General features: G+C 50.6%; 113 protein-coding genes (2 of these 113 running past the window's edge). 73 read left to right on the top strand and 40 right to left on the bottom strand.

From position 1 onward, the window contains the following. A protein-coding gene (locus tag ACNQKP_RS01960; RefSeq protein WP_417862502.1) for an ABC transporter ATP-binding protein crosses the window boundary here: on the bottom strand, positions 1 to 1041 show its 5' portion. It extends 444 nt beyond the left edge of the window; the window shows 1041 of its 1485 coding nt (coding positions 1–1041); the start codon lies at positions 1039 to 1041; the stop codon falls past the left edge of the window. After that, positions 1042 to 2022, bottom strand: coding sequence for a BMP family lipoprotein (locus ACNQKP_RS01955; protein WP_417862500.1), 981 nt, complete (start codon positions 2020 to 2022; stop codon positions 1042 to 1044). Positions 2023 to 2281: 259 nt separating this feature from the next. Here ACNQKP_RS01955 and ACNQKP_RS01950 point away from each other — a divergent pair, with 259 nt between their 5' ends. Continuing rightward, positions 2282 to 2998: a Crp/Fnr family transcriptional regulator gene (locus tag ACNQKP_RS01950; protein ID WP_011163030.1), complete on the top strand. Its 717-nt coding sequence runs from the start codon at positions 2282 to 2284 to the stop codon at positions 2996 to 2998. A gap of 77 nt (positions 2999 to 3075) precedes the next feature. On the opposite strand, the gene ACNQKP_RS01945 is transcribed toward ACNQKP_RS01950, so the two are convergent. From ACNQKP_RS01945 to ACNQKP_RS01925, 5 genes are all read right to left on the bottom strand, one after another. Continuing rightward, complete coding sequence (locus ACNQKP_RS01945; RefSeq protein WP_417862498.1) at positions 3076 to 4620, bottom strand: phospholipase D family protein; 1545 nt, start codon at positions 4618 to 4620, stop codon at positions 3076 to 3078. Positions 4621 to 4690: 70 nt separating this feature from the next. Next, entirely contained in the window at positions 4691 to 5287 is a 597-nt protein-coding gene (locus ACNQKP_RS01940; RefSeq protein ID WP_417862496.1) for a redoxin domain-containing protein, read from the bottom strand. Next, positions 5284 to 7302 carry a protein-disulfide reductase DsbD family protein gene (locus ACNQKP_RS01935; protein WP_417862495.1) on the bottom strand — a complete coding sequence of 673 codons (2019 nt, stop codon included), beginning with the start codon at positions 7300 to 7302 and terminating at the stop codon, positions 5284 to 5286. Before ACNQKP_RS01935 ends, ACNQKP_RS01940 begins: the two co-directional genes overlap by 4 nt. Positions 7303 to 7380: 78 nt before the next feature. Further along, on the bottom strand, positions 7381 to 8961 hold the full coding sequence (locus ACNQKP_RS01930) for a S8 family serine peptidase (RefSeq protein WP_417862494.1): 1581 nt from the start codon (positions 8959 to 8961) through the stop codon (positions 7381 to 7383). A gap of 205 nt (positions 8962 to 9166) precedes the next feature. Next, positions 9167 to 9562, bottom strand: a complete 396-nt coding sequence (locus ACNQKP_RS01925) for a hypothetical protein (RefSeq protein ID WP_038450791.1) — start codon at positions 9560 to 9562, stop codon at positions 9167 to 9169. Positions 9563 to 9688: 126 nt separating this feature from the next. Between ACNQKP_RS01925 and tsaA the strand changes: the two genes are divergently transcribed. The 7 genes from tsaA to ACNQKP_RS01890 all read left to right on the top strand — a co-directional run bounded on the left by tsaA (position 9689) and on the right by ACNQKP_RS01890 (position 14247). Continuing rightward, positions 9689 to 10396, top strand: coding sequence for a tRNA (N6-threonylcarbamoyladenosine(37)-N6)-methyltransferase TrmO (gene tsaA / locus ACNQKP_RS01920; protein WP_011163035.1), 708 nt, complete (start codon positions 9689 to 9691; stop codon positions 10394 to 10396). A gap of 64 nt (positions 10397 to 10460) precedes the next feature. Next, entirely contained in the window at positions 10461 to 11444 is a 984-nt protein-coding gene (locus ACNQKP_RS01915) for an isopenicillin N synthase family dioxygenase (protein WP_417862493.1), read from the top strand. A gap of 125 nt (positions 11445 to 11569) precedes the next feature. Continuing rightward, positions 11570 to 12049 (top strand): hypothetical protein, encoded by a 480-nt coding sequence (locus ACNQKP_RS01910; RefSeq protein ID WP_198298022.1) that lies wholly within the window; start codon positions 11570 to 11572, stop codon positions 12047 to 12049. Positions 12050 to 12056: 7 nt separating this feature from the next. Continuing rightward, positions 12057 to 12827 (top strand): hypothetical protein, encoded by a 771-nt coding sequence (locus ACNQKP_RS01905; protein WP_417862492.1) that lies wholly within the window; start codon positions 12057 to 12059, stop codon positions 12825 to 12827. Between the two features lie 6 nt (positions 12828 to 12833). Continuing rightward, on the top strand, positions 12834 to 13094 hold the full coding sequence (locus ACNQKP_RS01900; RefSeq protein ID WP_417862491.1) for a hypothetical protein: 261 nt from the start codon (positions 12834 to 12836) through the stop codon (positions 13092 to 13094). 36 nt (positions 13095 to 13130) lie between these two features. Continuing rightward, positions 13131 to 13559: a VOC family protein gene (locus ACNQKP_RS01895; RefSeq protein WP_417862490.1), complete on the top strand. Its 429-nt coding sequence runs from the start codon at positions 13131 to 13133 to the stop codon at positions 13557 to 13559. A 118-nt stretch (positions 13560 to 13677) separates the two neighbouring features. Then, positions 13678 to 14247 carry a hypothetical protein gene (locus ACNQKP_RS01890; protein WP_417862488.1) on the top strand — a complete coding sequence of 190 codons (570 nt, stop codon included), beginning with the start codon at positions 13678 to 13680 and terminating at the stop codon, positions 14245 to 14247. Positions 14248 to 14304: 57 nt separating this feature from the next. Here the strand turns inward: ACNQKP_RS01890 and ACNQKP_RS01885 are convergent, their stop codons facing one another. The 4 genes from ACNQKP_RS01885 to ACNQKP_RS01870 form a co-directional block, all read right to left on the bottom strand. Further along, positions 14305 to 16983 (bottom strand): valine--tRNA ligase, encoded by a 2679-nt coding sequence (locus ACNQKP_RS01885; protein WP_417862486.1) that lies wholly within the window; start codon positions 16981 to 16983, stop codon positions 14305 to 14307. Positions 16984 to 17198: 215 nt separating this feature from the next. Then, positions 17199 to 18248: a porin gene (locus ACNQKP_RS01880; RefSeq protein ID WP_417862484.1), complete on the bottom strand. Its 1050-nt coding sequence runs from the start codon at positions 18246 to 18248 to the stop codon at positions 17199 to 17201. Positions 18249 to 18352: 104 nt separating this feature from the next. Then, entirely contained in the window at positions 18353 to 18688 is a 336-nt protein-coding gene (locus tag ACNQKP_RS01875) for a rhodanese-like domain-containing protein (protein WP_374031905.1), read from the bottom strand. 3 nt (positions 18689 to 18691) lie between these two features. Further along, positions 18692 to 19909 (bottom strand): MFS transporter, encoded by a 1218-nt coding sequence (locus tag ACNQKP_RS01870; protein WP_417862481.1) that lies wholly within the window; start codon positions 19907 to 19909, stop codon positions 18692 to 18694. A gap of 29 nt (positions 19910 to 19938) precedes the next feature. Here ACNQKP_RS01870 and ACNQKP_RS01865 point away from each other — a divergent pair, with 29 nt between their 5' ends. Then, entirely contained in the window at positions 19939 to 21087 is a 1149-nt protein-coding gene (locus ACNQKP_RS01865) for a hypothetical protein (protein ID WP_417862479.1), read from the top strand. Here the strand turns inward: ACNQKP_RS01865 and ACNQKP_RS01860 are convergent. Genes ACNQKP_RS01860 through ACNQKP_RS01845 form a run of 4 tightly spaced genes read right to left on the bottom strand, consistent with a single transcriptional unit; the run spans position 21084 to position 23490 of the window. Then, positions 21084 to 21374 carry a DUF167 domain-containing protein gene (locus tag ACNQKP_RS01860; RefSeq protein ID WP_417862477.1) on the bottom strand — a complete coding sequence of 97 codons (291 nt, stop codon included), beginning with the start codon at positions 21372 to 21374 and terminating at the stop codon, positions 21084 to 21086. The genes ACNQKP_RS01865 and ACNQKP_RS01860 overlap by 4 nt on opposite strands. Before the next feature lie 17 nt (positions 21375 to 21391). After that, positions 21392 to 21928, bottom strand: coding sequence for a DivIVA domain-containing protein (locus ACNQKP_RS01855; protein ID WP_015089646.1), 537 nt, complete (start codon positions 21926 to 21928; stop codon positions 21392 to 21394). A 59-nt stretch (positions 21929 to 21987) separates the two neighbouring features. Beyond that, complete coding sequence (locus ACNQKP_RS01850; protein WP_417862475.1) at positions 21988 to 22815, bottom strand: pyrroline-5-carboxylate reductase family protein; 828 nt, start codon at positions 22813 to 22815, stop codon at positions 21988 to 21990. 9 nt (positions 22816 to 22824) lie between these two features. After that, a complete protein-coding gene (locus ACNQKP_RS01845; RefSeq protein WP_417862473.1) occupies positions 22825 to 23490 on the bottom strand; it encodes a YggS family pyridoxal phosphate-dependent enzyme in 666 nt (221 codons plus the stop codon). Between the two features lie 218 nt (positions 23491 to 23708). Here ACNQKP_RS01845 and ACNQKP_RS01840 point away from each other — a divergent pair, with 218 nt between their 5' ends. After that, positions 23709 to 24119, top strand: a complete 411-nt coding sequence (locus ACNQKP_RS01840) for a hypothetical protein (protein ID WP_417862472.1) — start codon at positions 23709 to 23711, stop codon at positions 24117 to 24119. 77 nt (positions 24120 to 24196) lie between these two features. Here ACNQKP_RS01840 and ACNQKP_RS01835 read toward each other — a convergent pair whose 3' ends face one another. Next, a complete protein-coding gene (locus tag ACNQKP_RS01835; protein ID WP_417862470.1) occupies positions 24197 to 25069 on the bottom strand; it encodes a polysaccharide deacetylase family protein in 873 nt (290 codons plus the stop codon). A gap of 79 nt (positions 25070 to 25148) precedes the next feature. Further along, positions 25149 to 25727: a Maf family protein gene (locus ACNQKP_RS01830; protein ID WP_417862469.1), complete on the bottom strand. Its 579-nt coding sequence runs from the start codon at positions 25725 to 25727 to the stop codon at positions 25149 to 25151. Between ACNQKP_RS01830 and ACNQKP_RS01825 the strand changes: the two genes are divergently transcribed. Genes ACNQKP_RS01825 through ACNQKP_RS01800 form a run of 6 tightly spaced genes read left to right on the top strand, consistent with a single transcriptional unit; the run spans position 25726 to position 32549 of the window. Continuing rightward, positions 25726 to 26664 carry a type II secretion system F family protein gene (locus ACNQKP_RS01825; protein ID WP_417862468.1) on the top strand — a complete coding sequence of 313 codons (939 nt, stop codon included), beginning with the start codon at positions 25726 to 25728 and terminating at the stop codon, positions 26662 to 26664. The genes ACNQKP_RS01830 and ACNQKP_RS01825 overlap by 2 nt on opposite strands. A gap of 5 nt (positions 26665 to 26669) precedes the next feature. Further along, on the top strand, positions 26670 to 27017 hold the full coding sequence (locus ACNQKP_RS01820; protein ID WP_417862466.1) for a DUF192 domain-containing protein: 348 nt from the start codon (positions 26670 to 26672) through the stop codon (positions 27015 to 27017). After that, positions 27004 to 28677 carry an FHA domain-containing protein gene (locus ACNQKP_RS01815; RefSeq protein WP_417862464.1) on the top strand — a complete coding sequence of 558 codons (1674 nt, stop codon included), beginning with the start codon at positions 27004 to 27006 and terminating at the stop codon, positions 28675 to 28677. The genes ACNQKP_RS01820 and ACNQKP_RS01815 overlap by 14 nt, the downstream gene beginning before the upstream one ends. Continuing rightward, on the top strand, positions 28677 to 29837 hold the full coding sequence (locus ACNQKP_RS01810) for an FHA domain-containing protein (protein WP_417862462.1): 1161 nt from the start codon (positions 28677 to 28679) through the stop codon (positions 29835 to 29837). The genes ACNQKP_RS01815 and ACNQKP_RS01810 overlap by 1 nt, the downstream gene beginning before the upstream one ends. After that, entirely contained in the window at positions 29837 to 31861 is a 2025-nt protein-coding gene (locus ACNQKP_RS01805; protein ID WP_417862460.1) for an FHA domain-containing protein, read from the top strand. Before ACNQKP_RS01810 ends, ACNQKP_RS01805 begins: the two co-directional genes overlap by 1 nt. Before the next feature lies 1 nt (position 31862). Next, a complete protein-coding gene (locus tag ACNQKP_RS01800; protein ID WP_417862458.1) occupies positions 31863 to 32549 on the top strand; it encodes a hypothetical protein in 687 nt (228 codons plus the stop codon). A gap of 9 nt (positions 32550 to 32558) precedes the next feature. Here ACNQKP_RS01800 and ACNQKP_RS01795 read toward each other — a convergent pair whose 3' ends face one another. Then, positions 32559 to 34286 (bottom strand): sulfatase-like hydrolase/transferase, encoded by a 1728-nt coding sequence (locus tag ACNQKP_RS01795; protein WP_417862457.1) that lies wholly within the window; start codon positions 34284 to 34286, stop codon positions 32559 to 32561. 160 nt (positions 34287 to 34446) lie between these two features. Here ACNQKP_RS01795 and ACNQKP_RS01790 point away from each other — a divergent pair, with 160 nt between their 5' ends. Both ACNQKP_RS01790 and ACNQKP_RS01785 read left to right on the top strand, forming a co-directional pair. Then, positions 34447 to 35076 (top strand): MotA/TolQ/ExbB proton channel family protein, encoded by a 630-nt coding sequence (locus tag ACNQKP_RS01790; protein ID WP_011163060.1) that lies wholly within the window; start codon positions 34447 to 34449, stop codon positions 35074 to 35076. A 2-nt stretch (positions 35077 to 35078) separates the two neighbouring features. Beyond that, positions 35079 to 35483: an ExbD/TolR family protein gene (locus ACNQKP_RS01785; RefSeq protein ID WP_011163061.1), complete on the top strand. Its 405-nt coding sequence runs from the start codon at positions 35079 to 35081 to the stop codon at positions 35481 to 35483. 32 nt (positions 35484 to 35515) lie between these two features. On the opposite strand, the gene ACNQKP_RS01780 is transcribed toward ACNQKP_RS01785, so the two are convergent. Continuing rightward, positions 35516 to 36571 carry a hypothetical protein gene (locus ACNQKP_RS01780; RefSeq protein ID WP_417862455.1) on the bottom strand — a complete coding sequence of 352 codons (1056 nt, stop codon included), beginning with the start codon at positions 36569 to 36571 and terminating at the stop codon, positions 35516 to 35518. 138 nt (positions 36572 to 36709) lie between these two features. Here ACNQKP_RS01780 and ACNQKP_RS01775 point away from each other — a divergent pair, with 138 nt between their 5' ends. From ACNQKP_RS01775 to ACNQKP_RS01750, 6 genes are all read left to right on the top strand, one after another. Beyond that, entirely contained in the window at positions 36710 to 37213 is a 504-nt protein-coding gene (locus ACNQKP_RS01775; protein WP_417862453.1) for a hypothetical protein, read from the top strand. Positions 37214 to 37419: 206 nt separating this feature from the next. Continuing rightward, entirely contained in the window at positions 37420 to 38007 is a 588-nt protein-coding gene (locus tag ACNQKP_RS01770; RefSeq protein WP_226987909.1) for a diacylglycerol/polyprenol kinase family protein, read from the top strand. A 73-nt stretch (positions 38008 to 38080) separates the two neighbouring features. Next, positions 38081 to 38938 (top strand): CDP-diacylglycerol--serine O-phosphatidyltransferase, encoded by an 858-nt coding sequence (pssA, locus tag ACNQKP_RS01765; RefSeq protein ID WP_011163066.1) that lies wholly within the window; start codon positions 38081 to 38083, stop codon positions 38936 to 38938. Next, a complete protein-coding gene (locus ACNQKP_RS01760; protein WP_417862450.1) occupies positions 38922 to 39929 on the top strand; it encodes an aspartate-semialdehyde dehydrogenase in 1008 nt (335 codons plus the stop codon). The genes pssA and ACNQKP_RS01760 overlap by 17 nt, the downstream gene beginning before the upstream one ends. A gap of 101 nt (positions 39930 to 40030) precedes the next feature. After that, positions 40031 to 41404, top strand: coding sequence for a CFI-box-CTERM domain-containing protein (locus tag ACNQKP_RS01755; RefSeq protein WP_417862448.1), 1374 nt, complete (start codon positions 40031 to 40033; stop codon positions 41402 to 41404). Continuing rightward, positions 41401 to 42471 carry a hypothetical protein gene (locus ACNQKP_RS01750; RefSeq protein ID WP_417862447.1) on the top strand — a complete coding sequence of 357 codons (1071 nt, stop codon included), beginning with the start codon at positions 41401 to 41403 and terminating at the stop codon, positions 42469 to 42471. Before ACNQKP_RS01755 ends, ACNQKP_RS01750 begins: the two co-directional genes overlap by 4 nt. Positions 42472 to 42636: 165 nt before the next feature. Here the strand turns inward: ACNQKP_RS01750 and ACNQKP_RS01745 are convergent, their stop codons facing one another. Next, positions 42637 to 42891, bottom strand: coding sequence for a hypothetical protein (locus tag ACNQKP_RS01745; RefSeq protein WP_417862445.1), 255 nt, complete (start codon positions 42889 to 42891; stop codon positions 42637 to 42639). 231 nt (positions 42892 to 43122) lie between these two features. On the opposite strand from ACNQKP_RS01745, the gene ACNQKP_RS01740 reads away from it, so the two are divergent. The 7 genes from ACNQKP_RS01740 (at position 43123) to ACNQKP_RS01710 (ending at position 48742) form a co-directional block, all read left to right on the top strand. Further along, positions 43123 to 43887 (top strand): substrate-binding periplasmic protein, encoded by a 765-nt coding sequence (locus ACNQKP_RS01740; RefSeq protein ID WP_417862444.1) that lies wholly within the window; start codon positions 43123 to 43125, stop codon positions 43885 to 43887. A 166-nt stretch (positions 43888 to 44053) separates the two neighbouring features. After that, the gene (locus ACNQKP_RS01735) at positions 44054 to 45133 is read left to right on the top strand and encodes a hypothetical protein (protein WP_417862443.1); all 1080 of its coding nucleotides are present in this window, start codon (positions 44054 to 44056) and stop codon (positions 45131 to 45133) included. Positions 45134 to 45191: 58 nt separating this feature from the next. Then, entirely contained in the window at positions 45192 to 45980 is a 789-nt protein-coding gene (gene truA, locus ACNQKP_RS01730; protein ID WP_417862442.1) for a tRNA pseudouridine(38-40) synthase TruA, read from the top strand. 110 nt (positions 45981 to 46090) lie between these two features. After that, positions 46091 to 46531 carry a 50S ribosomal protein L13 gene (gene rplM, locus ACNQKP_RS01725; RefSeq protein ID WP_417862441.1) on the top strand — a complete coding sequence of 147 codons (441 nt, stop codon included), beginning with the start codon at positions 46091 to 46093 and terminating at the stop codon, positions 46529 to 46531. Positions 46532 to 46544: 13 nt separating this feature from the next. Continuing rightward, a complete protein-coding gene (gene rpsI, locus ACNQKP_RS01720) occupies positions 46545 to 46943 on the top strand; it encodes a 30S ribosomal protein S9 (RefSeq protein ID WP_011163075.1) in 399 nt (132 codons plus the stop codon). Positions 46944 to 47150: 207 nt separating this feature from the next. Beyond that, a complete protein-coding gene (locus ACNQKP_RS01715) occupies positions 47151 to 48482 on the top strand; it encodes a DUF3373 family protein (protein ID WP_417862440.1) in 1332 nt (443 codons plus the stop codon). Between the two features lie 35 nt (positions 48483 to 48517). Continuing rightward, positions 48518 to 48742 carry a hypothetical protein gene (locus ACNQKP_RS01710; RefSeq protein WP_417862439.1) on the top strand — a complete coding sequence of 75 codons (225 nt, stop codon included), beginning with the start codon at positions 48518 to 48520 and terminating at the stop codon, positions 48740 to 48742. 58 nt (positions 48743 to 48800) lie between these two features. Here ACNQKP_RS01710 and ACNQKP_RS01705 read toward each other — a convergent pair whose 3' ends face one another. Next, the gene (locus ACNQKP_RS01705; RefSeq protein ID WP_011163078.1) at positions 48801 to 49190 is read right to left on the bottom strand and encodes a hypothetical protein; all 390 of its coding nucleotides are present in this window, start codon (positions 49188 to 49190) and stop codon (positions 48801 to 48803) included. Between the two features lie 217 nt (positions 49191 to 49407). On the opposite strand from ACNQKP_RS01705, the gene ACNQKP_RS01700 reads away from it, so the two are divergent. The 3 genes from ACNQKP_RS01700 to ACNQKP_RS01690 all read left to right on the top strand — a co-directional run bounded on the left by ACNQKP_RS01700 (position 49408) and on the right by ACNQKP_RS01690 (position 54256). Beyond that, the gene (locus tag ACNQKP_RS01700) at positions 49408 to 51252 is read left to right on the top strand and encodes a hypothetical protein (protein ID WP_417862437.1); all 1845 of its coding nucleotides are present in this window, start codon (positions 49408 to 49410) and stop codon (positions 51250 to 51252) included. A gap of 12 nt (positions 51253 to 51264) precedes the next feature. After that, positions 51265 to 53565, top strand: coding sequence for an ATP-binding protein (locus tag ACNQKP_RS01695; protein WP_417862436.1), 2301 nt, complete (start codon positions 51265 to 51267; stop codon positions 53563 to 53565). A 103-nt stretch (positions 53566 to 53668) separates the two neighbouring features. Next, a complete protein-coding gene (locus ACNQKP_RS01690; protein WP_417862435.1) occupies positions 53669 to 54256 on the top strand; it encodes a hypothetical protein in 588 nt (195 codons plus the stop codon). A gap of 41 nt (positions 54257 to 54297) precedes the next feature. On the opposite strand, the gene alaS is transcribed toward ACNQKP_RS01690, so the two are convergent. Genes alaS through ACNQKP_RS01675 form a run of 3 tightly spaced genes read right to left on the bottom strand, consistent with a single transcriptional unit; the run spans position 54298 to position 58641 of the window. Further along, on the bottom strand, positions 54298 to 57021 hold the full coding sequence (gene alaS, locus ACNQKP_RS01685; RefSeq protein ID WP_417862433.1) for an alanine--tRNA ligase: 2724 nt from the start codon (positions 57019 to 57021) through the stop codon (positions 54298 to 54300). Beyond that, complete coding sequence (locus ACNQKP_RS01680; protein ID WP_038450846.1) at positions 57008 to 57472, bottom strand: regulatory protein RecX; 465 nt, start codon at positions 57470 to 57472, stop codon at positions 57008 to 57010. The genes alaS and ACNQKP_RS01680 overlap by 14 nt, the downstream gene beginning before the upstream one ends. 23 nt (positions 57473 to 57495) lie before the next feature. Continuing rightward, a complete protein-coding gene (locus ACNQKP_RS01675; RefSeq protein ID WP_417862431.1) occupies positions 57496 to 58641 on the bottom strand; it encodes a metallophosphoesterase in 1146 nt (381 codons plus the stop codon). A gap of 106 nt (positions 58642 to 58747) precedes the next feature. Here ACNQKP_RS01675 and ACNQKP_RS01670 point away from each other — a divergent pair, with 106 nt between their 5' ends. From ACNQKP_RS01670 to ACNQKP_RS01660, 3 genes are all read left to right on the top strand, one after another. Then, on the top strand, positions 58748 to 60436 hold the full coding sequence (locus ACNQKP_RS01670; RefSeq protein ID WP_417862429.1) for an AMP-binding protein: 1689 nt from the start codon (positions 58748 to 58750) through the stop codon (positions 60434 to 60436). Between the two features lie 76 nt (positions 60437 to 60512). Continuing rightward, entirely contained in the window at positions 60513 to 61307 is a 795-nt protein-coding gene (locus ACNQKP_RS01665) for a substrate-binding periplasmic protein (RefSeq protein WP_417862427.1), read from the top strand. 51 nt (positions 61308 to 61358) lie between these two features. Continuing rightward, on the top strand, positions 61359 to 62153 hold the full coding sequence (locus ACNQKP_RS01660; protein ID WP_417862425.1) for an SDR family oxidoreductase: 795 nt from the start codon (positions 61359 to 61361) through the stop codon (positions 62151 to 62153). Between the two features lie 12 nt (positions 62154 to 62165). Here ACNQKP_RS01660 and trpS read toward each other — a convergent pair whose 3' ends face one another. Beyond that, the gene (trpS, locus tag ACNQKP_RS01655) at positions 62166 to 63161 is read right to left on the bottom strand and encodes a tryptophan--tRNA ligase (RefSeq protein WP_417862423.1); all 996 of its coding nucleotides are present in this window, start codon (positions 63159 to 63161) and stop codon (positions 62166 to 62168) included. A 396-nt stretch (positions 63162 to 63557) separates the two neighbouring features. Here trpS and ACNQKP_RS01650 point away from each other — a divergent pair, with 396 nt between their 5' ends. The 7 genes from ACNQKP_RS01650 (at position 63558) to ACNQKP_RS01620 (ending at position 68948) form a co-directional block, all read left to right on the top strand. After that, positions 63558 to 64193, top strand: coding sequence for a GNAT family N-acetyltransferase (locus tag ACNQKP_RS01650; RefSeq protein WP_417862421.1), 636 nt, complete (start codon positions 63558 to 63560; stop codon positions 64191 to 64193). A 51-nt stretch (positions 64194 to 64244) separates the two neighbouring features. Further along, on the top strand, positions 64245 to 64730 hold the full coding sequence (locus tag ACNQKP_RS01645) for a phosphatidylglycerophosphatase A (protein WP_417862420.1): 486 nt from the start codon (positions 64245 to 64247) through the stop codon (positions 64728 to 64730). Continuing rightward, entirely contained in the window at positions 64731 to 65216 is a 486-nt protein-coding gene (locus ACNQKP_RS01640; protein ID WP_417862418.1) for a CinA family protein, read from the top strand. A gap of 101 nt (positions 65217 to 65317) precedes the next feature. Next, entirely contained in the window at positions 65318 to 66451 is a 1134-nt protein-coding gene (gene recA / locus ACNQKP_RS01635; protein ID WP_011163092.1) for a recombinase RecA, read from the top strand. A gap of 293 nt (positions 66452 to 66744) precedes the next feature. After that, on the top strand, positions 66745 to 67164 hold the full coding sequence (locus ACNQKP_RS01630) for a hypothetical protein (RefSeq protein WP_417862416.1): 420 nt from the start codon (positions 66745 to 66747) through the stop codon (positions 67162 to 67164). A gap of 130 nt (positions 67165 to 67294) precedes the next feature. After that, entirely contained in the window at positions 67295 to 68074 is a 780-nt protein-coding gene (locus ACNQKP_RS01625; protein ID WP_417862414.1) for a CDP-diacylglycerol diphosphatase, read from the top strand. Positions 68075 to 68204: 130 nt separating this feature from the next. Beyond that, positions 68205 to 68948 carry a 3D domain-containing protein gene (locus tag ACNQKP_RS01620; protein ID WP_417862412.1) on the top strand — a complete coding sequence of 248 codons (744 nt, stop codon included), beginning with the start codon at positions 68205 to 68207 and terminating at the stop codon, positions 68946 to 68948. Here the strand turns inward: ACNQKP_RS01620 and ACNQKP_RS01615 are convergent, their stop codons facing one another. From ACNQKP_RS01615 to ACNQKP_RS01605, 3 genes are all read right to left on the bottom strand, one after another. Continuing rightward, on the bottom strand, positions 68949 to 69377 hold the full coding sequence (locus ACNQKP_RS01615; RefSeq protein WP_417862410.1) for a hypothetical protein: 429 nt from the start codon (positions 69375 to 69377) through the stop codon (positions 68949 to 68951). It lies immediately after the preceding gene. A gap of 37 nt (positions 69378 to 69414) precedes the next feature. Next, the gene (locus ACNQKP_RS01610) at positions 69415 to 71619 is read right to left on the bottom strand and encodes a S8 family serine peptidase (RefSeq protein WP_417862408.1); all 2205 of its coding nucleotides are present in this window, start codon (positions 71617 to 71619) and stop codon (positions 69415 to 69417) included. 139 nt (positions 71620 to 71758) lie between these two features. After that, on the bottom strand, positions 71759 to 72244 hold the full coding sequence (locus ACNQKP_RS01605) for a glutathione peroxidase (RefSeq protein WP_417862406.1): 486 nt from the start codon (positions 72242 to 72244) through the stop codon (positions 71759 to 71761). Between the two features lie 323 nt (positions 72245 to 72567). On the opposite strand from ACNQKP_RS01605, the gene ACNQKP_RS01600 reads away from it, so the two are divergent. From ACNQKP_RS01600 to ACNQKP_RS01590, 3 genes are all read left to right on the top strand, one after another. Further along, complete coding sequence (locus tag ACNQKP_RS01600) at positions 72568 to 74007, top strand: hypothetical protein (RefSeq protein WP_417862404.1); 1440 nt, start codon at positions 72568 to 72570, stop codon at positions 74005 to 74007. A 68-nt stretch (positions 74008 to 74075) separates the two neighbouring features. Further along, a complete protein-coding gene (locus tag ACNQKP_RS01595; RefSeq protein WP_417862402.1) occupies positions 74076 to 75431 on the top strand; it encodes a hypothetical protein in 1356 nt (451 codons plus the stop codon). Between the two features lie 73 nt (positions 75432 to 75504). Then, positions 75505 to 76878 (top strand): hypothetical protein, encoded by a 1374-nt coding sequence (locus tag ACNQKP_RS01590; protein ID WP_417862400.1) that lies wholly within the window; start codon positions 75505 to 75507, stop codon positions 76876 to 76878. 8 nt (positions 76879 to 76886) lie between these two features. Here the strand turns inward: ACNQKP_RS01590 and ACNQKP_RS01585 are convergent, their stop codons facing one another. Then, a complete protein-coding gene (locus ACNQKP_RS01585; RefSeq protein WP_417862398.1) occupies positions 76887 to 78074 on the bottom strand; it encodes an aspartate kinase in 1188 nt (395 codons plus the stop codon). Then, on the bottom strand, positions 78071 to 79063 hold the full coding sequence (locus tag ACNQKP_RS01580; RefSeq protein ID WP_417862396.1) for a lytic transglycosylase domain-containing protein: 993 nt from the start codon (positions 79061 to 79063) through the stop codon (positions 78071 to 78073). Before ACNQKP_RS01580 ends, ACNQKP_RS01585 begins: the two co-directional genes overlap by 4 nt. Before the next feature lie 221 nt (positions 79064 to 79284). Between ACNQKP_RS01580 and flgF the strand changes: the two genes are divergently transcribed. The 12 genes from flgF to fliW all read left to right on the top strand — a co-directional run bounded on the left by flgF (position 79285) and on the right by fliW (position 89405). Next, entirely contained in the window at positions 79285 to 80100 is an 816-nt protein-coding gene (flgF, locus tag ACNQKP_RS01575) for a flagellar basal-body rod protein FlgF (protein ID WP_417862394.1), read from the top strand. Positions 80101 to 80161: 61 nt separating this feature from the next. Then, positions 80162 to 80947, top strand: coding sequence for a flagellar basal-body rod protein FlgG (gene flgG, locus ACNQKP_RS01570; RefSeq protein ID WP_417862392.1), 786 nt, complete (start codon positions 80162 to 80164; stop codon positions 80945 to 80947). A 3-nt stretch (positions 80948 to 80950) separates the two neighbouring features. Further along, complete coding sequence (gene flgA / locus ACNQKP_RS01565; protein ID WP_417862390.1) at positions 80951 to 81880, top strand: flagellar basal body P-ring formation chaperone FlgA; 930 nt, start codon at positions 80951 to 80953, stop codon at positions 81878 to 81880. After that, positions 81877 to 82629 carry a flagellar basal body L-ring protein FlgH gene (locus tag ACNQKP_RS01560; protein ID WP_417862388.1) on the top strand — a complete coding sequence of 251 codons (753 nt, stop codon included), beginning with the start codon at positions 81877 to 81879 and terminating at the stop codon, positions 82627 to 82629. Before flgA ends, ACNQKP_RS01560 begins: the two co-directional genes overlap by 4 nt. Next, a complete protein-coding gene (locus ACNQKP_RS01555) occupies positions 82622 to 83629 on the top strand; it encodes a flagellar basal body P-ring protein FlgI (RefSeq protein WP_417862386.1) in 1008 nt (335 codons plus the stop codon). Before ACNQKP_RS01560 ends, ACNQKP_RS01555 begins: the two co-directional genes overlap by 8 nt. A gap of 309 nt (positions 83630 to 83938) precedes the next feature. Further along, positions 83939 to 84646, top strand: coding sequence for a rod-binding protein (locus ACNQKP_RS01550; RefSeq protein WP_417862384.1), 708 nt, complete (start codon positions 83939 to 83941; stop codon positions 84644 to 84646). 80 nt (positions 84647 to 84726) lie between these two features. Beyond that, on the top strand, positions 84727 to 85056 hold the full coding sequence (gene flgM, locus ACNQKP_RS01545; protein ID WP_011163114.1) for a flagellar biosynthesis anti-sigma factor FlgM: 330 nt from the start codon (positions 84727 to 84729) through the stop codon (positions 85054 to 85056). 159 nt (positions 85057 to 85215) lie between these two features. Further along, the gene (locus ACNQKP_RS01540; protein ID WP_417862382.1) at positions 85216 to 85737 is read left to right on the top strand and encodes a flagellar protein FlgN; all 522 of its coding nucleotides are present in this window, start codon (positions 85216 to 85218) and stop codon (positions 85735 to 85737) included. 88 nt (positions 85738 to 85825) lie between these two features. Then, complete coding sequence (gene flgK, locus ACNQKP_RS01535; protein WP_417862380.1) at positions 85826 to 87235, top strand: flagellar hook-associated protein FlgK; 1410 nt, start codon at positions 85826 to 85828, stop codon at positions 87233 to 87235. A 3-nt stretch (positions 87236 to 87238) separates the two neighbouring features. After that, the gene (flgL, locus tag ACNQKP_RS01530; protein WP_417862378.1) at positions 87239 to 88324 is read left to right on the top strand and encodes a flagellar hook-associated protein FlgL; all 1086 of its coding nucleotides are present in this window, start codon (positions 87239 to 87241) and stop codon (positions 88322 to 88324) included. A 60-nt stretch (positions 88325 to 88384) separates the two neighbouring features. Next, positions 88385 to 88612, top strand: coding sequence for a carbon storage regulator CsrA (gene csrA / locus ACNQKP_RS01525; protein ID WP_038451346.1), 228 nt, complete (start codon positions 88385 to 88387; stop codon positions 88610 to 88612). Between the two features lie 265 nt (positions 88613 to 88877). Beyond that, complete coding sequence (gene fliW, locus ACNQKP_RS01520) at positions 88878 to 89405, top strand: flagellar assembly protein FliW (protein WP_011163118.1); 528 nt, start codon at positions 88878 to 88880, stop codon at positions 89403 to 89405. A 67-nt stretch (positions 89406 to 89472) separates the two neighbouring features. Here the strand turns inward: fliW and ACNQKP_RS01515 are convergent, their stop codons facing one another. Both ACNQKP_RS01515 and ACNQKP_RS01510 read right to left on the bottom strand, forming a co-directional pair. Further along, positions 89473 to 90423 (bottom strand): hypothetical protein, encoded by a 951-nt coding sequence (locus tag ACNQKP_RS01515; protein ID WP_417862375.1) that lies wholly within the window; start codon positions 90421 to 90423, stop codon positions 89473 to 89475. A 108-nt stretch (positions 90424 to 90531) separates the two neighbouring features. Beyond that, a complete protein-coding gene (locus ACNQKP_RS01510) occupies positions 90532 to 91770 on the bottom strand; it encodes a DNA recombination protein RmuC (RefSeq protein ID WP_417862373.1) in 1239 nt (412 codons plus the stop codon). Between the two features lie 89 nt (positions 91771 to 91859). Here ACNQKP_RS01510 and menA point away from each other — a divergent pair, with 89 nt between their 5' ends. From menA to ACNQKP_RS01490, 4 genes are read left to right on the top strand one after another with little or no spacing between them, the layout of a single operon-like run. After that, positions 91860 to 92759, top strand: coding sequence for a 1,4-dihydroxy-2-naphthoate octaprenyltransferase (gene menA / locus ACNQKP_RS01505; protein ID WP_011163121.1), 900 nt, complete (start codon positions 91860 to 91862; stop codon positions 92757 to 92759). Continuing rightward, on the top strand, positions 92756 to 93748 hold the full coding sequence (gene menC / locus ACNQKP_RS01500) for an o-succinylbenzoate synthase MenC (protein WP_417862370.1): 993 nt from the start codon (positions 92756 to 92758) through the stop codon (positions 93746 to 93748). The genes menA and menC overlap by 4 nt, the downstream gene beginning before the upstream one ends. Then, positions 93724 to 94887: an AMP-binding protein gene (locus tag ACNQKP_RS01495; RefSeq protein ID WP_417862369.1), complete on the top strand. Its 1164-nt coding sequence runs from the start codon at positions 93724 to 93726 to the stop codon at positions 94885 to 94887. Before menC ends, ACNQKP_RS01495 begins: the two co-directional genes overlap by 25 nt. Continuing rightward, complete coding sequence (locus ACNQKP_RS01490; RefSeq protein WP_015089717.1) at positions 94884 to 95201, top strand: (2Fe-2S) ferredoxin domain-containing protein; 318 nt, start codon at positions 94884 to 94886, stop codon at positions 95199 to 95201. Before ACNQKP_RS01495 ends, ACNQKP_RS01490 begins: the two co-directional genes overlap by 4 nt. A 3-nt stretch (positions 95202 to 95204) precedes the next feature. On the opposite strand, the gene ACNQKP_RS01485 is transcribed toward ACNQKP_RS01490, so the two are convergent. Then, positions 95205 to 97124, bottom strand: coding sequence for a hypothetical protein (locus tag ACNQKP_RS01485; RefSeq protein WP_417862366.1), 1920 nt, complete (start codon positions 97122 to 97124; stop codon positions 95205 to 95207). A gap of 153 nt (positions 97125 to 97277) precedes the next feature. On the opposite strand from ACNQKP_RS01485, the gene ACNQKP_RS01480 reads away from it, so the two are divergent. Beyond that, positions 97278 to 97937: a hypothetical protein gene (locus tag ACNQKP_RS01480; protein ID WP_417862363.1), complete on the top strand. Its 660-nt coding sequence runs from the start codon at positions 97278 to 97280 to the stop codon at positions 97935 to 97937. 11 nt (positions 97938 to 97948) lie between these two features. Here the strand turns inward: ACNQKP_RS01480 and ACNQKP_RS01475 are convergent, their stop codons facing one another. The 3 genes from ACNQKP_RS01475 to ACNQKP_RS01465 form a co-directional block, all read right to left on the bottom strand. Then, positions 97949 to 98563 carry a L,D-transpeptidase family protein gene (locus ACNQKP_RS01475; RefSeq protein ID WP_417862362.1) on the bottom strand — a complete coding sequence of 205 codons (615 nt, stop codon included), beginning with the start codon at positions 98561 to 98563 and terminating at the stop codon, positions 97949 to 97951. A gap of 109 nt (positions 98564 to 98672) precedes the next feature. Further along, positions 98673 to 99128, bottom strand: a complete 456-nt coding sequence (locus tag ACNQKP_RS01470; RefSeq protein WP_011163128.1) for a YkgJ family cysteine cluster protein — start codon at positions 99126 to 99128, stop codon at positions 98673 to 98675. 10 nt (positions 99129 to 99138) lie between these two features. Continuing rightward, the gene (locus tag ACNQKP_RS01465; RefSeq protein ID WP_417862360.1) at positions 99139 to 99567 is read right to left on the bottom strand and encodes an acyl-CoA thioesterase; all 429 of its coding nucleotides are present in this window, start codon (positions 99565 to 99567) and stop codon (positions 99139 to 99141) included. A gap of 92 nt (positions 99568 to 99659) precedes the next feature. Between ACNQKP_RS01465 and ACNQKP_RS01460 the strand changes: the two genes are divergently transcribed. The 6 genes from ACNQKP_RS01460 (at position 99660) to ACNQKP_RS01435 (ending at position 105760) form a co-directional block, all read left to right on the top strand. Next, positions 99660 to 100616 carry a polyprenyl synthetase family protein gene (locus ACNQKP_RS01460; RefSeq protein ID WP_015089722.1) on the top strand — a complete coding sequence of 319 codons (957 nt, stop codon included), beginning with the start codon at positions 99660 to 99662 and terminating at the stop codon, positions 100614 to 100616. After that, positions 100613 to 101680 (top strand): prenyltransferase, encoded by a 1068-nt coding sequence (locus tag ACNQKP_RS01455; RefSeq protein WP_417862358.1) that lies wholly within the window; start codon positions 100613 to 100615, stop codon positions 101678 to 101680. Before ACNQKP_RS01460 ends, ACNQKP_RS01455 begins: the two co-directional genes overlap by 4 nt. Then, positions 101656 to 102420 (top strand): class I SAM-dependent methyltransferase, encoded by a 765-nt coding sequence (locus tag ACNQKP_RS01450; RefSeq protein ID WP_417862357.1) that lies wholly within the window; start codon positions 101656 to 101658, stop codon positions 102418 to 102420. The genes ACNQKP_RS01455 and ACNQKP_RS01450 overlap by 25 nt, the downstream gene beginning before the upstream one ends. Continuing rightward, on the top strand, positions 102398 to 103567 hold the full coding sequence (locus tag ACNQKP_RS01445) for a hypothetical protein (RefSeq protein WP_417862356.1): 1170 nt from the start codon (positions 102398 to 102400) through the stop codon (positions 103565 to 103567). The genes ACNQKP_RS01450 and ACNQKP_RS01445 overlap by 23 nt, the downstream gene beginning before the upstream one ends. Positions 103568 to 103590: 23 nt before the next feature. Beyond that, positions 103591 to 104484, top strand: coding sequence for a PP2C family protein-serine/threonine phosphatase (locus ACNQKP_RS01440; RefSeq protein ID WP_417862355.1), 894 nt, complete (start codon positions 103591 to 103593; stop codon positions 104482 to 104484). Positions 104485 to 104620: 136 nt separating this feature from the next. After that, positions 104621 to 105760 carry a citrate synthase gene (locus ACNQKP_RS01435; RefSeq protein WP_417862353.1) on the top strand — a complete coding sequence of 380 codons (1140 nt, stop codon included), beginning with the start codon at positions 104621 to 104623 and terminating at the stop codon, positions 105758 to 105760. A gap of 52 nt (positions 105761 to 105812) precedes the next feature. On the opposite strand, the gene ACNQKP_RS01430 is transcribed toward ACNQKP_RS01435, so the two are convergent. Together ACNQKP_RS01430 and ACNQKP_RS01425 are read right to left on the bottom strand one after the other, a co-directional pair. Beyond that, positions 105813 to 106646 (bottom strand): S1 family peptidase, encoded by an 834-nt coding sequence (locus ACNQKP_RS01430; protein ID WP_417862352.1) that lies wholly within the window; start codon positions 106644 to 106646, stop codon positions 105813 to 105815. A gap of 3 nt (positions 106647 to 106649) precedes the next feature. Next, entirely contained in the window at positions 106650 to 108347 is a 1698-nt protein-coding gene (locus ACNQKP_RS01425) for a hypothetical protein (protein ID WP_417862351.1), read from the bottom strand. 245 nt (positions 108348 to 108592) lie between these two features. On the opposite strand from ACNQKP_RS01425, the gene ACNQKP_RS01420 reads away from it, so the two are divergent. Next, positions 108593 to 110110 (top strand): L,D-transpeptidase family protein, encoded by a 1518-nt coding sequence (locus ACNQKP_RS01420; protein ID WP_417862350.1) that lies wholly within the window; start codon positions 108593 to 108595, stop codon positions 110108 to 110110. Positions 110111 to 110121: 11 nt separating this feature from the next. Here ACNQKP_RS01420 and ACNQKP_RS01415 read toward each other — a convergent pair whose 3' ends face one another. Together ACNQKP_RS01415 and ACNQKP_RS01410 are read right to left on the bottom strand one after the other, a co-directional pair. Continuing rightward, positions 110122 to 111942 (bottom strand): hypothetical protein, encoded by a 1821-nt coding sequence (locus ACNQKP_RS01415; protein ID WP_417862348.1) that lies wholly within the window; start codon positions 111940 to 111942, stop codon positions 110122 to 110124. A 101-nt stretch (positions 111943 to 112043) separates the two neighbouring features. Then, entirely contained in the window at positions 112044 to 112718 is a 675-nt protein-coding gene (locus tag ACNQKP_RS01410; RefSeq protein ID WP_417862346.1) for a response regulator transcription factor, read from the bottom strand. A gap of 187 nt (positions 112719 to 112905) precedes the next feature. On the opposite strand from ACNQKP_RS01410, the gene ACNQKP_RS01405 reads away from it, so the two are divergent. Together ACNQKP_RS01405 and ACNQKP_RS01400 are read left to right on the top strand one after the other, a co-directional pair. Beyond that, a complete protein-coding gene (locus tag ACNQKP_RS01405; protein ID WP_417862344.1) occupies positions 112906 to 113307 on the top strand; it encodes an HIT family protein in 402 nt (133 codons plus the stop codon). A 17-nt stretch (positions 113308 to 113324) separates the two neighbouring features. Beyond that, positions 113325 to 113573, top strand: the start of a protein-coding gene (locus ACNQKP_RS01400) for an inorganic diphosphatase (RefSeq protein WP_011163142.1). The gene runs 312 nt beyond the window's last position; the window shows 249 of its 561 coding nt (coding positions 1–249); its start codon is at positions 113325 to 113327; the stop codon falls past the right edge of the window.

Below are 113573 nucleotides of genomic sequence, written 5' to 3'. Positions count from 1 at the left end.
TTCGTAAACGGGACGGGAGGGCAGAACACCAAAGCGCAGACGGTCTTCGGGGAAGGCCTGAAGCTTTCCTTCGCAAAGGACCTGACCTTGCAGGGAATGCTTGTTCAGAGATTTTTGATCCAGTAAAGCGCGGATCAGAATGTCCTGGCCGTTGCCTTCAACGCCGGCCACGCCGACGACTTCGCGGGCGTGAACCTTCAAAGAGATGTTTTCAATGCGATGATTGCCCATGGCGGCCGAAAGGTTTTCAAAATTCAAAAGCACGTGGTTGTGATCAATGGCGGTGCTGCGTTCCTGAGGATTTTGCAGGCAGCGACCCACCATCAGTTCCGCCAGTTCTTCCACGGAAGTTTCGCGGGTCGCTTTGTGGGCGACCATGCGACCCGCACGGAAGATGGTCACCGCATCAGAAAGCGCCATCACTTCCTTAAGCTTGTGAGTGATGATCAGAATGGTTTTTCCTTCGGCTTTCAGTTTGCGAAGGTTGGCGAAGAGCTCTTGCACTTCCTGTGGAGTCAGAACCGCAGTGGGTTCATCCAGAATCAGAATCTTGGAATCCTGGGACAGGATCTTCAGGATTTCAATGCGTTGCTGTTCGCCGACGGACAGATCCTCTACCTTGGCGTCAAGATCGACATGGAAACCATACCGAGAGGCAATGTCATTCAGACGCTGTCGTTGTTCCGTGCGAGGAAGCAGGGAAAAGGCAGAGCCTTTTTGTTGCAGCAGAATATTTTCCAAAGCCGTGAAGGGTTCTGCCAGCATGAAGTGCTGGTGAACCATGCCGATACCGGCGGCCATGGCATCAATCGGAGTTTCGAATGTGACAGGGTTTCCGTGAATCAGAATTTCACCGCCATCAGGCTGGTACATTCCGAACAGGATTTTCATGGCGGTGGACTTGCCGGCTCCGTTTTCACCTACGATGGCATGAATGGAGCCGGAGGGGATTGCAAAAGAGATGTCGGAGTTGGCGCGAACGGCGCCAAAGTATTTGCTGATCCCTTTGAATTCAACCGCCATGGACATGTTAACAGGCACCTATTTCTTTTTGTAGTAATCAGGAACCTGGATCTGGCCAGCGATGATCTTCTTTTTGATCTCTTCGACCTTTTTCTTCATGTCCGCCGTGATCAGTTTTTCATTGTGCTTGTCCAGAGTGTAGTTCACGCCCTGATTCTTCAGGCCGTAACGAATCTCACCTGCCGTGAATTTGCCGGCTTGGGTTTCTTTGATGGTGTCATACACCGCCACATCGACGGCTTTCATCATGCTGGTCAGGATCACGCCAGGCTTGATCCAGTTCTGGTTGGAATCCACACCGATGGCGAATTTCTTTTTTTCTTCTGCGGCATCAAAGACGCCGGTGTTGGAAGCGCCTGCTGCCACGAAGATCACGTCGCTGCCTTTGGCAATTTGTGCCAGAGCAAGTTCTTTGGCTTTGGCCGGATTGTTCCAGGCTTCACCTGTGACGCCCACGTAGTTTTCAGTGATATTGATTTTCGGGTTCACATATTTGGCACCTGCCACATAACCCATCGAGAATCTGCGGATTAACGGGATGTCCATGCCGCCGACAAAGCCGACTGAGTTGGACTTGGAAGCCATCGCAGCCAGGGCACCGACAAGGAAAGAACCTTCATGTTCTTCGAATAACAAAGAGCGCACATTCGGTGCTTTGACATCACTGTCGATGACAGCAAACTTAATTTTCGGGAATTGAGCGGCCACTTTTTTAACCGCTTCCTGCTGGGCAAAGCCCACACCGATGATCAGATCAAAATTTTTACGGGCAAAAGCCCGGTGCAGATTTTCAATGGCGTTGGTGTCAGTGGCTTCCACGTACTTCAGATCGATCTTCAAATCCTGCTCGGCTTTTTTGGCCCCTTGATAAGCAGCGGAGTTAAAAGACTTGTCGTCTTTGCCGCCTTTATCGAGAACCAAACCAACTTTAAGTGAATTTGCGTGGGAAAATGTGCCGACTGACAAGAATAACAGCATCGTAAGGAAGCTTTTTGCCATTTTAGTACTCCACTTAAACCACTCTTGCAGCACCGTCATATGCTGAGTAAGAGCATGAAATTACGAAAAAATTCCATTTTTGGATGGGGCTGAAAGTAGGGGAGGGGCTACTGTGAGTCAAGTCATAAGTATGTTTGTGCGTAAACAGGAGGCCGTTACAAGAGTGTTATGTCGAAATTTCAATTAGGAGGCTGTATAATACCAGTTTAGGATGACTCCAACAATTAACCCAACGAAGAAAGCTCGGAGGTAAAAGAGTATGGAATCTCAGACAATACTCAACGGCGGAGTAAACTCCCTTGGTTTTATGGGTGGTCAAAACCTAAGTATTCCGAATACTTCAAACGTTCCCTATGAAGTCATTCATCTCAAAGAAGAGGAGATGATCTTCAAAGAAGGGGAGCCGGCGAAGGGTCTATATTACGTTCAGTCGGGATGTGTTAAAGTTGTTGTAAATCGATCCCATGCGCGCGGCCGCACCACGACTAACGAATACGTGACGAAGCTTGTATCACCAGGTGAATACTTTGGCTACAAGGCACTTGTGAAAGGTGCTGTAACACAAAGTCATGCCAAAGCTGTGAAATCCACGGTTCTTTGGTTGTATCCACGCGAACTTATTCAAGTGGCGATGGCACAGTCCAGCCCGCTGATTAAGTTGCTTTTGAATCAGGCCGTTAACGACCTGGAATCCTTCGAAACCATCAGTCAGCTTCACTACCTGGCATCTGTTCAGGAACGTATTGCTTATCAACTGGTGCTTTTGGCAGACAGATTCGGGGTTCAAACACCGAACGGTATTTCTTTGAATTTGAAACTGACAAGAAATGAGTTCGCTCAACTTGCCAGCACGATCAATGAGTCCTTGTCTCGTCATTTGACAGAGTTTAAAAACGAAGGCCTTATCGACCTCAATGGTAAAGAAATCATCATCAAGAACAAAGACGGTCTGATGAGAAGATCAGGCAATTTCTAGTCGCAACGCTATCTGCAGACGAAATTGTGAAGACCCCGGGTTGAAAACTCGGGGTTTTTTTATTCCTCAGCTGCAAATCACAACCAGGATTCGGGAACGAAGATCCCGCTGAGTCCCGCTTTAAAGCGTTTCCACCAGCTGGTTTCAGGCTCTTTAGTAAAGACCTGTTCTTTCCCATTGTCGTCGGTGGTTTTCCAAAGCAGGTTCTTTCTGTCATCCAGTAAAACCTGATAACTGTCTTCGCGAAGATTGGCGATCAGGTTCTTGCTGATCACTTCGGCCAGCTCGGGGCTGTCGACAACGACGCCCATTTCGCTGTTTAAAGTGGCAGACCGTGGATCCAGATTCATCGACCCGACAAAAACCTTCCGTCGGTCAAAGATAAAGATCTTTCCATGCAAGCCAGCACTGGAAAAGCTGGAGCCCACACGGCTCTTTTTCGGCATGGTTTTCTGCGGGGTTGGTTTTAGCTCATAAAGCCGAACCCCGTGATTCAGCAGGTCCTTGCGGTAGCCCTTGTAGCCTGAAAACACGGTGGCCACATCACTGGATGCAAGGGAGTTGGTCAGTACCAGAGCCTCAACACCGCGATCATGGAGGTTCTTGAAGAATTTCACTCCTTTTTGGCCGGGAATAAAGTATGGGGAAACCAGAATCAGTTCTTGCTCGGTTTTTTCGATCAGAGGATAAAGCTGATGGGCAAGGTTGTCGGTCTGTTCCTTCGACTGCTGATTGAATTTTTCCGGCGGATCAATCACCACTTCGGCTTTTCCCCAATACAGTTTTAACGGCTCGCGTGTGAACTTTTTCACCATCGGCGTTTCTTTGAGGGCGGCAGAGTACTGGGTTTTTTCGGCTTCCTCGACGGCTGCTGCGGCGTCGGCTTTCAGTTTTTGCAGGTCATCGGCAGTGGGTTTGAATCCATTGACCAAGACAGAAATAGGATAGGCGATTTCGCTGTTCCAATAAGAATCAAATTCCCGCGAAAGATCCTGCACTACTGGACCGATGGCCCACAGATCAAAGTCACCAAAGTTCATTTCTTCGCTGGCCCAGAAATATTCATTGCCAATATTGCGACCGCCCACGATGGCGGTCTGATTATCGACGACGAAGACTTTGTTGTGCATGCGCCGATTGACCGTTGAAAATCTCATCGCATCCAGAATCCGCCAGCTTCGTCCGGCAAAAGGGTTGGCCATGCGCACTTCAATGTTGGGGTGGGAATCCAGAATGGCAAGGCCTCGTTCATAGCGGCCCTGATTGAGATCATCCAGCAGTACACGCACACGCACGCCCCGATCTGCCGCCAGCAGCACTTCATGCATCAGCATTCGGCCGGTCAGATCATTTTCCCAGATATAGTATTGCAGATCGATGCTGCGATCTGAGACCGCGACCGCCGCCATGCGGGCGACCAATGCCTCCAGACCGGAAGCCAGGGGATAGAAGCCTGACTGTCCGGGATGTTTCTTTAGCTGTTCTTCCGTGGCCTGCGCCAGTTGGGTCTTTGGGTCCGGCGGCAGTGCTTCAGAATAAGGACGATTTGTATTGGGTGGGAGCGAAGCGCACCCCAGATAGAAACCAAGAACAATGGGAATGGGAAACAGTTTTTTTATCACAAATAAAAACCCCGTGCTTATGAGGGTACGGGGTTTTTGCGGCAGTCTCAAATTGTAAGTGGGCAGGTGTTTAGTACTTCACACTGCAGCCGTAGGGCTTGCTGGTTTCTTTGGCGATCTTTTCGCCTTTTTCAGCACTGGCCACGGCACGGATGATGTAATTTTCAGAAGAAGCGATTGTCGCAGGGTCTGCGGAATCATTGCTGTCAATCGCCCCGTTGTAGCGAAGCACACCCTGAGGATCAATCAGGTACATATGTGGAGTTGTTTTGGCGCCGTAAGCTTTGCCCATTTTACCGTTTTCATCGACCAGAAAGGCGGTGGCTTTGGAGGCTTCTTTGGTTCCGTTTTTCACCACATCCGCTGCGGGCATATAGCCTTGTTTGCCTTTGGCTGACGAGATGACCGACAGCCACACGATGCCTTTGCTGGTCATTTCGCTCTGAATGTTTTGCATGTTTTTGCTGTCATAGTGTTTACGCACATACGGACAGTCCTTGTTGTACCATTCTAGCACCACGTATTTTCCCTTGTAGTCAGAAAGCTTGTGGGTTTTTCCGTTGGCATCAGTCACGTTGAAGTCCGGAGCTGGTGCGCCGACCTTCGCATCAGCGAAGGCCAGTGTTGAGGTGAAGGTCAAAGCCAGTGCAAATATCAGTTTTTTCATGGTTCTTTCTCCTTGTTAAATAAGTCGAGCACGATACCTTTGGTTAAGATTTCAGGCAGCAGCAGGGCCCTGCGACTGCCTGCTTCGTAATAGACATACAGAGGCAGTGAATTGCGACCATACTGGGCCAGAGCCTCTGTGATTTTTGGATCCCTGTCAGTCCAGTCGGCTTTGTAAAGCTGCACATTGTTTTCAGTGAAGGCCTTTTGAATTTCGGCCGTCTGCAGGACCAGCTTCTTATTGACCTGACAGGTGATGCACCAGGAGGCGGTGAAGTCGATGAACACGGACTTTCCTTGTTCCAGATCTTGTTGGACTTGTTCGGCAGTGAAGGGCTTCCATACCTCAGCGGCGGCTGTGTTTGAGGCAGATACTGAGACAGGTTCTTGCGGAAGTGTTGCCAGCAGGGCAAACGACAAAATAAATCCGGCAAGCAGTGTCAGTTGACGGGCTTTTTCATGGCGGATCGTGTGGGCAAACCAGACCCACAGGGCGACGAGCAGGAACACGCCCAGAAGATAAATAATGGAATCCACCTCAACCTGATGAGACAGAACCCACAGCAGCCAAAGCACGGTGGCAAAAAGAGGGAACGCCAAAAATTCCTTCAGGGTTTGCATCCACAGTCCGGGCTTGGGCAGAAACTTCAAAGCTTGAGGTGTGTAGGACAAAATCAAAAAGGGCAGGGCCATTCCCAATCCCAAACCGGCGAAGACCATCAGCGTGTTCATCGCCGGCAGGGCAAGTGAAGCCCCCAGCGCGGCACCCATGAAAGGGGCCGTGCAAGGTGTGGCCACCACGGTTGCCAGCACGCCGGTCATGAATGAGCCCCACAGGGACTGCGAAGTTTTCTTTGCGCCCAAATAGCTTAACGACTGGCCTATTTCAAAAGTGCCTAAGAAGTTCAGGCCCAGCCAGACGAACAAAAGCGCGATACCGGCTGCGATCAATGGCGATTGCAACTGAAAGCCCCAGCCGATCTGCTCGCCTCCTGCACGCAATGCCAGTAGCAGTCCACCCAAAGCAAGGAATGAACACATCACACCCATGGTGTAGTAAAGACCCGAGATGCGAAGCTTCTGCTTGTCCTGATCCGGCCCCAGAAAGCTTAAGACTTTGATGGAAAGCACCGGGAACACACACGGCATAAAGTTCAGAATGAACCCGCCCAGCAAAGCCCAGATCAGAATAGTTGCCAAGGCCGCGGGAGCAGCTTTGGCAAGCTCCATCTCGTAACCCTTTTTGTTGCCGACAGTGTCTTCCGTGACCAGTAGAAAGCGTGATCCGGTAAAATCAGTTTTGGAAGTATCCTGCAGCGGAAGTTGAATCAGATACTGCGATCCTTGAGGTTCCAAGGCAGAAACACTGCTTTTGAATGTCTCGCCATCTTCGGGGAAAACCTCGAGATTCTTAAGATTCAGATTTGCAGGCAGGGACAGGGTGGTTTTCAGAATCTGGCCGGAGCGGCCATCCACGGACCAGCGGAAAGAAGCGGGGGCTTTTTCAGGATAAATGAACTTGGAAAAAATCGCCGCGGGCGGACCGGTTTGGGACGAGAAGGGAATTTCTTTTCGAAGTTCTGTAAAATAGGGGATGCATTCGACTTTGCATATCAAGAACTCCATATTCAAAACCACACTGATGGGTTTTGCCGGGTCCTGAGGCTCAAGATCAAAGATGAAAAGACTTTCGTGGGAATAACCCAGGTTGGTCAGACCTTCGATATTGATTCGTTCAGGCAGGGGCCAGTGTTCGCCACTAAGCTTGGCGTTTTCAAGCGTCCACTTCCACTTGGGGGCGGCGCCAGAATCTCCGGAGTTCTTCCAGTAGATGTGCCAATGTTCATTGATTTTAAAATGCAGGCCCAGTGAATTTTTCTGCGCAGGATTCCAGCCCGTGTGCGAGCTGATTAATTCCAGAGTGCCTTGGGGAAATTTAAATGAAGAAGAGCCCGCTGCGAAAGCAGGGGAGACTCCGATGCAGATCAAAAGCAGAAAGCTCATCAGGAATGTCATTCCCGGATTATATGGAAAAAATCCGGGAAATTAAAAACATAAGTGCTTAGGTCCGCATCGTATGGTGGCGAACAGCAATTACAGACGGAAGTTCTTGCCGTTGACCGGAGTCGGACGGCAAAGACCTGCCTCCAACGGACGCTGGAAGACTTCCACCGCACCCGGAGGAATCATCGCGCGGCGATTGAAGATGCCGTATCCGCCCTGAGGCAAAGCCACGATCATGTCATTCAAAAGCTGACGGTTCAGACCCGGAGTCAGCAAGATGGGATCAAATGCAACCATCACACGAATCGCCGCCGTGGTTTGAACCGGCACACCCCCACGGGCAACCACATCACGAATTTGTTCCGGAATCGGATTGAATGCGACATCGACGAAACAGTTCGGACCTGTCGGACCAAAGCCCAACAAGTTCAAAGACAATCCACGCTGTTCCCAGTTGTGTTTGGAGCTGACAGCATCCAGTAAATCTTTGCGAGTCATGCGCGGTTCACGGGATTTTAAAATTCCCAAACCCGCAGCCACAATCGCCGCGGAATTGGAGCTGCCACGATATTCAGTGCCATCAGACAGCTTGATGGAAGAAGGCGCCAGAAGATCGGGTTTGTCTTTAAAGAACGAAGTCGAAGAACGGTCCGAATCACTTGCCCCCACGGTGATTGCCGTCGGGTTGTCAGCAGGATTCAAGATACTTTCGCCACGGGAATGGGAGGGCATCACCAAACCATCACCATCAGCCGTGATACGCAATTGATCCCGGTTGGTGAAATTGTTGGATCTGTTTTTCACACGCAGGAAATAAAGCCCCGGCGAAAGTTCTGCGGAAATGATTTCACGCGGGTACTTGGAAAAGCCCGGACGACCTTCATTGCGGTTGTCCGATTGTTTCAAAGCACTGTTCTGAATCACATTCAGCATGTCATCAGTCAGAGCCAAATCCAGATCCTTGGTGGTGCCTTCTTCAACATCATCTTTGAAGTCATTCCAGGAAAGAACAATCTTCGCCGAACATTTTTTCCCAGCCGCCGCCTGACAGCGCAAAGCCAGAGCATTGTTCTGATCCGGCAACAAAACCCAATTATCCTGAACAGTCGTCAGCGGCCCATTGTAAGTGGTCAAAGCAAAGTTACCAGCCGCGTTCACCCAAATGACACCCGCACGAGTGGCACGGTTGACCTCAGCATTGATAAAGCCACCACCATCACCATTGCCCCCGTATTCCCAAACCTCAGAATAAAGAACCAGGTCATATTGACGAGCAATCACATCATCAATAGCCGCTTTAAAATTGGAATACCCAAAAGCATTGTACAAAGTCAGCTCCGGCATCCACTGAGAAGCACGCATATCATTGGTCATCATGGCCGTCAGAATCTGCGCCATCTTCAACCCATGCACGACCTTCAAATTCTCAGGATTCGCCACCGGCCCGGCTACATATCGAGTCCCCGCGGGCAAAGTACGCCCAATCTCTTTCTCGTACCCAAAGAAACCTTTATCCAAAACCGCAACCTTCAACTTGCGCCCAGGATTCTGCGAAGAATAATACGGCGTAAACCCCAATGAATTTTTCAATGAATCCGTATTAGTGAATGGAGACGCCACGCTGACTGTTGTCAGACCAAGCGTCAGAGAGAGAAAGACGAAAATTTTCATAAAAATGACTCCTATCACTTTCTTCGAAGTGCAAGAACAAGGACTTGCTTGAGCCCTTAGGAATGGGGATCTCCGCTGGAATCGACCTCCAGCCAGCGGATGCGCTGGCCGCCAAAGGCGGACAGGCTGGCGAGGGCAGGAGCCCGTGTCGATGCAAGCGGAGATCCCCATTCCTAAGGGCGGCCCGGAAGGCCGCCGTTAGTTTCTACCAGTAGTAGTTAGAGTAGTAATAGTAGGAATAGTACCCGTAGTTGTACGTGTAGCATGGTGTGTACCAGTTGCCGTACCAGTAGACGTAGCTGTAGTAGTTGTAACCGCTGTAGAAGTACCAGCTGGAAGCCCCACCATCCTGATCAAGTTCGTTGCGAACGTTTGCAGATTGGTCGAAGGATCCTGTTTGTGCCAGAACCTGCGCCTGAGCGTCGCTGGTCACAGCTTGTTCGGTTGCCAGTACCGCTGTTTGGTTGTTGCGGTTATCAACACGGATCACCACAGTGCCGTTCATGGACTGATTGGTTACCGAAGACTCGTTATCAAGTTCGCCCGCAAATGCAGAGCCTGAGCCCAACACAAGAGCTGCTACCAAAATAAGGTGTTTCATCAATGCCTCCTAAATGGCTGTTAATTTGCCTCCGTTTTATGCTTTCAGGGGCTCATGTCATCTGAAAAAGCCTTGTTATTCGAAAGTCCTTGACGCAGGAAGACCGCGAGCGGTACGGGCTAGCGTATGGAACCTATTGGCTACTTGGAGTCTTGCTTTAAAGATAAATTTGGAACACCGCGACAGCCTGGACTTGTTAAGCGGGCCGAAGCACGTCTGAAAATCCGCGCGGATCTTCAGCCGGAGGAATCTTTGCAAGGGCTTGAGGGCTTCAGTCATGTATGGCTGATTTGGGTTTTTCATCAAAACAAAGTGGCGCGCTTCCATGCGAAAGTGCATCCGCCACGTTTGGGTGGGGAAAGTATGGGGTTGTTTGCGACCCGCACTCCTCATCGTCCGAATCCGATCGGGCTGTCTTTGGTGGAACTGGTGCGCGTGGAAAAAGACGGCATCGTGGTCGCCGGAGCAGATCTGGTGGATGGCACTCCGATTTTGGATATCAAACCTTACCTTCCTGAGGTCGAAGCCATTCCCACGGCCCGCACGGGATGGCCGGCTGAGATCGCCAAGAACCCAATTACAGTGACGTTCGACGACAAGGCCGAGCAACTTTTACAAGAGTGGCAGGTAAGAAACCCTGACAAGGCTTTGCGTGAGGTGATTGAAGAAACCCTGAAGCAGGATCCGCGTCCTGTCGTTTATCGTGGTTTTGAAGAGGGAGATTCCCCTTATAGAAGCTCGCACGCAGTCCGTTTGTACGACGTGGATGTTCATTTCAAATTTGAAAGCCCCACCCAGGTGCGCGTCTTCGATATTCTTTTTATGCATAATTAGTTGCAGTTGCCTTTTAATTGCGCAGCAGGCTACTCTCCGGATGAACCAATACAAGGGAGGATTCGTGAGAACACTGGAAACTGCTTCTCATTCTGAAAACAGCACTCTTCGTAAAGTGCCAACATTGAGCCTTGCAAGTTACACCAAAGGGACTGCCGGCGAACGCTCAGAGTTCATCGACAAACTTTTCACTGGTCTGAAAGAATATGGTTTCATCATTCTGAAAGATCACAACGTCCAAGCCGCAGATCTGCACAAAGCTTACGACATCCTAAAAAACTTCTACGCACTTCCGACAGAAGTTAAAAAATCCTATATCTCTCCAAAAGCCGGCTTCCAGCGCGGTTACACTCCATTCGGTCAGGAACACGCCAAAGATTCCCCGGTGATGGACTTGAAAGAGTTCTGGCACGTGGGCCGTGAGCTTTCTGAAGGCAACCCCTTGAAAGCGGTTTACCCTGCAAACGTATGGCCGTCTGAATTGCCGGAATTCCAGTCCCATTTCTCCAAGTTGTATGCGGCTTTGGAAGAAGCGGGCGATGTGATGCTGGAAGCGTTGACCATGCCTTTGGAAGTTGAAAAAGACTTCTTTGCCAAGATGACCAAAGATGGAAACTCCATCCTGAGACTTTTGCACTACCCACCAATTCCTGAGGGGGTGGATCCTCGCTGTGTTCGCGCGGCGGCCCACGAAGACATCAACTTCATTACAATTCTTCCAGCTGCAACCGCTTCCGGTCTGCAATTGAAAGATCGTGATGGCACTTGGTTGGATATCGACTCTGAGCCAGACACTTTGATCGTGGACGTGGGCGACATGCTGGCTCGTCTGACGAATGACGTTTTGCCAAGCACTACTCATCGTGTGATCAATCCACAGGATGGTACAAATCAAAGTCGTTATTCCATGCCGTTCTTCATGCACCCGCACCCGGATGCTATGCTGAGCTGCTTGCCATCTTGTAAAGGGACAGGCGCCAAGTACGCTGATATTACTGGACAGGATTTCTTGATGCAGCGACTGCGCGAGATTGGTCTGTTAAAGTAAGCCCAAACTTGTCACCACAGTTGAAATGACTTCAAGAAAGGGATCCACGCGGATCCCTTTCTTGCGTTTTGGGCCCCACGGCCACTAGAACAAAGTCACCTGCGAATTTCACATGAGGGGGAATCATGCGATATTTGATGTTAGTGGTGATGGTCCTGACGGTTCTGTGGTCGGCGTATGGCCAGGCAATGCAGACGATGGAAGCCAATCGTATGAGCTTCCGCATTCAGCCCTTGGGCGGCAAAGGCTATGACTATTCGGCGATCTGGAATCCGCTCAGTGAAACAGCGATGTTGCGCATCGGTCTGGTGCTGAATGCCGCGGATGCATTTCTGGTGAATAAATCCATTTCTTTTGCTTCGGCCAGTGAGGTTGATTTTGAAACCAATCAGGGCTCGACTGTGCGCGGATACTGCCTGGTGGATCAGTGGTATCTGGAATACGAACCCGGTTTGCCAAACTATCTTATGTATGTCGGAATGAAAGGCCCCGGATGTGAAGAAGTGGCCAAGAAATTTGATATTATGCAGGTTCGTTTCAACTTCAAAGGAATTTCCCTGCCGCAGTTTGTACCCATTGACGTCGCTGTTGATATCAGTCGATAAATAAGGGATGAGCAAGAAATCAGCTTTGATTCTATCCCTTGTTGTTGCCGTTCTTTTGATTATCTCTTTCTGTCATTTCTATCAGTCAGCGCCGCCAGAAGATGTCGGGGCTGAGTCTGAAGTTATTGGTGTGCCGGCTCAGCCGGAACAAACGGCGACAGTTTCGCCAAAGGCCGAACCTCCTCCGGTGGATGTGTCGGCGGCCCCCTCTTCGGCGGGCTTCTTGCCTACTGAAATGGAAGATCCCGCCAAGTTCGCAGCTTATCAGCAAAAACTGAAAGAGATGGCGGTTTGTCTGAACATGCAGATGAACACGCTGGACCCCAATGTTGAAATCAACTTTGAAACTTTCAATCAGGTGATCAATCCGGATCTGGGTGACGTGGTCACGCAGTCGGAAGAATGGGTGGCCACGGACTTGCGAACGAAATCCGGTGAAATGCGCCGTATTTATATCGAAAATGCTCCTAGTATTGAAATGGAGTCTTCCCGCACGCTGAAATATTATTCCTTTGATGCTGGGGGGGCACAGAAAGAGATTTCTTTGTCCAAAGAACAGATGGCCAATCCATCCGACACCCTGGTGGCAAGTCTTGAGGCTGACGGGGAAGTGGTGGGTCGTTCTATTTCCCGCAAGATCTTTTACTCCAATGGGGATGATCTTTTGCTGGTGGAAAAAAACGGCAAGATCTTTTCCTTTGAGCTGGCTCATGACGGGGCGGTCTTCCGCTGCACGGGAGCAGACAAGGCTGCGACTTTCCAGTGTCAGTGCAAGTAGGTCCCTGTGGATTCTGAAGAGCTGGGCCTTGAAAACCTGCCGCTGGATCAGCTGAATCTGTCGTTTGATATGTGGACGATTGTAGCGGGCTTGCTTTTCAGTTTGATCGGCTGGTGGCTGTTTCGTCAGGGAAAAAAGAAAGAAAACAAACGATTCAGATACGTGGGCATTTTGCTGATGGTCTATCCTTATGTAGTTCAAGGGGCTTTCTGGAACTGGACCGTGGGTTTGATTTTATGCGGATATGCCTACTATTGGTGGGATTAAACAGGCTACAATTTTCTTTCTTTAATTGGAGGAATCATGGAAACAAATGAACTGCACCGCGGACGCTTGATTGATCACCTGCAACTGGTGGTTCAGGATCTGGAAAAAACCAAAAAGTTTTATTCGGCGGTTTTTGAAACCCTGGGCGTTCCCATGGGTGGCGAGGGTCCTGGGTTCTTCTGGTGTGATGAATTGTTTATTTCTGCGATCGACAGTCCGGCCAGCGCAGGAAAGTTGACAGGTCGAACTCATCTGGCATTTCAGGCTAAAGACCGTGATATGGTGAAGAAATTTTACGAAGTGGCGTTGAAATCCGGCGGCAAGGATAACGGAGCTCCCGGAGAACGTCCATATCATCCAGGATACTATGCTGCTTTTGTGCTGGATCCGGATGGGAACAATATCGAAGCGGTCTTCCATGGTCCTGCGAAAAAGTCGGCGGAGTCGGTGAAGATCACCTTCTAAATGGCAACTACATGTTGAAATGCATGAAAGGCTCTTTGCTTTGGCAAAGGGCCTTTTGCTTTCTTGAGGGTGACATCGGCGGAACTTAAAATAAGTCGTTCACCCCAAGGAGGATTTCATGGAAAGAAATCGATTCAGACATCAGGATGAGTATCGTCGGCGTCCCGAGCGTGAGCCTGACTACAGCGAGTTTATTGATGAATACGACCGCCATCAGACACCGCCTCCGTCATCGGAGGATCGGATTCGATATCGCCGGGAGGCTCAGGCACCCGATGATTACGTGGACTATCGCAGCCGCAGCCGCGGGGACAATCGGGAGCTTCGGGAGGAACGGGAATATCGCCTGCGTCGTCGGGATAATTCTGACAATCGGGATTTTGAAATGAATCGTGATTATGAGCGCGGCACCGAGATGGACTATCGCGATTACGAACCTCATCGTGAAAGACATCCCGATGAAAGAGCTTATGGTCAGTCCGACTGGACGCCGCGGGACTCGTATGAAGCTGAACGCATTCGCAATGGTTATCGCAATTCCTACGAAGCGCGCCATCCCGAGCTGGATCGCCACTATGACAGGCATTTTGATTATCGCTATGGCAGTGATGATATTGATTTCGACAGCCGGGAAGAACGGCCTTTGCGCCGCCCTCGTCGTCATCCGCGCCATCGCTCGGGTTATTGATTTTGAAATAAAAAAAGCCTCCGTGAATTGCACCACGGAGGCTTTTGATTTTTCAGATTACTGGAAGCGGGTCAAAGCATCACGCAATGAATCCAGCTGAACCTTGGACTGTGCCAGCAAGACACGGTCGGCGGCTACAACTTCTTCATCTGCGTTGGCGACAAACTTTTCATTGGAAAGCTTGCCAGAAAGCATGCCGATATCGCGAGTCAGTTTTTCAATCGACTTGTTGATACGTTTTACTTCCTCGTCGAAGTCCACCAGGCCTTCAAGTGGGATGATCACTTTCACGCTGGCGTCTTTCACCACCACCGGAGCCACGGCACATTTCATCATGTTACCTTCAGGTCCGATTTCCATGTTTTCCAGACGACCCATCGTCATCAAAGCCGTGCGGTTGTTGCCAAGGATTTTTTGCGTCTGATCGTTGGTCACACCCAGGCGCACGTTCAATTTGACAGCCGGGCTGATGCGGTTTTCACCACGGATATTGCGGATCGCGGTGATAACTTCCTTCACGATGTCGATTTCCAAAGCGGCTTGGGCAGAACCCAGGCTTAGGAACTCTTTGTCGTTACGGGTGTTCGGGTACTGATCCACAATACACGCAGTGCCTTTGATCGGAAGCTTCTGGTAAATCTCTTCAGAGATAAACGGAGCAAACGGGTGCAGCAGGCGCATGATACGGTTCAGAACCTGAGCGATCACCAGCTGAGTCGCGGCTTTTTCTTCCGCGTTGTTGCCGTTCAGGATCGGTTTGGTGAACTCGATGTACCAGTCACAGAACTGATTCCAGATAAACTGGTACAGAGCTGTGGAAGCATCAGAGAATCTGTCCTGTTCCATCGCTTCTTCAACTGTTTTGGTCACTTCCTCAAGTTTGGTGATGATCCACTGGTCAAAGACGCTGATGTGGGCCTTGTTAGGCAAAGCCTTAACACCTTCAGCCGGAGCTTTGAAGTCAGACAGATTGGAAAGTGCAAAACGAGCCGCGTTCCAAACTTTGTTCATGAAGTTGCGGTAGCCTTCAAGACGCTGTTCGCTGAACTTGAAGTCTTTGCCTGAATACAGGTGTGCCGCAAAGGTGAAGCGCAAAGCATCGGCACCGTGTTTTTCAATCATTTCAACCGGGTCAATGGAGTTACCCAAAGACTTGGACATCTTGCGCCCTTGAGAATCACGTACCAGACCGTGGATGTAGACCGTGCGGAATGGAACGTCTCTTTGGAACTCAAGACCCATCATGATCATACGAGCCACCCAGAAGAAGATGATATCGTGACCAGTCACCAGATAGCTGGTTGGGTAGAATGTTTTCAGTGTTTCGGATTCATTCGGCCAGCCCATTGTGGAGAACGGCCACAAAGCAGAACTGAACCATGTGTCCAGAACGTCGTCGTCCTGGTGAAGTTTCGTGCTGCCGCATTTTTCGCAAGCCGTGACATCTGTTTCAGCCACTGTCTGATGATTACAGTCTGCACAGTACCAAACCGGAATACGGTGACCCCACCACAATTGACGGGAAATACACCAGTCTTCGATGTTGTTCAGCCAGTGCAGGTAAACTTTTGTCCATGATTCCGGTTCAAAGCGGATCGTGCCGTTTTCAGCAACACGTTTTGCCGGAACTGCCAAAGCTTCCATTTTTACGAACCACTGTTCAGAAAGGTAAGGCTCTACCACCGCGCCAGAGCGCGAGCAGTGACCTACAGAGTGAACGTGTGGTTCTTCTTTTTCCAGAAGGTCCTGGGCTTTCAGGTCCTCCAGGATGCGCTTGCGTGCCTCTTGAACTTTCAAGCCGGCATAAACGCCGCCGTTTTCATTGATCTCGGCTTTTTTCGTCAGGATGTTGATGAACTCAAGATTGTGGGTTTTCCCGATCTTGTAGTCATTGAAGTCATGCGCCGGAGTGATCTTCACCACGCCAGAACCGAATTCCTTGTCCACGTAAGTGTCAGCAATGATCTTGATTTTTCTGTTGGTCAAAGGCAGCAGAACGTTTTTGCCAATCAGGTGCTTGTAGCGTTCATCTTCAGGATGCACGCACACCGCAGAGTCACCCAGCATGGTTTCTGGACGAGTCGTCGCCACAATCAGGAAGCCGGAACCGTCTTCCAGAGGATACTTCACGTGATACAAAGAGCCTTTGATCTGCTTGTGTTCAACTTCCAGGTCTGAGATCGCTGTTTCCAGAGGACCTGACCAGTTCACCAGACGCTGGCCACGATAGATCAGGCCTTTTTTGTGAAGGGATACGAACACTTTGCGAACGGCTTTGGAAACACCTTCGTCCAAAGTGAACACGGCGCGATCCCAGTCACAGGAATCACCCAGGCGGCGCATTTGTCCATAGATGCGGTTTCCGTACTGGTGTTTCCAGTCCCAAACTTTTTCTACGAACTTTTCACGACCCAGATCGTGACGAGTGACACCGTCTTTTTTCAACTCACGCTCGACCACGGATTGAGTGGCGATACCGGCGTGATCTGTTCCCGGCAACCACATGGTGTTGTAGCCGTTCATTCTTTTCCAGCGGATCATCATGTCCTGGATTGTGTGATCCAGAGCGTGACCCATGTGCAGGAATCCCGTGACGTTCGGAGGAGGAAGGATGATAGAGAATGGAGGTTTTGTGGATTGATCCTGGGCTTTGAAGTACCCGTTCTTTTCCCACCATTCATACGTGCGCGATTCAACATCTGCGGGATTATAACGATCTGATAACTGTTCTGACATTTTCAACGACCTCTAAAGGTTTTAAGGATATGAAATTCTTAAGTTTTTAACCCCTAGAGGCTAACAAATTCAAGCACTTTGGGATAGGCCAAATCGGCAGAAGTTCAGGTGAAAATAGACGAGGGAAGGTGGGGGGATGGGGAGCGGTGCGAAATAAAAAAGGGAGGCTTTGGGCCTCCCTTGATCTAAGTCTGTATGAACAGTGCTTATTTTCCTTATTTTAGGAAGTCCGCCATCAAGCGGGCACCCAAAACGATTTCCTGGCTTGTGATGTCGTCGCCAGCTTCTGGCTCTTCCTTCACGTTTGCGTAAGCAAGGTGGTAGCGGAAGTTGGTGTCAGTGTATGGTTTGTACTCAAGAACCGCACCATAACCGACGAATTTGTTGGTAGCTTCGCCGCCGATTTCCAGTTTTTCTTCAGAAGTCTGGAACTCAAGACGCGGGGTCCACTGTTCCCAACCAGTGTAAGCGAATTTCGCCACGATGGAAGTTACGGTGTCTTTCTCGCCAGCATCCAATTTTGCTTCAGACATCAAGTAGTCTACAGAAACCATCGCTGGTTTTGCATTCCACATCACACCCGCAGTCATGAACTGGTGTTTGTCACCGTCAGAAGGGCCGTTCAATGTGTGGTAAGAAAGGTTTGTCATCAAAGCTTTGTCTTCTGTCCAAGCGCCTCTCCAAACAGCACCCATCATCATTGTGTTCTGAGTTGCGGCAGGTCCAACAGCCGTTGCGTTGTCAGCTTCGTTTGTCGCCATTACGTAAACATTGTGGCCACCGAAAGTGAAAGTCCCTTTAGCACCAGTCATGTATAGAAGATCAGATGTACCCAGGTTTGCACCACCCAGAGCTCCATCAGGTCCACGGCCTGTGTAGAATTGGGAAGTCAGGTACAAGTCAGCACCGCTCGTAGCACCTTCGAAACCACCGAATTCAGTGTTGAAGCGACCTACGGACAACGCGAACATATCAGACATCTTGTGAGTCAGGAACGCGTATTCAACCGCAGTTTGAGCGCTGTCCACAAGCTGAGTTGCTGATTTATTGAAAGCCAAGCGAACGCGGAAAGAAAGATCTTCCGTGGCTTTGCCCATATAATCCAAGCGACCTGTCTTGAAGTAGAACTTAGAGACGTCCGGTTGAGAAGACTCGTCATAAGTGGTTGAGTTGTAGTCTGCACGCAGGTCCAAATTCAAAGTTCCGGCCTGAGCTGCAGAAGTCATCGTTGTTGTAGCAAGAGCTGCAATCAAAAACTTTTTCATGTTACTTCCTTGTTTAAAGTTCTAAGTTTTGATGTTGCTAGTATGGTATAAAGTCTTGCCTTCAACAACAATGCTTTAAATTTTTGTGTTGGTTCTGTGTCAAATTATTGTTGGCGTTCGATCAGGAGGCCTTCAAAACCACCTTTAACATAGAAACTATTGATGAATCCGGCTTGTTCCAACATGGCCGCAACTTGCGGTGCTGACTTTTCATCGCGATCCAGAACAACAACTGCAAAGTGCTGCGGAAGATTTTTGCCCTTCACCGCCTCCAACGCCCCCTCGGGGGTGGATGGCAGACTGATATTATCCAAATGCATTTTGGTCACGCTTTTGTACCAGTCATTCAGATCCACGTTGTCCAGAATCACCAGAAGAAAAGGCGTGCGGGTTTGAATCAGATTGTCGAATTGGAAAAAGCCGATTGAGTTAAAGTCCATGATCTATCCTACGCGCCCGTGTTCCGGGATGAATTTGTAAATGATGATAACGATGGCAAGGCCAAGGAACGCCATCAAGCCTGATGCCCAGAATGGAGCGGTGATCGCCACGGCTCCGTAAAGTGCGCCACCCAATGCCGGACCCAGAATGCGCCCCAGAGAAGCCATGCTTTGAGTGACTCCCATCGCAGCCCCTTGTTCGTTGGCATCAGACAGCAGGCTGATGCTTCCCAAGGTTGAAGGATTGGCCAGGCCGTTGCCTAGTGACAGCAAGGTCATCGTGATCGCCATGCCGGTGATGGAGTCGGCGATAGCAATCCCGGTCAAACCCAAAGCCAAAAGTAAAATCCCCAGGCGCAGGACTTTGCGTTCGCCCCACTTTGGCAGCAGTCGGCGTACCAGGAAACCTTGAGTGAAAATGATGATCACGCCGATATAGGCAAAACCGAAGCTGACCTGTTTAACGTCCCACTGGTACTTTTCACCCATGAACAAAATCAGTGTCGCCTCCATGGAAGACATAGCCAAGGATGACAGCAAAAACACAGTCATTAAAGGGCCCACGGTTTTTTTGTTCAGATACTGCCACATGATCGAGAAGCGTTTTCTTTTTGCTGCGGATTCGCTTTTCTCGCTCAAGGATTCTTTCAGGAACTTCAATCCAAACAGGAAGTTCGCGAAGCACAGCGCTGCCACCCAGTAAGAGGCAAACGAAGTGTCAAAGTGCGGGGCTGGATTGATGTGGTGACCCCACACTGCCAAGCCGCCACCTAAAGCCGGGCCGACGACAAAGCCCAAACCAAATGCGGCCCCGATCAGAGCCATGCCTTTGGAGCGCTCATGTTTTGGAGTGATGTCTGAAATGTAGGCCGAGGCGGTGGAAAGGCTGGCACCAAAGAAGCCCGCAAGGATGCGTGCAACAAACAGCCACTCCAGGGATCTTGCCCAGGCAAACATGATGTAGGACAGCGTTTCTCCCACCAGGCAGAACAACAGAATCGGACGACGACCCATCCTGTCGCTCAGGCGACCCCAGAATGGAGCAAACAGGAATTGCATCAGGGAATAAACTGAAAGCAACAAGCCTGTTTCAAGGGCGCTCGCGCCGAAGTTGCGACTTAGGATGGGGAGGATTGGGATAACCACACCAAAGCCCACTAAATACAGGAAAACAGTGAAAAAGATGATGGCCAGCTGTGATTTGTTTGATGTCGCAGTCATAGGGTTGTTAATATTAGGAAGTTATGAAAATGGCAAATAATCTTCCGCGTTGGGCGTGTGTCGCTCTGTCTATTTTTTCGATCTCATTGCCAGCTCTGGCTGTGGATAACTACAAGGAATTTCGCCGGGATCACTGGGATTTCGAGGTGAATGCCAACTATTTCTATTCTGAGGCCAATTATCCGGCTTCCGGGGGCGGCAGTCAGAGTCTGGTCAGTGGCAACAGCTACTCGCTGATCGACACTTCTTTTGGGACTCGCTATGTTCCGAAAAGAAACTGGTCGATTTTGGGCTGGGGAACGATCAGTAATGCCGAAAGCAAGGACTCGGTCGCAAGCCGTTCCAACAGCTCGATCAGTGAAGCGGCTGTGGGTTTTGATTTCCTGATGTATTCCGACGCGTTTCAGCTGATTCCGGAAGTCATCGCGGTCATGCCTTTTGAAGAGGTCAACCCTGCTTCGGATACCGTATTGAATTCTGAAGGGGTTTTTGAGGTTCGCTCCCGTTTGATTGCGCAGAAAGATTTCGGAACCATGCGTGGCTATGGCTGGCTGGGTTTCAACTATCGTGGCAGTGGTCGATCGTTCCTGATGCCCTGGGGTGTCGGCGCGCAGATGAAGCTGCAGCGTCTGCGTCTGGGGGCCGAACTATTTGGTTATCAAAGTGTTTCTGATGACACAACCGATGTGACCGAAGCCTTGCGGACTTCCTACATTAACAGCGTCAATGCCGGATCCATGAGGTTCTATTCTGTGAAGCCAAACCTGATGGACAGCCAGTTGTATGCAACCTGGCTGATCAGCCCAAAGCTGAGTGTGCAGGCCAACGGGGGCATGACTCTGACGGGCTCTAACTCGGCAGCCGGATTCCATGTGGGTGGTTTTATTCGCTACAGCTTTGATATGAGCGAAGGTTATTCAGAGCCTGAATATGTTGCGCCGGTTGAAAGCCCGGTGCCGAACTATCGCTCCAATATGTATGAAGAAAGCGACCTGAGTTCTGAAAAGAAAGTCCGCCGCTTCAAAGAGCAGACAAGTGATGGTGTGGATCAGAATCTGTTCAAGGCCCGTCCGACGCAGCCGAAAAAGCGCCCGCGGGTGGATGATGGATTGCAACAGCAGCTGGATGATACGGAATTCCAGATCGAGCTGAAGTCCAACAAGAAGAAACGTCGTTAGTTTTTGGGAAGCCTCAGTGCTTCCCTTATTTTTTCCGCGTCAAGGCCGGTCAGTTCCACCACTTTGTGGCGCCCGGTTTCGCCTTTGATCAAGTGCACATCACGCTTGGGAATATCAAACAGATCCGAAAGAAATTCGATCAGGCATTCATTGGCTTTTCCGTCCACAGGCGGGGCGGTCAGTTTGATTTTGATTTCGCCGTTGTGGGGACCCACAACTTCGTTCTTGGAGGACTTCGGCTGAATAAAAAGGTGGAGTCGAGCTCCACCTTTTGTTGCTTCAATCATGTGGGTCTTTTTGCTGACTATTCAGCAGAAAGAGGGGACACGTTTGGAGAACGGCCTGCGCCATTTCCATTCACGATGTTGTGATTTGGAAGCTGAGCTTGCGGCATGTATTTTTCACCTTGCTCCAGCAGGGACAGATGCGCCTGAGCCAAAGCTTTCAGGTTGGCTTCAAACTGCATGCGTGCGCGCTTCAGTTCAGTCACTTCCTGGTACATTTTCTTCAAAGAGTCGCGGGAATCACGAGTGATGATTTCGGCCTTTTGCTGAGCATCAGCGATGATCAATTTCGCTTCACGATCTGCATCCTGACGAAGGCGGTCTGCCATCTGAGTTGCAGTCGCGATGGTCTCTTTCAAAACCTGATCGCGCTCTTTGTATTCCATCAAAGAAAGTTCTTTTTCGCGAATGGCTTCTTTCAGGGTGTTTCTTTCCTGAATCAAGGACTCCATCTGGGCAGCGATCTGCTGAAGGAAATCCATGACCTCGTCAGCATCAAGACCCATCATCTTTTTACCAAAAGATTTGTGAGCGATATCGATAGGAGTAATTCTCATTTTGTTCCTCCTTGAACAATATGATTAAGGATAAAGGCCGAGTCTGTGCCTGGGCAAGGTTATTTGATTTCCCGGGCCATTTCTTTGTTTCTCATCGCTGCTTTCTCAAAGCTGATGCGAAGAGCGCGTTCAATCTCAAGCTCTCTCATGGACTGAAGTCCAGCCGCTGTGACGCCTTTTTTAGAGGTGACGCGGGCTTGCAGGTCTTCAACCCCTTCGCGGGCTTGGGCTGCCAGCAAAGAAGCGCCGACAAAAGTTTCAATGGTCATCATGCGGGCTTCTTCGACCGAGAAGCCATGTTCTTCGATCCAATCCTGCCAGTACATCATCATTTCAAAGACAAATCCGGTTCCGCTGGAGCAGGAAACCATCAGGGCCTCAAACTGATCTTCATCATGAACCTGAATCACGCGACCCAGAGGTGCGAACAGGTCTTCGACAGTGGCATCAAGTCCGCCGTCATCGTCATCGTTCAAAAGATAACCGATGACTCCGCGTCCGATCAGGGACGGGGTGTTGGGCATCACTCGCGCAAGGCGGGCGCCTTGAATGTAGCGTTCCAGTTTTTCCATGCGGATGCCTGCAGCAACGCTGATGACAATCTTGTGTTCGTCAAAGCTGCGGGTCACTGGCTCCAGCGCGAGCAGCAGATCCTGGGGTTTGATCGCCAGGATGATGATGTCGCAAGTGTCGACCAGTTCGTCATTGCTGAAGACCGGATTTATTTTGAATGTCTCAGCAAGTTTGTGAAGTTTGCCTTCGGAGCGGTTGGAAGCGAAGATATTTTTGGCAGGAAAGCCTCCTTCGACGAGACCTTTGATCATGGCTTGCGCCATATTCCCTGCACCCAGAAAGCCGATTTTTTGCGATTTCAACAAGGGATTCATATAGTGATCCTACCCTTTGGCGGGACGTTCGCCAAATAAAATAGTCCCAAGGCGCACGATTGTGGCGCCTTCTTCAACCGCGACCGGATAATCGTGACTCGTGCCCATTGACAGCTCATTCAGCGGATGGACTGTCGTGTTCGTGGTCGTGGTCGCTTTCAGTCGGTCGCGCAGCTGGCGCAGCTCTGCAAAGTAAGGACGTATTTCAGCACCGGTTTCGGTTAATGGTGGCATGGTCATCAGGCCATAAATATGAAGATGGGGCAGTTTCGTCAGTTCGGCCCACTGGTTTTCAAGTGTTTTCGCGGAAAAGCCCTCTTTGCTGGCTTCGCCTGCCAGATTCACCTGGATCAGAATGTTTTGGCTGACGCCTTTTTGTTCGCACTGGCGGCTGATCACCTGAGCCAGTTCCAGAGAGTCCACCGAATGAATCAGGTGAAACTTTCCGACCACCATTTTGGCTTTGTTCTTTTGAAGATGACCGATCAAATGCCACTGAATGTCTGTAAGGTCAGAAAGCACACTTTGTTTTTCAAGGGCTTCCTGAACGTAATTTTCGCCAAACAGACGCTGACCTTCTGCGTGCAGGGCGCGCACCTTTTCTGCCGGCTGAAGTTTTGAAACGGCCAGGATCTTCGCGGGTTTTGCTTTTTCTATGATCTCTTTTAATGCCATGACGTGAAACCTACCATCCCGGTCGCAAAAATGTCCAATAAAAATACCATCGCTACTTTTTTGTTGACGACCCGGGAAATGGTGGTAGAACATGGTTCATGAGACGCTCCTCCCGAAGAGCCACAACCCGTATAGATAACCCCCGTCTGCAACTTACGAAGCAGTTCGGGGGTGCGCTTTTAAAGAACAGTCACGCCAAAACGGCGCGGCCGCTTTCTTTGAAAAAAGCCATGCATGTTGTGTTGTCGTCAGAATCCGCCCAGGGTGAATGGGCCTTTGAAAAGTCGAAGAACAAAAAGATCATTGAAACAGTTTTAAAGAGTCAGGCGCGAAAGTACGGAATTTCCCTCAGGGAAATCGTCTGTTCCGGCGAAAGCCTGCATGTGTTGATTCGTCTGCGCAAACGGCGCACCTTTGCGCCCTTTATTCGCGCGGTCAGCGGCATGCTGGCCCTGATGATCACCGGGTCAGGTAAAACACGAAAACTGAAAAAGAAGTTCTGGGATCAGCGCCCATGGACACGGGTCTTGGAAGAGATTCGCGGCTATTCCGTCATCGCCGACCGCGAAATACTCGAACATCTAAAAAAAATAGGACTGCAATCACAGCCCTATCCTCTAAGAATCTAAAAGGTACCTGCTTACTTTTTCCGAAGCGCCGCGTTTTGTGCAGGGCTTCGGAAAAAGTAAGCAGGTACCTTTTGGGGTTAGCGGCGGTTTAGTTTGGGGAAGATGTTGCGGTCGGTGAGGGATACGAAACGGTAGCCGTCTTGTTCCAGCATCGTCATCAGACGATCCAGGCTTTGAGCGGTGTTACGGTGAATGTCGTGCATCAGCAGAACGCCACCGTTGGTTTGTGCAACAGCGTTGGCAACATACCCGGCATAGTCACGGCGCAGGCTTTGTGGAGCCTGGCAGGTTGCGTTTTCTTTGTCGCTGACTTGGCCATCAGCATAGGCCCAGTCACAAGTATCGATATCCCAGCCCACATTCACATAGCCCAAAGAGCTGACCAGCTCGTTGCTGGAACACGTTGAGTTTCCGTATGGATAACGGAAGAATCTTGGTGTGCCCACCGTGCGAAGCAGTCGGTCGGTTTGCGAGATTTCAGAGTTCATGCGGGAAGAGCTCAACTCGTGGAAGTTCGGGTGGCTGTAAGAGTGATTCGCCAGTTGATGACCTTCGGCGACCATACGGCGCAGGATGGATTCATTGCCTTTGATTTTGCTACCCAAAATAAAAAAAGTGGCCTTCGCGTTGTGTGCCTTCAGGACATCCAGGATCAAAGGTGTTGTTTCAGGATTTGGTCCGTCATCGAAAGTCAGGGCAATCGTGCCCCGAGTGACTGAATCAGGAATCTGAATGGCGTACTTGCAGCGATTCGGTTTGAATTTGTCGAAAATGCCCCATTCGCTTTCGATGTTCAGGATTTTTTCCATCGCCCGTTTCATTCCCTGGGTCGTCTGGAGCTCAATCAGTTTTTCGTTGGAAGGAGCCTGTGGCAGAGCTTCCTCTTGGGCGTGAGCCAGGGTAGCAGTCAAAGTCAGCGCGGACAGTGCCAAAGAAATAGGGCGTTTCATCAGTTAAGACCTCCGGTAGAGAGCTGAAAGGCGCACCATAACAGAGGATGCGCCGAAGGCCCCAGAGATCTTTCACTGTTTAGAATTTGGACAGTAGATTTTTCACCAGCTCAATGGGAAGTCCCACCACATTGTCGAAGGGTCCGTCGAAGCGTTCGATGAATTTTCCGCCCTGGCCCTGAATGCCGTAAGCACCGGCTTTGTCCATGGGTTCGCCGGTGTCAATGTAGGTCCAGATTTCATCATCAGTCAGCTCACGGAAGTAAATTTTTGTAGTCTCAGTCTGAGACACTTCCTTGCCTGTACTGGACTCGACCAGACAGACCGCCGTGATGACCTCATGATATTTGCCCGACAAAAGTTTAAGAATCCGGTAGGCATCCTGACGATCGGCGGGCTTCCCCAGGGGGGCCCCATTGAAAATCACCTCGGTGTCGGCGCAAAGCACGATAAACGCGTCCTGTCGGCTGGACTTTAGCAGGGGCAAAGCGGCACTCGCTTTTCGTCTGGCGATATCTAAAATCTGATCGTTTACATTCAGGTTTTTATTAGGAATTTCCGATACTTTAACTGGAACCACGTCGAATGAAAAACCCGCTTCACTAAGAAGCTGTTTTCGGCGCGGTGACTCTGAGGCCAAGATCAATGCTGGTTTCATGAGGATACTTGAACACGAAGAGGCGAAAATGGGAAGTGCAGAGTTAATGCTGATTCTGGGATTGCTGCTCGCAGGAGTTGCGGTCTTCCTTTTTGTCAGTTCCATCTTTGCAAGTAACACGGACAAGCAGCAGCTTTCATGGGCGAACAATGATGAACCGGTGAAATCCAAAAATCCGGTTATCAATTTTTCGCGTCCGCTGGTGCATCAGTTCACCTTGCAGCATGCGATGAAAATTCGCAGCGAGTCCTATCGCAAAAAAGTTCGTAAATACATCAAAACCTCGGGCCTGTCCTCAGAGCTGAACGAGGATGAATTCATCGGGTTGCAGTTCCTGTGGGGGATCATGTTCCCGATCTTCCTGCTGATCATGAACTTCTCGCTGCAGCTGGGGTTGTCCCCGATGGTGGTTGTGGGAATGGGGCTGATTGGTTTCTATCTGCCGCAGATTCATGCGCGCGGGGAAAAGAAGCGCAGGGAGCTTTCCGTGCGCGGGGACTTGCCGTTCTTCATTGATCTGCTGGCGCTGTCAGTGGAAGCGGGTCTGGACTTTTTCTCGGCGATCCAGAAGATCGTGGATAAAGCCAACGGCACGGACAGTGTTCTGGCGGAAGAGTTTTCAATTGTTTTGAAAGATATCAAAATCGGTTCCTCCAAAGCGCAGGCTTTGAAGGAAATGGCTGAGCGTCTGGATATGAACGAGATCACAAGCTTTGTGGCGGTTCTGGTGGATGCCGAGTCCACGGGTGCCAGTATTTCCCAGGTTCTGAAAGACCAATCAGTGCAAATGCGTCTGGAAAGATTCGTTCGTGCCGAGAAAGCCGGTGCCCAGGCCTCCCAGACCATGCTGATCCCGCTGATGCTGTTCATTCTGCCGGCGGTTTTCATTATCGTCTTCGGTCCGGTGGCGGTTTCATTTATGTATGGTGGAAAGTAACAGTGATGGCTAAGTTGATGAACACAACCAACAACCAAACTTTGATTGCGGATCTGGAGGTGGCCACCACCTTCCTGAGCCGTGGCAAAGGTCTTTTGGGCCGCGAAAGTCTGCCGGCTGAAAAGGCGTTGTGGATTCATCACTGCAACAGCATCCACACTTTCTTTATGAAGTTTGCGATTGATTGTGTGTTCGTGGATAAAAATCTTAAGGTGCGCGCGATCCGCAGGGATGTGCGTCCCTGGAGACTGGTGCTCCCGGTATGGGGAGCCGCTTCGGTGATAGAGATGGCATCAGGTACGGTCAGCAACGGGAATGTCAGCGTGGGAGATCAACTTTATGTGGGCGCTTAGAATCTTGTCCGGCCCGCAGGCGGGTTCAGTGCTGGAGCTGAAGATGGGGAAAAACCTCATCGGTCGGGCTCCTCAGTGTGACATAAAACTTATCAGTTCCGGTGTTTCCAAGGAGCACACCGAGATTGCTGTATTCAAAGATAAAATTGTTGTGACGGATCTTCGTTCCAGCAACGGCACTTATTTGAACGGTGTTCGTGTGCAGAGCGGTGTGATGCGTTTGGGTGACAAACTGGGCATTCACGACGTGATTGCCGATGTGATCCCGGCCCAGGAATCCCGTGCGCAGCGTCCGCAAGGACAGCCAAGTGCGCAGACGCCAATGCCTTACTATGGCGGTGGAGCCGCTCCACAGATGCCGCAACCTATGCACATGGGTATGCCACAGCAAAATATGGGTATGCCTCAGGGCATGCCGCAGCCAATGGCGGGCATGGGTATGCCGGGCGCAGGCCCCGCACCAGCGCCAGCTCCGGCATTCCAGCAGGGCGGTTTCAAAGGCCTGGTGGATAAATTAAATGAATATATGGACCGCGTGGCTTTGCCAGGGGTTTACAAGCTTCCACAGTTTGTGGAAATGAAAATGGTTCTGCTGGGCTTTGTGGTGATGTTCATCTTCTCCACAACGCTGCTTTCAATGATTCCGATGGTGCAGATCACTCGCGCCAGCATCATTAATGAAAGTAAACGCCGGGCCTCTTCCATTGCCCGTACAGTGGCGACGCTGAATCAGGCAGCTCTTCTGCAAAACAGTTATTCATCCCTAAGCACCAATGCGGCAGAATCCGAAGACGGTGTGAAGCAGGTTCTGATTGTGCAGCAGTCTGATGGTATGATTCTGGCGCCGGCATCCCGCGCGGGGACCACACCGGATCTGCCGTTTGTGCACTCGGCCCGCCGGGAAATGCGCCCGCAGTCCGTGGAAGTGGATTCATCCACTATCGGTGCGAGCTTCCCGATTGGTCTGTTTGATCCGAACACGGGCGAGCAGTCGGTGAAAGCCCATGCGATTGTGCTTTATGATATCGGCAGTCTGGCCTTCGATGACGGCCGGGCGATCAGTCTGTTCATGCAGACCCTGGTGATTGCATCGTTGATTGGTCTGTTGTTGTTCTTCTTCATGTACAAGCTGATTGAATATCCGCTGGTCACATTGAATGCGCAGCTGGACGCGGCGATGCGTGAAAAGACCGACAATACGGTGGTCGACTTCCAGTTCCCGCCATTGCAGGCCTTGATTGGCAATATCAACAGTCTGCTGACCAGATATATTAACGGTGACACCGACAAGGGCGGTGGTGCTGCCGGATTTGTGAACAAGGACGGCGAGGCTGAAAATCTGATGCAGATGATCGGTTACCCATGTGTGGCGATTGCGAAGGAAGGCCGGATTATTTCCTGCAACCCTTCGTTCCTGCAGGTGGCTCGGGCGGAAATGGCGCAGATTCAGGGGCAGATGTACAAAGCTATCCCGGATGTGGCTTTGCAGCAGAACATCGAAGGCCTGGTGGCGCGTTCCCGTGAAAATCCACGCGGCATCCACACAGATCAGCTGGAGTTCAGCGGGCATCTTTGCATCCTGAGCTGTCAGGCATTCTGTACAGGTCAGGAAGTGGACTATTATGTGATCACTGTGTCACCAACTGAAGGAGGCTCGTGATGAGCGCAGCCCCTCAGGTGAAGGATTCCATGAAGTTTGATATTGAGATCATCAAAGGCCCGCATATCGGTCAGAAGCTTTCTTTTGAAAAGGCTTCTGTATCCATGGGCCGTGGTCCGGAAAACGACATTGTCCTTTCTCAGGATCCGCGCGTCAGCCGTCAGCACGCGGAAATCAAACAGCGTGGCAATGAATTTGTGCTCGTCAATCTGAGTCAGAAAAACTTCGTTATGGTCAATGGCCAGAGCGTTCAATCCGAAGTTCTTACGAACGACTCGGTGATTCAGATTGGTGAGACAGAAATTCTGTTCAAAGTCGACATGCCAGTGGTGCAGACGCCTCCGCCTACACCAGCAGCGACTCCGTCTCCATTATTGACGCCGAATCCATTCCCGGCGCCGACTCCGCCGCGTCCGCAGCAGATGCCGGTCAGCAATCCGTTCCCGCAGGCGCAGACGCCGGCTTATCAACAGCCTCGTCCGATGCCGGCGATGCCTAATCCTTCAATGCCTCCGGCGCAACCGATGCCTTATGGGGGGTATACTCCACCTCCGAATCATGGCATGCCAAACATGGGTGCGCCGATGGGTGGAGCTTCTGGTGGTGGCGGACTGCTTTCCAATCCGAAGGCAAGATTCTATGGAATCATCGCCATCGTGGGCTTGGCAGCGTGGTTCTTCCTGTCGGATTCCGGCAATAAGAACAAAAAAGACCCGAATGCTTTCAGAACCTCTGCTTTGTCCATGGCGGACGTGGCCGAAGCTGAAAAACGTTCGCAGGAGCTTTTGACCATCAAGAAAGAAAAATACGACTCGGTTCAATACCGCCGGGCTCAGGAAAACTTCATCAAGGGCTTCCGCGACTTCCAGCAGGGCCAGTATGCCCGTGCACGCGAGGCGTTCCAGGTTGTTTTGAATCTGGATCCGGACAACGAGCTGGCAAAACGGTATTTCCATCTTTCGAAGATCAAATTTGATGAGCTGGTGAAATTCAACATGATTCAAGGCAACAGATATCGCGAGAAAAAGAACTGGAGAATGTGCCAGTCGAACTATTCCAACGTGATGACCATGCTTCAGCACCGCAAGGACGATCCTTCATTCAAGGAAGCCAAGCAGTTCTATGAAGAGTGCACGCTGAATCTGGAGGGCAGATTCTAATGGCTCTTCTGCGTGTGCGCCTGCGTGGCAAAACAGTCTGTGAAGTAAACCTGACGGAGGACCGCTCTTATGTGGCCGGCCGTAAAGAGGACTGTGATATCGTTTTGCAGCCTGAAAAAGGCATTTCCCGCGAGCATTTTAAAGTTTCCTTCAATGGCAGCTGGAATGTCGAAGTCGTTTCCCGTTACGGTGAAGTGATCCATAACGGCGAGCAGGTTCAGCAGTTCCAGCTTGAGCACGGGGCGATGTTCACCGTGCCTCCTTATGAATTTGATTTCCTGAACACGGTGGCGGAAGCCCCGGTGTATCAGGAAGCTCCCGTCATGAACAGTGGTGAAAACCTGCCAGCGGTCCTGGGTTCCGCACCGGAATCTTTCGATGGCAGCGATGAAAAAACCATGATCGGTGTGGCGCCGACAGCCGCCTTCATCAAGATTGTTGATGCTCAGAATGAAACCAAAGAGATGATCCGCCTTGATGCGGGTGACGCGTGGATTGCCGGACGGGATTCGACCTGTCACATCCAGATTCGCGATCAGCGAGTCAGCCGTCGTCAGTTTGAAATCCGCCGGGCCGGATCCCAGTTTGTGATTCTGGATCTGGGCAGCGTGAATGGGACGCTCTTAAACGGCAATCCGATTTCTTCCACGGACATGACACCGATCAAGTCCGGGGATGCGATCAGTGTGCTGGAAAATTATCTTTATTTTGAATTGCACGATGCCAGCTTCCAGAGTCGTCTGGAAATGGTGAATGTGGCGCCGCCAAGTCCGCTGGTGCCAACCAGCTATGACAACGTACCAATGGAATACCAGCAGCAGTCCCATGAAATGATGCCGTATCAGGGGGCGATGCCGCCGATGCCGTATCAGCAGCCGATGCAGTATCCGGGCATGGGGGCACCGATGCCTGGGCAGATGCCGCAGGCTTCGGGTAAATTTGATTTCCAGAAGAATCGTCCGAAACTGATTGTGGGTGCGGTGGTCCTTTTGGCTGTGGCGTATCTGTTCAGTGGAGGGGAAAAAACGGCTCCTCCTGCGCAGCCGGGTCAGGTGATGGCTCCGGGTTCGCCGCAAGAGCTGTTCTCGAAATTGAAGCCTGAGCAGCAGGCTCTGGTTCGTCAGCGCTACAAAGATGCGAAGAATCTGTACATGCAGGGTAAATACCAGCTGGCACAGGATGAAATCATAAAGATCCAGGAGATCATCCCGGACTACGAGGACATCCGCGAGATCGAGCGTCTTTCCAAAGAGGCGATCTTCATTCAGGAACAGCAGCGTCGTCAGGATGAAATTGAAAAAGCCAAAGCCGAAGCTGAGGATAAAATCCAGAAGCAGGTTGTGGAATGTCAGAAGAAAATCAATCCAACCATCACGGCCGCCGAGATGGAAGACTGCTTAAGTCCTGTTTTGCAGTTCAATCCGGAGCATCCACGCATCCTTGATCTGAAATCCCAGGTCGATATGCTGAATGCCCAGCGCGAGGCTAAAGAGGCTGAAAGAGCCGCTTACCAGTCCCTGGTGTCGAAGATGCGCGGATTGTATGGCTGGGCTGAAGGGGTGCATAAAAAAGGCAAACCTCTGGATGCCATTGCCGCTTACGAAAAGGTTCTTGAATCGAAACTTCCGGATCCAAGTGGCTATAAAGGTCAGGCGAAACGCAATATCGCTTCGATTCGTCAGATGATGAATTCGAAAACAGCAAGCTTGCAGGCCGAGGCGGAAAAGAACTATCAGGCTCAGAACCTGAAAGGGGCGATTCAGGCTTTGCGCAAAGCACGCAGTCTGGATCCTACCAATGATGAGCTTCCGAGTCGTATTGAACGCTACACCGGCGAGCTGCGCAAGCAGATGATGACGCTGTATCAGGAGGGCATCCTGGAGGAAAGCTTTGGTAACGTCGATGGTGGCGAATCCAAAGCCGGTGCCAAGGACAAGTGGAAAAAAATCCTGGAGCTGGATATTCCGGACGGTGAGTACTACAAGAAGGCCTACATCAAGTTGAAAAAATACGGAGCATTGTAAAGTGAAACTGCAGGAGCGCTCTTACAGCACCAAGATTCTTCGTCCCAAACCGCTGATTCATCGTGAAGATGATGGCAGCCTGTTCGTGATTGCCACCTCATGGGGGCAGCCTGAGCATGCTCAGCGGGCACTGGATGAAGTGGTGAAGTATGTCAGTGCTGCGAAAGCGGACGTGGAAGTGACGTCACCTTTTGAGTTCCTCACGTGTCTGTCGGATGAAGTAAACTATGTGCGCACCGGGATTCTGATCGCTAATGATCTGCTTTATCGCGGGGAAAACCGCGCAGAATATTTTTCCGGCGTGGAACTGATGGCGATCTTCAAACGTGGTCCCCAAGTGGCGTGGGCGCATGTGGGGTGCCCAAGCTTGTTCATTCAAAGAAGAAATCAAAGACTGCAACCGCTGTCGATCGGACAGGATCTTTCCAGTGAATTGCCAAGACCGCAGGCGTTGCCACCATTGCCGTCCCAGCTTTTGGGACTGGATCCGACCTGTTATATTCAGTGCGGGCATACCTATGTGAACGAAGGGGACCGCCTGGTGCTGCTGGCCAGCTCCAGTGTGGCAACGACGCTGTGGACCCGTGAAGGGGATTCGCTGGATCTGGGCTCTGTCACCACGGGTATGATTCAGGAAGATCCGGATTCGCCGTTCTGGCTGGGTCTGATTGACGTTTCCGCCGAATAATTTAAAAAACTATAGCTCTTCAATCGTCAGGGACTTGTAAACCTGATTGCGCAGCTTGGAAAACTCCGGCAATGCCAGCGCCAGTTCCACGCGGGATGGGGCGAAGATATTGTCACGGGAAGTGTCCCAGATCAGCCCTGCGGCAATGTTGTTTCGCTGAATCTGCTGATCCAGCATGTAGTTGCGGAACGAACGTTCAAAGCGTTTGCGCTGGGCTTCGCGTGAAAGTCCGCGGGCATCAGCACGGATCCAGTCGATCCATTCCAAAAACAGCGCATCATTACAGTTTTTCAAATTGTCTGTACCAATGGATTTTACGGTCACCAGATCAAAGCAGGCATCAGTGACCTTGGCGGTTTTGATATTCAGATTTTTTTCCGCCACAAACTGCCATGCTGAAATCTTATTTTTCTGCCCCAGTTGTTTTAAAGTGTCCCAGTCTTTACGGTTCAAGGCGATTTGTGCTGTCCAGTTCAAAAGATCCAGACTGCGGGGTTGCTGGCTTTGCAGGCGTTTCAGGTCTTTCAAAAGCAGATCTTCCTGATCGGCGCGCATCCAGCGGGAATAGGGCAGACTCAGCTTTGTGGTCCATTCCGAAAGCAGGGGAGGGAAAGACACGAACTGATTGCGATAAAGCAGGTTTTGCAGTTTTTGCGTGGTTGGCAAAATGCTTTCCTGCAACAGCGGTAAAGGGTTCGTTTCGAAGCGGTCCACCAGTGTGTTGTACAGGCGGGGCTTTTCATCGTTGATATATAGAACATGATTGGAAATTGCTGCGGTCTTTAAGGGACCTGCTTTGCGCCAAAGAGCCCAGCCGGATTCAAGCAGCAGCGGACGGTCTTCCGGCCAGGTCGCCGTGGCACTTTTCATCACTTCGGTCAGTGACTGTGCCGGGAAGGACTGCGGTGCCTGATCCACGATGCTTTCGCCCAAAAGATGGAACAGCGTGCGCCCGACATCCACCAAGCTGACATTTTGATCGATCTTCCAATGAATGGCTTCGTCGCGCTTTTTCTTTTGAGAAGGTTTGATGAACAATGCCACCTGGGTGTTTTCACCGTGCAGGTTCATGGAGCTGAGCTCTTTCGGGCGGTCGTTGCCGGTGTGTCCGTTCAGTCCCACCAAAAAGATGGTTGTACTGTCCCAGTGGCCGCTGGATTTCAGTTCCTGGAATAGTTCAAAAAGGCTTTCATCAAGTTCTTCACGCTGACTTTCGAAACTTAGGTTACGGGCTTCGCCCAGATCAGTCAGAGTTTCAGTGGTTGTGAACAGCAAATCCGGAACATAGATCACGCTGAAGAAGGACATGCCCCCGACATCCTGGTGGACCCATTGTCGAAAAGCATCGGCATTTTGTTTAAAAGGACGAATCAGGCTGCGGAAGCTGGGAACGATATTGTCATCAAAAAGTTCGAAGCCTTGGTTCAGTCCGGTACGACGAAAGACGGGGGCGCCACCTGAAAAGAAACTGGTTCGGTAGTCCTGATCCAGGGCGACCTCAGAAGCCAATTCGACCTCCGCTGCCAGTCCCGGACCACCATTGTGACGAACCTTGTGTTGATAAGGATAAAGACCCGTCAACAGGGACGCCAAAGCCGGAACAGACATCGGAGACGGTGAAAAGGCATGGGTGAAACGCACGGACTCACTGCAAAGCAATTGAAAACCAGACCTCTCGGAGGAGTCCTGACTGCAATTGACGTCGCTGATGGTCAATTCGTCCACCGCGATGATCAATATGGAGTTCCTGTCTTTTGTTTGGCAGGAGAGCTGGACCAAACTCAGAAGGAAGAGTGTGAGAGTTAAAATGATTTTCCGCATACCTTGACCGTATGTAATGGTTTTAGTGATAATGGATCAATTAGACAGCGCAGTCAAAGATTTGGAGGAATCACCCATGCTCACGGAAAAGATATTTACTATTGCTCACTTGGCGGATCAGGTCGTTTTGTGGATCTTGCTTGTTCTCAGCGTATTGAGCATCGGCATGATTCTGGAACGTTATTTTGCCCTGAAGAAAATTTCCGCAGAGTCGCAAAGAGTGCGTGCTCGCATCAAGCTGGCGCTTCAAAGCAACAGCCTTGAAGACGTGGAGGATCTGGCGAAAGATCCAAACTCTATCGAAGGCCGTGCCGCAGGTTACGCGTTGAAACACATGAGAGACGCGGGCAGCAAAGGTCTTTCTGAAATCTTCAACACCTTTGCTTTGACTGAGCGTCCAGAGCTGGAAAAATTCCTGGGTTTCCTGGCAACGGTGGGTTCCAATGCTCCGTATATCGGTTTGTTCGGTACGGTTTTGGGTATCATGAAAGCCTTTAATGATCTGGCGACGGCTCCTGAAGCGGGTCAGCAGACAGTGATGGCGGGTATCTCTATGGCCCTTGTGGCAACGGCAGCGGGTCTGTTTGTGGCGATCCCTGCGGTAGCAGCGTACAACTATTACAGCAAACAGGTTCGCGGCGTGTTCCAGAATCTGGAAAGCGTGAAAGAGTTGTGCCTGGCTTACGCTAAGAAAAAAGGTGTTTAAAAATGGCATTTAATAACAGCGACAATAATGAAGCCATAGCGGACATTAACGTCGTTCCGCTCGTGGACATCATTCTTGTGGTTCTGATCATCTTCATGGTGACGGCACCCATGTTTATGAAGCCCACGATCAACGTGAATCTGCCCAAGGCAGCCAGCGGTGATCAGACAGCTCCGAGCAAGCTGAATATTGCTTTGACTGCTGACGGACGCATCAATCTGAATGGAACCTTCGTATCTGAAGAGGACGTTCGCGCCAAAGCCACTGAAGAAGTCGGCAAGAACGCGGATGTTCAGGCCATCATATCAGCGGACAAAGATGTGCCGCATGGAAAAGTGGTGGGACTTCTGGATATCGTCAAAGGATCCGGGGTTAAAAAGTTCGCGATCAGTATTGATAAAAAATAGAAATGAAAAAGGGCTCATTAAGAGCCCTTTTTTTATCTTCGCACCCATTTGCAGGTGTTTGAGATCATCTTGAGTTTCTTGTTGCGGCACTCAAAGGCAACATTGCCGTCGTACCTCCATTCGGAAGTGTCTTCATACCGGTCGCCATAGTCATAATAGTTCGGATTTACCGCCGGTGTGTGAATGCGTGGGATCGTTGAGCGGCAGCTGATCCAGGTCTTGTCCAGATAGTTCAAATTTGATGGAACGTTGAAGTAAGTCAGCTGACTGTAGCTAGGATACGGGAACAGCATATTGTAAATGTCATAGCTTTGATGCAGCAGGAATTTTCCGCGCGGACCATCAAAGAATTCAGTGAAATAGTTGTATCCCTGATCGTAAGTGCCATTGGTGAAAGTGAAGTACTTGCCAGCGGTGCAGCCAACAGTGGGCTCAAGAATCGTCACGCGCGCCATCGTGCTTTGCAGGCTCTGACCTTTGGAGTCTTTGATAATCACATAATAGGTGCCTTCGTTTTTCCAGCTGTCAGCACTGCCGGAATAGAACGCATAGTTACCAAAGCCGCCGGAGATGGCCTTGCTGTTGACATACCATTGATAAGAATAAGGCTGAGTGCCGCCCGCTATCGTGACATCCAGCTGGAAGTCACCATTCTCCTGAACGCTGACGCCTTCAGGCTGACGAGTGATGCGGAAAGTGCCGTCAGAAGAACCGCCGCCGGAAGAGCTGCCTCCTCCGGTGCTGATCCCGCCGGAAGAACCACCACTGCCGCCGCCGCCACCGCCGATAGTGACAGCACCGCCGCCGCCCGTGGAAGAGCCGGAGCCGGAACCCGAGGAGTTGGAGCCGCCACCCATATTCACGCCACCAGAACCACCGGGACGCGAGCCCCAGATGTCTGTGCGACCGCCCGAGCTGCCACCGCTGCCTTTGGAAGCCTCGGTGGTTGAGCCTTCTTCCGCGCATTCGCCACTGCAGAATGAATTTTGTGGAGCACAGTTTTGGAAGCTGACAATAGTAAGGGAAGCGATGATCAACGCCGAAAGGACGCGAAAATTCCGAATTTTCCGAAGAATACGGCCATTCATAGTTACTTTCCCCCAAGTACCTGGACTTTAATACGGAAGAAATGTGGAAAAACTAAAGTAAAATGGCTGTTTTTTGATCGGCTTATCTCAAAATGACACAGCTAAAGTCCTGCGCCGGTATTCCGATGATTAAAAGGTATGTTTAAAGCACAACCTTCAGACACTCAGTTCATTATAGTCACTTTCGTGTTGGTTCTTCTTTTGGGAATTCCGACGTTTATGAATTTGACCGAAGATTCTGTTGTCGTGGCGGAAGAAGAGGTGTTTGAGGCAGCCAGTGCACCCGCGCTTGCCGGTGGACGTCAGCCCGCCAGCATTCCGAGTGCTAAAATAATGGCGGCCAGTCGTCTGACGCAGTTTGATCTGAGCTGTGCAAAAAAGGCTTCAAGTCCTTTGAGTGTCGATAGTGGTTATGTCCAGTTCGAGGGTAAAAACTGTCTGCGCGGCTTCAAAGAAGGCGACGTAGAGATCATTAATAAGAGCAATGGTTATACGGCTTCTATTTTCCTGCGCGGCACTGACAAATATCAAACGGATCTGATCCAGCTTAAAAAGGGCGATAATGAAATCACGATTCGCTATCGTGAACGCTCCGGAAAGGCTGTAGAGGAAGTCCTTTTGGTCCATTCAAGCCAGATTTAATCCTTTAAAATCAACATCTTAATGCATCCAGCTAGAGTAAGATCAATTAAATTGATCTTCAGTTACTCTGCCTTTAAGTTAGCCCCCGTCCCTGCGTTGAAGCGCGGACAATAAGTGGATTTATACTGATGCTAATTGAAGGATTGACCCAACCTGTGGATCTAAAAAAACGTTCGGACATTCATTATGCTCGAAAGATCTGGCATATGTCTGGAGTCTTCGCGATGTTCCTGGCTTATGTGTACATGCCACCGGCTGTTTCCATGACCGTGTTGATCGTTGCGTGGAGTCTGTTTGTTCCTTTTGATTTTCTTCGTTTGAAATACCCTGCTTTGAATGACTGGGCGATGCACGCATTTAAGCCCATCATGCGTCAAAGCGAAGTGAAAAAACTGGCGGGAACGACCTTCCTGCTTAGCGGTGTTTTGATTGTTAATATCCTGTTCCCTCGTCCGATCGTGGCGTTGACGCTGTTGTTCCTGGCTTTTGCCGATCCAATCGCGAGCTACTTCGGGATTCTTTACGGTAAAGACAAGATCTTCGGTCATAAATCCATTCAAGGATTCATGGCGGCGTTCTTTGTTTGCGCCGCTGTCACGTTCATTTATCTGATCTACCATAATTATCTGATGGATCGTCTGATTGTGGTCAGCTTGTTCGCCGGTTTGGTGGGCGCTTTTGCAGAATTGATTCCTATCGCCAAGCTTGATGACAATCTGACTTTGCCTCTGATGAGCGCTGTCGGATTGACTATCCTGTTTTATTTCTTTGGATTTTTCGCAGCCGTAAGCTAATGTCGTTGAGGTTGGAGACGGGTCTTTTCCGCCACTCCAACCGCATACATTTTCTAGCTTAGGTGGACGAAAAATGGCTACTGATACTCATCTTGATAAAATCGAATCTGACGATGCCAAAGCTCAGCGCTTGGCGATGTACATTTATATCCTTCCAAATTTGATGACCACGGGGAATCTTTTCTGCGGTTTCTTTGCAGTTATTCAATCCATCAAAGGGAATTATCTTTTTGCTGCATACGCGATCGTGGTTGCTGCTGTCTTTGACCAGTTGGATGGCCGTCTGGCGCGTTTGACCCGTTCAACGAGCAAGTTCGGTGCTGAATACGATTCTTTGTGTGACTTGGTCAGCTTCGGTATGGCTCCGGCTACGATGCTGTTCCTGTGGGCCTTGCAGCCATTCGGTCGCCTGGGCTGGGTTGCGACCTTCCTGTTCGTAGCCTGCGGTGCACTTCGTTTGGCGCGTTTTAACGTTCAGGCGAACGTGGTTGAAAAGAACTACTTCCAGGGTCTGCCGATTCCAATGGCGGCAGGTATCGTGGCTTCTTCCGTTCTGGCATTCCAGGATCTGGAATTGGAACCGCTGGGTAATTACGGTTTGTTGGTAATGACTATTTTGCTGGCGTTGGTGATGGTTTCCAACTTCCGCTTCCGCAGCTTTAAAGATCTGGATCTGAAAGAGCGTCTGCCATTCCGTTACCTGATTCTGGGTGTCGGTGTTCTGGTTGTCGTGGCACTTCGTCCGGAAGTGATGCTGTTTGTTCTCTTCATGGCTTACGCAGTTTTGGGCGCTGTTTTCGGTGTCTTCAAACTTGGAAAAAACATCCGTAAGATCAAGCCAAGCGTGTACGCTCCTGCATCTGTGCATGAAAGCGATCTGGTCCTCGAAGACGAGGAAGAAGAGGCGAAGAAAGATGAAAAGAAAACTTAAAGTCGGTGTGGTGGGCGCGACCGGAATGGTCGGCCAAACCTTCATGAACATCCTGTCAGAGCGCAGTTTCCCAATTGAAGAACTGCGCCCCTTTGCTTCTGAAAACTCTCTGGGTAAGAAAATTGAACTGCAAGGTCAGCAATGGCCTTGTCAGGTATTGAAGGACGGCTGTTTTGACGGCCTGGATCTGGTTTTCTTCTCGTCCGGAGACGACATCTCTGCTGAATGGGCTCCGAAGGCCGTGGCAGCAGGGGCTTTTGCCGTGGACAACTCGGCAGCCTTCCGAATGGATCCAAATACCGTGCTGATCGTTCCTGAAGTGAACGGGGACCTGGTGAACAAGGATTCCAAACCTCAGATCATCGCCAATCCAAATTGTTCCACCATTCAGTTGGTGGTGGCGTTGAAACCTCTGCTTGAAAAATTTGGTCTGGAAGAAGTGCGTGTCAGCACCTACCAGGCGGTGAGTGGAGCCGGTCAGGGCGGTCATGACGAATTGATCGAACAGACCTCGAATCATCCTAAACCAACAGATCCAAAAACGTTCCCGCACACGATTTTGTTCAACTGCATTCCGCAGATTGGTTCTTTCAACGATGAAGGTTACTGCAGCGAAGAAGTGAAGATCATGAAAGAGACCCGCAAGATTTTGGGTCAAAAAGATCTTAAGGTGTCCGCATTCACCGTGCGTATCCCGGCTTTGAACGCTCACAGTGAATCCGTCTGGGTGACTTTAAACAAGTCCGTCAGTCGTGACGAAGTCATGGCGGCTTTGTCCGGGCAAGAAGGCATCGTAGTTCAGGATGAACCCAAGAAAAGCGTTTATCCTTTGGCCCGCGATGTTTCTGGCAAAGACCCGGTCTATGTGGGCCGTGTTCACCGTGACCCGGAAAATCCAAAGATGTGGCTGATGTGGGTTGTTTCAGACAACATCCGCAAAGGAGCCGCCCTGAACGGCATCCAGATCGCGGAAAAGATCTTCTTTAACTAAGTGTGGAAAGGGCTGTCTCAGGACGGCCCTTTTTATTTCGACCTTGGTCCGGGGGGACCTCATTTTTTGACTTCCGGACCTTAGCATGGTTCGATTAAAGGATGAGACTTCCATGGACGGGATATCAGCATCACCTTAGAACTTTTGCACTTTCCACCTTGCTGGGGGGAATGCTGCTTTCCGCACCGGCTTTAGCCACGATCACACTTGTTTCTGTGGATGGGGCTTCCCGCATTGATCTGGCAACAACTGAAACCAAGACCACGCTGTATGCGGGTTTTGCCGGGACTTGTACTGCCGATGCGAACTCGGCAGCGACTTGTGACAGCTGCAGCGGTGAAACTGTTTCCAGTTCCAAACTATGGCCGTGTAACAAGAAAAACGCCTATAACAATCTTCGTATTACGATCCGTGTTCAATCCAGCAATACGTCAGCCGTCTTGGCAGATGCGATTATCAAAGTCGGTGAAGACACACTGACTCCTTCCATCAATCCAACACTGGCGGATGGTATTTTGAATGTGCAGGTCACCTGGGGTGAGCTGTGCCAGAAGCTCGGTCAAAGTGGCGGATGCGTAGCGGATTTCAGCGGTGAGCTTTCTGTGGGCTTTAAAACCACCACGGACTCAACGACCACGAATGACCTGATGACTTTCAAAGTGATGGGTCGGGTGGCGAAAACCGATGGATCAGACTGGGTTTACGCCAACTGTCCGACTGACGACGACACGGCTCTTGCGGGTTCTGGTTATTGCTATTTCAGTTCTTATCGTGGGGATGAAAAGATTTACGCCGATCAGTTGCGCCGATCTCCGGATTATCCAGCGACGACGGCGCCAGGGATTGAATACGCAGGTCCGGTGTTCTTCTATGAAAAGCAACTGGATGGTGAAGATGACAACACCACCATTGCGCGCATCTCAAATGCCTCTGGATACATTCAGCTGGTGGACCCTGAAAGAGACAACCGCATCGACGGACTGGAAAATGACGTCCGCTATTGCATGGTCATGGCCAATCAGGACAAGACCGGAATTGTCTCTTATTATTCTCCACTGCCGGGAACAACCGGTGGGGTGGATGCCATCAGCCTGTGCGCGACTCCTTCGAAAGTTGTGGGCCTTCTGGATGACAAGAGCTGCTTTATCGCCACGGCGGCCTTTGGCAGTGACATGGCTCCGGAAGTTCAAAGCTTCCGTGACTTCCGTAATAGATATCTTCTCAGCAACAGCATCGGGACGAAATTTGTGAAGCTTTATTACAAGCACAGTCCGTTCTATGCGAATCTGATCGCTGAAAATGAATATGCGAAAACGGCAGTGCGCACCGCTTTGTGGCCCCTGCTGTTCTTTGCCCGCCTGAGCGTCACCTTTGGTCTTTGGGTGACTTTGCTGTTTGCAGTTCTGGCAGGTGTGTCCGTTTATGAAATGTACCGTCGGTTTGTCGCCGGTCGCAGAACGCGGGGTGAAGCGTGAATGCCTGGCATAAGTATTTTGTAGTTCTGCTGGCAGTTATTTCCTTCCACAGCGCCAGGGCCCAGGAACAGGGGCCTCCGCAAGAACCTCCATTCGTTCAGGAAGAAACCGAATTTGAAGGTGAAGACCTGCAGATCGAGGACGAGATTCAAAGTGCCGCTCCCGCCAAAGAATCCGGCACCGTTAATCTGAACGAACAAACTCCAAGTGAATCCAATATCGAAGAAGATCTGATGATCGAGGAAGAAGCTCCGGCAGTGGTTGAAGAGGCTGCTCCGGTGGTTATTCCTGAAGAGCCACCTCAGCAAGTGGCTCCGGTAAAGAAAACTCCGCAGGTCGAAGTGGTTCGCAAATCCAAAAGCGGAGGCGTGGAATACATCCAGCATCCGCAGGCGGCCAAGGGTCTGATGACCATCACCAAAGATGGTGCTTACATTTATCGTGTGAAGCCCCCTTCGGCTTCCAAAGAATCCGGCACCTTCCGCGTGGGCATGATGGATCCTCCCAAGATTGATTCTGCCGACGGCGTGACCAACTATGATTCCATGTACGGTGGATCGTCCCAGGCGATGTTTATGTTTGATTACGAGTGGAAGCCCTTCAATGGTTATGGCAGTCTGGGCATTCAAGCAGGTCTTGGCTTGCTGTATGCCACCGGGCAGGGGCGATTCATCACGCCGGATCCGCAATTCCCGAATCAGGAAGCCAAGGAAGAATATTCCTTCCTGGCGATTCCGCTTAATGTGGGTGGTGTGTATCGTCTGGAGTGGAGTGATCGTCAGTGGATTGCGCCGTACATTTCTGCCGGGGGCACGTATATCGGTGTCGTTGAAATCCGTGATGATGGCAAGTCGCCGTCCGTGGTGGGCACGCCGGGTGTGTATGGTGCGGGTGGTTTGCTGTTTAATGTCGCCGCGATGAGCGATGACACCGCTTTCACCCTGAGTTCTGAATACGGCATCAACAACCTGTGGCTGTCATTGGAATACCGCCAGTTGCAGACGTTCAGTGAAGACGTCGATTTCTCGGGCGGGATCATCGGAGCCGGAGTGACGGTCGACTACTAGGCTGGTGAAAAGGGCCCACCTCCGCGTGGGCTTCGCCTCAAAATGCCAGAGGCATTTTGTGCATCTGGACCCTTTTGACCAGCCTTGGCTCTCGGTTTGTGAAATAAAAAAGGTGCCTCCTTCGGAGAGCACCTTTTTTTTGTCTTCAATTTTGAAGAATCAGAACTATTTGTCAGAGCAAGCTGCGAAGTAAAGAGTTCTGTTGTGACGGTGAGTGACTGTCTGACGGCAAGTTTGAGCGTACTCAGAGCAGTTGTATTTTACGTAAGTTTGGCCTTGGCTGTCCTGGCCCATTACGTTGTTGGAATCGCACCAGCTGATGAAGTCTACATAGTACTCGTCAGTAATACGAGAGTAGTTAACGTCAGAAGCAACAGCGGAACCGGAAACAAGCATCAATACTGCGAACAATGATTTCATGGAATAACTCCTTATTTTTTAGATTTAAAAAAGTGGGACAGGAAATACGCCTTTCGCCTGTGGTCGTCAATTCCCCGTGAATCTTGTGAAAAAAGGGTAATTACCAAGTTTGGGCATTACCGACGGCAACTGGCGGAACATTCAAGCCTCAGTCTTTCTTTGATTTCCAACAAGTAATTAGGGGATTTCAAAACTCTTTTGTATTTACTCTCTATAAATCTAGGAGCTGATTTGACCCGTCTGTATTGGATTCTGCCAATTCTGCTTGCTTGCGTGTGCGCGCAGGCCAAAAGCTATCGTGTCCTTGCCGAGGACAACTGGCCTCCATTTTCCTATGTGGAAAATGGCCGCCTGCAGGGGGTTTCCGTGGATCTGGTGCGAGCGGCTCTTGAGATTGAGTCCTCGGAAGTGGAGCTTTTGCAGGTGCCTTACCTTCGCTGTCTGGCTTTGACGGCTATCGGTAAAGAACCGGGTTGTTTTAACTCGGCAAAAAATCAGGAGCTGGTTGAAAAGTACGTCTTCCCTGACGAGCATCTGTTCCGCAGCCGGGGGTTGATCGTCACCAACCTCCATGTAAAAAAGACCAAAACCATCCGAACCGTCCGTGATCTTGAAGGTGAAACTGTGGCTCTGCCCAGTGGCTTTCCGTTCGGGAAGGAATTCGACGATAACAAAAAGATCCTGAAACACTTCACGGCCAACGACATGACTTCTTTGAAGCTCGTGATGACTGGCCGGATAAACTACGCCGCTATCGACGAGATGGTTTTGTACTATTACTTGCAAAAGAATCCGCACTTCCGCGGCAAAATCAGCACTCTCCTGGAGCTTAGCAATGAACCTATCTATGTTCATTTTTCCCGGTCCCACCCGCAAAGCCGGGAACTGCGTGAAAAGCTGGATCGGGGCTTGAGGAAGCTGAAAGCCTCGGATGACTATGCCCGCATTATGCAGCGCTGGCTGGGAAAGGACATCCCTCTGGCAAACTTCCGTTAAATCCCAAACGGTGCCTATTTTGGGTTTCCTGTCACAGGGCTGACTGGGGTCATTACCCCTTTGGGCCTTATAAGCAATTTAGCAGAGATAATATGCTTTTAAGGGCCTTTCTCTTATTTGCCGGCTGGTATGCTCGTTGCTCTTTTAAAGGGGAACAGGAGATCCCATGGCCATTCGTACCCTTTTCAAAAGCCTGCTTTTGATCGCTGCCGTTTCTTTGACCGGGGCCCAGGCCTATGCCGAAGACGACGCCAATCTCCTGCTTTTTGAATCTGCCCCCAGCCAAGCTGAATCCCAGAAAGCCCCGCGCTCTGACATGCCTGACGAAGCAGTGATAAAACTGGATTTGTCTGAAGTGGTGGAGGCCGACAAGGACTTCAACCGCAAGGCCTTTGTGGAAAGAGCCCGTGCTGCGATGACGGCTGAAATTCCCGCTGACAAGCTTTATGAGTTTGAAGGACCGCGCACTGAAGCAGAGCTGGAAAAACTGCTGGAACTTTCTGATGCAGACATCGCCAAGTTCCTGGCGAAGAAGTCAGCGTTTCTGGGCAAGTTCGCGCGTGTGTTGTCTTTCTTCCGCTTGAAACCAGGCAAGATCAACAAGGCTTTGAATGAACTGAACAATCGTTTCTATGAAAGTTCCCATGTGGTGTCCCGCAGTAATGTGAAAGGCGGGACGATGATGGTTTCTGTGGGCGCCGGCTTGGCGCTGCCACAGAAGGTGATGGAAGCGCTTCGTGGCAGAAGCATCGGTCGCTTCATTCCTGAATCCGGTGGATTCTTTTACATGCTGGGACTTGGTGCTGGTATTTCCCGCCAGGTGGGCGCAGACGGCAAATCTAAAATGGTCTTTGAGATTTTCATGGACGTTGAACGCCTGAAGAAAACTCTGACCGGTGTGGCCGAGATTTCTGCGGCGGGTACTTATGGCCTTGTGTTTGAAAAACGTGATGGTGCCTTCACTCATCAGAAAAACACCACCATGTATGGTGGCGCGACGGGTGTCTTCCGTCAGGGGCCGAGTCAGTTTGGCTGGGCGGCTTCGACGGGAATGTCGATGCCTCCGGGGATTGGTATTTTCCTCGTGTATCAGGATCATGCGACCCGATATTATCTTTTCCGTATGGAGGGCTTGAGAGCGTCTCTGCCTGCCTTGAAAGGATTTAAAGACGGTATTATCTCGGCCTTGAGGAACTATGCCTACTTCGGTGGCAAGGTCGTCACCTGTCAGGGAGCTTTGCTCTAGGCTGTTAAAAGTTCCCGCCATCTTGCGGCCCTTCTGGGAAACTGGTAGGTTGCCGCGCATGACTACTAAAGTGCGCTTTACCGTTGCTTATGACGGAACAGGATTCTGCGGCTGGCAGAAACAAAAACCCGAGGACCAGATTTCGGTGGCTCAGGTTATCGAGGAGGCCTTGTCCAAGGTCTTCAATGAAAAAATCACCCTGTTTGCTTCCGGTCGCACCGATGCCGGGGTTCATGCCCTGAACCAGGTTTGCCACTTTTCTACGCATCGCAAGATTGATCCGAACAAGAAATGGGACCTGTGCTGGGCTTTGAATTCCCACCTGCCCCCAAGCATCGTGGCTAAAAAAGCCTGGATCGCCCCGGATGATTTCCATGCGACTTTGTCGGCGACCCATAAAACCTATCGCTATCTAATAGTGAACAAACCCCGTCCCAGTGCTCATTTAAATAGATATGCGGACTGGGTGCGCCTGCCGATCAATATCGAACATTTGCAGGAAAGTTCTAAATATCTCTTGGGAAATCAAGACTTTAAGAGCTTCCAATCGGTCGGAACCCCGGTTCCGGATACGGTTCGCGAGATCTATCAGGCGGACTGGGAATGGCGTAAACCCGGTGTCATGCAGTTCACGATTACCGGCAGCGGCTTTTTAAAGCAGATGGTCCGAAATATTGTGGGGACCTCAATGTTTTTGGAACGCAAAGGCCTGGCTCCGTCCACGATGAAGGACATTATTGCGGCCCAAGACCGCATGAAAGCCGGTCCGCCGGCCCCCGCGCAGGGCCTGTACTTGATGAAGGTTTATTATCCTCAGGACCTTGACATTAGGTGCCTAGAACTTTAAAACATCCCTTCCCGCAAAATAGTGTAAGAGCCCGTTGTTAAACTCAAACATATTTTTGCCGAGCAGACGGACGGTAAAACCGGCTGTTCAAAATGAAACTGGAGACTCTAATGAAGACTTTCAATGCTAAAGCAGATGAAGTTGAAAGAAAATGGTGGATCGTTGATGCCGCTGACCAAAAAGTTGGTCGTGTAGCAACTGTTATTGCAACTATCCTTCGTGGTAAAAACAAAGCTATCTACACTCCTAACGTTGATACTGGCGACTTCGTTGTTGTTATCAACACGGACAAGATGGAGCTTTCTGGAACTAAGTGGCAGGACAAGAAGTACTACTCTCACACTCGCTTCTTCGGTTCTATGAAAGAGATGACAGCAGCTCAGGCGAAAGAGAAAGATTCTACTTTCATCATGCACGAAGCTGTTCGTGGTATGCTTCCAACAAACAAGCTATCCCGTCATGTTATCATGAAAATGAAGGCTTACCCTGGTGCTGAGCATCCTCATGCTGCTCAAAAACCGGCTCTTTACACCCTTCCATCTAAGAAATAATCGGAGATAGAAAATGGCAGCAGCTGATAAATTCTATTATGCAACTGGAAGAAGAAAAACAAGCGCAGCGCGTGTTTTCTTGAAGCCTGGTAAAGGCACTATCACAATCAACGGTAAAAAATCTGAAGATTATTTGACTCGTATGCAATCCCGCATGGTGATTGTACAGCCTCTTGATCTTTTGAACCAAATCGGTAAGTTCGACGCGAAAATCACTGTAGCAGGTGGTGGTGAGTCTGGACAAGCTGGTGCGATCCGTTTGGGTATCACTCGTGCATTGATCGCTTTCAATCCTGAATTCAAAGGGATCTTGAAGAAAGCTGGCTTCGTTACACGTGATCCTCGTATGGTTGAGCGTAAAAAATACGGTAAAGCGGGTGCGCGCCGTAGATTCCAATACTCCAAGCGTTAATTTGCTCGGACGCATTCTTTCGAGAATTGCGAATGGAAGAAAAAAGGGAGCTTTCGAGCTCCCTTTTTTTTATCCAAAATCTGTCGTCGTTTCTTCTTCCGGTTTCTAAGTACTACTTTCTGTTTACAAGTCTCTTGGAATTGTAATTTTACTCTCATTGCAACGCCGTCATGTGGGTGCTAGTCCTCTATTTGGGGGAGGCGCTGCATGAAGATTGCTGCTGGTGCATTGTTATTGTTCTTGGGATCGGTGGTGCAAGCTCATCAGGCCCCCATGTATATGACGACACCCAAAAGCGTTGAAGAGCGTCTTGCTGAACTGGAAGCCAATCAAAATCTTCGTTATTTCAATCTGTCGGGCTTTTTGATTTCCACTTACGACCACATCTCGGCTGAAGAAAATTACCCGGAAACTTTCGATAATCCTGATTTGCAGTATCTGCGTTTGCGTCTTTCATTGAATGCGGATGCCGAGATCAATCCGCAGATTCGTGTCTATACCCGCTTGACGGCCACCAAGTTTATGAACAACTGGCGTTCGCAGGGTGGGGATTCCACTTACATTCACGATGTCGAGGGTGTTTATTCGAACTCAGGTTCTTTGATCTATCTGGAAAAGGCCTATGTCGATTTGTCCTGCCCCGAGTCTGTCTGGACTTTGTCAGTCGGGCGCCTGCCGACGGTGAATGGCAGCCCTGAACATTTCTGGGACCTGCTTCCGAGGCAGGGGACATATCCTTTGCTGACCTTTGATGCCCCTTTGGATGGAGTGGCTGTCACCTTCCGTGCGGACTCTTATCTGCCGTTGAATCATGAGCTGTCTGTGCGTGTGCTGTACACTCCGTTCACTGACGTGGTGTGGGGTGGAAATGGAAAATATTTACGGCCGCCTACGGATGATACCAATGGCAATGCTCAGATTGGTGACGATACCGAAACATTGATTAACATGGGTTCGGTGCAGCTGGATTACACTTTGAAGAATCAATCCTGGACCGACGAGCTGGGCGCTATCCTTCAGTACTACAAAAGTGGACGTCTGCCTTTTGCAACGGGTGCCGGCACTTCCGATTTGAATCTGCAGGGTGATGGCCTGACGGCATTGCTTGAACTCAACAGCCTGGCGCAGACAGCTTTGGATGTTTCGCTCAGTCATACTTATACCAACACGATCAGTGACGGTTTGCTGGCTCCGGGTTTGGGGTTCGGAACAGATCAGGATTATGGGACCAACTATGGCAGCCTGACTTTGCTTTCCACCCGCTATCGTTTTGCAAAATGGGCAGTGGGTTTGGAATGGTTGACCAGTTCCGGTGTGCCGTTTTATTTCTCTGCTGCGCCCGAGGATCTGACCCGGTTCTATTCGACGCCGGGTAACAGCGAACATTTGTATGTCACCACCAAGTGGATGAGTCTTGTGACTTTGCGTGCGGGCTATCGTCAGCAGAATTATTCGGCCATTCCCATTGGGTTTGGTCCGGTGCAAAGCACAGATCGTGTTTTGAAAACCTATTACCTCAGCCTAAGAACGGATTTCTGATGAGCGGGGTTGGGGTTTTCTTTTCGATGGTTGTGATGACATTCGTGGTACTGGGGCCGACGTCAGCGTATGCCGGCAAGGTCGAGTCCATCCAGGAAGTGATTGTGAAGGAATGCAAAAAAAAGATCAGCTATGAAGAAGCACTGTCATTGATTCGGCCCTTGTATCTGACCTGTGTGCCGGGAACAAAGGTGACCGTGTACGACAGCTGTCGGGTCAAGTGCCTGAAGTCCAATGCGGGTGCAGTTATCGGACGATAAAAAAACGCCTCGAAAGAGGCGTTTTTCATTTCATCTTGAAAGCTCTGCTAAGAACAGATTACTTCGTGCAAGACAATGGGTAGATGTTACCGTTAGCAGCCAGGAAGCCACCGAAAGTGCCATCAGACTCAAGGCTCAGACCCAAGAAACCAGTGTTAGTGATAACACCGTCAACTTGAGAGGACTTTTCAGTCAAAGCCAACAGGTTCAGGAAGCCGTTCTGAAGTTGTTGAGCGATAGTGCCTTTGTCCATCTGAGAGAAGAACACAGCAGATTTAGAACGCTCATTCAGGTTAACCATCACGAAGTCAGCGGACTGATCATCAGCCAAATCAACTGCCAAGGTAACAGCGTTAGTTTCGGAAGGAACAACACAAGTCATGATTCTTGTGTCTGCCATTGCGGAAGAACCCATAAGAATCATCGCAGCCATAACAAGCTTTTTCATTAAAACCTCCTATAAGGTGAACGGGGGGAGGCTATTTCAGTGTGCTGGACCATGCAATCCAAATGCATCGCACTATTTGTCTAGACTTGACGACATTGTCCCACATTGGACGCAAAGCTGGCCCTAGCATTAGGTCTTAAGTACTCTGATTTAAAGGACTTATTCGCATTTATTAGATTATTCTTAGTGTTAACGAAATTTCGCATAAGGAACATCTGTGAAGAGCTTGATTTCATCATTGGTCGTCATCTTCGGTTGCCAGACTGTTATCGCACAAGAGGCAGCAAAACCCTCCACTCCCGAAACGGCTCCAGCGGCAGCTTCCGCGGAGGCTCCTGAAAAAGCTGAGAAAAATGATACGGAGTTCACAAGACCTCTGTTCTTCTCGGTTATGGATCAAGAGTTGAAAATCAAGAATCCGTTGGTTGAATACGATCTGAAGAAATCAAAAGGCAAACAGCTTGATTTGGGCGGTCTGGTTTTCGACAGTCAGTCTTTGTCTGCCCAGGTCGAAGCAAACACTTTGAACCTGACTTGGAATCATGACCTGGTTCCGGGTGGTGAAGTGTCGGTGATCAGCCAGCAGGGGAAAGAACTTTGGAAACAGCCGGTAAAGGGAACTGGCACCTGGTCTTATGCGGGTATCAATGAAAGCAAAGGGCCTCAGTGGAAAGATGGAGAGCGTTTCCGTTTTTGTCTGCGTGCTGAAGCCGGCAAGGGTTATTCCAGCATTTGTTCCCAGTGGTACGGCGTTGAAATCAAAGAAGGCAATGTACAAATTGGTGTGACCAAATCTGAAGCCAGTCCGCGTGTGATCTTCCAAAATGAAGAAAAGAAACTGCAAGGGGCCGAAGAGGTGGCCGTGGGAACTCCGGTGCAGTTCCTGGCAACGCTGGACTCTGATGCCACTTATGAATTTGTTTCTGAACCAGTGGCTCCGGTGATTCGTGACATGATCGAATCTGAAAAGAAAGCCGGAGATGTGACCCTGATCGGGGATATGCCACGACCACTGAAGATGGAGTCTGAAAACATCGCTGGTGAAGACTATGGTTCAGTCACCAAAATGCTGGGCTTTGAAAGTACGATCGGGGCCCGCGCTGATATGTGGCAGGCCGATGTGACTCAGAAAAATGCCCGTTTGGTGTTGCCGGGGAAATCCGGCGGGGTGTTTGTCTATAATCTGGAGATCACCGAACCGCCTCGTCAGAAGGACCGCCGGTTCATCTCCACACGTGCGCTGAAGGGCACTTATCTGTCCAAAGATCAGATGCCTGTTCGTGATGTTGAAGACAAAGTGACGGTCTGGAACTTTGAAACCCCTCAGAAGTTTGCCATGAATACGGCGACTTTGGATGTGCCGGGTGAAAAATCCACACACAAATCATACCTTGAGATCTATCGGGCTGGTGCGGGTGAAGCCAGCTTGCGTTTGACCGGTGTTGTGACCAGTGAATCTGACTATGTGATTCTTGGTGAAGGCCACGTTTCCTGGTGGTTCAATGATCTGTTTGGCTGGCAAAACTACTGGTTGTCGAAACAGCGCTGGGGTGTGAGTGCCAAGTACTTCACGTCGCTGACGAATCTTCCGGCTTCCACGGCGGGTGGAAACTCTGAAGACGTGAAACTTGCCGTGATGGATGCGGATCTGCGCTATCGCTTTACTCCGGGCCTGTGGGAAAAAGATGAAACCCTGGGTCTGATTGTTGCGTATGAAGCAATGACTTTGGGTGACAGCAATGTGCCGAAGATCGGTGCGGGTCTGTTCTGGGCGCGCTCCATGCCGCGTGCGATTGATTACTGGTTCTCGAAAATCCCGTTCATGAACTATCCGAAATGGGTGGACATGGAATTTATCAAGTACTTCTCTTCCACTGACAGCGATATCACTTTGGGTGACGACTATGTGCTGAACTTCCACGGGAAGGTGTTGTGGACTCCGCGTTTCTTCGGTGAAGCCGGGTTTGGCTTGAAGAATTATTATTATGAAAAGAACTCTGACGGTTCCGGTGCGAAGCTAACCACTTTTTATGGAACTGTTGGATTGGGTGTGAACTTCTAATCTGCGGGAAGAATGAAAAAGAAGCTGACCTTTGTCCATTTATTCCTGCTGAATCAGCTGGTGACAACCCTGGTGCTTTTGACAGTGCTGGGGGTCTATGGCACGCATCTTTTCATTCAGGAACAGCGGGCCATCCGCGAACGCATGGAACCGGCTTCAGCCCGTGAGGTGGACAGGATCAACAATGATTTTGCCACTCTGGAAGCCAATGTTCAGAGACTGAAAAGTATGGTGGAGCTTTTCGATGTGATGCCCAAGAGCACACGAATTGAAAAGTTCCGTCAGTTTTCCTCAGACACGATCGCTGGTCACAGCACGCAGTTTAATGCCTGGGTGGCTTTCGGACCCCGTCTTGCCAGGGAATATCTGGGGCGCGAAGCCTATGTCTATGTGGTTCATCGTGATTACTCTTTGTTTGCCAGTCCCAAATATAATGATTCATCCACTTTTGTGTCAGAGGTTTTCACCGAGCCTGGTTATGACAAGGATCCGGATGTTCAGTGGTGGTGGATCAACGAAAAGAAACCTGGAGTGAACTATTCGGACTTCTATTTCGACAAGGGCTACATGGAAAAGGTCATGTTCAGCACCACCATTGGTATTTTCAGCAATGCCGGAAAGCTTGAAGCTGTGGTGGGAATTGATACGCTGGCCGGGGACATAGCACACCGTTTGGGAATTTTTAAACTGGGCGACACTGGTGGGGCCTTGATTGTGGATGAGCACGGTCGCCCTGTGTTGCCCCTGATTGCCAAAGATGCTCCAGTCCTGGGTTTTAAGTATCTTCGAGCATTGAATCAGGATGAGTTCAGGGCGATGCCCAAGCTTTCCCAGAAAGTCTTTAACATTCAGAATCAGCGCCAGCTTCAGGAATTTCCTGGAGCCGACGGTAAAACCTATCTGACATATTCCCGCCCTATCAAAGGCAAGCCATGGCACCTGGTGATTTACCAGGAAAAGTCCGAGTCCTATGCCGGCTTGTATTTCCGTTTGTTCTTCTTCGGTTTTGTCGCTTTGGTTACTTATGTGGTGTTCACCCTGATGGTTTGGATGACAGGGAAGTATGTGATTGCCCAGGACAAAAAAGCTCTGGCGCGTTTGCAGGATTCCCGTGACCGTGCCGAGGCGGCGACTCGCGCCAAGTCGTTGTTTCTTTCGACCATGAGCCATGAAATCCGGACTCCGCTGAATGCGATGCTGGGATCGGCTGAACTTCTGAATGAAACGCATCTGAATTATGAACAAAAGGAACTGCTGACGTCCCTGCAAAGTGCCGGGGATACACTTCTCAGCATGCTGAATAACATCCTGGATTTCTCAAAGTTTGAATCAGGCAGAATGCAATTGGAAAGCCGGGAATTTCTTCTAAGCGATCTGGTGCGCGAGGTGCAGGCTTTGATCAGTACGTCCATCTTGCGCAAGAATTTGCAGTTCACTTTTCATCCGCCTGAACATGACCGCTGGATTGAGGGTGATTCTCTGCGCTTGAAGCAGGTGCTGATGAATCTGCTGGGAAATGCCGTGAAGTTCACCGACCGGGGGGCGATCGAGTTGACGGTGCAACCCTATCCTGGCAAAGAGCCGGGTAAAGAGACATTCTTCTTTGAGGTCAAAGACACTGGTATCGGGATCGCCAAAGAGAATCTAAAAAAGGTCTTCGATGAGTTCGGACAAGAGGACTCTTCGGTCACGCGTCGCTTCGGTGGCACGGGCCTGGGTTTGAGTATTTCGCAAAAGATTGTGCAACTGATGGGTGGCGAGCTGTACTGTGAAAGCCGGCAGTTCGTGGGATCGCGCTTTCACTTTTCAGTTGAACTGCCTTCACGCAAGGCCGAGCTGTGGAGCACGCGATTCAGTCTGGAAATGGCTCCAGCGCCGCAGATGGTGCGGCCTGCTTCTGAATCGGGGCGTAAAAGCATTCTGATTGTCGACGATATGGAAGAAAACCACACGCTGCTCAAAGCCTATATCAAGCGTCTGGACTATGTGACCACAGAGTCGGCCTACAACGGCTATGAATGTCTGGAGATGTGGGAACGGGGTCATTACGACATGATTTTCATGGATGTGCAGATGCCGAAAATGTCGGGTCTGGACACGATCCGAAAACTGCGTGAAATCGAGCGGGCCCGGGGCCTGCGCCGTACGCCGGTGGTGGTGATTTCTGCCAACAGCTTTACTGAAGACATTGAAAAAAGCCTTATGGCCGGGGCCGACCAGCACTGCGGCAAGCCCGTGCGCAAACAGACCGTTCTGGAAATCGTTCAAAAATACTGCTCTGAAGACATCGAAACAGCCCCTGCAAACTCTTAAGACAGCGTTAAGTTTCTAACAGCTTATCCCGATATTACGAAGGTCCGACCGCGGAACGGATCTTGCCTCTATTCATTATGAAACGGGCAAACAGGGGGAATTCATGACTAAACGTTTGGCACTGCTGACCGGGACTGTGTGTCTCATTCTGGGATTCCAGAACTGCAGTCAGAACTCGCTTCAGACATCTGAAATGGCATCATTGAATGATGTTTCTGTGGCGCTTCCTCCATCCGGTGGTGGTGATTCCGCAAGCACTCCCGCCAAGGTCACTTATGTTGAAATTCCCAATGTATCAGACTCTGTCGTTGAGGGCCTTGCTGCCAAAGCCAGCGAGCTGGGTCAGTATCGACTGGTGATTGCGACCGACTCGGGCCGCATTCAGCTGGTGGATGAAGTGAATACTGTTATTCAGGAACGCTGTCTGTCTGCGGGCAGCCTGTCGGAACTGAAAACGATCCTGAGCGGTTCTTCCGTATGCGCAGCCCCGGTGAAGTCAGCAGACATGTGCGCGATGAGATACAAACCAGCCTATGCGTCTTTGTACGCCAATGAAACTCGGGTGAATCTGGGTGAAGAAAAGGATTCCTGCGGGACAGGTCTGAAGGATCTTTGTGGCGGCCTGGCAGATGTGTTCCAGGCCTATGTCTCCCACGTTCGTAACAACTGGACAGCGATGAACTGCGAATAAGCAGATAAAGAAAAAGGGCCGTTAGGCCCTTTTTTTTGGTCTTAAAGACCCAGCATGGATTTTACTTTACTGAACGCTTCGTTCAGCTGCGCACGGTTCGGTGCAGCCCCTTGAGCGAAGTCGGGACGACCGCCACCTTTACCACCCATAACACCAGCAACCTCTTTCAGAAGATCACCGGCTTTTGTTTCGCCGGAAATTTCTTTCGATACGCTGACGATGATCGGATGACTGCCGTCACCCTGACCGACAACAACCACGATGCCGGACTGGATTTTGTTTTTCAGATGATCGGTGACTTCCGCCAGAACCTGACGGTCATCCAATGGAACATCGGCCAAAACCAGTTTCGCTGAAGCGCCTGCTTTGGTTTTGAAGGTCAGTGCATTTGCTGCCAGGTCATCCACGTTCACCTGACCGCCCTGAAGCTTTTTCATTTCTTTCTCAAGCTGCTTCACCTGGTCTTTCAGAGACTCCACGCGATTTGCCAAAGTGGCCGTTTCACCGGTGGTTTCCAGATGCTTGATGTAGTGCGGGCTTTTTTGGAAGCCGGCAGCAGCCAAAGCATCATCCAGATGAGTCACAGCACTCATCATGTACTGAAGGGCATTGTCAGCGGTGATGGCCTCGATACGGCGAACACCGGAGCTGACGCCTGCTTCTGAAACGATTTTGAACAGGCGGATCTCAGACGTGTTCTTCACGTGAGTACCACCGCAAAGCTCGCAAGAGAAATCACCCATGGTCAGAACACGCACGTCGCTGGCGTATTTTTCACCGAATAAAGCCATCGCGCCTTTTTCAAGGGCCGCTTTGTGCGACATCATCTCGGTTTGCACCGGATTGCAGCGGGCGATCTGTTCGTTCACCAGATCTTCGATCTTTTTGATTTCTTCAGAAGAAACCGGTTTGTTGTGAGTGAAGTCAAAACGGGTTTTCTGGGAATCAACCAATGAACCGGCCTGAGTCACATGAGTGCCCAGAACTTTGCGCAAAGCTGCGTGCAACAAGTGGGTTGCGGAATGGTTCGCAGCAGTGTTGCGTCTTTCAACCGGATCCACCCCTGTGACAACCGCAGTGCCCAATTTGAAAGAGCCGTGTTCGATTTCAACGTGGTGAAGCACGATATCGTCGATTTTAGTGGTGTTGATCACGCGGGCACGGTTGGTGTCGTGCATGATGTAACCCACGTCGCCGGACTGACCGCCGCCTTCACCATAGAAGGTGGTCGCATTCAGAATCATCAGACCGGTGTCACCGGTTTTCAGTTCCTGAACTTCGGCCTGACCGTTGGAAAGACCCATGACTTTACCATCACCGATCGTGCCTTCATAACCCAGGAAGGTCACAGATTTGCCGGACTGAAGATAGTCTTTGGCAAACTTGATCATGTGCGCTTCATCAGCGCCCATGGATTTGCCTTTCCAGCTGGCTTTGGATTTTGCGCGGTTGTCTTCCATTTCCTTTTCAAACGCGGCTTCGTTCACTTCGATGCCTTGCTCGTTGGCGATCACGCGGGTCAAATCCGCCGGGAAGCCATAGGTGTCATACATGCGGAAGACCACTTCGCCGGAAAGTTCCTTGATGCCTTTGGATTTGGCTTTTTTCAGCTCATCTTCCAGGATCGCGGTGCCTTTGTCCAAAGTGGCGATGAAGCGGTCTTCTTCGTCACGGATGGTGTTCAGGATGTGATCGCGGCGGGTTTTAAGTTCCGGATAAACAGAGCCCATGCTTTCGATCAAGGCTTCCGCCATGCCCGGCAGGAAGGATTTGTCGGCAGAAAGCTTGCGACCGTAACGGATCGCACGTCTCATGATACGGCGAAGAACGTAGCCACGGCCTTCATTGGATGGCAAAGCGCCGTCTGCAATCAGGAAGGAAGTGGAGCGGCAGTGATCGGCCAGAACACGCAACGCCGAAGTGACTTCAGCAGCGGCCGGATTTTTCGCCAGCACTTCTTTGTCAGTGATGTATTCGATATTGCCGATCTTGCACGCCAGCTGAATCATCGGCTGGAACAGGTCAGTGTCGTAGTTGTTGAACACGCCCTGCATGGCTGCAGTCATACGCTCCAGACCGCCACCGGTATCAACTGACGGCTTTGGCAGTGGAGTCAGTGTGCCCGGAGGATTTTCGAAGTACTGCATGAACACCAGATTCCAGATTTCCACGAAACGGTCTTCGCCTGCTTCGATGCCTTTGAATGGATCGGAGATAGTGCCGGCTTTCGGGCCGTGATCATAAAAGATTTCAGTACAAGGGCCGCAAGGACCGGTGTCGCCCATTTTCCAGAAGTTGTCTTTGTCGAAGCGGAAGATGCGTTCACGTGGCACGCCTTCCTGCGTGTGCCAGATATCGGCCGCTTCATCGTCAGAAAGGTGGACGGTCACATAAAGCTTTTCTTTCGGGATCGCCAGTTCCTTGGTCAGGAACTCCCACGCAAAGTGGATCGCGTCTTTTTTGAAGTAGTCACCGAAAGAGAAATTCCCCACCATTTCAAAGAAAGTGTGGTGACGGGCGGTGAAGCCCACATTTTCAAGGTCGTTATGCTTACCACCGGCGCGCACACATTTTTGTGCCGTCACAGCGCGGGAGTAGTCACGCTTTTCAAGACCCAGGAAGGTGTTCTTGAACTGATTCATGCCGGCGTTGGCGAAAAGCAACGTAGGATCATTTTCAGGAATCAGGGAAGAGGACGGAACAACTTTGTGCCCGTTCTTTTCGAAGTATTTGATAAAGGCGTTTCTGATCTCAGAGCTTTTCATAAATAACCTTTCTTACGGTCTCAGAATCGAATCCACGGGAAGCCAACAGCCGGCCCACTCGGGCTTTTTCCTCTCGGGAAAACTTGTGGTCTTCGTCGTACTTATTTTTGACAATCGCCAGCGCCTTTTCAAGCTCCAAAGCACGATCTGTCTCAACAGCGGGAAGACCTTTTTCCTTGAGGTAGTTGTTGATGTAATAGATGCCCTTGTTGCGGCGATGAAGCATGTCAGCCAAACGATGGGCCAGGTCCACGGGGTCGCCCAGCCAGCGGTTGTCTTTGGCAAACTCGATGGCTTCATCGATGATATCCCCCACGTCCTCTTCGTCCGAGAACTTCTCTTTCAGTTTGGTGCGAAGTTCTTTTTCCGAATGGTCCCGGCGCGCGATCATGTCCATGACCTTTTTCTTGGCGTACTGACGGGTTTTGAGGGGATCTTTCTCTCGGGACATAGGGGAAATTAATACCCCGTTTTTTAAGCCTTGCGAAGGATAATTTCAGTCAGTTCGCAATAAGTTCCCAGGCGCAGTTGCGGACCCCAGTATCCGGTTCCCTGATTGACATAGAGCTGCATAGCTCCCACCTGGTAAAGGCCTTTGGCATAGCGTTCAAAGAACACGATCAGCCAGTTCCATGGGAAGAACTGTCCGCCATGGGTGTGGCCGGAAAGCTGTAAGTCCACCCCCAGTTTTTCCACCTGCGGGGCCAGGGACGGCTGATGGGACAGAAGAACTTTGAAAGCGCCGGGGCGCAGTTGGCTGGCGACCTTCTCCAGCTCGGGTCCTTCTTGGCGGAAGTGCAGGGCGGCGGGATCGGGAATGCCGGCCACCTGCAGTTCGGCCTTACCAAAATTCAGCGTGGCGGCTTGGTTGATCAGGACGTGGAAACCCAAAGACCGGAATGCCTGAAGTCCCTTTGGGGCGTCCCAATAGTATTCGTGGTTTCCGGGAACATAAAAGATCCCATGGGTGGCCCGCATCTGTTTCAGGATTTCAAACTCTTCCTGATGTTTTTCAACGAAGCTGTCCAGAATATCACCGGTAAAGACAACCAGATCCGGCTTCATCGCATTGACCTGATCGACCAGTTTTTGCACCAGACGCAGGGGCAGGCTGGGGCTGATGTGCAGATCGGTGATGTGGACAATGCGCAAGCCCACGAGTTCGGAAGGCAGATTGGCAAAGGAAATCGGCATGATTTTGGCCCGGGCCCCGCGGCGGACAACAGCATTCCCAAGGGCGATCATTGCCACGGGAAGGCCCATCAGAGCTGCCGTGGCCTGAGAGCTGTACAGCATGTCCAATGAAATCCAGGTTCCGGTCACGTTGTCAGCAAAAGCCAGCAGATCCCGCAGAATCACCAGCGTGATCAGAAAATTGATATAGGCCATGACAGTCAAAGAGCCGTTCAAAAGACGATCCCGCCATGGATTCACGTCCAGCTTTTTTTCTTTCCAGAAGAACAGAAACGTTCCGATCACCAAAGCAAAAAGGAATGCGAGAAAGCTCACAATCAAAGTTGTCCCCTGCCACGAAAAGTCCGTAAAGCGGGTTAACTGATGAGAGATATAGACGAAGATGGCAAGAATTAAAGAGCTGGCAACTGTACGAAATATTCCCATGCATTTTTTTATCACGATTGGCTTGTCCTTGCACAGTCCAATGTAGAAACACAGATCGGCGAGTCGAGGAACAAATGTTAATCTTGGAAAATCGCGGGAGGTTTGTATGAGTTTTCGTAGTGAATTTGAGCAGGCGAGGGACTTTCTGATTCTGCACCGTTCAGACTATAAACATGCTTACAGCCAATTCCGCTGGCCCCGCTTTGATGATTTCAACTGGGCTCTGGATTATTTCGACCCCATGGCCGAAGGCAATACCAAGATCGGCCTTTGGCTGGTCGACGAACTGGGACATGAAAAGAAGTTCAGTTTCAGCGAAATCTCGAAACGCTCCAATCAGGCAGCGAACTTTATGCGCTCCCGAGGATTGCAAAAAGGGGATTCTGTCTTTTTGCTGATCGAAGATGAGGTGGCTCTTTGGGAAATCATGCTGGCGGCCATGAAAATCGGCGCCGTGATTGTTCCGAATAATCCTTTGTTATCCCAGCAGGAACTGAAGGACCGACTGAATCGCGAAAAAATCAAAATGATCGCGACAACCAAGGCGCACACCGAAAAATTTGATGTGACCTCTTCCGGGGTTATCTCTGTGGTGGTGGATGCCGAAATGGATGGCTGGATCTTTTATCCGGAAGCTTACAAGGAAAGTGCCGAGTTTGAAGTCACGGAGCGAACCAAGGCGACCGATCCGCTGTTCCGCTATTTTACGTCCTCCAGCGCGGTGAAACCGAAAATTGTTGAACACAGCCACGCGGGCTTTACGGTCGGACATCTTTCCACGATGTACTGGATGGGGTTGCATCCCGGTGATGTGCACTTGGGAGTCAACTCAAGTGGCTGGGCCATGCATGACTGGAATTCGTTTATCGCCCCTTGGAATGCCGAGGCCACAGTCTTTGTCTTTAAAGAAAAACGCTTTAATGCCAGTTTAATTCTGGATGTGCTGGATGAATACCCGATCACCACATTCTGTGCGCCGCCGACGGTGTGGCGCATGTTGTGTCAGGAAGATTTGAAATCCTATGACGTCCACTTGCGCGAAGCCTTAAGCACTGGTGAACCCTTGACGGCAGACCTGATTTCAAAAGTTCATCATGCATGGGGGCTTTTCATTCGCGATGGATACGGACAGACCGAATCTGCCACTTTGATTGGGGTCCCCCCTGCAGAGAAAGAAAGTTTCGGAACTTCCGGGAAAGCCATGCCAGGCTTCAAAATCGCGCTGCTTAACGACAAGGGGGAGGAGGCAGACAGCGGGGAAATCTGTGTGGATATCTCAGAAAGCCCCTGGGGGCTGATGTCTGGTTTGGATTCTTCACAAAAGTATTATCACACGGGAGATTCCGCGTACCTGGATAACATGGGTAACTTTACCTATTGCGATCGCATCGACGGTTTGTTCAAGTCCTCGGACTATCGCATCAGTCCATTCGAGATTGAGTTCGTGCTGAAAGAATTTCCTGCCATTCGAGAGGCGGTGGTGATTCCAAGTCCTGATCCGATTCGTGACAATGTTCCAAAAGCGCTCATCACAGTGAGCAAAGGTGTTGAGCCCAGCAAAGAGCTGGCCCTGGATATTATGAACTTTGCACGCATGCGCCTGTCTCCATTCAAACGTATTCGTCGAGTGGAATTCATGGAAATTCCCAAGAACACTTCCGGCGAAGTGCTCCGCTCCGATTTGGTGAATTTGGAGCGGGAAAAGAGAAAACGTGGAGACAAAGCCCCTTATGAGTTCTGGGAAGAAGATGCCAAGATCGTGATCCCAGACACCTGGGCACAAGAACTGCCTTGAGTTTAGAGTTGTTACAAAGCAGAAATGAAAAGGGCTTCTTATTCGTTCTTTGATGAATCGCTGTTATAATTTCATTGTGAAAACACGGTTATTCACTCTGCCAATTATTATTTTATGCTTTTCTACAGTGGTTTCCGCAAAAGACTGCGGCCGTCGCTTTCGTATTATTGTAAACAATTATGCTCCTCTATTTGATGTGAACAATGAAGGTCATGTTTACGGTATGACCTTTGATTTCATGAACGAGCTGTCGCATCGCTTGGGCTGTGTGGTTTCGCAAGCTCCGATGGATGCTCCTCGCATGCATGATGACTTCAAAAATTGGCGAGCCGATATCGTAGGCCTGGTTATTCCTTCTGAAAAATTCCGGGCTTCGGGTGAATATGTTCCCGTGTATACGACTGTGCGTAAGCTGCTTGTGAACAAGGCTTATTACGATCCTTCACGCACTGTCGCGGACTATATCAAAGATGGCCGCATCAAGTTCGGCGATCAAATCGGGACAAGTTTCTTTTTAAAGCCCGACGAAAAGAGTCAGTTATTCGGATCCGGTCGAATTGTCGAGTATCCCAATCCTGCCATAGGTTATCGTCAGGTGGCGTCGGGCCGGGTGCAGGCGATGTTCACCTCGCCAGTGGTGTATAACTATTATCAAAAGGCGATTCCAGCGTTCGTTCAGAATGTGGTGGCCGTTCCTGATCCCAAATACGAAATGCAAGGCGGGATTTATCTTTCCTTAAGAAGAATTTCAAAGTCCGAAGCAGAACAAATCAAAAAAGCCATCAGTGACATGAAAAAAGACGGCACGCTTCGCCGGATTGTCGCCAAATATGCCTCTGCCGAGGATATGAATTATTATAAAGACCTTTAGGTTGCTCACGAATTGGTTCTCGTATTAACTGAAGTTAACTGGAGAACCACGATGAACCTTTCTGCATATTCCTCTTTGAATCTAAATGGCAAAACCGCAGTCGTATGCGGGGCCTCTGGTGGCATTGGCGAAGCCGCGGCTTTGCTTTTGGCTGAGCGAGGGGCGCGCATCGTTGCCGTAGCCCGCACGGAAGAAAAACTAAAAAGACTTGTGTCATCCCTGCCGGGTTCAGGCCACCTCTATCTGCTGGCAGATCTGGGTGACATTGAAGCTTTGAAAGCCAATGTGCTTGCGCCCTTGGCATCTGAAACGGTCCACATTCTATTGAACAACACCGGTGGGCCCAAAGGCGGTCCGCTGCACAAGGCTTCGATTGAAGAATTTGATCAGCCTTTGCGTGCCCATCTGAAAGCCGCGCATCTGCTGGTGCAGGCGGTTCTGCCGTCCATGCAGAAGAATCATTATGGCCGTATCATCAACGTGATCTCGACATCCGTAAAAACACCGATCCCGAATCTGGGTGTTTCCAACACCGTTCGTGGGGCGATGGCGAACTGGTCAAAAACTTTGGCTGGTGAACTTGCAGGCTTTGGTGTGACCGTCAACAATGTGCTGCCGGGATATATTCGCACCGATCGATTCAAAGGGCTGGTGGATGCTTCCGCGAAAAGTACAAATTCAAATGTGGATGAAGTGGAAGAGGCGTGGAAGAAAACAATTCCCGCAGGAAGAATCGGGGAACCTGCGGAGATGGCAGAGGCGATTGCCTTTTTAGCCAGTCCCGCCGCCGCTTACATCACCGGAATCAATCTTCCTGTTGATGGCGGCAGAACTCCGTCACTGTAATGGCAGGGGGATTTAGATCCCCACTCCCATGATCGCTTTCATTTCTTTCAAAGTCTGACGGGTTTTTTCCTGAGCTTTCAGGGATCCCTCTTTGCAGATTTTCAGAACCGCTTGTGGATCCTGAGCATACTGTTCACGGCGTTCGCGCATTGGTGCGATGATCGTGTTCAGAACTTCAGTCAGGCGCACTTTCAAAGTGCCGTCGCCCAAACCACCGCGCTGATAGTGTTCTTTCAATGCTGCGACTTCGTCTTTTCTTGGGTCGAAAACATCCAGGAAGCTGAAGACAACGTTGCCTTCGACTTTACCCGGATCTTCAATCTTCAGGTGACCCGGATCGGTGTACATTTTCTGAACTTTCTTTTTGATCACGTCGGCCGTGTCAGAAAGATAGATGGCGTTCCCCAGGGATTTGCTCATCTTCGCTTTGCCGTCGATACCTGGCAGGCGACCCGCCACACCCGGCATACCTTTGACGGGCTTGAAGAAGTCCGTTTTGTAGATATGGTTGAAACGCTGGGCGATTTCGTTGGTCTGCTCGATCATCGGGTTCTGGTCTTCACCGGCAGGAACCAGGTTCGCCTTGAAACCAAGAATATCGGCGGCCTGACTGACCGGATAAGTCAGGAAACCTGCAGGCAGGGATTTTTCCAGATTCTTCTGCTGGATTTCGGTTTTCACGGTTGGATTTCTTTCCAGACGTGCCACGGTCACCAGATTCATGAAGTAAGTGGTCATTTCAAACAGTTCCGGCAGTTCGGACTGAACAAAGATCGTGCTTTTCGCAGGATCAATACCAGCCGCCAGATAATCCAACGTCACTTGTAAGATGTTGTCGCGAACTTTTGTGGTGTCATCATAGTTGTCGGTCAATGCCTGAACGTCAGCGATGATGATGTATTGATCGTGGGAATCCTGAAGATCCACACGATTTTTAAGAGATCCAACGTAATGACCAAGATGGAGGGGACCTGTTGGACGGTCGCCCGTAAGAATGATTGGTTTCATATGATTTCTATAGCATTAAGAAAAGGGACTGGGAACATCAGAAAAGAAAGAAAATAGGTCGGCCCCGTAGAGTCTTAGAGGTGAAACCAAACATTTTAGTTTCCGGCGTTTGATCTACAACTGCAGAGCTATCAGGGTGTCTACAAAGTAGACCAAGCTAGCCAGCAGAATCATCCAACGAATCATGGGGCCTCCGTGAGGGCAGTATGCGAAAATGGTTCCCATAAGTCGAATCGCTAATTTTGATGGAATCCATAAGTTTTTCGCACTGAGACATAGATCCTTGCGTCCAAGCTGAAAACCAAATGGATAGCGGTTTGGTGTTTATTTGGAGCTCAGGAAGTTCCCGGTTTTGACCTTGCCTCAGTTTGGAGGCGGGTGTTTTGGTGAAGGGGTATGAATTCCCAAGGCGCTGAGATCTATAACAGTCAGAACGGGTGCTACTATTCGTTTCGCCCCTTTTCCATCGATCGTGATTTTGATGTTTATTACAAGTGGATGCATCAGAAATATGTTTCGCAGTGGTGGGATCTGGCGAAAACCCGCCAGGAACTTGAAGCCCATCTGATCAACGAACTTTCCGACAAACACCAGGATCTTTTCATCGGTTTTATTGATGGCCGGCCGGTCAGCTATTGGGAGCGCTACTGGCTTCAGGACGACATTCTGGGGAAGTACGTCGACGCCCGTCCCTTTGATCAGGGTTTGCATTTCCTGATCGGAGAAACCGCTTATCTGGGGCGTACTTACACGCCATCGCTGATCGCCGCGTTCTTGAAATTCCAGTTTCAGGAAACCCGCACCCAGCGTATCTTTGGTGAGCCTGACATCCGCAACCGCAAGGTGCTTCGCTATGCCGAAGAGACGTGTTTTGAAATGCAGGGGATTGTCGAAATGCCCGAGCGCGCTTCGGCGGTGATGGTCTGCCGTCGCGAGAATTTCTTCGCCAAATACTCGGTCAAACCGGGGAAATTGTGGGCCTCCGCAGTCCGTGAATCCGTGTCGGTTTCCGAACCGGCTTTAATGCTCTGACGCTTCTCATTCTGCATTGCAAGGCCTACGGGTCCGGCGTACCTCATCGGTATGGTGACAAACTTTCTGATACAACTTGCGACTCTGTTTGGTGTGGGCCGATTCCCGAAAGGGCCCGGCACTGTGGGCACCCTGGCGACCATTCCAATTGTCATTCTTTTAAGCAAATTGGGCCCTTTGGTTTACATGGGGGTGGTGATTTTGCTGCTCCCGGTCGGAATTGCGGCCTGCGAGGCTTACGAGCGTTCCAAGGGTGGTCATGATCACAAAGAGATCGTAATTGATGAGGTTTTGGGTTTTCTGATCACCATGGTTTGGATGCCCATGACATGGCAGGCCATTTTAATCGGTTTTGCCCTGTTCAGAGTGCTGGACATCACAAAGCCTTTATTCATAGGATATTTAGATAAGAAGATCCAAGGAGGACTTGGAGTGATGATCGATGACGTGGCCGCGGGGATAATTGCGAGCCTCATCATGCAAGTGATCTACACTCAAACCAATTGGTTGGGCTCGCAAATTGTGGTGATTAACTAAATGTCACTTAACAACGAAAAGCTTCAAGAACTCATTCGATCCCTTCGCGACCAAAAACTCACAGTGGGTTTTGCGGAAAGTTGTACTGGAGGTGCACTTTCGGCTTTTTTAACAGAGCAACCAGGCGTGTCCGACATATTTCTAGGCTCTGTGGTTTCTTACTCTAACGAGGCGAAGGTGGATCTTCTGGGGGTTCGTCGAGACACTCTCATGCAAGAGGGTGCGGTGAGCGAGACAGTCGCTCGTCAAATGGCGCACGGAGTGCGTCGTCAGCTTAAAACTGATTGGTCTGTGGCAATCACAGGTATCGCTGGTCCGACAGGTGGAACACCGTCAAAGCCAGTGGGCACTGTATGCTTTGCCATCGCTGGACCGGGTTTTGAAGATTCCCGAAAAGAACTCTTTTCAGGCGATCGCAAATCCATCCAGATGACTTCGGTAGACTACGCGGTGGCTTGGCTGAAAGAAGTTCTCGACAACAAATAGTAAAAGGCCCCCGGCCTGATTTTTAAACATAATTTGTACTCCGACAGAGTCGGAGTGTAAAAAAGCGTCGTGGCGATAGTCACGAGAGAGAGGGATAACAGATGGCAAACGCTACTGTAGACAACAAAGCGAACTCAGAAAAAATCAAAGCTCTTGAATTGGCTGTTTCGACTATCGAAAAGCAATTCGGTAAAGGCTCCATCATGCGTTTGGGCGCGAACGAATCTTTGGTTAAAGACGTTGAAGCGATCAGCACGGGTGCATTGAGCTTGGATATCGCTTTGGGTATCGGCGGTCTTCCTAAAGGTCGTATCTGTGAAATCTATGGACCAGAGTCCTCTGGTAAAACAACTCTGTGCTTGTCTGTTATCGCTCAAGCTCAGAAAAAAGGCGGCGTTGTCGCTTTCGTTGATGCCGAACACGCTTTGGATATCAACTATGCTCGTAAACTGGGTGTGAACACGGAAGATCTTTTGATCTCTCAGCCAGACACGGGTGAACAAGCTTTGGAAATCACTGAAACACTTGTTCGTTCCGGCGCGATTGACGTATTGGTTGTCGACTCCGTAGCAGCCTTGGTTCCTCGTGCAGAGATCGAAGGTGACATGGGTGATTCCCACGTTGGTTTGCAGGCTCGTTTGATGTCCCAGGCTTTGCGTAAGCTGACTGCGGCGATCAACCGTTCCAACACTCTTGTTATCTTCATCAATCAGATCCGTATGAAAATCGGTGTTATGTTCGGTAACCCTGAAACAACTACGGGCGGTAACGCTTTGAAATTCTACTCTTCTGTTCGTTTGGATGTACGCCGTGTTGGCGCGATCAAAAACGGTGAGGACGTGACTGGTAACCGTACTGCGGTGAAAGTTGTTAAGAATAAAATGGCGCCTCCGTTCACCAAAGTTGAATTCGACTTGATGTACGGCGAAGGTATCTCTGAAGAGGGTGACCTTCTTGATCTGGCAGTGACTGCGAACATGGTTGAAAAATCCGGTGCGTGGTTCTCTATCAATGGTGAGCGCATGGGCCAAGGCCGTGATGCTGCGAAAAACTTCCTGAAAGAACACCCAGAGTACATGGTTGAACTTCGTAAGAAGATCCTTGCAGCAAACGGTATCGGCAAACTTTTGGTTGATACCAACGGCAACAACGGTGAAGACCACGAAGGTACAGAGCCAGTTGAAATCGAAGCAGAAGATGCTGCTCCGAAAAAAGGTAAAAAGGGCAAGCACTAGTTCGGCCCTGCCGGCAGAGCTGTGGCGACGGACGTCGGTACAGCTGAAGCAGCTTCCTTTTAAAAAAGATAAGTCTTTTCAAAGCCCTGACTGGCAACGGTCAGGGCTTTTTTATTTCCTCTTTCGGAAGCCTTCAAATTCGGCTATATTGGGTTCAAGGCTTCGCGAAAAAGCCTGCACCCGCAAAAGAGAATCTCATTTCGTGATGCGATCTAAATCGTGTCTTCAAAAAATCAAAATTAATTCTTTTGGTTGCCATGGGCGGGGAAGGCGACAAGACCAAAGGATGTTCTATGTCTGTATCACGCCTTGAATCGTATAGAATCAAAGCCAAACTTCTGCAAAAAGCGAAATTGAAAGCCGGTCAGGATTTTCAGTTAAAGGATGCTTTTGCCCTGATTGCCAAGACTGCAGGTTTTTCCTCGTGGAATGACCTGAAAGCCACGCTGGAAAGCCAGGTGGACTTTTGCAAGAAGGGTCACAGCGCTTACTGGAAGGTCTGGTATGCCTCTTATGACGAAGCCCGGGCCCATCTGGAATCGGATGGCGGCTATCTGCTACCTTATCAGAAAGACTTTTTCATCTGCGATGAAAACTTCATTCAGTGGCTGGGGCTTGAAGTGACCGACGAGGACCTGCTTAAAGTCGGTCACGACTGGGCGAAGCCTGCGGATGCCGATGCTTACTCGCGTCTGTTGAAGAAAATGGAATAAGCTGCTTCAGCTGTATCGACGGCCGTCGATACAGCTCTGCCGGCGTAGCCGACTGGACGAAGTGAGGGTTCATCACTGACTTCGTGATTTGGTGCCTCCGTTTGGATAAATTTCTAAACGGAGGTCGTTTGTGAAAAACCTGTCTTTCGTTTTTGCCGCCGTTGCTGTTCTGGGACTTAGCTCCTGCAAATCAAAACCTGTCGTTGAAGTTCCGCGTTCGGACGCCCTGTGGAATATCATCAGCACGCAGTGTTTGCCGTTGCATAAAATCGGTGAGGAAAAAAATCCGTGCATCGAAGTGAACATCGCACAAGGTGAGGAAAAAGGTTATGTCGTCTTTAAGGACCGTGTTGGTGACTTGCAGTATCTGCTGATGCCGACCGAAAAGATCACCGGCATGGAAAGCCCGGAAACCCGCGCTGCAGATGCAACCAATTATTTTGATCTGGCCTGGAAGGCTCGCAGTTATATGGATAAAAAGCACGGCTCAGCCATTCCGGCAGAGGTGGTGTCGTTGGCGATCAACTCCCAGTTCGGGCGCAGTCAGAATCAGCTGCATATTCATGTGTCTTGTGTGAAGCCTCAAGTGCAGCAGCAGCTACAGGAACAATCTGCAAAACTGAAAAACGGGTGGACCCCGTTGCCGCAGCCATTGCTGGGTCATAAATACTATGCTCGCAAGATCAGCGAAAAAGAGCTGGAAAAAGGCAACGCCTTCCAGATGCTCGCAGACGGAGTGCCAGGTGCCAAAGACCATAGCGGTGAGTTTGGATTGGGCCTGGTGGCAGTGAAGGATAAAAAGAAGGGCCACAGTTTGATTTTGCTCACAAGTCGCTTTGAGCGTGGCACGAACAATTATGGCTCTGTCGAAGAGATTCAGGATCACTCTTGCCCTCAATTGGCCCGTTAATGATAGAATTGTAAGTGTTGCAGCGCTTCGGAAAAAGGTACCTGGTACCTTTTGGTACCTTTTGTCGCACCGGTTTATGTCTTTTACCCGAAAAGACCAGCTGGCCCCTTGAGTTTGTTAGTATGGGGCCATGTTGAAAGTGTTACTGACTTTAGTTCTGGCCACTTCTTTAAAGGCACGTGCCGATGATTATTCGGAGGTGCCTATGCCTCCGCCATTGCCGGAACCGCAGGAACCTCTGTACCTGAACCCGACCATTTATTATAAGCCGATCATCAAATTTGACGTGGACAAGTGTCAGCATGAAACCCGGGTTGAAATGCTGTCCCCGGATGACAAAGTGCTGACCCGTCTTTGTTCTGCGGATTTCAACAACTGTGTCATGCAGGGGGCTTGTTATGTCCATGATGAGGACGGACGTTTCCGTTCTTTCAATTACTTTGCCAGAGGAGCAGATGGCATTCCGCGCTTTAAAGAAGTCGACATGCGCAAGTGTCCTTACGGCTATGGCATGCGCAATGTGTGTCTGGATCCGTACTATACGGTGGCAGCGGATTTAAGTATTTATAAAATCGGCGATGTGATTTATGTGCCCAGGCTGGATGGGGCCGTCATGCCTAACGGTGTGACTCATGATGGGTTCTTTGTTGTGCGGGATGCGGGGGGAGCAATCAAGGGGCCGGGACGATTTGATTTCTATACCGGATTCACGAAACCTTATGCCAAGGAAAATACTTTCAATCGGATGGGTTTTGCCAATATCAAAAACAGCTTTCCATTCCGCATGGCGACCCCGGAAGAGGCCGAAGCGGCCAGAGCGCGCACCGGGTATCCCGGCACGCGCAATATCATCATTATTCCACCACGAAGATAACTAGGGACCGATGTCCTCTTCCAGATTAGCGCAGGAAATCTCGGTGTCTGTCTGCCAGCCCATCAGTTTTTTAACCTGACCGATCACGCTGATGGAGGTCAAAGTGCCGTCTTTCAAAAGACCCAGTTCCGCAGCTCCGCGAGTTGTCAGGCCGCCGTTTTGGTTCTTCGCGCACTCCATTTTCAAACCTTTGGACGTGTTGGTGATTTGTACGTCGTCGCAGAAAGCCGCAATGTCACCCGTGGACTTATCGTGCAAAATGCCCACAAACGCGCGCTGACCAGCGATCTCAATGTCGTAAGTGGTGCCGTTGGTGCGGGTTTCCTGAATCACCGAGCAACCATCCGCATTCGTATACACACGCATCTCCGTGTCCGCTTGCGCCTGAACACCAGCCATCAATAATGCAACCATCAAAACCTTTTTCATAAAAACCTCTCTTTTTAAAACTTTCAATTTCTAATCTCTAATTTCTATATTCCAGTGAATCCAGGCGGGACTCAAAATAGTCGATGACCATCTGAGTGCTGCCGTGGGCTTTCAAGCCGTCAATCTTGGTTGCGATAGCCTGCAGGGAAAAATCCGGGTTGAGCTGTTTTCCATTCAGGAACCGTTCTTCCAGGGTCTTTTCCGCCTTATCCAGTGCCAGTTGAATCTCCTGCTCAAACACACTCAGGCCGCCGCGGGCGTTCATGTACGATTCCAGAGTCTGGCAGCGATAGGCCATTTCAGTCAGACGGCAGTCCTGGCGTTCGATGCCCAGCTTTTTGCATTCACGGCCATCGGCAGAGCGATATTTATTGAAGATGTGTTCGCTGTTTTGAACTTCGTAAGGCGCTTGCGGCATCACGCCGTTTTTGGTGAAACCGATGCCAGAACTTAGTTGAGTATAACCATGCACTTCTGAAGCAAATGCCGCTGGCAACACCCGGCCATTGCGGTTCAAACGGCGAAGGGCGATGATGTCTCCGGCTTGCGCTTCCGCGCGGGAAATCCGGGTGCACAGCGGGGATTCAAGCACGTTGGCAAATTCACTGGCGACCGTGTGGTGAATACCTTTGGATATTCCCGCCAGATAAGTGGATGAATTCCAGCAGTTCGGTCCTTCAAGAATCGCGGAACGCCCTTCCAGTTTCTTTATCTTTCCTTTTAGCAAAGCCGCTTTCAAATCCACATAACCACGGGACTTGATCGGTGCCGGAGTTTTAGTGACCTGCGCCGTTTCAATAAAGAGCTGACGAACCTCCGTCGCCGTCAGATGCGGAAGTTCAGTCCACAGCTGCGCAATCAGATTCACCATATAAGGTGTCGCCATCGAAGTGCCCGAGTGTTCAATCAGTCCACCACCTAAAGAGGCCGCGTTGACTTTCACTCCCGGAGCCAGAATGTCGACGTTGTCCTGACCGAAGTTGCTGAAATCAGCCATTGTCGCATTTTCCGGGGTGACTTCTTCGATCGTGGCTGCATTCAAAGCACCCACTTTCATCACGTTGGGATGAGTGAAGCTTGCCGGGTACTGACGGTTTTTGCTGATATCGAGGTCCTGGCCGGCGTTGCCCGACGCCACGACGAACAGGGTCTCTGGATTTTCTTCGATCATGGTTTTATAGGCACGGATTCCATCGCGCAGACCCAGCATGTCCTTGTTGTCGGAAGGGAAACCCAGGCTCATGTTCACCATACGGATTTTATGTTTTTTAATGAAGGCGGACATCTTTTTGATGTATTCCGCACGGGTGTAGTCCCCGGCAAAGCCCACAAGAGCTACATTGTTCAGCCCTTTGGTTGCGATGTGCGCCACGTGAGTTCCATGAGAAAGAGGACGGTGATCTTTATTCAGTCCGCTGGTGGATTCCGTCGGCAGGCCGATATCACGAACCTGATCCCATCCGAAGTTGTCATCCACCCAGCCGTTGCCGTCGTTATCAATGCCATCGACGGGCTCATCAGGGTTGTTCCACCATTTCGTCACCAGTTCGCTGTGATTATAATCAAAGCCGGAATCGATGATGGCGATAACAAATTTGTCCGGGTCTTCGCGCTGGGCTTTCAGCACTTTGGTTTCGGCCGCGGATTTGCCGGCCTTTTTCAGGGATTTTTCCAGGTCATACTTTTCATAAAGGCTGAATTCAGCCACCGTTTTGCCTGCCGGGTTCTTTTCGACAAAAGCATAGGGTTTTTCATCCGTGCCTTTGTAGTATAGGTAAACCGAGCTGGTGACGTTTTCGTTTTTATCCAGATAGTCTTTTTGTATTTCGCGGAAAGGTTCAGTTTGTTCGTTCCAGCCCACGTATTCAAGATTGAAAGGGGCTTCTTTGGTAAAGTGCCACTTGCGGATCAGGCGGGATTTTTCATTTTGGGAGTTGTTGGCATCAAGGCCGGTCCATTCCTCACGGGTTTGAACAAGTCCATAGCTTTCTTTTTCAACGGAAAGGTCGGTGACTATCACCTGGCCTGCAACCGGATAAGTAAAGCGTGTCCAGCCGGTAAAGACGCCATCAATGTTAAAGTAACGGCGTTCGACCAGGCGGGTGTCCTGATAGTACGACTCGCGGGAGACAACTCCGTTATCGAACTTTTCTTTTTCCACTTTAAGGGCGGCAAAAGCAGTCGATTGTCCCAGAATGAGACAAAACAGCAAAGCTTTCAGCAGCGGGCGGAAAATCATCATGGATCCCTTCCTTGTATATGAGGAAGAGATAGCAACGAGGGTGCCAGAAGGTGGCGGTGAAAGTGGGGGATCTGGCTGCTGTGGCTGTGTTTAAGCCACAGACAGTCCGGTGACGTTTATTTGTATGTTCCGCGACGATCTAAGACAGAGCTTTTTTGACGTCGTCTGCGATGTCTTTGGGTTCATCCTTTGGAGCAAAACGCTTTAGCACTGTGCCACTTTTTCCAATCAGGAATTTCGTGAAATTCCATTTGATCATTTCGGTTCCCAATAGACCCGGAGCTTCCTCTTTCATCCACTGATACAGAGGATCGGCATTGCTGCCGTTTACATCGACTTTGCCCATGACCGGGAAGGACACGCCATAGTTCAGTTCACAGAACTGCTGGATCTCTTCATTGCTGCCGGGCTCTTGCGAACCGAACTGGTTGCAGGGGAATCCCAGAATGACCAGACCCTTGTCTTTGTTTTGTTGATACAGTTCTTCAAGGCCTTTGTATTGAGGAGTGTAACCACACTTGCTGGCCACATTTACCACCAACACCACTTTGTCGCGGTATTGATCCAGGGACACCGGCTGGCCATTGGCGGCTTTGACGGTGAAGTCATAAAGGTGCTTTTTCATAGAAAACCTCCTCAGAGGGGCTGCGTGTATAGACTGCTGATCTCATTCTGAGACAGAAGAGGGCCTCTAATCAAGATTATGATTTGTTAAATTAATTTGAGAACAGGGAACATTAAAACATGAGAATATATTGTGAGGTACTGTAGGAACTGTATGGAGGGGCCGAAGAGAAAACCATGGGGAACTGGTACTTTGGGTGTATATCCCTCTTACTTTCGGCACTTCTTTTCGGCGCACCGGCGACGGCCGATACTTTTTTAGGCTGTGCTGAATGGTGTGCTGCCAGATTCTTACCCAAGTCGGGCCAGGCTGACCAATCTCAAATGAGAAAATATGACATGTGCGTGGTGCAGACCCAGAACGAAGGACGTTGCGGAGGCGCACCTCGTTCCTCGGGCACGAGTCGACCGACACAGCGTCAGCAGGAACCAGATCAAACTTCCAGCTATAATCCCGAACCGGGATCAGTTCCTTGTGGCGGACGTTGTCCAATCTCAGAATGCGTGGATGTGAATGGCAGTGGGCGGGACTATCAGTGCCGCATCGACATCATTAACGGCACGGCTCAGCCCAGTGCGAATGACTGTACGTCACAGTACACGGAACTTCTTAATGAATGCTCCAATGCGGTTCAGGAAACATCCCACACTTGTGATGAAAAAAATGATTCTGGCATGTCGGGAGTTGCCAATACGGCTTCGCAACTGGGGTTGATGCTGGGGCAGCAGACCTCTGGAAGTATCCAGTCAGCGTGTTCACAGATGGCCAGTTTTTCGGCGGCAGCCAATGCGGCTGTTGCGGCCTATCGCATGAATTGCAACAGCTCGCTGGGAACTTGTCGTTCCACCTGCAGTAAGCTTGTTGATTTCGTGCAGAACAATCCAACCTGTACAGTTCAGGGTTTCCAGGGAACTGCGGGAACCAATGCGATGCTTTTGCAAAATGCCGAATCCAAGGCCGAGCGCTGCGATCAGTTTGAAAGCAAGGTGCAGGAAGCCACTCAGGCTATTAATAACGTGGCGGGCACCATGCGAAATGCAGCCAGTTGTGCGGCAGCCACTTCCGGATCCGGTGCGCCGGTTCCGGAGATTTGTAAAACCAATCCAAATCTTCCGGGTTGTGTGGCCACGGGCCCGGTGGATTGCACTAAGCCTGAGCTTGCGGGCACCAAAGTCTGCGTCTGTTCAAAGAATCCGACGGATCCTATTTGTATGTCTGAAAATAACAGTGGTGGATCCACATTCCTCAGCAGCACCAATCCTGGGGCGCGCTTAAACACTTCCGGTGTTGAACTGTCCGGTGGTGATTTGCCTTCTTTGCCGGGTATCGAACATGGCAAACGAGGCTCTGGCGGGGCCGGTGAAGCTGTTGATGGAAAAATGGGCGGCGGTGCGGGTATCTCCAGTTCAGGTGGTGGTAGCGGCGGCGGTGTCGCTGGTGCCGGTGAAGGTGGTGGTGCGGAAGGCGAAGACGGTGGTCACTCGGTGAATGCCGGATTCTATGGCGGCGGTGGATCCTTCGGGGGATACGGAGGCGGCAGTGGTGAAGGCCGAGCTGCTCAAGGTCAGCCAGGTCAAGCCGGTGTTGCCGGTAAAAGCGGTGCCCCGGATTTGCGTCAGTTCCTGCCGGGTGGAAAATATGATCCGAAAGCCCGGGGTGTTGCGGGGACCGGAGGACCTGATGGTATTACGGGTCCCCATTCAAATATCTGGAAGAAAATTCAGAATCGTTATCAGGTTCTGACACCGACCTTAATTCCATAATCTCACTCTGAGATTCCTTATACTTTGGTAAAGTTCCCCTCTGAAATGCCGAACAGTTTGTCATGGGAATGAGATCGTTTTTATCAGTGACTATGTTGCTCGCGCTTTCAGTGATTCTCATCCCTGTGGATGCAGAGGCTCGCCGCTGCCGGGCTCAGTGCGCTGAAGGTTTCACCTGCTTTATGCCGGATCCGACGGATGCCAGTGGTCGCAACGACATGTGTGTGGCCGCAAATCAGGTCAACAATACCGATTGTCTTTCTCAATACAACCAGCTGCGTGAGCAGTGTAGTGCTCAGGTCACCGACACGTCCTATACTTGCGATGAAAAAAATGATTCAGGCATGAGCGGCATCGCTAATTCGGCTTCACAGCTTAGTTTGATGTTCGGTCAACAGACTGCGGGAAGTATCCAGGCGGCCTGTTCAAAGATGGCCTCTTTCAGTTCCGCAGCGAATGCGGCAGTGGCCGCGTATCGTTTGACCTGTCAATCATCCATTACCAGCTGTCATTCGGCTTGTGATCAGGTTGTCGACTTTGCCAACAGCAATGCCGCTTGTTTGGATGCCGCTGGCGGTGTAGGATCTTCGGCTCAGATGAGATCTTCTGCCGAAAGCGCTGCCCAACGTTGCAATGACTTCGATGCCAAAGTGGCGGAAGCCAACCAGGCAATCAATAACTTTGCCGGAACCATGCAAAACGCCGCTCAGTGTGCATCGTTGACGGCGGGTGACACAACGGCATTGGAAGAACTTTGTAAAACCAATCCAACGCTGCCCGGCTGTGCCGCAGTGGCAGCAGCTGATTGCACGAATCCAGCAAATGCCGGAAGCAAAGTCTGTGTTTGTTCAAAGAACCCGACCGATCCGGTTTGTATGAGTGAAAACAGTGCAGCAGGATCCACTTTCATCAGCAGCACAAATCCAGGTTCGCGTCTGTCGACATCCGGGGCAAGTTTGTCCGGGGGGGATCTGCCAAGTCTTCCTTCCATTCTTCCTGGCAAACCAGGTTCTGGTGGTGCCGGTGAAGCTGTGGACGGCAAACAAGGCGGTGGCGCAGGCATTTCCAGTTCTGGTGGTGGCGGCGGCGGCGGAGCCGGTGGTGGTGCGGGAGGCGAAGAAGGTCTTGAAGACGGCGTTCAGGTGAATGCCGGGTTCTATGGTGGTGGCGGATCCTTCGGTGGTTCGGGTATGGGCAGCGGCGGTGGTGAGCGCGGTGTCGCCGGTATGGCCGGTCAAGCCGGAGCTGCCAAAGGCAAAGGTGCTCCGGATCTGCGTCAGTTCCTGCCAGGTGGTAAGTTCGATCCCAAGACCCGCGGTCTTGCGGGGAATGCCGGGCCGGACGGAATTACGGGGCCTCATTCAAATATCTGGCAGAAAATTCAGAATAGATATCAGGTTTTAAGTCCGACTTTGATGCCTTAATCTCAGTTTGAGACGGCGCTCAATACCTTGGTAAAGTTCCCATGTTGGAATGCCGATCAGAGATACCATGGGAATGAGTACTTTGTTCGCGTTGAAAACACTATTCACAATTTCGCTATTCTTTGTCGCGAACGACGCTGCAGCAACGCCTGCTTGTAATATCGTGTGTCCAGCAGGCTCGAGTTGCTTTGTCAGTGAATCAGGCCAACAGCAGTGCACTCCCAACGACAGCTTTGTCGGGCCGCCAGCACCAACAAGCAACGTGATGTTCACTTGCAGCACGCAGCTGCAAACTATGATGGATGAATGTCGCACCCAAATTTCCGAGACCTCTTATTCCTGCGATGAAAAAAATGACTCTGGTATGAGCGGTGTTGCCAACACGGCTTCACAGCTTAGCTTAATGTTCGGTCAGCAGACAGCAGGCAGTATTCAGGCGGCTTGTTCCAAGATGGCGTCATTCAGTTCGGCGGCCAATGCGGCGGTGGCGGCTTATCGAATGAATTGTCAGTCTGCCATCGGCAGTTGTCATTCCGCCTGTGACAGGGTTGTTGAATTTGCCCAGCAGAATGCCGCTTGTTTGGATGCGGCAGCCGGCGGCAACGGTATCAGTCGTCAGGCAATTGCTTCGGCGGAAAACTCTGCAAAACGCTGTAATGACTTTGACTCCAAAGTTCAGGAAGCCAATCAGGCCATCAACAACTTCGCAGGCACAATGAAAAACGCCGCTCAGTGTGCGGAACAAACTGCAGGCGACAGCACGGCTTTGCCTGAGCTTTGTAAAACAAACCCGAATCTGCCAGGTTGTGCGGCGATCGCCGCCGCTGACTGTACGAATCCTGCAAATGCGGGCAGCAAAGTGTGCGTGTGCTCCAAGAATCCGACCGATCCAATTTGTATGAATGAAAACAGTGCCGGAGGTTCTACTTTCCTCAGCAGCACAAACCCAGGAGCTCGGCTGGGCACTCAGGGTCTCGAAGGCGCCGGGGGTGATCTGCCAAGTCTTCCGTCCATTCTTCCGGGCAAGCCAGGTTCTGGTGGTGCAGGTGAAGCTGTGGATGGAAAACAGGGCGGTGGTGCGGGCATCTCCAGTTCTGGTGGCGGCGGCGGCGGTGGAGCTGCCGGTGGTGGCGCAGGTGAAGAAGGTCTTGAAGATGGTGTTCAGGTGAATGCCGGATTCTATGGTGGCGGCGGATCCTTTGGTGGCTCTGGCGGCGGCAGTGGTGGTGGAGATCGCGGTGCTGCCGGCATGGCGGGTATGGCTGGTGCGGCAAAAGGCAAAGCCGGACCTGATCTAAGCAAGTTCCTTCCCGGTGGACAGTATGATCCGAAGTTGCGTGGCTTGGCTGGCAGCGGAGGCCCGGATGGAATCACCGGACCGCATTCCAATATCTGGCAGAAGATTCAAAACCGCTATCGCGTGATGAGTCCGACTCTTCTGCCTTAAATCAAAAATCAAATCAAAGGATGAAGGCACTCGATGACCTGCTTGCGCAGGGGGGCTTCGACAAGAACGGTCAGGCTCATGGCGCTGATCAGGATCTTTTGTGTCTCCAGGTTCTTTCCGGTCAACGTGTTCAAAACCTTCTGGGTCATTTCCGGTGACGTCGCGCCCGTGCAAGTCAGGGTGACTGTGGAATAGTCGGTTGGAAGCAAAGTGAAGTCCGGATGTTTTTCCAGCTCTTTTTTCACGGCAAACATGATTTCTTGCGGACCGGTCAAAAAGATTTCGGTTTTATCCAGGCTGGTTTCACAGCTAAGCAGCTGCGGGAAGGCAATCTGGTTCTTGTCCAAAAGATTCTGCAACCCTTGTAGGGCCTTGGCCGGATTCTTTTCGCGGCAGTGAATGCCCAGAACCAGTTCGTGAGAATTCAAAGAAAGAGCTTTGCAGGATTCAAACATATTCAATCCTTTTTTGACGATGGTTCCGTCAGAGGTTTTGCTGGAGGCCGGGCCGATGTAAAGGGTCACTTCACGCATTTTCGCAAGTTCCACGGAGCGATAGTGCAGAACTTTGGCGCCCCAGAACGTCATCTCCATCAATTGATCGTAATTCAGTTCACTTAAAGGGCGCGCGGATTTCACGATGTTCGGGTCGGCGGTAAAGACCGCGGGAACATCTTTCAGAATTTCGCAGCGCTCGGCATTGAAGGCCGCCGCCATCGCAACAGCCGAAGTGTCCGAACCGCCACGTCCCAGAGTGGTGATTTCCTTGGTTACCGGGGACACGCCCTGGAAACCGGCCAGAATCACCACGCGGTTGTTTTTCAAGGCCTCATCAAGGCGCATGGGTTTGACGTCTTTGATAAACGCATTGACGTGGGAATCATCAGTGAAAATCCCGGCCTGACTGCCGGTGAAGCTGATCGCAGGACAACCCAGATCATTCAAGGCCATACTGACCAGGGACATGCTGATGCGCTCACCTACGGTCAGCAGCATGTCCATTTCGCGGCGCTGAGGATGACTGGAAACCTGGTTGGCAAGGTCGATCAGGGAATTGGTGGTTTTACCCATGGCACTGACCACCACAATCAGAGAGTTTTCTTTCGACTGGGCGGCAATGCGGGATGAAACAGATTTGATCTTTTCAGGATCTGCTAAAGTGGCGCCGCCGTATTTCTGAACAATCAGGGGTTTCATTCCAAAGCAACTTTCCGAGAGTGCTGATAGACGTAAGTGGAAACCATTCTTCCAGCCCCTTTCGGAACGCGAATGAAGTGTTTCTCAACCTGTCGAGGAATGTATCCCAAATACAGCTCGGCGTTCAAATCTTTTAATGCTTTTCTGGTGACTCCCAAATGATCCGCCAAAGGTTCCAGGTCGGTGCCGCCAGGCACAAGTACGACGTCGTATTCCAATGGGTCCATTTTTTCCAGATCGCGGAAGCCATAAAGGTTCGGTGCTTTGGCAATCAACATGGCTGCCAGAATCTTGGGAACGTAATCTTGGGTTTCTTGAGGAAGCGCATCCAATTTGATGAGTGCCCAGTAATCTTTGGTGCCATATTTTTTGATGCGACGGCGCAGACCGTTTTCACCCATGTTGTAGCTTGCCGCCACCAGATACCAGGAACCAAATTCGGAATGCAGATCCTTCAGGTAACGAATCGCTGCCAGGGTGGATTTCTTCAAATCCCGGCGCTCATCCAGCCACCAGCTTTTGCTCAGGCCGTAACGAGTCCCTGTGGATTCGATAAACTGCCATGGGCCCACGGCATCGGCGGTGCTGATGGCGTTCGGGGCAAAACCACTTTCGATCATCACCATATAAGCAAGATCCGATGGCAGACCCGCACGTTTCAGTTCTTCCTGAATGAAAGGCATGTACTTGTACGAGCGTTGCATCCAGGTGCGGAACCACTTGTTGCCGCTTCCCTGGAAGTAGGCGATCCACTGACTGACTTTTTTATTGTAGGTGACGGGCAGATCAAAGATCAGATTGTCGGATTGAACGTGGGTGGACTTGGCGGTAAGGGCTTTTAATTTTTCTTTCAGGCTGAGCGCCGGATTCACCTGCGGGGTGACGGCAGTCGCTGCTGTAGCGGGGGTTGCTGATGCCACGGAAGCCGCGCCAGCTCCAGTGCTCAGTTGAATGATGCCAATAAAAATGAATGCAACCCACGTCCTCATAGAATCAATTATGAAGCCGATTCTTTGACACTGTCGACAAAGATCTGACAATTCCCTGGCACCATCGACGAAGGTCAATGCAGCGGCCAAATCGAAAAAAACTTGAGCCCAGATTTTTTTTCCTGAACAAAGGTCTGGCTTGGAACCTTTTTCCCAGACCAAGATCCGTCCTGTCAAAAGATGGCACACGCCTTGCTGCTCAACACTGTGGAGGGGTTTTCATGGCGATAAAAGGGGTCTACACAGCACTCAGTGGGGCGATGGCTCAAAGTACAAAGCTGGATACAATCGCCAATAATTTGGCGAACGTGAACACACCTGCGTTTAAACGTGACCAGCAGCTCTTCCAGGAATATCTGACGGCCAACGAAAAGATGCCAGAGACCACACAGATCCCGCGCGATGTGGCGGCGATTGAAAGCTTCTATAACATGCAAGGTGGCGACAAGTCGTATGTCGACACAAAAGGTACTTTCACTGACTTTTCTCAAGGTGGTTTGAAACCGACAGGCAACAGCCTGGATGTGGCCATTGATGGCAAAGGTTTCTTTGAAATCGCCACTCCGGGCGGCGTGAAACTGACCCGTTCCGGTAATTTTACATTGGATGGCAACGGACAGCTCGTGACCAAAGAAGGTCATCCGGTGCTTCGTCAGGGCGAGCCGGGATCTGATCCTGCCTCCCGCGTGATTCGTTTTGCCGGTACGGGCGCCATTGCCGTTGCCGACAACGGCGATGTCTATGAAGGCACAGAAAACCTGGGGAAGCTTTCCCTGGTCAGCGTGAACAACCCGGATTCTTTGCAGAAAACCGGAAGCTCTCTTTATACATTCAAGCCCAATATCGCTCCGGATATGCAGAACATCGCAAATCCAAGTGTGAAACAGGGTTTTCTGGAAACCTCGAACGTTAATATCGTTCAGGAGATGACAGACATGATTTCCACCAATCGTGTCTTTGAAAGTACGCAGAAGGCCATCAGTGCTTACGATCAGATGGCCGACAAAATGATCAATGTGGTGGGAAAAACAAACTAGCTGCTTAGGATTTGCAGCCGGTTTCTGAAATTATTTATTAAGCCAACGGAAGGATTCGTGAATGCTTAAGAGCTTGAACACAGCAGCTACAGGGATGGCGGCACAACAGACCAACATGGATGTTATTGCCAATAATATTGCCAACGTTTCGACGGCTGGCTTTAAAAGATCCCGCGCTGAGTTTGAAGACCTCATGTACCAGACCCAAAAGGAGCCAGGGACGGCTTCGGGTCTGAATGCATATTCCCCGAATGGGGTTCAGGTCGGTTTGGGTGTGCGTACAGCAGGCGTGCAAAAGGATTTTGCCGGCGGCCAGGCGCAGATCACCAAAAACCCTCTGGATATTCAGATCGAAGGTTCCGGCTTCTTCCAGGTGCTGACGGCGGATGGTGAAACAGCTTACACCCGCGACGGCGCTTTCAAAAAAGATCCCAACGGCCGTCTGGTCGATAAAAACGGAAATGCTTTGCAGCCGGAAATCACTGTTCCGGCAAATGTGTCCGGCATTGAAGTGGCACCCACCGGTGAGGTTCGTACAATCACTGGCATGAATGATGTTCCTCAGACTATCGGTCAAATCGATATCGTTAACTTTGTAAACCCGGCGGGCTTGAAAGCCATGGGTAAAAACCTGTTCACACAGACTCCGTCCAGCGGTCAGGCAATTGCCTCCCGTCCGGGTTTGAATGGCACAGGCTATCTGGCACAAGGGCAGCTGGAATCCAGCAACGTGAACATTGTGGATGAGATGGTCAATATGATCACCGCCCAGCGTGCGATGGAAACCAACTCCAAAGTGATGCAGGCTTCCGATCAGATGCTTCAAGCCATTAACAATCTGAGATAATTGATGAAGAAGATTTTCGCGCTCACATTTCTGGTAAGTCTGCAGGCCTTCGCAAGGCCTGAGATCTCCATTCCTTCCAGTGTGGAGATTTCTCAGCGTGAGCTTTTGCGTCTGGGTGATATTGCGACCGTCACGGGCGGCACCGAAGAGCTGGTGAATGCTTTGGACGCTGTGGTTCTGCGCGAGGACTGCCGGGAATTGTTGTTAAGCCAGCATCTGAATTCCAGCGAAATTCTGGTGAAGATGCGTGCGGCCTTGAACAGTCAGGAAAATCTGCGTCGTCTGAATCCTCAATTCAAGGTGCCTTCCCAAGTGCAGGTGAGCTTTGCTGCCACGCCGGTGTCGCGCCAGGAAGTTGAGAGAAAAGTTCATAATATCCTCAAAGCGCGCTGCAATGAGTGTGAATATCAGATCAGCATCCAAAGCACGCCACGTCCGGCGTCAAAGCTGTGGGATCTTGATTTTACTCAGCTTTCCGCCAAGGGCGGCTTCCTGCTGCCACTTCGCGATGGCGATCAGCGCCAGATCAAATGGATTTCCGGCACAATTCGCGTTTCAAAATTAACCCCTGTAACGACCCGTTTGATCTTACAAGGAGAGAGAGTTCAAGCAGATGACCTGCGCATGTCCATGACGGACGTGACTTTTGCCAAGGATGGCAGTTTGCGCATGGAGGATATCCAGGGTCAGATGGCAGCTCGCTCACTTCCCGTTGGAAGCACCGTATGGGCTTCTGATCTCAAACGTGAACCGGCAGCTAAGAAGGGACAGATCGTTAAAGCATTGCTTGGCGATGACAGTTTCGAGATCTCCGTCAACATGATGGCGGAGGACAGTGGCTTTGTTGGGGATCTTATCAAGGTAAAAAATCTGGAAACCCAGAAAGTTCTGTCCGGTCTGGTCACTGAAAAAGGTGTGGTGAAGTTGCAATGATGAAGATGATTTCTTCTTTCTCAGTTTTGGTTTTGATGGTGTTCACTGCAGGTTGCGCAACCATGCAGGATTTCATGGCGTCTTTGGACGGCCCGAAGGAAGCACCGGCGCTGAAGGATATCAACACGGCGCCAAGATATTCTGACAACCAGAACATGGGTGTGCCGACGGATCGTCAGTACAAACGCATGACGAAAAACCGCATGGAAGAAGAATCCGACCTGGGCGCCAACGCCGGATCCATGTGGGTGATGGAAGGCCAGGGGGCTTATCTGTTTGCGCAAAACAAAATGCGCAAAGAAGGGGACCTGCTGAATGTGACCTTGGATGGTCCGGCGAAGAAGCAGGTCGACACCAAAGTGTCTGTGATCAAAAAACTTTTGAAGCAGCTGGAAGAACAGCAGCAACAGCAGCTGAATAATTCGTTGGCGCAAAACGGGGATGAGGCCTCCCGTGCCCCGGCGTCAGTGGAAGCGGCAAAAAAGCCTGAACCGGCAAAGGTTGAGGAAAAGGATGATGGAGCTGCTGATGTGGCCAGCATCCCAACCCGTATCGTGGAAAAAATGGCCGACGGCAACTATCGCATCAAAGGTCAGCAGCCGTTCATGATCGGCAAGCGTGAATACAAAGTCATTGTGACGGGTTTGATTCGTCCGGAGGACTTCAATGATGCGGGGATCAACTCGGATAAACTTCTGGATCCACAGTACGATGTGGTTTCTTTGAGAAAGACAAAGAGCAATGAATAAAATCACAAACTTTCTGATTCTTTCCGCTGTCTTGTTTTTCTCTTTGATCGAGTCGGCCAATGCCGCCCGCTTGAAGGACATCGCCAGCATTCGTGGCGTGCGTGAAAATCAGTTGATTGGCTACGGCATCGTCGTGGGTCTTAAAGGCACCGGCGATGGCAAAAATGAATTTATGAGCAAGAGCATGGTGCGTATGCTCGACAAGCTGGGGATGAAACTCGATAACGTCGATTTTTCCAGCAAAAACGTGGCGGCGGTGATCGTGACGGCGACCATGCCGGCATTCGGTAAAGCCGGAAACCCGATTGACATTAATGTCAGTGCGATCGGTGAAGCGTCTTCCTTGCAGGGGGGGACCCTGCTGCAAACGCCTCTGCGCGCTGCCAACGAGCAGGTGTTTGCCGTGGCTCAGGGAAGTATCGTGATTGGTGGTGATGGCAAAGATTCACACACCACTGCAGGCCGCATCCCGAATGGGGCAACGATTGAACGTGATATGACAGCGGATTTTTCTTCCAGAAAGATGTACCGCCTGACTTTGATCAATCCGGATTTCACGACGGCAGCGCGCTCTGTGCTGACGATCAATAAAGAGCTGGGGGGTCTCTATGCTTCAGCAAAGGATTCCGGCACGATTGATATCATCACACCGTTTGCCTATGAAAATCGCGGTGTGGAGCTTTTGGCGACGATTGAATCCATTGAGATCAATCCCGACATGAAAGCGCGTGTTGTGGTGAATGAAAAAACAGGAACGATTGTTATCGGTGACAAAGTGAAGATCTCACGCGTTGCTATCTCACACGGAGCACTGTCAGTGAAAGTGGGCGATGGCAAAAAAGGTGCGGAAGAAAAAGTGGCGGTTCTCGACAGTGGTGTCAGCGTCGGTGAACTGGTCCAGGCACTTAACAAGCTGGGAGTCTCGCCTAAGGACCTGATTACAATACTTCAGTCCATAAAATCAGCTGGAGCTTTGCACGGGGAACTCGAAGTTTTATGAGATTTCTGTTTCAGAATGACACAGCATTTAATACAATCAAAGTTATAGTTTCAGACACATGGACGTGTTTGAAACGCGGGGAGGGTGAGAAAGAGATCGCGAACCATGGAAGGTCAAGAGTCAAAAGTTTCTCGCAGGAAACAGGAGCAACAGGTCAGCAGAGATCACGGAGTGATCAACACGAGCCGAAGCTACACTCTCAGAATCGAGTGCAGGATGCACATGATTCTCCGACTCTAACTCCCCTTTTTTTCTCTTTCAAAAAAGGTACATCCGTACCTTTTTCTTTTTTGATCTAGGAGTCTCGCAATGAGCGATGTGGGATCCGGCGGTTTTAAACCCCTTGGCAATCGTATGATGGGGCGGCCTGAACAAAAGGCGCCCGAGCAGAAGCTGCGCGAAGTTTCTGACATGTACGAAAAACATTTCCTGCGCGAAATGATGAAAGCCATGCGTTCCACCGTCAAAGAAGGCGGCTTCATTCAGTCCAATCAGGCTGAGAAGATTTTCAAAGAACAACTTGATGACCAGTATGTTGAAAAGTGGGGCGAACGTGGCGGTATCGGTTTGTCCAACATGATCTATGATCAGCTGATGAACAAGTTCGGCGTGGCCATGGGTGTGCGTGCACCTGTCACAAAGCCTGTAGGACCTTTGGCCATGGATGAAAAAAGCAACCTGGCTTTGAAGCCATTCCAGCACCCGGGAAAGAAGCAGGCCCTGTCTTATCGATTCGACACTGAATCAGCCCCAGGAGCGGCTTCCGAGGTGAAGGCTCCCTGGGATGGCGTGCTTCTTGGCAAGCGCAGTCTGGCCGATGACCAGACTCTGGTCGAGATCGGTCACGACAATGGTCTAAAGAGCCAGATGGTTTTTAAAGGCGGACTGTCAAAAGTTTCGACAGGGGAAAAACTGCAAGCTGGCGACACCCTTGGCTTTTTAAGTCCAGAGGCGAAATCGCTCTACTGGACCATCGAACCCCAGAGTGAACCTAGACCAGAAACTGTCTCAGAATGATTTGGTGTAATTGTCCCATTGTGATACTATGAACAGAATAGAAGAGTGTATTTTTTCACTCTTGACGGAGGAGGATCTCGATGAAGATCACGCACAATAAAGTCGGTCAAAATTTGAATCTTACTGATTCTTCCAGAGCTGACAACGCCGCTGGTATCAAAGGCAAAGCGGACAATATCGGCGCGGCGAAAGCTGATGTTCTGACTTCCTCCAATCTTGGCGAATCTTCTCGCGTGGAACTTTCTCCTCGTGCGCAAGAAGCAAAACGCATCAAGGAACTTGCATTGGCAACTCCGGATGTTGATGAAGCTAAAGTTGCAAAATTCCGTGCCTTGATTGACGAAGGCAAATACAAAGTTGACGCCAAAGCCATCGCCGACAAAATGGTCGACGAACATTTGGAATTTTAGTCGCCGCCCCAGCGGGCAGAGCTCCGCCTCAGCGGGCAGAGCTGAAGGCCCGGTAGGGCCTGAAGCTGAAGCAGCTCAACTCCAGCGAAGCCGGAGTTAAAAAAAAGCTGCCTCGAACATAAATCTTAACCGCCCACGGCGGCATCAAGGATGATGAAGATGATGGATGCAACAGTCGAAAGAGCGTTTCACAAGTTAGAATCAAATCTCGAAGAACTTACCAAAATCTACCGTTCACTGCTGGATATCGTTCGCAAAGAAAAAGAAATTCTTTTGAAGGCGGATCGTGAAGCATTGGATGAAAGCAACAAACTGAAAGAAGAGTTGCTGTTCAAGCTGCGCGCTCAGGATTCCCTGCGTTCCCGTTATGCGATGGAACTGGCGACCCTGGTTGGTGCAGATGTTGAAAATCCACGCTTGCTGGAGCTTGCACAGAAACTTGCAGGCACTCCGGCGGCAGACCGTCTGCGCACGCAGCACGCGGCGCTGGACATTCTGATCAAACGCATCACTGAAATTAACAAAGATAACGAAGAATACACAAAGTCCGCTCTGTCGACATTGAACGGCGCTTTGAACAATATCAAAGACACGCTTTCCGGCAAGAAAACTTACGGAGGCAAGGGCCAGGTAAAACAAGGCCCGCAAGTCGCAGGCAACTTCGTAAGTAAAGAAGCCTGAGGGGGCGCAAGCCCGCAGTGCTGGAGCGCCGGAGGCGCGAAAGCTGAAGCAGCAGCAGTAAACGGAACCCACCGGAGATGAGGATAGGATGTCTAAAATCTCGGCTATGATGGATACGGGCAAACGCTCTCTGATGAACTCTCAGACGGCGTTGCAAACGGTCGGTCATAACATCGCCAATAAATCGACTGAAGGTTTCTCTCGCCAGAGAGTGGAGCTTCAGACGAACACGCCTATCACTGAAGGAAATCTTCAGATCGGGATGGGTGCCCGGGCAGGGGTCGTTACCCGCGTCAACAATCCATGGCTTGAAAAGCAAATCCAGCGCGAAGGCATGAGCATGGGCTTCCAGGACTCCCGTGCGGATGCTCTGGGTCGTGTTGAGCAGATTTACAATGAACAAAACAACAAGGGTTTGAATCAGTACATGACTGATTTCTTCAACTCTTTCCGTGAACTTTCCAACAACCCTGAAAGTCTGGCTTCCCGTACGATGGTGCGTGAATCCTCTGTGGCGCTGACCAAAGATTTCGGTCGCGTGGTGGGTCAGTTGAAGGCGGTTCAGGAAGACCTTGACGGTCAGATCAAAACGACCGTTGAAGAGGTCAACCAGTTGTCCAAAGAGATCGCCTCCCTGAACGAAAAGGTTCAGATGGTTGAGGTGCAGGGCACACCTGCCAATGACGAGCGGGACCGCCGTGATCTTTTGCTGAAAAAACTGGGCGAAAAAATCGACATTTCCTGGGCCGAAGGCAGAGACGGCATGGTGACGGTGACTGCGGGTCGCACGGCGATTCTGGTTTCCGGTATCGGCTCTTCTGAATTGAAAGCCCGTCAGACGGATGCTCGTGACCGTGTGGAAGTTTTCTTTGAGGGCAGTGGCTCCACTTCCGCGAATATCACAGAGCAAATCACCGGGGGCCGCATTGGTGGCGCCCTGGATGTGCGTGACAAGGTGATCGAGGATCTTTTGGGGCATGTCGATAACATGGCCTACACTTTGGCTAAAGAGGTCAACACCGCTCACATCGAGGGTTTTGATAAAAGCGGCCGCAATGGTGTTTTGTTCTTTGATATGCCTGATCAGGTCAAGGGGGCCGCATCGGTTATCGGTCTGAATAAGACCGTCTTTAACGATGTGGGAAGAATCGCGACGGGAGCCCAGCCGGGTGCTGCCGGTGATAACACCGTGGCCAATGTGATCTCGGCTTTGCAATATCGTCAGGTGATGGATGGTGGCACCTCCACACTGGATGATTACTACAGCACGCAGGTGGGTCAGATCGGTGCGGTGACCCAGCGGGCGGTGAAAGCCCAGGAGTCGCAAAAGAATGTGATCTCCCAGCTGACCAATATTCGTGAAAGCATCAGCGGCGTCAGCCTTGATGAAGAAACCACGAAGATGATCGAATTCCAGAAGACTTACGATGCGTCTGCGCGTTTGATCAAAACCGCCGACGAAATGTTTGATACAGTCCTTAACTTGAAGAGAATGTAATAGATGAGAATCGCGGATAAGATGTCTTTCAATCAGGTGAACCAGAATCTGACCAAGAACCGGTCGGATATGGCTGATTTGCAGAATCAGGCTGCGACTCAAAAGCGTATCAACAAGCCGTCAGATGATCCTTTGGCTTCCGCGCGTGTTCTGACGGCAAGAACCGAAGAACGCGGCAACACTCAGTTCATTAAAAACATCAATAATGCCCGAAGCTTCCTTGAGTTTTCGGATCAGTCCCTGAGCGAGCTGACCGAGATCCTGGTGCGCGCAAAAGAACTGGCCGTCAGCCAGTCGAATGATGCCAGCGGTAACGAAGAAAGCCGTATGGTCACGGCCAGTGAGATCGAACAGATCTACAATCAGTCCATCCAGATCGGGAACCGCAAACTGGGTGAAAGATATATCTTCGGGGGTCAGAAGACCCAGACAACGCCATTCAATCAGTCCGGCGAGTACTTTGGTAACGATTCGGACATGAAGATTCAGACCCAGAAGGACTCTTTCGTGGCGATGAACCTTCCGGGCAGCAAAGTGTTCCTGGGCCGTGGTTTGGGCGGGGACGGGATCGTTCGTGCTCAGTATGAGACTCCGACCGATGTTCAGTCCCTGAAGGATTTCCAGAATCAGGAAATCGAGCGTCAACAGGTCAACGAGGAAGTGGACTCCAACTTCCTGACAACGCGTGGTCCTGCGTCAGAGTCGGGCCGCCAAAGCCGCGCGGACAGGCAGGATCCGGTCACGGGCTCTGTGGGCGTGAATTTGTTCTCGACGCTTAAGAATTTGGAAATTTCCCTGAAAACCAATGATAAAGCGGGGGTTCAAGAGTCCCTGGATACCCTGGATCAGGCTATTTCCCAGGTGGTTTTGGCTCGCTCCGAAGTTGGGTCCAGAATTATGGCCGTCAATAGCACCAACGATTCCCTGCAAAAGGCCGTGGTGGACAATAAAGTAACGGCTTCCCAGCTGGAAGATGCCGATGCTTTCCAGGTTATTTCTGACATCAACAAGACCGATAGCACCCTCAAAGCGACTCTCGAAACGTCCGGTAAGCTTATTCAGCCAAGCCTTCTTGACTTTCTAAGATAAAAATAATACCTACAGTTCCGCTTAAAACTACCGATAACGACTGCAGCAAAAGGAGTTGTCATGCTGGTTCTCACACGGAAGTTGGGTGAAAGCATCGCTATCGATGACCACATCAAAATCAGAGTAGTTCAAATTAAAGGTAAACAGGTCCGTCTAGGCATCGAAGCGCCCAAAGATACCAAAATCCACCGTGAAGAAGTTTACGTTGCGATTCAGGATCAAAATCAGCAGTCTGCTACGACAGATGCCGATAAAACACGCAATATCGCTAAGTTGTTGAAACCATAGTAGGTTTTAAAGACTTGTGAGTGAAAAGGCCTAGGGCAGAAATGCCGGGCCTTTTTTCGTTTCTAAAGACGGGGGCATTTTTCCAATGTTAGGGACGTCTTTCTCTTTGTAGTGGCCGCTGTCAGCCTGAAGCGCCCAGTCAATTCTACTAGATTTTAATTGAGTCTCCCTAGATTTAGGTCCAGATTTATACATGTATTCACCATCATAGCGCCTTGGTGTGTCTAAAATAAGGGTGAATCCTGAGTACCTTTTGGGAGGATGAATGATCATTTCAACATCGCGATTCGGCCAAGTTGAGCTGAAACAGGAAGATGTTCTGACTTTCACCGAAGGCCTGTTGGGCTTCGCTGATTTGCGCAAGTTCGTTCTTCTTGACGATCCGAATGATGAAATCTTCGCTTGGTTGCAGAGCTGTGAAGCTCCTGCGATTGCCTTCCCGGTTCTTGAGCCTGAATTGTTCGCTCCTCAGTACAAAGCAACCCTGACCAAAGGGGACATGGAAGCTTTGAAACTGACGGCTCAGGACAAAGCTCGTTACTTCTCTATCGTGACTATTCCGGATGATCCTACTTTGATGACTGCGAACCTGAAAGCTCCAGTCGTTGTGAACATTGAAGCCCGTACGGCTCGTCAGTGTGTTCTTCAGGATAACAACCTGGCTATCCGCGAGCCTATCTTCACCAAGCTGCAACAGCGTGTGGTGCAGAACCCGGCTGTCGCTATCAAAAATCAATCCACCGGCATCGATGTGGCAACCAAGCTGCATGTTGTTCGCGACGCTGAACTTTAATTTTTAAAGATTCAGAAAAAGAAAAAGGAGCCCCTGAGGCTCCTTTTTTTATTTGGGCCCCAGTCAGTTATTCCAGGGCACTCAGCTCGGCGTTTTTTTCAATCAAAGAGGATTCCAGACGGCGGATCTGCTGTTGCTGTTGTTCGACCGCACGCTGGGTCTGCAGCAACTGGCGGCGCAGGGAGTAGTCGTTGGTGGTGGTTTCATAGATGTTCTCTTGCAGGGACTGGATCTGGGAACGGCGGATGGCGATTTCTTCCTGCAGGCTGCTGCGGTCCTGATTCAGATCCGACAGGGCCTGTTCGCGGGCCTGCTGCACGCTTTGTGGGCCTTGAAGGGCTTGCGATGAAAGCAGCAGCTTTTCATTTTGCATAAGTTCCAGTTGCTGTTGTTGTTGCAGCTGCAGATTATTCAGTTCATCCAGACGCGCCTGTCGTGCTGTCAGGTCGTTGGTGTTCTGTTGCCAATAGATGATTTCATCCTGGGTCTGGCGAATGTAGTATTCCTGCGAGCGAATGTTTTCATCAATCTGATTGCGCGCCACCTGCGCCTGACTGCTTTGCAGTCGCAGGGCTTCGTCGGCCCGGCGGTTGATGTCTTCCGCCAACCGGTCATAGGAATTCAATTCGCTCACGAAACTTTGTAGCTCCAGACTGCTGCTTTGAAGTTCCGAGGAAAACGAGTCCGCGGTCGGCGCCTGGCTTTCCTCCTGTTGTCGAGCCCGCAGGCTTTCCAGGGCCTGCTGGGTTTGCTGCAGGCTTGTGTTGGCTTCTATCAGCTGCTGCTGCAGGGTCAGGGCCTCTTGCTGCAGACGGGCCTTGGTGGCGGTGACAGTGCGGTTTTCAGGCGGGGGTGACATTACAACTGGGATCGAGGCGGGGCGGCGGGCACGGGTCAGCTCGGCCTGTTCAACCAAGGCATCTTGTGTGGTTTTAATTCCCTTATAGGAAAAATAGAGCCAGATGGATGCGCCGACAATCACGGCCAGACCCAGCAGGAAAAAGTTCTTTCGTGTCATGAGGCCCCTTGAACAGGCTAAGTTTCAAGGCGGAAAGTCTCAATCAATTGCAGTGATATTTGCGGTGGAACAAGTCAGGGCCTTGCGCGAACACAGGGCCCGCAGCCTTTAGGCCTGTTCCAGTTGTGGCAGGGACTTTTCTGTTTTGGCGCCCAGACGTTTCAAGTCTTCGACCTGATCAATCAGGTTGCCACGGCCTTCGGATACTTTTTTGATCACGTCTTCGTGGGCTTTCTGGGCGGCACCCAGTTTTTCACCCAGATGCTGAAGGTCTTTCAGCAGGCCTGCGAATTTTTCGTAAAGCAAGCCACCGCGTTTGGCGATTTCCAAAGCATTCTTTTCCTGACGGTCCTGTTTCCACAAAGCTGCCACAGTTCTAAGGGTCGCCAGTAAAGTCGTCGGGCTGACGATGGCGATATTTCTTTCCCAAGCATATTGGAAGATTTCAGGCTTTAGCTTGAAGGCCAAGGCAAATGCCGGCTCCAAAGGCATGAACAAAATCACAAAGTCCGGAGAAATCAATTTATCAGCTGCGTGGTATTTCTTTTCGGAAAGTCCATCGATGTGTTTCTTCAGGGAATCAATGTGCTGTTTGCCCAGACGTTCCTGATCTTCAGCGGTTTCTGCGGAAGAATACTGCTCATAGGCAATCAACGTCATTTTGGAGTCGACGATCAGATGCTTTTCATCCGGCAGGTTCACGATCACATCCGGGCGCAGAATCTGGCCGTCTTCGCCGCGCAGATCCATGTCGGTGCCCTGGATCACGTATTCTTCACCTTTGCGCAGGCCGGATCTTTCCAGAATGTTTTCCAGAATCAGTTCGCCCCAGTTGCCTTGGGTTTTGACTTCACCTTTCAGCGCTTTGGTCAGGTTCTGGGTTTCAGCGGACATCACTTTGTTCAGTTCCATCAACTTGGTCAGCTCTCCACGCAAAACACCGCGCTCGGAACGTTCGGTGGAATAGGTTTCTTCCACTTTTTTCTCGAAATCCTTGATGCGTTCTTTCAGGGGCTCCAGCACAGAAGCGATGTTCTTGTGATTCTGGTCGGTGAACTTGGCGGACTTTTCCTCGAAGATTTTTTGCGCCATCACCTCAAACTGGGTGTTCATGCGCTGGGACAGCTCTTCCTGCTGTTTGCGGGTTTCGACCATCAGGTTTTTTTGTTCCGACAGGCTTTGTGAAAGAAGATCATTTTTCATCTGGGCCGTGGACAGGTCGGCTTCCAACTGGGATTTTTCAGAGGCAAACTGCGCTTTCAGCTTGAAATACACCAGCAGTCCGGAAACCACCGCGCCGGCAGCAAAAGCCATCAAAGTCATGCCATTCATAAAAACCCCCTTCATTCGGAAAACCTCCTTCTTTTGCCCTTAGAAATTCTTTTGGTCACGCGAAAAGAATCTGATACAAAGAGGTTGGATTTTAACCCTTAACAATGCGATGCAAAATGACCTCTGCCACCCAGATTAAAAGTATTCTTCTCGCTTTTCGCCCCAAAACTTTGACTGCTGCCCTGGTGCCCTGTGTGGCGGGGACGGCTCTGGTAAAGGCTATCGGTCTTTCCTGGGATGGCTGGGTTTTGTTTTACGCATTGATGGCCTCTTTCCTGATTCAGATCGGGACCAATCTGGTGAACGATGCCGTGGACTTTAAAAAGGGTGCGGATACGGAAAAACGCATCGGCCCTCAGCGTATCACCCAAGCCGGCATTTTGACGGCCAATCAGGTGATGTTGCTGGGGTCGCTTTGTTTCGCCTTGGCCGTGATGTGCGGGATCCCGCTGGTGCTGAAAGGCGGCTGGGTGATTGTGGCCATTGGTGTGGCTTCGGTTCTGATGGGTTATTCCTACACCGCCGGTCCGTTCCCGTTGGCTTACCTGGGATTGGGCGATCTGTTTGTGATTATCTTTTTTGGTTTGTTGGCCGTGACGGGGATTGTGTTCCTGAACACCGGTGAGTGGCTGTCCGAGGCGTTTGTATTGGGCCTGCAGATCGGTTTGCACGCGACAGTGCTGATTGCGATCAACAACTTGCGCGATCATGCCGGTGATCGTCTGGTGAACAAAAAAACCCTGGCGGTGCGTTTTGGTGTGAAATTCTCTCGCTGGGAAATTGCGGCCTTGGCATTCCTGCCGTTTGTTCTCAATCTGTACTGGTGGTTTGAAGGTTACAAGATCGCGGCGATTGTCTCGATGTTTGCTTTGCCTTTGGCAGTGAAGATCACAAAAAATGTTTTCGCCACGGAGCCAAGTCCGGCATACAATAAATTCCTGGGGCAGGCAGCGGGATTGCATCTGCTCTTTGGACTTCTTATTGCGATTGGATTTGCCTTTTGATCAAGATCAGCTACAGCCCCTACACTCTGAAGCCTGTTCAGTCCCTGAATGCCGCCACAGCGGCCACCGTGCGTGAAGGGATTCTGCTGAAGGTTGAGTGGAATGACGGGCTGTATGGCTTTGCGGATCTGCATCCGTGGCCTGAGCTGGGGGATCTGTCCCTGGAAGAACAGCTTTCTGATCTGCGTATGGGGCGCATGACCACACAGATTGAGCAAAGCATCTGGCTGGCCCGTCGAGACGCGCTTCTTCGCAAAGAAAAGAAACACGTCTTTGATGGCGGCGAAAAAATCAAAAACAACTATCTGCTTTCGCACTTTCAAGACCTGAAGCCCGGTTTTTTGGATGGACTGAAAAACGAAGGCTACACCACCGTCAAAGTCAAAATGGGCCGTGACCTGCAAAAAGAAGCAGACATGTTGACCCATATCGCCGCTTCGGGCATGCGCATGCGCCTGGATTTCAATGCGTTGGGAAGCTGGCAGACTTTTGAAAAGTTCATGGTGAATCTGCCGCTGACGGTGCGTCCGCTGATTGAATACGTTGAAGATCCCTTTCCGTTTGATTTTCACGCGTGGGGTGAAGCCCGCAAGCTGGCCAAAATCGCGTTGGACAATCAGTACGACAAAGTGCCGTGGGGTAAGATTGCTTCAGCGCCTTTTGATGTGATCGTGATTAAGCCCGCAAAGACCGACGTCGACAAGGCGGTGGCCCAATGCCAGAAGTGGAACCTGAAACTGGCGGTGACCAGCTATATGGATCATCCGGTGGGTGTGGTGCATGCCGTGGGTGTGGCGATGGAATTAAAAGACAAGTACGGGGATATGATTCTTGAATCCGGCTGTCTGACTCATCGCCTGTACCAGATGGATTCTTTTGCGGCCGAGCTTTCCACCCAAGGACCGTATCTTTTGAAGAACAAAGGCACCGGCGTGGGCTTTGATAAATTGCTGGAGGCCCTGACGTGGTATCAGCTCAAAGTCCGATAGATCTTCATTCTGAATCTAACGAAATCCTGCTGAACCCACGCTGGCCTGAAGCCGACTATCAGGCTTTGTACCGTCTTGCGGAAAAAAGTCAGATTGAAAAAAACCTGAAAGGCCATGTGTGGATCGCAACATCCGGTTCCACCGCGAACTCGATTTCAGCGACCAAGCTTGTGGCTTTGTCGAAGCAGGCGCTGATGGCATCGGCTCGGGCGGTGAATTTTCATCTGCAAAGTTCTGCTAAAGATGTGTGGACTCAGGTGCTGCCGCATTTTCATGTTGGGGGCCTGGGTATAGAAATCCGTGCGCATCTTAGCGGAGCCAAGGTTGTGAAGGCCCTGAAAGACGGGCGCTGGGACGTTCAGCACTATTACGGTGTGCTGGCTTCTGAAGGCTGCACTTTATCGGCATTGGTGCCGACGCAAGTATATGATCTGGTATCACAAGGCTTGAAGGCGCCTGCGACTTTGCGGGCGATCGTCGTTGGCGGCGGAGCTTTTGAAGCGGATCTTTACAAAAAAGCGCGCGCCCTGGGGTGGCCGGTGCTGCCAAGTTATGGGATGAGCGAAACCGCCTCCCAGATCGCCACGGCGTCTTTGGACAGTCTGAAACAAGATGAGTTCCCACCCGTGGGTTTGTTGACCCATGCAAAGGCCCGCCAGAATGACAGCGGATATCTGGAAGTGTGGGCGGAATCTTTGTTCACTTGTTATGCGCAGAATTCCGAAACGGGTTTGCGCGTGTGGGATCCAAAAACGGCGGACGGCTGGTTTACGACTGAAGACAAGGGCTCGGTCGCGAATGGCAGTCTGCTGATTGAAGGCCGCAGCAAAGACTATGTCAAGATCGGTGGCGAAGCGACCAATGTGGCAAGACTTCGTTCGGTGCTTGAATCCTGTGCCTTTCACTTGAATCCGCATTGGCCCACACAAGTGACATTGTTGGACGTGCCTTCTGACAGACTGGGTGCTGAAATTCATCTGGTCAGTCTTTTATCTGAAGCCGACACGGACAAAGTCCTGCAGTTGTATTCAGAAAAAGTGCTTCCCTTTGAAAAAGCACGTAAAATTTATTATATGAACGAAATCCCGCGCAGCGATTTGGGAAAGATCCTGTGGGCGGAGCTGAGGAGAAAACTATGAAGCGCGAAGAAAACCCCTGGTCCCAAGGCATCGTTCTGATCTGCACGAAGTGCCACAAGTCCATCAGTCCCAAGTTGCTGGAAGAAGAAGGCAACAGCGCTGATAATCTGAAAATGTTCCTGAAAAAATCATTCAAGGAAAGTGGTGACGGTTCCAAGATTCGTGTGGTGACAACCAGTTGTCTGGATCTTTGCATTGACGACACTCAGGCCGTGACGTTTGCTTCCACTAAAGGTGAAACAGAAACTTTCGCGATCCATCCGGAAAAGGACCGCGAAAAGCTTCTGAAACATCTGCACGAAAAGATCAAATAGCTATTATTGGAAGGTTCCGTTGAAGGCGGAGCCTGACACTCCAGCGACTGCGGAAACAGTGAGGTCCAGCATCTTGCCGTTCAGGCCGGCAGTTTGTATATACAGAACAGCCGCCCCCATGCCTGATCCCACGGTGATGTAGTTTGATGAAGCCGCTACGCTGCAGCTCGGATCCGCAAAGATCACATTGCTGCCTGGTGTGGGTGTGATGGAAATTGAAATCGGTGCACTGTAGTTCTGGTCGGCGATACGGAAGATCCCTGCTCCATCAGCCACTCCAATAGAGATCGCTTTGCATGCTCCGGCAGTCATATCTATAGGCACAATTTTAAATTGCGTGATCGGAGTTCGAATATTCACGATTGGCGTGTGGTTGGTCAATCCCGATGCATTCACGTTGAAGTGATAAGTACCTGCATTGGCAGCTCCCGCACGGAAATACACTTTCTTAAGAGCCGTATTCTTGGCTACGACAGCAGTTGTTGTTGGTGTTGCACAGGATTCATCAGCATAGAACTGACCCAGATTGCTTTCCTGGGTTGCCAGGTTGACCGTCAAAGCCCCGTTGACTGGCAGCATGGTGCCGTTTGCGTTCATAGTCACAACATTATAGGCATTGCAATAGCCGTTGGCGATATCACGCGGTCCCCAGAAGTCGAGCTTGGCAGCGATGGACTTGCTGCTGAGATCCACACGGAAATTCAGAGGGACTGCATCGTAATAATAGGTGTTTCCAGTCGCCCCGGTAATGGTGAGGTTTACAGAGGCCATGGTGTCTGTTGATGAGGCTTCAGAGAACTTCACATAGCCGACAATCAGGGAATTATAGCTGCTGAAAGTGTAACTGGAGGTGACAGTGCCGCAGGAAGCATCGGTATAGAATTTCATGCGCGCATCACTGGCGACCAGATCCAGAGTGCCGCCGAATTGATCGTAGGCTGGACTGTTGTTGAAATTATTGGATCTTAAGCGGATCGGATAACAGATATTCTTGTAGATCTGGAACATGTGCTCTTCCAGAGACAACCAACGATATGTGGAGGAAGCTTCGGAGTTTCGCAAAGTCACTGCTGCCGCCGTTGTGCTTGCGCGCAGGGCTGAGGTGTTGATGATCTTGAAATTCAATACAGCATCCAGCGGGGTGGATGGGAAACGATAAATGATTTCTGTATAATCAGAGCCGGCCGGAATGGTGAAGGTGTCAGTGATATTGGAATCACTGTGACAGTCGCTCCAGTTCTTATAGGCAGTGATTCCTGAATAGGTGGAACCTGCCACTGTTTTGCTGAGCTTGAAGCTGACATCCGTCGTGTGGGTGGCGCGCTGGCCGTTTTCGGTATTTAAGAAAGCCATGAAGGAGCTGCATTGGTCTGAACCCGCAAAGCCGCGTGGCCAGTTCTTTTCAAGAACCACCAATGCCGCCACCCCCGAGTTTGTGCCGGTTCCCGGGTTGTTGGCATCACCATCCACCAGAGTCAGTGTTTCAGTGTCACCAATCACGGAAGAACCTTTTATATAGATATAGTCCACATCGCTACCGGAGGAGCCGGTCGAAATCCCCCAGATATTCTGAAGATCATTCTTGGTCAGGTAAATATCAAAGCTGCCATCAGCGCAGTCAGAATCATTGGCAAGGCCGGCAGACAAAGTGGTGTCGGTCAAATCTGGTGAAGACGGCGGTTGGTGCCACACGCTTTTATCAAAGCTGACCAGGATCGTACCCACTCGCGTGTCGCAGCTTCCCTGCACGCGTGCATAGTTCTGACTGTCGAAGTCCTGATCAAACGGACTGCCGCCTTTAAGGGAAGGAGCCGGAAGCTTCTTACCCAGGGTTGAAAGCTGCATCTCGGGCTCTTTACACCCAGTCAGTGCAAACACTGTCAGGATAAAAACTATGAGATTCTTGCCACTTACGTTCATCATGACTTTACTCATCGACAGGTCCCGTGGCCCCCTAAAGATTCAAACTGAGAATCTTTACCAACTTTTGTCGGATGTAAGATTGCCGCATCATTCTGAGCTTACAATCCTTGAGTCCCCTCACATAAACGGCCATATTAGGGATGAGGTCTCGCTATGAAACAGATGGTACTTTTCGTTTTGATGTTGGTTTCGGCTCCAGCCCACTCGATTCCGGTTCCGGATCCAATCCCGGGCCTGCAGGCGGCGTTGCAGTTCTGCCTTGCGATCGAGGAGGACAGTGAAATCCCCCCATGCGTCCGCCTGGAAAGCGCTGCCAACTGGGTGACTAAAGAGGCCTTACCTATTTGCCGCAATCAAAATTTTGATGCCGACCGTGTGAACTGTCTTGCGGGTATTGTGAACCGAGATATCCGTCCCGAGGAAGTGGACGTTTGTGAGTCTTTGACTTTTGATGATGAAAAGGCCCGTTGTCTTGCCGACATCCAAAGACCTTTTCCGTACCGCACGCGCCTGAAAGTGGACCCTCGCCCGGGGTTGCAGGCGGCAAGCCGTTTGTGCCAGTCCTTCTTTCATGATGAAGATAAACGTCGTTGTCTGAACGAAATGTCCGCCGCGGAATTATTTACCGTGGAGGCGGTGGGATTCTGTGCGGATCGTTTTAGTGATGACGAAAAGATTCAGTGTCTGGGAAAGCTTCGTAACAAGTTTATTGTGCGCGAGGAAGTTCTGATGTGTGACCGGGTCATTGATGATGCGGGGAAGATGTCGTGTCTTGAAGGGGTGCAGCGCAAGTATCAGTTGCGCCGCCCTTAATATTTCAATTCTTATTTGGTTGGGCTGATTTTGCAGACTTCAACCAGGGTTCTTTCTTTCACAAGTGCGTAGATCTCTTCGATTTCCTTGTTGGTCACGGCGATGCAACCCAGTGTCCAGTCATACGGGTGAATCTTGCTGATGCGCTCGTATTTCTGTGGGTTGGAAGGTAGACCGTGAATCATGATGTCACCACCTGGGTCTTTACCCTGGGATTTTGCATAAGCGATATCGGCTTTGTTCGGATAGTCCACGTGCAGGGACTTGGTGAACTGGCTCTTTGGATTTTTGTAGTCGATGGTATAGATGCCTTCCGGAGTTTTACCGTCACCCTGGAACTGCTTGTGACCGATAAAGTTCCAGCCGAAAGCCACAGTGTAAGTTCTTAGCAAAGTGTCGCCGGAAACCAGATACAACTGGCGTTTGTCTTTGGAAACGACGATGCGTTCGATATTCAAACCTTCGCGCTGGATACGCTCTACAGATTCGCGGCTGCGATCCAGCAACTTGTCGATTTGGGTCATGTCATCGCAGTACTTGTAGGAACGGTCCGTGGCTTTGGAACCGGCGAAAGACTGCAGGGAAACAAGCGTCAAAGCAATAAGGGGGAAGATGAGTTTTTTCATGAGGTCCTTTGTAACACAAGGGACCTCACTTCTTAGAATTGCAATGATGGAATTTGCTGGATAACGGTAAGAAATGCCCGACTGTCTAAGACTTTGACACTGAAGCAGCTTACTTGCCCCAGCCCTGTTCGCTTTTGATTTGTTCGCGAATCTGTTGCTCGATTCGCTCAGCCGGGATCACAGGGCCTTTACCCACGCCGGGGCAGAAGGCTTTGACGTCCTTGGCCCAGGATTTGGCGTTCATAACCTCGGGCCAGAACGGCCAGGTACGGCATTGGGTTGGGCGGGCCTCATAGACGCTGCAGCCTTTGCCTTTCAGGAACATACAATCCGGGTTTTTCGGGTCTTCTTTCAGGTGCCAGATACCGCCGGTCATATCACAATATTTGCGGGTGAAATCGCCGGTGCGCATTTTCAGGTGTTTGGCAAAACGCTGGCGGTCCTCCAGGCTCAGGTACACAAAGCCGTATTCGCCGTGGGAAGTGCAGCATTTGCCGGAACCTGTGCATTCAAAACGAACGCCTTCGCGCCACCATTCTTTTCCTGTGAATTTAAACTCTTCCATGCGCGCTCCTCTAGCAGCCTTGACCGGTGGATTCCAGATAAGGCTCCAGACGGGATTTCATCAGCGACGGCAGGGTCGCCTTTTGTTTTGTCTTTCCATCAATCACGGAATGAACCATGGTGACGATGGCGTGGGTTTTGTCTTTTTCGGTGAAGACGTACTTCATTTTAAAGGAAGTCTCACCAAAACTTGCGACGGACACATTCACGTCATAGGTTTCGCCGGGGATGAATGGCGCCAGAAAGTTGGATTCTGTGTGGCGCAGGGGAATCAGCAGGTCGCGGGTGGAAAACCACTCGTTCCAGGTGTAGCCGGCGTCGACGATGAATTCTTCAAAAGCATCGTGGGCGAAACCAAAAATATTTCCGAAAAACATGATTCCCGCAGGGTCGGCATCCCTGAAGGTGATGGTCTTTTTCGTGCGAAAGACTTTATTCATAATGTCTCGGACTTTACGGCCTTGAAGCCCTTGACAGCAAGCAGATAAATCGCGAAGTTAGCGGGACTATTCGACCTCTTCAGGAGTTAAAATTGCAACGCAGCGTCATTGATCTTAAAGTCTATGATCCAAAGGATTTTCCGGCGTACCTGCCAAAGCTGAACAAGCTTTACGAGGACCTGTTTTCCGGCGGCAAAGGCTTCCGCGCAAAATTGATCCGCATGATGTCGGCTCACCTGGGCATTGAACCTAAAACTGAGCTGCTCTTGTCCCAGACAATCGAATTCATTCATAACGCCTCTTTGCTTCATGATGATCTGATCGACCGCTCTCATCTTCGCCGTGGCAAGACAGCTGCGTGGCTGAAATACACGCCGGAGTACGCGGTTCTGGCGGGTGACTATCTGCTGGCGCGTGTGATGGTGAACCTTTCCGGTCACGGGAACATCAAGCTGGTTCAGTACACAGCGGAAGTGATTTCTGATCTTTTGGAAGGTGAATGGCTGCAGGACTCTGTGGTGGGTGATTTCTTCGTCACTATGGAACAGCTGGATCGTATTCACAATCTGAAGACCGCAAGTCTGTTTAAGTGGTGCATCCGTGCGCCGTTCATCGCGCAGGAACGCTACGACGAGGAACTGCACAACATTCTTTCTGAAATGGGCACGCTGCTGGGGCAGTTGTTCCAGCGCAGTGATGATCTTCTGGATTACGACATCCGTAACGACGAAGGCAAAGCGATCCTGGGTGATTTGAAATCCGGTTATCTGAATTCCTTCGGGGCGTTCATGTGTGCCGGGGCCACTCGCCATGAAATCGACCATATCGTGAAATCCAAAACTTTGGAGCAGTACTACGAAAACGTCGGCGGCAAAGCGCGCTTTGACCAGAAACTGGCGGAATTCGATGAAATCAACCGCGGCCTGATCAAAATGTATGATCACCATCTGGAGCGCCTGCAGTCCCTGTTGAAGCCGGGCGAAGAAAAGCTGATTGATCAACTGCGCCCGCTGACCGAGATTTTGTACTGGAGAAGGAAACCTTCGTGAGTGAACTGATCACGCTTTCCAAAAAAGACGCCCAGTTTGAATCCTATTTGCTGGGGACGTTCTCCAAAACTCACCGGGCTCTGCCGCAGCAGACCCTGAACGTCAACTCTGCTTCCGAGCTGGTGACGTTTCGTGTGCTTCCGTTAAGCGAGATCACCAAGCCTTCTTTCGGGGCCAAGATGTCCCAGATCTACAAGGTGCGCACGTTCCTTCTGATTTTCCTGCCGCTGTTTTTGATTCTGACCAAGAACATTGACGATCACACCATGCAGGATCCGGTGACCACCGCGATCGCGACCATCGGTGTGTTGCTGGCGTTTATCTCCATTAACTTGCGCAACGACTATATGGACCACATGAAGGGTGTTGACCGTGTGCTGGAACGTTCCGGCAGTCGCGCCATTCAAAATGGCTGGATCACAGCCGCACAGGTTAAACATCTGTCGTCCTTCTTCCTTTTCATGGCGCTGGTGTGTGCGGTGCCACTGGTGTTTGCGTTCCCGCAGCTGGCGGGGATCTTTGCTGTCAGCCTGACGGTGGGATTATGGGCTCAGTTTAAAAAACAAAATTCCTTCAAGTACCGTATCGGGGGCGAGTTCGCACTGTTTGTGATGCTGGGGCCGCTTTTGACGGTGGGCTTTCAGATCGCGATGGGTGTTCCCGGCGATATCGAAGCTTTCTGGCTGGGCTGTGTGTGGGGTTGGCTGGTGCTGTTCGTAGTGCACCTTAGAAACTTCATGAACATCTTCCCAAGCAGTCAGGCGGGTTTCACCAACACCGTGAACTGGCTGGGTTTTGATAAGGCCCGTCGTCTGATTGCCGGCTGGTGGATTTTGTTCCTGATCTTCAATCTGACTTATCATCTGAATTACGCCGGTTTTTACTGGGGCGTTTATCTGACGGTGGTTCTGGCATTTGCCTCAGTGGGTTTCATCTACAAACTGAAAAACATCTCCAGCCCCGTGGGCAGTGAGATGCGCAAAGTGTTCCGCGCTGGATTCTATCTGTTCCTGATCGCCATTGGCATGTGGGTTTTTGAGTGTCTTTGGTATCTGCTTCGCTAGACGGCGGCCTTCGCATTTGTGTTCGGGCTTCCGCCCAGGAAGTCCATGACAAGGCTGTCGAGTGGGCGTCTTTTCTAAAGGCGCCACTGAATCCTGAAAATCCCGAACAGTACTTCTTTCATTTCTTCGTCGAACCTGAGGGCGTGTATGTGCGCGATCAGGAAAAGCGCCTGCTTGAAATTGATTTCGATAAAAACCATCTGGACTACGAGCGCAAAGGTCATCGCGGCAAAAATGAACTGATCGCCAAAGCCCTGGGCGTGGCCAAAGGCGCACGGCGAATTCTGGATCTGTCTGTCGGTATGGGTATCGACAGTGTGTTTTTGACCCAGCTGGGATTTTCGGTGATCGGGGTGGAGCGGTCTCCGGTGCTGTACGCTCTTTTGAAAGAAGCTTTTGCCCGCACAAAAAAGGACTCTCTGAAATCCTATGAACTGCACTTTGCCGACAGCCTGCAGTTTCTAAAACAGAACAAGGGTCTGCTTGAAGTGGACGCCATTTATTTTGATCCGATGTATCCGCACAAAAAGAAATCCGCACTTCCCAAGCAGGAAATGGTGGTCTTCCGTGTTCTGGTTGGTCACGACGATGACGCCAGTCTGGTTCTGCAAGAGGCCCTGACCTGGCCGGTGAAGCGCGTGGTGGTGAAGCGTCCGATGCAGGCTGAAGAGCTGCTGCCGGGCGTTCGTCATTCTTACGAGGGAAAGGTGGTTCGCTATGATACTTATGTGGTTGGGTAGTTTTGTCATGATGATGCTGGGGCTTTATCTGTCACAAAAGTACGTGGCGGTGGTTTTCTCTGGCCTGCAAAAAAGTTTTTTGGACAAGGGGCTGGAAACAACCCTGGGGAAAATGTTCATCCGCGCTTTGGATGTGGTGGTGCTGGAAGCATCTCCACAAAAGTCTTTGTACTCGGGAATGGCACTTTTAAATTTGCGGGTATTGGGAACTCGTCCCAGTGCTTTGCTGATGTGTCTTAGTACCCTGGGTGCATGGTGGGTGCTGATACTGGGTTTGTTGTTCATGAGCTTTAACGGCTACTTCCTGCTGGGGCTTGCGGGCGTGGGTCTGCTGACGGTGTTTTTGTCCGTGCAGATTAAAAACATTCTGGGCTGGGTTCTGGGCACCGGATTGTTCCTGGTGGGTGGTGAAACCATGCTTCGCAATGCCAGTGTTCTGATGACGACCCTGGGGCAAAGTGATCTGGCTTACTTCCTGGCGGATGGCCGTTTCCCGACGGTGATTGCCTTGTTCTGTCTGGCGGCTTTGGTCAGTTTGATTGTGCAGCTGGAATTCTGGTCCCTGGCTTTGGCTTTGGGGTTGCTGTTGACCAACACCATTTCTTTCAACGCGGCCCTGGGGTTGGTTGCGGGGGAGCGTGTGGGTCGTATGCTTTTCTTCTGGTGGCAAAGCCGTTCGTTGAATCAGGAATGCCGTCGTATTGGTACTCAGTTTGCGATGGTGTCGGCCAGCGGGGCGTTCCTGGGTATGATGATCGCAGGTGAAGTGCGCACCTTGCTGAATCTGGGTTTCACCAGCGGGACGGCAACGGCACAGGATAAAACCCTGCAGTTTGTTGTGTTGTTTGCTTTGATTTTAGGTGTGCAGTGGATGGCGCAAATGATCTGGGGTCACTTCGGCGGCAACGTGAAGGTTGATGAAATGCAGGCGTCCCGCTATTTCGGTCCGACCTGGAAACGCTGGGAGCTTTTGTCTGCCACCGTGATGTCCTGGGCCCGTGAAAAAGTCCACAAGCGACACAGTGAGATCCGCTATCATCTGCAGGGTCTGGGCAGTTTGAAAGAAGGGCAGGTGCCCGAGCACATTCAAGCCCGACTAAAGGCCGAAGAAGAACAGCTCAATATGTTCCTTCACGACTGGGCGTAAAAAAGAATTTAATATAAGCCGTCATGGCAAAAGAACAAGACGAACTCAAAGAGCGAATTTCAGAACTGGAACATGAACTGGCGGTGAAAGAGGCAGAGCTTCACCGTTATCGCCTTGAGCTTTCCAAGGCCAACGGTGCCCTGGAAAAGATGATTGCTCAGATCAGCCAGGAGCTGAAGCTGGCGCAGATCATGCAAAAGTTTCTTTCGCCCACCGAACTTCCCAATGTTCAGGGTTTTGAGTTCAGTACCAAATTTCTTCCCGGCACTCGTTCGGGGGGTGACTACTTCGACATCTTTGAACACGAAGACAAGCTCAAGTTCGGCATTCTGATTTCCAGTGCCAGCGGTTATTCGCTGTCTTCGGTGCTGCTTTCCGTGATCATTAAAATCTCTTCGCAGATCGAGGCCCGTCGGGGCTTGGAGGCTCACAAGGTGCTGGCGTTGCTGGCCAAGGAAGTGGTGCCGTCCATCCAGAATGACGACAAGGCCAGCGTGTTCTATGGGATCGTGGATCGACGCAGTTTTGAAATGCAGTACTGCTCTGTCGGGAACATTGACGGCTTTATGCAGGTCTATGGTCAGGACAGTCTGGTGGAGCTTCTGCCGACCGGTCCTAGCCTTGGTAAGGACTTTAACACGGAGCCACAAAGCCGGGTGATCCAGCTCAATCCGCGGGATCGCCTGATACTGGCGACCGAAGGTTTGAAGCTGTCCCAAAATTCCCTGGGTGTGAACTGGGGTGGACACGGGATTTCTGAAGCGATTTCTCGGGCCCCGAAGCAGGGTGTGCACGAATTGCGCAACGAGATTCTGCTCTCGAATGAGCGATACTCCGGAAAGCCAGATCCCGTTCGGGATCAGACTTTGATCGTCACGGAAGTGAAGGATCGGGTCATTAAACTGGCGTCCCGCTAATCTGATTTTTACTATGTTTTCAGGTTCCCTGTTTATGCGACCTAGGGGCGGGAACCGCGTGACAACTTGTGAAAACTCCTGTTAAGTCTACAATGTTTAAAAAAGAAGTATTTGATAAGTCAGAAAGGAAACTACGATGGCTGAAGTAAATATCTATGAAGGCGCCTTGGACAAGGGTTTGGAAGGCGTTGTTGCATGTACGACGAAAGTATCTTTTATCGTCGGTGATTCTCTGAATTTCCGTGGTTACACGATCGATGATCTTGCTGCGAATTCAACTTTTGAGGAAGTAACTTATCTTCTTTGGAACGACAAACTTCCAAATGCTCAAGAGCTGGCGGCATTCTCCACTCAACTTCGCAATGAAATGGCTTTGAGCCCTGATTTCATCAAAGTTTTGAAAGCAATCCCTACCAACGTTCACCCAATGGGTTGGTTGCGTACGGCTGTTTCTTTGATGGCTCACTGGGATTCTGATGCTAACGACAACGGCGCTGAAGCAAACTTGCGCAAGTCTGTTCGCTTGACTGCGAAAATGGGAACTCTTCTTTGCGCATTCGATGCCATCCGCAAAGGTAAAGAGCCAGTAGCTCCTAAAACTGACAAATCCATGGCTTGGAACATGATGTACATGCTGGGCGGCGGAGCTGAGCCAAAAGCTGAGCACGTAAAAGTGATGGACACTTGCTTGATCCTTCACGCTGACCACGAGCTGAACTGCTCTGCGTTCGCAACTCGCGTAACGGCTTCTTCATTGTCTGACCTTCACTCTGCAATCGTTTCTGCGATTGGCGCGTTGAAAGGTCCTTTGCACGGTGGTGCGAACGAGCAGGTTATTTTGATGCTTCAAAAAATCGGCACGATGGAAAAAGCTCAGCAGTTCGTTAAAGACGCATTGGCAGCCAAAGAAAAAGTTATGGGTATCGGTCACCGCGTTTACAAAAACGGCGACCCTCGCGCTCGTATCCTTCGCAGCATGTCTGACAAGTTGACTAAAGATGCTGGTATCCACCACATGTACGAAATGTCCACTTTGATTGACGATACCATGTTCAACGAAAAAGGCTTGATGCCGAACGTGGACTTCTACTCTGCAACTGTCTACTTCTCTATGGGCATCCCGACAGATCTGTTCACGCCGATCTTCGCGGCTTCCCGTATTTCCGGCTGGTGTGCACACGCTTTCGAGCAGTACGCAAACAACCGTATCTACCGTCCTCGTGGCAAATGGGCAGGCAAAGAGGGTCTGAAATGGACTCCAGCCAACCAACGCTAAGAATTTCGGTTTAAGATCGAATGAAAAAGGGAGCTGCAAAGCTCCCTTTTTTTTATTGGTCAGAATGATCAGACAGAATTTTCAGATTTTTATGGATCCAGTCCATTTGGTTGGCCACGTTGACATAGGCCGCCCGGCTGTAACATTCGTTTGAAGCGATCGGGTCCCCTTTGTACTTGAAAGTGGCGTGGGTGATACCGATGATCACGGGTTCACCATTTTCATCCGCTTTCAGCAAAGGTCCTCCGGAATCCCCCTGGCAGATGCCGATGCCATTTTTCTGGTTTCCGATCAGATGGGTCTCATTGATCTCAGAAATGATGGTCGGGGTGGAGTGTAAAATTCCCCGTTCTTTAACCCGGGCCCCGTCGGATGTTTTGCCATAGCCGATAGCCAGATAGGGGGTCGGTTGATCCAAAGTTGTTTCCGCCTTCAATCCCAGGATTTTCAGGCGTGATGGCTTGGGGTCTCGGATTTTGATCAGGGCAATGTCATAGGCTCCCAGTTTTGATGTGTCCCGAACAAAGTTTTCGTGTGGGATGACTTTGTCTATACGAAGGACTTTTCTTTTTTCTTCCAGTGGATTCAGGCCATAGGCAATATCATAAGTGGCGCCTTTTTCATCCACACAGTGGGCCGCTGTAAGAATCACATCTTCAGCAATGAAAGCGCCAGTGCAGATGCCCGAACTTTTGAAAAGGAAAGATCCTTTGCTCCCGCGAATCATGACGACCCAGTTGGCGCGGGGGTCGGTGTTGGTGACACGACGGCCACCGACGATGGCGGAATCATCACCGTCAGGTAAAGAGTGCTCGGGCGCGGTCTCTTGTGCAGACGGCGCGCAGGCACTCAGTAAAAATAGAAAACTCAGGAAGCACTTCTTCACAAATTATATCTCGCAGGAATTAAGGGCTTTGGAGTTTTGCGCAGACACCAGTTTTTTGCAAGTGTCTGGGATTGTTTCTTTACGAACCTGCGCAATTTGCAAGGCGCGGTACAGACCTGAGGAATGCACAGCTTCAACACCTTCAACAACCTTAACTTTCAAAGACGGATCTTTTTCTTCAGAAGCGAAGAAGCATCCATAGTTCGATTGTTTTTTAGGCAGAACATTTTGCAGTTGTGACACAACCTTGGCTGCCAGTACGTCCGAGAAGTCTTCATTAAGGAACTGGGCGGAATCCTGCTTTTCTGTCAGGCATGCTTTCGCAGTTTCAAACTGTTTTGTATGCGCAAAAACGTGGTGAGCGAATTCATGTGCCAGAATTGAAATGCCATAGGCGGGCAACTTCACCGACATCCAGCTGACTTTGATGCCAGTCAGACCGGGGCTGGCAAAATCAGAAATACTCAGATTCACCAGATCGTCACAAAGCATGTCGTTTTCGCCCAGTGTCTGCGACAGCAAAGCACCCAGCATCAGTGTTGTGGATGCGTCCATTTTTTGAAGCATCTCCACTTGCAGTTTGTCGGTGCGGGCTCTGTCGGTCAGTGATTGCGCCAGGGACTTGGACAGATCATTGATGGACTCAGGCATATAGACGCTGATCTTTTTTACGATTTCGTATGCGGGATCCTGGGAGTTCAGGTTTTTTAAAACCTGTTCGCGCACCACTTCCACTTTTTCCTGGAAGGCAGTCACGTCTTTGACTTCCGGATACAGATTGAGCCCTTGGTACATGCGCACTTCGCAGGCTGATTTCAGACCCGGAGCTTCAGCAAGACGCTTTTGCAGACGGATTTTCAAATCGGACTTCGCCAGATTGGTGCGGATGGTTTCGGCTTGCAGCGGCAGAGCATCGGCAATAGCCGTTTCTTTCAAGGTCAGTGTGTGCACCAAGCGCACGCTGTAGGAGCTTTGAATGAGATCCTTCAGTTCAGTTGCGTCTGCAGTCCCACCGGCTTTCAAGCGGGCGAACACACCGTGATCCAGATCAATAAATCGGAAGCCGATAGCCTTATTTAGGGCCTCTTGCATTTCAAGGACAAGGTTGATTTCGGCACGGGCGGCATCCATCACAGTTTTGTCTGGATGCATTGCCAAAAGATAGGCCTGAGGTCCCTGCAAGTGCGCTCTGTCATTAGCCTTTGCAAAGTCATATCCGCCAATCTTGGCAAAGATGGCCTTTCTGTCGGCTTCAGAGACATCTTTTCCGCTCAGGATATAGATGACTTTGATCAAACGCATTTGCGTTTCGTTCAGTTCCGCATTGGCAAATTCAGATTCTTTTGCCTGCAGTTGATTCAGGGTGGTGGTGTGCAGTTGCACCTTGGCATTAATCACTTCTTTTAAGCGGCCTTCCAGATGTTGCTGGTAATAAGCCTTCTGAGTGTCACTTGGTTGGGCTGCCTTCGCCATCAAATTTGTGTAGGAAATCTCGGTCGACTGCGAGGCGCACAGATCCTGATAGCAAAGTTGTTCTGAGGTCATTGCGGCTCTTTCCGCCTTTTGTGTTTCAGTCAGGGGAGCTGTGGTTTTGGCGGCCTTGGCAGTGCGCACGGGATTGTTGGACTGCTTTTTACATGCAGCCAAATTTACGCTGACGGCAACCAAACCCAGAGTCAGAAGTGATCTTGACCATCTCATTTTGAGACCTCCCAAAAAAGTTCAACAGCTGTAGATCTTTTATGCGATGAACTCGCATTGGATCGCAGCCGGGGAACGATGTTGTAACTGATAATGATAGGGAGCAAAGTCAGAGCCAGTTTTCTGTGGCAAAACATCCAGTTTGTTTTGTTTTGGAAATCTTCAAGTCCGTCGACCAGACCCAGCCTAACAATGCCGCAAGAACGGAGACAAAATTAATTTAAAAGAAGACATGAGGAGGGGTTATGGAGTTGGTGCGTCTCATGGGTTTCTTGACTGTTCTGAGCCTTGCTTTGAGTGCGAACGCGCAGAATTCAAAGGACTACCTGGTCGTTGTGGACAGAATTCCGGTAAGTGAACTGCGCTGGGTGATGACACAGTCAGGGGATCACGGAGTCAATGCGAAGAGCTACTGGTCGGATTCAATGGAGCAAACTTTTTTGGTTGATCCACTCAATCCCACTTTGCGAAATCAGGCGAGCGTTAACTATCTGCGCCTGCTGCAGAATGTTTCCACTGGAATTGTCGATCCCGCCCTGGTCGGTGTGGATGTAAAACTCACTAAGAAGAAATTCCCGACAGCGATAGAGCTGGAGACCGCGTTGGCTGCCGCCGGACAGAATCCAAATGTGCTGCTGGAATCCATGTCCTCACAAATGCCCCAGTATCTGGCATTGCGGGACAGTCTTCGCAAAATGAACAATGCCTGCGTGAATAACCTGTGGCCGGCGCTTCCCAAAGTTAAAAAAACTTTGAAGCTGGGAAGCAAAGATCCCATCGTGATTCCATTAAAAACACGCATGGTCCAGCTGGGTTATCCCATGAACAGTCTCGACAACGTCTATGATGACAAAGTGGTGGCTGCGGTGAATGACATTCAGTGGAATCTGCGCTTTAAACCTGACAGCAAGATTTCTCCGGGCGGCAAAACCTGGAAATATCTGAATGTGTCCTGTCAGGATCGTATGCGACAGATCCGACTGGATATGGAAAAACTGCGCTGGTTCCCTCAGTATGTGGAAGAACGCTATATCTTCGTGAACCTGGCGATGTCCTATTTTAGCCTGGTTGACAAAAGCGGGGGAGGCTTCTATTCAATGAGCTTCCGCACAATCAATGGCCGACCTGAAAGAAAATCGCCTACGATGAAGGACAAAATAGTCTACATCGTGATCAATCCATTCTGGGTGGTGCCTCCGACCATCTTCCGCGAAGACAAGGTCGAAGAGATCAAGAATTTATGGCCCTGGGAGATCCGCGAATACTTTGATACCCGACATTATCAGGTTTGGAACAAGTCTTTCACTCAAAGGTTCGATCCGGCCAGTATTGACTGGTACAACATGGATCCAAATCAGGATGCCAATATTTATATCCGTCAAAGCCCGCATCGCATGAATGCCCTGGGTTCGCTGAAATTCATGATGACCAATTCCTATGCGATCTATCTGCATGATACGAATCAGAGGGAATTGTTCGCCGAGCCTCATCGACTGCTTAGTTCCGGTTGTGTGCGGGTGGAAAAACCCGTGGATCTGGCAGAATACCTGATGAAGGGGACCGAGTGGGATCGCGCCGCGATCGAGCGTTATATGGCAAAACCGGGGGAAGTGCTGGATAAAGACACCAAGGTTCAACTGAAACAGCAGATGCCGGTATATATGGTGTTCCTGACGTCGCAGCTGAGCTCTGATGGAATTCTGCGCTTTGCCGAGGACTCTTACAGACAAGGCACCCGTTTGTTAAGGCTGGGTGCCTGGTAGATTCTTGAATATTAACGTCCGGATGGAATCGTTGTAGTGGTTGTAGAATTGATGATCGGTACCGGTGCCAGGGAACTGGTGCCGGTGGAATAGATCGGTGTTGGTCCCGACGACGTGCTGGAGCTGAGTGTTCCACCCAGATAGCTTGTGCCACCGTACTGCACCTGCTGAATTCGATACATCAGGTTGTACATCTCTTGCTGCAGGGAAGACACAGTTTGGTATTTCTGCACCATCTGTTGCTGGTATTGCTGCTGATACTGCATCGCTGTTTGATACTGTTGCATCTGCATCTGCATTTGCATCATCTGCTGTTGCAGTGCCATCGAAGAAGAATCATATCCGGTCATGGATCCCATCATCGAACCGTAGCCCATCATGCTTCCACTGTAGGTGCCCATCATAGAACCCATCAAACCGCCATAACCCATCATACTGCCAGTCATGGAACCCATCATGGAACCCATCATTGAACCATAGTTACCCATCATGGAACCCATCATTGAACCATAGTTACCCATCATGGACCCCATCATTCCACCATAGCCGACAAGTCCGCCGACCATGCTGCTCATCATGGATCCGCCCATCATACTTCCCATCATGGCGCCACCGTACATGCCGAGGCCCCCCATGCCGCCCATGTTCATTCCGCTCATGCCCCACGGGCCCATGCCGGAGGAATACATTCCGCCACCCATCATGTTACCCATCATGCCGGCCGGGTAACCAAAAGCCCCGCCCATACCAGCGTTGCCATACATACCACCCATACCATAGGCGCCCGCCATGCCCATGGCGCCATTCATGTTGCCCGTGCCGTTCATACCACTGCCGCAACCGAAGCTGCCCTGACCGGTGCCACCGCTGACCGCGCCATAAAGACCTGCCATCAGATAGGGGTATCCATAACTCAAAGCCGGGTAGGACTGCGTCGGCCAACCGGCGTTGGAGTTGTATTCAGCAACCATCTGATTTTGTTTGTAACCCACATACGAAGCGAACAATCCTGTGCCCACGTTAGCGATCACATTGGCCCAGTCTGTTTTCGGAGCGGAGGCCTGAGATCCATTTCCTTGAGCAATACACTCGACGCAAACGCCACCTTCAGTTTCAGAAGAGGCAAGGCCATTGCGGCGGTCCTCCAAAGCGTCGGCTTTGGCGTCTTTCAGATCTTCTTTCAGGTTGGTGATCTGGTTTTCCATGCGTTCGATTTCACGTTGCAGTTTTTCTGACTGGGAATACTGCTTGCGATAGTCAGACAGCCCTTTTTTACAGGTGGTGGCATCGCTGCCCCGGCCGCCATCAGTTTCACGGTATTTGGAATTGGAGCAAACGGATCCGCTGACAGAGCCCGCTTTGCCACGGTCGCAGTACTGTTTCCATTCCGCGGTGGAAAAACCATACACCGGAATCATGTCGGCGTTGGGGGCTGCGGGTTCGCCACCTTCTTCGCCTTGAGCGACAAATTCCCCGGACTGCTCCTGCAGGCCCTTGTATTCTTCACAGCGGCGGGAATTTTCCATGTGTTCAAAGATAAAGTCGGCATAGTCGCTGGAGATGGATTTCTCCACATCAGTGCGGGTTCGTTGCAGGGTGCGGTCGATCTTTTTCTTTTCGGCCTTTTTGGTTTTTAGCTGCTGCTGGGCCTCTTGCAGTTCGGCCTGAATTTCTTTGGTGCCGTCATCGACGCTGGTGGCACCGTTGCCCGCGCGCATTCCGGTGGAACAGCTTTGCATCCCGCCGTACATTCCAGTGCCCCACATCGAAGTTTGTGCCGTGGCCAGCGCCGGTGTGATCAGAAAAACTGTCAGAAGAATTTTTTGTAACATGGTCCCGCCTTATTTACACATTCAGGATAGCGGGCAAGTATTGAGCGATTATGGAGTTAGGACCTCACGGTTTAAAGTGAGATCCTGCGGAGGGATGGGGATTAAACGGCTTTTTCCAGGCGATAGCCCTGGCCATAGACGGAATTGATTTTCACCATGGTGACACCGTTTTTGGTCAGCTTGGAACGGATATGGCTGATGTGGGAATCTACGGTGCGATCAAATATTTCCTCGCCCGAAGCCAGGCGTTCTATCAGCTGTTCGCGGGTCACAATTGTTTCCGGGTGTTCAAAGAACGTCGTCAGGATTTCAAATTCACGACGGTTCAGATTGATCAGCGCTTCACCATTCTTAAGCACCTGCTGATTTTTGATCAGGGTCAGGCCGGCAAATCGAACCAGTTCCAATGTGGCCTTGTTGTCAGTCAGCTGGTTGCGGATGCGGGCAATCAGTTCGCGCTGACTGAAGGGTTTGCGAACATAGTCATTGGCACCCTGGTCAAAGCCCTGCACAACACTTTCTTCATCAGTGCGTGCGGTCAGGAAGATCACGGGATTTTTCTGGTCTTGGGCGCGCAGCCAGTTGCAGAACTCCATCCCGCTGCCATCGGGAAGGTTGATGTCCAAAAGATAAAGATCTGCTTTGCATTCTGCGTTTTGGCGTTTGGCATCAGCAAGGGTTTGCACCCACTCTACTTTATAGTTTTCGAGTTCCAACTGCAGTTGGACGGCTTTGCCAATTACTGGGTCATCTTCAAGCAGAAAAATAGTGCTCATATAGTCTCCAGCCTACCATAGGCCTCGTGGTTGTCTCAGGTCTTATTCTTACCGGGGAGTATTGAGCAATTGTGGAAGCTGGGCCAATGTCCCGGTTTGAAACGGGGACCCGGGGTGTTGAAGCTGGTCAAAGCCCGTGGGATCAGGCATGATTTTCCAGAGTTTTTAGTAAATGTAAGGAGACCTCATGGCTTCAGTTTTCACCAAAATTATTTCCGGCGAATTCCCTTGTTACAAAATATATGAGGATGACCGCATCCTTTCCTTCCTCGCGTTGGATCAGGTCAATTTGGGACACACGCTGGTGATCAGCAAAGAAGAAATCAACCATTGGACTGAAGTGCCTACTGAAACCTACGCTCACCTTCACAAAGTTTCCCAGAAAATCGGCAAAGCTATTTTGAAGGCGTCAGGTTCCCCGCGTGTGGGTCAGATTGTCGCAGGCTTTGAAGTTCCGCACTATCATTTGCACCTGATCCCGGCATGGTCCATTCCGGATCTGGACTTCAAACGCGCCCAGCGCCGTTCCGATGCTGAGATGAAACAGATCCAGTCTGAAATCATCAAACACCTGGAAGCGATGAAATAACTTAATACGGAGGCCCTATGAATCCCTGGCATGATTTGAGTCCCGGAGAAAAAGCTCCGGAAGTGGTGACCGCGCTGATTGAAATTCCCGCAGGATCCAAAACCAAGTTCGAGCTGGACAAGGTTTCAGGCCTTCTGAAAGTGGACCGGGTGCTTTACAGCTCGGTTCACTATCCCGCCAACTACGGCTTTATCCCGCGCACTTATTGTGGTGACCATGACCCGCTGGACATTCTGGTGTTGGGTCAGGCGCAAGTGTATCCACTC

Origin of the sequence: Bdellovibrio bacteriovorus, from assembly GCF_048286975.1 — a bacterium.
Classification (GTDB): Bacteria; Bdellovibrionota; Bdellovibrionia; order Bdellovibrionales; family Bdellovibrionaceae; genus Bdellovibrio; species Bdellovibrio bacteriovorus_H.
The sequence above is the reverse complement of the archived record's forward strand: the minus strand, read 5'-3'. Positions and strand labels throughout refer to the sequence as shown.

Coding starts and splice junctions, on each gene's coding strand:
- ACNQKP_RS01955 (WP_417862500.1), bottom strand. CDS start 2,022: ATGGCAAAAAGCTTCCTTACGATGCTGTTATTCTTGTCAGTCGGCACA.
- ACNQKP_RS01950 (WP_011163030.1), top strand. CDS start 2,282: ATGGAATCTCAGACAATACTCAACGGCGGAGTAAACTCCCTTGGTTTT.
- ACNQKP_RS01940 (WP_417862496.1), bottom strand. CDS start 5,287: ATGAAAAAACTGATATTTGCACTGGCTTTGACCTTCACCTCAACACTG.
- ACNQKP_RS01935 (WP_417862495.1), bottom strand. CDS start 7,302: ATGACATTCCTGATGAGCTTTCTGCTTTTGATCTGCATCGGAGTCTCC.
- ACNQKP_RS01930 (WP_417862494.1), bottom strand. CDS start 8,961: ATGAAAATTTTCGTCTTTCTCTCTCTGACGCTTGGTCTGACAACAGTC.
- ACNQKP_RS01925 (WP_038450791.1), bottom strand. CDS start 9,562: ATGAAACACCTTATTTTGGTAGCAGCTCTTGTGTTGGGCTCAGGCTCT.
- tsaA (WP_011163035.1), top strand. CDS start 9,689: ATGGAACCTATTGGCTACTTGGAGTCTTGCTTTAAAGATAAATTTGGA.
- ACNQKP_RS01910 (WP_198298022.1), top strand. CDS start 11,570: ATGCGATATTTGATGTTAGTGGTGATGGTCCTGACGGTTCTGTGGTCG.
- ACNQKP_RS01905 (WP_417862492.1), top strand. CDS start 12,057: ATGAGCAAGAAATCAGCTTTGATTCTATCCCTTGTTGTTGCCGTTCTT.
- ACNQKP_RS01895 (WP_417862490.1), top strand. CDS start 13,131: ATGGAAACAAATGAACTGCACCGCGGACGCTTGATTGATCACCTGCAA.
- ACNQKP_RS01890 (WP_417862488.1), top strand. CDS start 13,678: ATGGAAAGAAATCGATTCAGACATCAGGATGAGTATCGTCGGCGTCCC.
- ACNQKP_RS01885 (WP_417862486.1), bottom strand. CDS start 16,983: ATGTCAGAACAGTTATCAGATCGTTATAATCCCGCAGATGTTGAATCG.
- ACNQKP_RS01880 (WP_417862484.1), bottom strand. CDS start 18,248: ATGAAAAAGTTTTTGATTGCAGCTCTTGCTACAACAACGATGACTTCT.
- ACNQKP_RS01875 (WP_374031905.1), bottom strand. CDS start 18,688: ATGGACTTTAACTCAATCGGCTTTTTCCAATTCGACAATCTGATTCAA.
- ACNQKP_RS01870 (WP_417862481.1), bottom strand. CDS start 19,909: ATGACTGCGACATCAAACAAATCACAGCTGGCCATCATCTTTTTCACT.
- ACNQKP_RS01865 (WP_417862479.1), top strand. CDS start 19,939: ATGGCAAATAATCTTCCGCGTTGGGCGTGTGTCGCTCTGTCTATTTTT.
- ACNQKP_RS01860 (WP_417862477.1), bottom strand. CDS start 21,374: ATGATTGAAGCAACAAAAGGTGGAGCTCGACTCCACCTTTTTATTCAG.
- ACNQKP_RS01855 (WP_015089646.1), bottom strand. CDS start 21,928: ATGAGAATTACTCCTATCGATATCGCTCACAAATCTTTTGGTAAAAAG.
- ACNQKP_RS01850 (WP_417862475.1), bottom strand. CDS start 22,815: ATGAATCCCTTGTTGAAATCGCAAAAAATCGGCTTTCTGGGTGCAGGG.
- ACNQKP_RS01845 (WP_417862473.1), bottom strand. CDS start 23,490: ATGGCATTAAAAGAGATCATAGAAAAAGCAAAACCCGCGAAGATCCTG.
- ACNQKP_RS01835 (WP_417862470.1), bottom strand. CDS start 25,069: ATGAAACGCCCTATTTCTTTGGCACTGTCCGCGCTGACTTTGACTGCT.
- ACNQKP_RS01825 (WP_417862468.1), top strand. CDS start 25,726: ATGAGGATACTTGAACACGAAGAGGCGAAAATGGGAAGTGCAGAGTTA.
- ACNQKP_RS01830 (WP_417862469.1), bottom strand. CDS start 25,727: ATGAAACCAGCATTGATCTTGGCCTCAGAGTCACCGCGCCGAAAACAG.
- ACNQKP_RS01820 (WP_417862466.1), top strand. CDS start 26,670: ATGGCTAAGTTGATGAACACAACCAACAACCAAACTTTGATTGCGGAT.
- ACNQKP_RS01815 (WP_417862464.1), top strand. CDS start 27,004: ATGTGGGCGCTTAGAATCTTGTCCGGCCCGCAGGCGGGTTCAGTGCTG.
- ACNQKP_RS01810 (WP_417862462.1), top strand. CDS start 28,677: ATGAGCGCAGCCCCTCAGGTGAAGGATTCCATGAAGTTTGATATTGAG.
- ACNQKP_RS01805 (WP_417862460.1), top strand. CDS start 29,837: ATGGCTCTTCTGCGTGTGCGCCTGCGTGGCAAAACAGTCTGTGAAGTA.
- ACNQKP_RS01790 (WP_011163060.1), top strand. CDS start 34,447: ATGCTCACGGAAAAGATATTTACTATTGCTCACTTGGCGGATCAGGTC.
- ACNQKP_RS01785 (WP_011163061.1), top strand. CDS start 35,079: ATGGCATTTAATAACAGCGACAATAATGAAGCCATAGCGGACATTAAC.
- ACNQKP_RS01780 (WP_417862455.1), bottom strand. CDS start 36,571: ATGAATGGCCGTATTCTTCGGAAAATTCGGAATTTTCGCGTCCTTTCG.
- ACNQKP_RS01775 (WP_417862453.1), top strand. CDS start 36,710: ATGTTTAAAGCACAACCTTCAGACACTCAGTTCATTATAGTCACTTTC.
- ACNQKP_RS01770 (WP_226987909.1), top strand. CDS start 37,420: ATGTCTGGAGTCTTCGCGATGTTCCTGGCTTATGTGTACATGCCACCG.
- pssA (WP_011163066.1), top strand. CDS start 38,081: ATGGCTACTGATACTCATCTTGATAAAATCGAATCTGACGATGCCAAA.
- ACNQKP_RS01760 (WP_417862450.1), top strand. CDS start 38,922: ATGAAAAGAAAACTTAAAGTCGGTGTGGTGGGCGCGACCGGAATGGTC.
- ACNQKP_RS01755 (WP_417862448.1), top strand. CDS start 40,031: ATGAGACTTCCATGGACGGGATATCAGCATCACCTTAGAACTTTTGCA.
- ACNQKP_RS01745 (WP_417862445.1), bottom strand. CDS start 42,891: ATGAAATCATTGTTCGCAGTATTGATGCTTGTTTCCGGTTCCGCTGTT.
- ACNQKP_RS01735 (WP_417862443.1), top strand. CDS start 44,054: ATGGCCATTCGTACCCTTTTCAAAAGCCTGCTTTTGATCGCTGCCGTT.
- truA (WP_417862442.1), top strand. CDS start 45,192: ATGACTACTAAAGTGCGCTTTACCGTTGCTTATGACGGAACAGGATTC.
- rplM (WP_417862441.1), top strand. CDS start 46,091: ATGAAGACTTTCAATGCTAAAGCAGATGAAGTTGAAAGAAAATGGTGG.
- rpsI (WP_011163075.1), top strand. CDS start 46,545: ATGGCAGCAGCTGATAAATTCTATTATGCAACTGGAAGAAGAAAAACA.
- ACNQKP_RS01715 (WP_417862440.1), top strand. CDS start 47,151: ATGAAGATTGCTGCTGGTGCATTGTTATTGTTCTTGGGATCGGTGGTG.
- ACNQKP_RS01710 (WP_417862439.1), top strand. CDS start 48,518: ATGACATTCGTGGTACTGGGGCCGACGTCAGCGTATGCCGGCAAGGTC.
- ACNQKP_RS01705 (WP_011163078.1), bottom strand. CDS start 49,190: ATGAAAAAGCTTGTTATGGCTGCGATGATTCTTATGGGTTCTTCCGCA.
- ACNQKP_RS01695 (WP_417862436.1), top strand. CDS start 51,265: ATGAAAAAGAAGCTGACCTTTGTCCATTTATTCCTGCTGAATCAGCTG.
- ACNQKP_RS01690 (WP_417862435.1), top strand. CDS start 53,669: ATGACTAAACGTTTGGCACTGCTGACCGGGACTGTGTGTCTCATTCTG.
- alaS (WP_417862433.1), bottom strand. CDS start 57,021: ATGAAAAGCTCTGAGATCAGAAACGCCTTTATCAAATACTTCGAAAAG.
- ACNQKP_RS01680 (WP_038450846.1), bottom strand. CDS start 57,472: ATGTCCCGAGAGAAAGATCCCCTCAAAACCCGTCAGTACGCCAAGAAA.
- ACNQKP_RS01675 (WP_417862431.1), bottom strand. CDS start 58,641: ATGGGAATATTTCGTACAGTTGCCAGCTCTTTAATTCTTGCCATCTTC.
- ACNQKP_RS01670 (WP_417862429.1), top strand. CDS start 58,748: ATGAGTTTTCGTAGTGAATTTGAGCAGGCGAGGGACTTTCTGATTCTG.
- ACNQKP_RS01660 (WP_417862425.1), top strand. CDS start 61,359: ATGAACCTTTCTGCATATTCCTCTTTGAATCTAAATGGCAAAACCGCA.
- trpS (WP_417862423.1), bottom strand. CDS start 63,161: ATGAAACCAATCATTCTTACGGGCGACCGTCCAACAGGTCCCCTCCAT.
- ACNQKP_RS01650 (WP_417862421.1), top strand. CDS start 63,558: ATGAATTCCCAAGGCGCTGAGATCTATAACAGTCAGAACGGGTGCTAC.
- ACNQKP_RS01645 (WP_417862420.1), top strand. CDS start 64,245: ATGGTGACAAACTTTCTGATACAACTTGCGACTCTGTTTGGTGTGGGC.
- ACNQKP_RS01640 (WP_417862418.1), top strand. CDS start 64,731: ATGTCACTTAACAACGAAAAGCTTCAAGAACTCATTCGATCCCTTCGC.
- recA (WP_011163092.1), top strand. CDS start 65,318: ATGGCAAACGCTACTGTAGACAACAAAGCGAACTCAGAAAAAATCAAA.
- ACNQKP_RS01630 (WP_417862416.1), top strand. CDS start 66,745: ATGTCTGTATCACGCCTTGAATCGTATAGAATCAAAGCCAAACTTCTG.
- ACNQKP_RS01620 (WP_417862412.1), top strand. CDS start 68,205: ATGTTGAAAGTGTTACTGACTTTAGTTCTGGCCACTTCTTTAAAGGCA.
- ACNQKP_RS01615 (WP_417862410.1), bottom strand. CDS start 69,377: ATGAAAAAGGTTTTGATGGTTGCATTATTGATGGCTGGTGTTCAGGCG.
- ACNQKP_RS01610 (WP_417862408.1), bottom strand. CDS start 71,619: ATGATGATTTTCCGCCCGCTGCTGAAAGCTTTGCTGTTTTGTCTCATT.
- ACNQKP_RS01605 (WP_417862406.1), bottom strand. CDS start 72,244: ATGAAAAAGCACCTTTATGACTTCACCGTCAAAGCCGCCAATGGCCAG.
- ACNQKP_RS01600 (WP_417862404.1), top strand. CDS start 72,568: ATGAGAAAATATGACATGTGCGTGGTGCAGACCCAGAACGAAGGACGT.
- ACNQKP_RS01595 (WP_417862402.1), top strand. CDS start 74,076: ATGAGATCGTTTTTATCAGTGACTATGTTGCTCGCGCTTTCAGTGATT.
- ACNQKP_RS01590 (WP_417862400.1), top strand. CDS start 75,505: ATGAGTACTTTGTTCGCGTTGAAAACACTATTCACAATTTCGCTATTC.
- ACNQKP_RS01585 (WP_417862398.1), bottom strand. CDS start 78,074: ATGAAACCCCTGATTGTTCAGAAATACGGCGGCGCCACTTTAGCAGAT.
- ACNQKP_RS01580 (WP_417862396.1), bottom strand. CDS start 79,063: ATGAGGACGTGGGTTGCATTCATTTTTATTGGCATCATTCAACTGAGC.
- flgF (WP_417862394.1), top strand. CDS start 79,285: ATGGCGATAAAAGGGGTCTACACAGCACTCAGTGGGGCGATGGCTCAA.
- flgG (WP_417862392.1), top strand. CDS start 80,162: ATGCTTAAGAGCTTGAACACAGCAGCTACAGGGATGGCGGCACAACAG.
- flgA (WP_417862390.1), top strand. CDS start 80,951: ATGAAGAAGATTTTCGCGCTCACATTTCTGGTAAGTCTGCAGGCCTTC.
- ACNQKP_RS01560 (WP_417862388.1), top strand. CDS start 81,877: ATGATGAAGATGATTTCTTCTTTCTCAGTTTTGGTTTTGATGGTGTTC.
- ACNQKP_RS01555 (WP_417862386.1), top strand. CDS start 82,622: ATGAATAAAATCACAAACTTTCTGATTCTTTCCGCTGTCTTGTTTTTC.
- ACNQKP_RS01550 (WP_417862384.1), top strand. CDS start 83,939: ATGAGCGATGTGGGATCCGGCGGTTTTAAACCCCTTGGCAATCGTATG.
- flgM (WP_011163114.1), top strand. CDS start 84,727: ATGAAGATCACGCACAATAAAGTCGGTCAAAATTTGAATCTTACTGAT.
- ACNQKP_RS01540 (WP_417862382.1), top strand. CDS start 85,216: ATGATGGATGCAACAGTCGAAAGAGCGTTTCACAAGTTAGAATCAAAT.
- flgK (WP_417862380.1), top strand. CDS start 85,826: ATGTCTAAAATCTCGGCTATGATGGATACGGGCAAACGCTCTCTGATG.
- flgL (WP_417862378.1), top strand. CDS start 87,239: ATGAGAATCGCGGATAAGATGTCTTTCAATCAGGTGAACCAGAATCTG.
- csrA (WP_038451346.1), top strand. CDS start 88,385: ATGCTGGTTCTCACACGGAAGTTGGGTGAAAGCATCGCTATCGATGAC.
- fliW (WP_011163118.1), top strand. CDS start 88,878: ATGATCATTTCAACATCGCGATTCGGCCAAGTTGAGCTGAAACAGGAA.
- ACNQKP_RS01515 (WP_417862375.1), bottom strand. CDS start 90,423: ATGACACGAAAGAACTTTTTCCTGCTGGGTCTGGCCGTGATTGTCGGC.
- ACNQKP_RS01510 (WP_417862373.1), bottom strand. CDS start 91,770: ATGAAGGGGGTTTTTATGAATGGCATGACTTTGATGGCTTTTGCTGCC.
- menA (WP_011163121.1), top strand. CDS start 91,860: ATGCGATGCAAAATGACCTCTGCCACCCAGATTAAAAGTATTCTTCTC.
- ACNQKP_RS01490 (WP_015089717.1), top strand. CDS start 94,884: ATGAAGCGCGAAGAAAACCCCTGGTCCCAAGGCATCGTTCTGATCTGC.
- ACNQKP_RS01485 (WP_417862366.1), bottom strand. CDS start 97,124: ATGATGAACGTAAGTGGCAAGAATCTCATAGTTTTTATCCTGACAGTG.
- ACNQKP_RS01480 (WP_417862363.1), top strand. CDS start 97,278: ATGAAACAGATGGTACTTTTCGTTTTGATGTTGGTTTCGGCTCCAGCC.
- ACNQKP_RS01475 (WP_417862362.1), bottom strand. CDS start 98,563: ATGAAAAAACTCATCTTCCCCCTTATTGCTTTGACGCTTGTTTCCCTG.
- ACNQKP_RS01470 (WP_011163128.1), bottom strand. CDS start 99,128: ATGGAAGAGTTTAAATTCACAGGAAAAGAATGGTGGCGCGAAGGCGTT.
- ACNQKP_RS01465 (WP_417862360.1), bottom strand. CDS start 99,567: ATGAATAAAGTCTTTCGCACGAAAAAGACCATCACCTTCAGGGATGCC.
- ACNQKP_RS01445 (WP_417862356.1), top strand. CDS start 102,398: ATGATACTTATGTGGTTGGGTAGTTTTGTCATGATGATGCTGGGGCTT.
- ACNQKP_RS01440 (WP_417862355.1), top strand. CDS start 103,591: ATGGCAAAAGAACAAGACGAACTCAAAGAGCGAATTTCAGAACTGGAA.
- ACNQKP_RS01435 (WP_417862353.1), top strand. CDS start 104,621: ATGGCTGAAGTAAATATCTATGAAGGCGCCTTGGACAAGGGTTTGGAA.
- ACNQKP_RS01425 (WP_417862351.1), bottom strand. CDS start 108,347: ATGAGATGGTCAAGATCACTTCTGACTCTGGGTTTGGTTGCCGTCAGC.
- ACNQKP_RS01420 (WP_417862350.1), top strand. CDS start 108,593: ATGGAGTTGGTGCGTCTCATGGGTTTCTTGACTGTTCTGAGCCTTGCT.
- ACNQKP_RS01415 (WP_417862348.1), bottom strand. CDS start 111,942: ATGTTACAAAAAATTCTTCTGACAGTTTTTCTGATCACACCGGCGCTG.
- ACNQKP_RS01410 (WP_417862346.1), bottom strand. CDS start 112,718: ATGAGCACTATTTTTCTGCTTGAAGATGACCCAGTAATTGGCAAAGCC.
- ACNQKP_RS01405 (WP_417862344.1), top strand. CDS start 112,906: ATGGCTTCAGTTTTCACCAAAATTATTTCCGGCGAATTCCCTTGTTAC.